At 44.7% G+C, this 115,343-nt stretch carries 112 protein-coding genes, 3 tRNA genes and 4 pseudogenes; 56 read left to right on the plus strand and 63 right to left on the minus strand.

What is annotated here, in order from left to right; genetic code table 11:
- From tuf to AB2J24_RS16435, 5 genes and pseudogenes are all read left to right on the plus strand, one after another.
- Window positions 1-127, plus strand: a pseudogene (gene tuf / locus AB2J24_RS16415) (elongation factor Tu); the annotation flags it as partial.
- Between the two features lie 416 nt (window positions 128-543).
- The gene (gene rlmF / locus AB2J24_RS16420; protein ID WP_162652231.1) at window positions 544-1,470 is read left to right on the plus strand and encodes a 23S rRNA (adenine(1618)-N(6))-methyltransferase RlmF; all 927 of its coding nucleotides are present in this window, start codon (window positions 544-546) and stop codon (window positions 1,468-1,470) included.
- 248 nt (window positions 1,471-1,718) lie between these two features.
- Window positions 1,719-2,042, plus strand: coding sequence for a hypothetical protein (locus AB2J24_RS16425; RefSeq protein ID WP_367386262.1), 324 nt, complete (start codon window positions 1,719-1,721; stop codon window positions 2,040-2,042).
- 80 nt (window positions 2,043-2,122) lie between these two features.
- The gene (locus AB2J24_RS16430; protein WP_367386263.1) at window positions 2,123-2,683 is read left to right on the plus strand and encodes a L,D-transpeptidase; all 561 of its coding nucleotides are present in this window, start codon (window positions 2,123-2,125) and stop codon (window positions 2,681-2,683) included.
- A gap of 183 nt (window positions 2,684-2,866) precedes the next feature.
- Window positions 2,867-3,355, plus strand: a complete 489-nt coding sequence (locus AB2J24_RS16435; protein ID WP_367386264.1) for a hypothetical protein — start codon at window positions 2,867-2,869, stop codon at window positions 3,353-3,355.
- A gap of 40 nt (window positions 3,356-3,395) precedes the next feature.
- On the opposite strand, the gene AB2J24_RS16440 is transcribed toward AB2J24_RS16435, so the two are convergent.
- A complete protein-coding gene (locus AB2J24_RS16440; protein WP_367386265.1) occupies window positions 3,396-4,043 on the minus strand; it encodes a CatB-related O-acetyltransferase in 648 nt (215 codons plus the stop codon).
- A 45-nt stretch (window positions 4,044-4,088) separates the two neighbouring features.
- A complete protein-coding gene (locus AB2J24_RS16445; RefSeq protein ID WP_367386266.1) occupies window positions 4,089-4,703 on the minus strand; it encodes a DUF2239 family protein in 615 nt (204 codons plus the stop codon).
- Between the two features lie 255 nt (window positions 4,704-4,958).
- Here AB2J24_RS16445 and AB2J24_RS16450 point away from each other — a divergent pair, with 255 nt between their 5' ends.
- Entirely contained in the window at window positions 4,959-6,338 is a 1,380-nt protein-coding gene (locus AB2J24_RS16450; protein ID WP_367386267.1) for an MATE family efflux transporter, read from the plus strand.
- Between the two features lie 11 nt (window positions 6,339-6,349).
- Here the strand turns inward: AB2J24_RS16450 and AB2J24_RS16455 are convergent, their stop codons facing one another.
- The 3 genes and pseudogenes from AB2J24_RS16455 to AB2J24_RS19900 form a co-directional block, all read right to left on the minus strand.
- Window positions 6,350-7,288: a phytanoyl-CoA dioxygenase family protein gene (locus AB2J24_RS16455; RefSeq protein ID WP_162653581.1), complete on the minus strand. Its 939-nt coding sequence runs from the start codon at window positions 7,286-7,288 to the stop codon at window positions 6,350-6,352.
- A 78-nt stretch (window positions 7,289-7,366) separates the two neighbouring features.
- Window positions 7,367-9,310: a putative bifunctional diguanylate cyclase/phosphodiesterase gene (locus AB2J24_RS16460; protein WP_367386383.1), complete on the minus strand. Its 1,944-nt coding sequence runs from the start codon at window positions 9,308-9,310 to the stop codon at window positions 7,367-7,369.
- Window positions 9,311-9,574: 264 nt separating this feature from the next.
- Window positions 9,575-9,659, minus strand: a pseudogene (locus AB2J24_RS19900) (IS6 family transposase); the annotation flags it as partial.
- 40 nt (window positions 9,660-9,699) lie between these two features.
- Here AB2J24_RS19900 and cysQ point away from each other — a divergent pair.
- Both cysQ and AB2J24_RS16470 read left to right on the plus strand, forming a co-directional pair.
- A complete protein-coding gene (cysQ, locus tag AB2J24_RS16465) occupies window positions 9,700-10,488 on the plus strand; it encodes a 3'(2'),5'-bisphosphate nucleotidase CysQ (protein WP_367386268.1) in 789 nt (262 codons plus the stop codon).
- Window positions 10,489-10,599: 111 nt separating this feature from the next.
- Window positions 10,600-11,250 (plus strand): annotated as a pseudogene (locus AB2J24_RS16470) (IS6 family transposase).
- 282 nt (window positions 11,251-11,532) lie between these two features.
- Here AB2J24_RS16470 and AB2J24_RS16475 read toward each other — a convergent pair.
- Both AB2J24_RS16475 and AB2J24_RS16480 read right to left on the minus strand, forming a co-directional pair.
- On the minus strand, window positions 11,533-12,753 hold the full coding sequence (locus AB2J24_RS16475) for a sigma-54-dependent transcriptional regulator (protein ID WP_367386269.1): 1,221 nt from the start codon (window positions 12,751-12,753) through the stop codon (window positions 11,533-11,535).
- Complete coding sequence (locus AB2J24_RS16480) at window positions 12,750-14,504, minus strand: ATP-binding protein (RefSeq protein ID WP_367386270.1); 1,755 nt, start codon at window positions 14,502-14,504, stop codon at window positions 12,750-12,752. The genes AB2J24_RS16475 and AB2J24_RS16480 overlap by 4 nt, the downstream gene beginning before the upstream one ends.
- A 210-nt stretch (window positions 14,505-14,714) precedes the next feature.
- Between AB2J24_RS16480 and AB2J24_RS16485 the strand changes: the two genes are divergently transcribed.
- From AB2J24_RS16485 to AB2J24_RS16500, 4 genes are all read left to right on the plus strand, one after another.
- Window positions 14,715-15,719, plus strand: coding sequence for a TRAP transporter substrate-binding protein (locus AB2J24_RS16485; RefSeq protein WP_162652221.1), 1,005 nt, complete (start codon window positions 14,715-14,717; stop codon window positions 15,717-15,719).
- A 98-nt stretch (window positions 15,720-15,817) separates the two neighbouring features.
- A complete protein-coding gene (locus AB2J24_RS16490) occupies window positions 15,818-16,552 on the plus strand; it encodes a TRAP transporter small permease (protein WP_162652220.1) in 735 nt (244 codons plus the stop codon).
- 3 nt (window positions 16,553-16,555) lie between these two features.
- Complete coding sequence (locus tag AB2J24_RS16495) at window positions 16,556-17,929, plus strand: TRAP transporter large permease (RefSeq protein ID WP_162652219.1); 1,374 nt, start codon at window positions 16,556-16,558, stop codon at window positions 17,927-17,929.
- Window positions 17,930-18,102: 173 nt separating this feature from the next.
- Window positions 18,103-18,837: a Crp/Fnr family transcriptional regulator gene (locus AB2J24_RS16500; protein ID WP_162652218.1), complete on the plus strand. Its 735-nt coding sequence runs from the start codon at window positions 18,103-18,105 to the stop codon at window positions 18,835-18,837.
- On the opposite strand, the gene hemN is transcribed toward AB2J24_RS16500, so the two are convergent.
- Both hemN and AB2J24_RS16510 read right to left on the minus strand, forming a co-directional pair.
- Window positions 18,834-20,192, minus strand: a complete 1,359-nt coding sequence (hemN, locus tag AB2J24_RS16505) for an oxygen-independent coproporphyrinogen III oxidase (RefSeq protein WP_367386271.1) — start codon at window positions 20,190-20,192, stop codon at window positions 18,834-18,836. The genes AB2J24_RS16500 and hemN overlap by 4 nt on opposite strands.
- A gap of 8 nt (window positions 20,193-20,200) precedes the next feature.
- Complete coding sequence (locus AB2J24_RS16510) at window positions 20,201-20,641, minus strand: hemerythrin domain-containing protein (protein WP_162652216.1); 441 nt, start codon at window positions 20,639-20,641, stop codon at window positions 20,201-20,203.
- A 184-nt stretch (window positions 20,642-20,825) separates the two neighbouring features.
- Here AB2J24_RS16510 and ccoN point away from each other — a divergent pair, with 184 nt between their 5' ends.
- The 10 genes from ccoN (at window position 20,826) to recQ (ending at window position 31,724) form a co-directional block, all read left to right on the plus strand.
- Complete coding sequence (ccoN, locus tag AB2J24_RS16515) at window positions 20,826-22,460, plus strand: cytochrome-c oxidase, cbb3-type subunit I (RefSeq protein WP_162653579.1); 1,635 nt, start codon at window positions 20,826-20,828, stop codon at window positions 22,458-22,460.
- A 12-nt stretch (window positions 22,461-22,472) separates the two neighbouring features.
- On the plus strand, window positions 22,473-23,204 hold the full coding sequence (gene ccoO, locus AB2J24_RS16520) for a cytochrome-c oxidase, cbb3-type subunit II (RefSeq protein WP_367386272.1): 732 nt from the start codon (window positions 22,473-22,475) through the stop codon (window positions 23,202-23,204).
- Between the two features lie 10 nt (window positions 23,205-23,214).
- Window positions 23,215-23,373, plus strand: a complete 159-nt coding sequence (locus AB2J24_RS16525) for a cbb3-type cytochrome c oxidase subunit 3 (protein ID WP_162652214.1) — start codon at window positions 23,215-23,217, stop codon at window positions 23,371-23,373.
- Window positions 23,373-24,272 (plus strand): cytochrome-c oxidase, cbb3-type subunit III, encoded by a 900-nt coding sequence (ccoP, locus tag AB2J24_RS16530; RefSeq protein ID WP_367386384.1) that lies wholly within the window; start codon window positions 23,373-23,375, stop codon window positions 24,270-24,272. Before AB2J24_RS16525 ends, ccoP begins: the two co-directional genes overlap by 1 nt.
- A 138-nt stretch (window positions 24,273-24,410) precedes the next feature.
- The gene (ccoG, locus tag AB2J24_RS16535) at window positions 24,411-25,970 is read left to right on the plus strand and encodes a cytochrome c oxidase accessory protein CcoG (RefSeq protein ID WP_367386273.1); all 1,560 of its coding nucleotides are present in this window, start codon (window positions 24,411-24,413) and stop codon (window positions 25,968-25,970) included.
- 1 nt (window position 25,971) lies between these two features.
- Window positions 25,972-26,457, plus strand: coding sequence for a FixH family protein (locus tag AB2J24_RS16540; protein WP_162652212.1), 486 nt, complete (start codon window positions 25,972-25,974; stop codon window positions 26,455-26,457).
- 22 nt (window positions 26,458-26,479) lie between these two features.
- Complete coding sequence (locus AB2J24_RS16545; RefSeq protein WP_367386274.1) at window positions 26,480-28,738, plus strand: heavy metal translocating P-type ATPase; 2,259 nt, start codon at window positions 26,480-26,482, stop codon at window positions 28,736-28,738.
- The gene (gene ccoS / locus AB2J24_RS16550) at window positions 28,735-28,881 is read left to right on the plus strand and encodes a cbb3-type cytochrome oxidase assembly protein CcoS (protein WP_367386275.1); all 147 of its coding nucleotides are present in this window, start codon (window positions 28,735-28,737) and stop codon (window positions 28,879-28,881) included. The genes AB2J24_RS16545 and ccoS overlap by 4 nt, the downstream gene beginning before the upstream one ends.
- A 110-nt stretch (window positions 28,882-28,991) precedes the next feature.
- Window positions 28,992-29,753, plus strand: coding sequence for an SDR family NAD(P)-dependent oxidoreductase (locus AB2J24_RS16555; RefSeq protein ID WP_367386276.1), 762 nt, complete (start codon window positions 28,992-28,994; stop codon window positions 29,751-29,753).
- Between the two features lie 144 nt (window positions 29,754-29,897).
- Complete coding sequence (gene recQ / locus AB2J24_RS16560; RefSeq protein ID WP_367386277.1) at window positions 29,898-31,724, plus strand: DNA helicase RecQ; 1,827 nt, start codon at window positions 29,898-29,900, stop codon at window positions 31,722-31,724.
- A gap of 75 nt (window positions 31,725-31,799) precedes the next feature.
- Here recQ and AB2J24_RS16565 read toward each other — a convergent pair.
- From AB2J24_RS16565 to AB2J24_RS16610, 10 genes are all read right to left on the minus strand, one after another.
- A tRNA-Phe gene (locus AB2J24_RS16565) sits at window positions 31,800-31,874 on the minus strand.
- 140 nt (window positions 31,875-32,014) lie between these two features.
- Window positions 32,015-32,224 (minus strand): DNA gyrase inhibitor YacG, encoded by a 210-nt coding sequence (gene yacG / locus AB2J24_RS16570; protein ID WP_162652207.1) that lies wholly within the window; start codon window positions 32,222-32,224, stop codon window positions 32,015-32,017.
- Entirely contained in the window at window positions 32,221-32,850 is a 630-nt protein-coding gene (locus tag AB2J24_RS16575; RefSeq protein ID WP_162652206.1) for a Maf-like protein, read from the minus strand. Before AB2J24_RS16575 ends, yacG begins: the two co-directional genes overlap by 4 nt.
- A gap of 28 nt (window positions 32,851-32,878) precedes the next feature.
- Window positions 32,879-33,097: a translation initiation factor IF-1 gene (gene infA, locus AB2J24_RS16580; RefSeq protein ID WP_162652205.1), complete on the minus strand. Its 219-nt coding sequence runs from the start codon at window positions 33,095-33,097 to the stop codon at window positions 32,879-32,881.
- 140 nt (window positions 33,098-33,237) lie between these two features.
- Window positions 33,238-33,666, minus strand: a complete 429-nt coding sequence (locus tag AB2J24_RS16585) for a low molecular weight phosphatase family protein (protein ID WP_162652204.1) — start codon at window positions 33,664-33,666, stop codon at window positions 33,238-33,240.
- Window positions 33,667-33,730: 64 nt separating this feature from the next.
- Window positions 33,731-34,207 (minus strand): UPF0262 family protein, encoded by a 477-nt coding sequence (locus tag AB2J24_RS16590; protein WP_162652203.1) that lies wholly within the window; start codon window positions 34,205-34,207, stop codon window positions 33,731-33,733.
- Window positions 34,208-34,215: 8 nt separating this feature from the next.
- Window positions 34,216-35,514, minus strand: a complete 1,299-nt coding sequence (gene hisD, locus AB2J24_RS16595) for a histidinol dehydrogenase (RefSeq protein WP_367386278.1) — start codon at window positions 35,512-35,514, stop codon at window positions 34,216-34,218.
- Between the two features lie 52 nt (window positions 35,515-35,566).
- The gene (locus AB2J24_RS16600) at window positions 35,567-35,998 is read right to left on the minus strand and encodes a DUF2948 family protein (protein WP_162652201.1); all 432 of its coding nucleotides are present in this window, start codon (window positions 35,996-35,998) and stop codon (window positions 35,567-35,569) included.
- Between the two features lie 12 nt (window positions 35,999-36,010).
- Window positions 36,011-37,300, minus strand: coding sequence for a UDP-N-acetylglucosamine 1-carboxyvinyltransferase (gene murA / locus AB2J24_RS16605; protein WP_367386279.1), 1,290 nt, complete (start codon window positions 37,298-37,300; stop codon window positions 36,011-36,013).
- 96 nt (window positions 37,301-37,396) lie between these two features.
- On the minus strand, window positions 37,397-37,570 hold the full coding sequence (locus AB2J24_RS16610; RefSeq protein WP_367386280.1) for a hypothetical protein: 174 nt from the start codon (window positions 37,568-37,570) through the stop codon (window positions 37,397-37,399).
- 296 nt (window positions 37,571-37,866) lie between these two features.
- Here AB2J24_RS16610 and AB2J24_RS16615 point away from each other — a divergent pair.
- Window positions 37,867-37,941 (plus strand) — tRNA-Thr (locus AB2J24_RS16615).
- 150 nt (window positions 37,942-38,091) lie between these two features.
- Here AB2J24_RS16615 and AB2J24_RS16620 read toward each other — a convergent pair.
- Window positions 38,092-38,766, minus strand: a complete 675-nt coding sequence (locus AB2J24_RS16620) for a hypothetical protein (protein ID WP_367386281.1) — start codon at window positions 38,764-38,766, stop codon at window positions 38,092-38,094.
- Between the two features lie 506 nt (window positions 38,767-39,272).
- Here AB2J24_RS16620 and AB2J24_RS16625 point away from each other — a divergent pair.
- Complete coding sequence (locus AB2J24_RS16625) at window positions 39,273-39,461, plus strand: hypothetical protein (RefSeq protein ID WP_367386282.1); 189 nt, start codon at window positions 39,273-39,275, stop codon at window positions 39,459-39,461.
- A 3-nt stretch (window positions 39,462-39,464) separates the two neighbouring features.
- A complete protein-coding gene (locus AB2J24_RS16630) occupies window positions 39,465-39,773 on the plus strand; it encodes a hypothetical protein (protein WP_367386283.1) in 309 nt (102 codons plus the stop codon).
- 151 nt (window positions 39,774-39,924) lie between these two features.
- On the opposite strand, the gene AB2J24_RS16635 is transcribed toward AB2J24_RS16630, so the two are convergent.
- The 3 genes from AB2J24_RS16635 to AB2J24_RS16645 all read right to left on the minus strand — a co-directional run bounded on the left by AB2J24_RS16635 (window position 39,925) and on the right by AB2J24_RS16645 (window position 44,155).
- On the minus strand, window positions 39,925-42,321 hold the full coding sequence (locus AB2J24_RS16635; protein ID WP_367386284.1) for a DUF5906 domain-containing protein: 2,397 nt from the start codon (window positions 42,319-42,321) through the stop codon (window positions 39,925-39,927).
- A complete protein-coding gene (locus AB2J24_RS16640; protein WP_367386285.1) occupies window positions 42,321-42,545 on the minus strand; it encodes a helix-turn-helix transcriptional regulator in 225 nt (74 codons plus the stop codon). The genes AB2J24_RS16635 and AB2J24_RS16640 overlap by 1 nt, the downstream gene beginning before the upstream one ends.
- A gap of 443 nt (window positions 42,546-42,988) precedes the next feature.
- The gene (locus AB2J24_RS16645; protein WP_367386286.1) at window positions 42,989-44,155 is read right to left on the minus strand and encodes a tyrosine-type recombinase/integrase; all 1,167 of its coding nucleotides are present in this window, start codon (window positions 44,153-44,155) and stop codon (window positions 42,989-42,991) included.
- Window positions 44,156-44,762: 607 nt separating this feature from the next.
- Here AB2J24_RS16645 and AB2J24_RS16650 point away from each other — a divergent pair.
- The 9 genes from AB2J24_RS16650 to AB2J24_RS16690 all read left to right on the plus strand — a co-directional run bounded on the left by AB2J24_RS16650 (window position 44,763) and on the right by AB2J24_RS16690 (window position 53,205).
- Window positions 44,763-44,942 (plus strand): type II toxin-antitoxin system Phd/YefM family antitoxin, encoded by a 180-nt coding sequence (locus AB2J24_RS16650; protein WP_367386287.1) that lies wholly within the window; start codon window positions 44,763-44,765, stop codon window positions 44,940-44,942.
- Window positions 44,939-46,492, plus strand: a complete 1,554-nt coding sequence (locus tag AB2J24_RS16655; protein ID WP_367386288.1) for a DNA cytosine methyltransferase — start codon at window positions 44,939-44,941, stop codon at window positions 46,490-46,492. The genes AB2J24_RS16650 and AB2J24_RS16655 overlap by 4 nt, the downstream gene beginning before the upstream one ends.
- Window positions 46,489-46,902 carry a very short patch repair endonuclease gene (locus AB2J24_RS16660; RefSeq protein WP_367386289.1) on the plus strand — a complete coding sequence of 138 codons (414 nt, stop codon included), beginning with the start codon at window positions 46,489-46,491 and terminating at the stop codon, window positions 46,900-46,902. The genes AB2J24_RS16655 and AB2J24_RS16660 overlap by 4 nt, the downstream gene beginning before the upstream one ends.
- Window positions 46,903-47,009: 107 nt before the next feature.
- The gene (locus AB2J24_RS16665; RefSeq protein WP_367386290.1) at window positions 47,010-47,237 is read left to right on the plus strand and encodes a hypothetical protein; all 228 of its coding nucleotides are present in this window, start codon (window positions 47,010-47,012) and stop codon (window positions 47,235-47,237) included.
- A gap of 91 nt (window positions 47,238-47,328) precedes the next feature.
- The gene (locus AB2J24_RS16670; RefSeq protein WP_367386291.1) at window positions 47,329-49,209 is read left to right on the plus strand and encodes a hypothetical protein; all 1,881 of its coding nucleotides are present in this window, start codon (window positions 47,329-47,331) and stop codon (window positions 49,207-49,209) included.
- Window positions 49,202-49,957: a hypothetical protein gene (locus tag AB2J24_RS16675; RefSeq protein WP_367386292.1), complete on the plus strand. Its 756-nt coding sequence runs from the start codon at window positions 49,202-49,204 to the stop codon at window positions 49,955-49,957. The genes AB2J24_RS16670 and AB2J24_RS16675 overlap by 8 nt, the downstream gene beginning before the upstream one ends.
- On the plus strand, window positions 49,954-50,652 hold the full coding sequence (locus tag AB2J24_RS16680) for a hypothetical protein (RefSeq protein WP_367386293.1): 699 nt from the start codon (window positions 49,954-49,956) through the stop codon (window positions 50,650-50,652). Before AB2J24_RS16675 ends, AB2J24_RS16680 begins: the two co-directional genes overlap by 4 nt.
- A gap of 92 nt (window positions 50,653-50,744) precedes the next feature.
- The gene (locus AB2J24_RS16685) at window positions 50,745-52,463 is read left to right on the plus strand and encodes a hypothetical protein (RefSeq protein ID WP_367386294.1); all 1,719 of its coding nucleotides are present in this window, start codon (window positions 50,745-50,747) and stop codon (window positions 52,461-52,463) included.
- A 538-nt stretch (window positions 52,464-53,001) separates the two neighbouring features.
- Window positions 53,002-53,205: a hypothetical protein gene (locus AB2J24_RS16690; protein ID WP_162652189.1), complete on the plus strand. Its 204-nt coding sequence runs from the start codon at window positions 53,002-53,004 to the stop codon at window positions 53,203-53,205.
- Between the two features lie 423 nt (window positions 53,206-53,628).
- Here the strand turns inward: AB2J24_RS16690 and AB2J24_RS16695 are convergent, their stop codons facing one another.
- Window positions 53,629-55,767, minus strand: coding sequence for an autotransporter domain-containing protein (locus tag AB2J24_RS16695; RefSeq protein WP_367386295.1), 2,139 nt, complete (start codon window positions 55,765-55,767; stop codon window positions 53,629-53,631).
- Between the two features lie 858 nt (window positions 55,768-56,625).
- Here AB2J24_RS16695 and AB2J24_RS16700 point away from each other — a divergent pair.
- Window positions 56,626-57,915: a spinster family MFS transporter gene (locus tag AB2J24_RS16700; protein ID WP_367386296.1), complete on the plus strand. Its 1,290-nt coding sequence runs from the start codon at window positions 56,626-56,628 to the stop codon at window positions 57,913-57,915.
- Here AB2J24_RS16700 and AB2J24_RS16705 read toward each other — a convergent pair.
- Window positions 57,900-58,826 (minus strand): LysR substrate-binding domain-containing protein, encoded by a 927-nt coding sequence (locus AB2J24_RS16705; protein ID WP_367386297.1) that lies wholly within the window; start codon window positions 58,824-58,826, stop codon window positions 57,900-57,902. The two genes, AB2J24_RS16700 and AB2J24_RS16705, sit on opposite strands and share 16 nt — an antisense overlap.
- Before the next feature lie 80 nt (window positions 58,827-58,906).
- Between AB2J24_RS16705 and AB2J24_RS16710 the strand changes: the two genes are divergently transcribed.
- A complete protein-coding gene (locus tag AB2J24_RS16710; RefSeq protein WP_367386298.1) occupies window positions 58,907-64,135 on the plus strand; it encodes a choice-of-anchor D domain-containing protein in 5,229 nt (1,742 codons plus the stop codon).
- Between the two features lie 24 nt (window positions 64,136-64,159).
- On the opposite strand, the pseudogene AB2J24_RS16715 reads toward AB2J24_RS16710, so the two are convergent.
- From AB2J24_RS16715 to AB2J24_RS16740, 6 genes and pseudogenes are all read right to left on the minus strand, one after another.
- Window positions 64,160-64,291 (minus strand): annotated as a pseudogene (locus AB2J24_RS16715) (DDE-type integrase/transposase/recombinase); the annotation flags it as partial.
- Between the two features lie 398 nt (window positions 64,292-64,689).
- A complete protein-coding gene (locus AB2J24_RS16720; protein WP_367386299.1) occupies window positions 64,690-65,403 on the minus strand; it encodes a cytochrome b561 domain-containing protein in 714 nt (237 codons plus the stop codon).
- A 1-nt stretch (window position 65,404) separates the two neighbouring features.
- Window positions 65,405-66,343 carry a carbohydrate ABC transporter permease gene (locus tag AB2J24_RS16725; RefSeq protein ID WP_162652181.1) on the minus strand — a complete coding sequence of 313 codons (939 nt, stop codon included), beginning with the start codon at window positions 66,341-66,343 and terminating at the stop codon, window positions 65,405-65,407.
- A complete protein-coding gene (locus tag AB2J24_RS16730; protein WP_367386300.1) occupies window positions 66,343-67,254 on the minus strand; it encodes a carbohydrate ABC transporter permease in 912 nt (303 codons plus the stop codon). The genes AB2J24_RS16725 and AB2J24_RS16730 overlap by 1 nt, the downstream gene beginning before the upstream one ends.
- A gap of 73 nt (window positions 67,255-67,327) precedes the next feature.
- Complete coding sequence (locus AB2J24_RS16735) at window positions 67,328-68,656, minus strand: extracellular solute-binding protein (RefSeq protein ID WP_367386301.1); 1,329 nt, start codon at window positions 68,654-68,656, stop codon at window positions 67,328-67,330.
- A 24-nt stretch (window positions 68,657-68,680) separates the two neighbouring features.
- Window positions 68,681-69,778 (minus strand): ABC transporter ATP-binding protein, encoded by a 1,098-nt coding sequence (locus tag AB2J24_RS16740; RefSeq protein WP_367386302.1) that lies wholly within the window; start codon window positions 69,776-69,778, stop codon window positions 68,681-68,683.
- Between the two features lie 146 nt (window positions 69,779-69,924).
- Here AB2J24_RS16740 and AB2J24_RS16745 point away from each other — a divergent pair, with 146 nt between their 5' ends.
- On the plus strand, window positions 69,925-70,953 hold the full coding sequence (locus tag AB2J24_RS16745) for a LacI family DNA-binding transcriptional regulator (RefSeq protein ID WP_367386303.1): 1,029 nt from the start codon (window positions 69,925-69,927) through the stop codon (window positions 70,951-70,953).
- 621 nt (window positions 70,954-71,574) lie between these two features.
- Here the strand turns inward: AB2J24_RS16745 and AB2J24_RS16750 are convergent.
- The 5 genes from AB2J24_RS16750 to AB2J24_RS16770 are packed head-to-tail and all read right to left on the minus strand — an operon-like array spanning window position 71,575 to window position 76,818.
- Entirely contained in the window at window positions 71,575-72,453 is an 879-nt protein-coding gene (locus AB2J24_RS16750; protein WP_367386304.1) for a MurR/RpiR family transcriptional regulator, read from the minus strand.
- Window positions 72,454-72,484: 31 nt separating this feature from the next.
- Window positions 72,485-73,603 carry a Gfo/Idh/MocA family protein gene (locus AB2J24_RS16755; RefSeq protein WP_367386305.1) on the minus strand — a complete coding sequence of 373 codons (1,119 nt, stop codon included), beginning with the start codon at window positions 73,601-73,603 and terminating at the stop codon, window positions 72,485-72,487.
- Window positions 73,600-74,568 (minus strand): hydroxyacid dehydrogenase, encoded by a 969-nt coding sequence (locus tag AB2J24_RS16760; RefSeq protein WP_367386306.1) that lies wholly within the window; start codon window positions 74,566-74,568, stop codon window positions 73,600-73,602. The genes AB2J24_RS16755 and AB2J24_RS16760 overlap by 4 nt, the downstream gene beginning before the upstream one ends.
- Complete coding sequence (locus tag AB2J24_RS16765; RefSeq protein ID WP_367386307.1) at window positions 74,568-75,377, minus strand: HpcH/HpaI aldolase family protein; 810 nt, start codon at window positions 75,375-75,377, stop codon at window positions 74,568-74,570. The genes AB2J24_RS16760 and AB2J24_RS16765 overlap by 1 nt, the downstream gene beginning before the upstream one ends.
- A gap of 10 nt (window positions 75,378-75,387) precedes the next feature.
- Complete coding sequence (locus tag AB2J24_RS16770) at window positions 75,388-76,818, minus strand: NAD-dependent succinate-semialdehyde dehydrogenase (RefSeq protein ID WP_367386308.1); 1,431 nt, start codon at window positions 76,816-76,818, stop codon at window positions 75,388-75,390.
- A gap of 189 nt (window positions 76,819-77,007) precedes the next feature.
- On the opposite strand from AB2J24_RS16770, the gene iolD reads away from it, so the two are divergent.
- The 6 genes from iolD to AB2J24_RS16800 all read left to right on the plus strand — a co-directional run bounded on the left by iolD (window position 77,008) and on the right by AB2J24_RS16800 (window position 84,076).
- A complete protein-coding gene (gene iolD / locus AB2J24_RS16775) occupies window positions 77,008-78,867 on the plus strand; it encodes a 3D-(3,5/4)-trihydroxycyclohexane-1,2-dione acylhydrolase (decyclizing) (RefSeq protein WP_367386309.1) in 1,860 nt (619 codons plus the stop codon).
- A gap of 3 nt (window positions 78,868-78,870) precedes the next feature.
- Complete coding sequence (iolE, locus tag AB2J24_RS16780; protein WP_162652170.1) at window positions 78,871-79,761, plus strand: myo-inosose-2 dehydratase; 891 nt, start codon at window positions 78,871-78,873, stop codon at window positions 79,759-79,761.
- A gap of 2 nt (window positions 79,762-79,763) precedes the next feature.
- Window positions 79,764-80,579 carry an SDR family oxidoreductase gene (locus AB2J24_RS16785; protein WP_367386310.1) on the plus strand — a complete coding sequence of 272 codons (816 nt, stop codon included), beginning with the start codon at window positions 79,764-79,766 and terminating at the stop codon, window positions 80,577-80,579.
- A 286-nt stretch (window positions 80,580-80,865) separates the two neighbouring features.
- Complete coding sequence (locus AB2J24_RS16790; protein WP_367386311.1) at window positions 80,866-82,407, plus strand: glutamate synthase-related protein; 1,542 nt, start codon at window positions 80,866-80,868, stop codon at window positions 82,405-82,407.
- Between the two features lie 7 nt (window positions 82,408-82,414).
- Window positions 82,415-82,981 carry a hemerythrin domain-containing protein gene (locus AB2J24_RS16795; protein ID WP_367386312.1) on the plus strand — a complete coding sequence of 189 codons (567 nt, stop codon included), beginning with the start codon at window positions 82,415-82,417 and terminating at the stop codon, window positions 82,979-82,981.
- 39 nt (window positions 82,982-83,020) lie between these two features.
- The gene (locus AB2J24_RS16800; protein ID WP_197742797.1) at window positions 83,021-84,076 is read left to right on the plus strand and encodes a glutathione S-transferase C-terminal domain-containing protein; all 1,056 of its coding nucleotides are present in this window, start codon (window positions 83,021-83,023) and stop codon (window positions 84,074-84,076) included.
- 188 nt (window positions 84,077-84,264) lie between these two features.
- On the opposite strand, the gene AB2J24_RS16805 is transcribed toward AB2J24_RS16800, so the two are convergent.
- Window positions 84,265-85,344, minus strand: a complete 1,080-nt coding sequence (locus AB2J24_RS16805; RefSeq protein WP_367386313.1) for a GNAT family N-acetyltransferase — start codon at window positions 85,342-85,344, stop codon at window positions 84,265-84,267.
- 423 nt (window positions 85,345-85,767) lie between these two features.
- Here AB2J24_RS16805 and AB2J24_RS16810 point away from each other — a divergent pair, with 423 nt between their 5' ends.
- From AB2J24_RS16810 to AB2J24_RS16835, 6 genes are read left to right on the plus strand one after another with little or no spacing between them, the layout of a single operon-like run.
- Window positions 85,768-86,007: a hypothetical protein gene (locus AB2J24_RS16810; RefSeq protein WP_162652166.1), complete on the plus strand. Its 240-nt coding sequence runs from the start codon at window positions 85,768-85,770 to the stop codon at window positions 86,005-86,007.
- Entirely contained in the window at window positions 86,000-86,590 is a 591-nt protein-coding gene (locus tag AB2J24_RS16815; protein WP_367386314.1) for a DedA family protein, read from the plus strand. The genes AB2J24_RS16810 and AB2J24_RS16815 overlap by 8 nt, the downstream gene beginning before the upstream one ends.
- Window positions 86,587-87,348, plus strand: coding sequence for a LamB/YcsF family protein (locus AB2J24_RS16820; protein ID WP_367386315.1), 762 nt, complete (start codon window positions 86,587-86,589; stop codon window positions 87,346-87,348). Before AB2J24_RS16815 ends, AB2J24_RS16820 begins: the two co-directional genes overlap by 4 nt.
- Before the next feature lie 7 nt (window positions 87,349-87,355).
- Complete coding sequence (locus AB2J24_RS16825; protein ID WP_367386316.1) at window positions 87,356-88,066, plus strand: 5-oxoprolinase subunit B family protein; 711 nt, start codon at window positions 87,356-87,358, stop codon at window positions 88,064-88,066.
- Window positions 88,067-88,069: 3 nt separating this feature from the next.
- A complete protein-coding gene (locus AB2J24_RS16830) occupies window positions 88,070-89,080 on the plus strand; it encodes a biotin-dependent carboxyltransferase family protein (protein WP_367386317.1) in 1,011 nt (336 codons plus the stop codon).
- 28 nt (window positions 89,081-89,108) lie between these two features.
- Entirely contained in the window at window positions 89,109-89,846 is a 738-nt protein-coding gene (locus AB2J24_RS16835) for an SDR family NAD(P)-dependent oxidoreductase (RefSeq protein ID WP_367386318.1), read from the plus strand.
- Here the strand turns inward: AB2J24_RS16835 and AB2J24_RS16840 are convergent.
- On the minus strand, window positions 89,843-90,838 hold the full coding sequence (locus AB2J24_RS16840; protein WP_367386319.1) for an NAD(P)/FAD-dependent oxidoreductase: 996 nt from the start codon (window positions 90,836-90,838) through the stop codon (window positions 89,843-89,845). The two genes, AB2J24_RS16835 and AB2J24_RS16840, sit on opposite strands and share 4 nt — an antisense overlap.
- Before the next feature lie 112 nt (window positions 90,839-90,950).
- On the opposite strand from AB2J24_RS16840, the gene AB2J24_RS16845 reads away from it, so the two are divergent.
- A complete protein-coding gene (locus AB2J24_RS16845; RefSeq protein ID WP_367386320.1) occupies window positions 90,951-92,093 on the plus strand; it encodes a winged helix-turn-helix domain-containing protein in 1,143 nt (380 codons plus the stop codon).
- A gap of 6 nt (window positions 92,094-92,099) precedes the next feature.
- Here the strand turns inward: AB2J24_RS16845 and apbC are convergent, their stop codons facing one another.
- Together apbC and AB2J24_RS16855 are read right to left on the minus strand one after the other, a co-directional pair.
- A complete protein-coding gene (gene apbC / locus AB2J24_RS16850; protein ID WP_367386321.1) occupies window positions 92,100-93,230 on the minus strand; it encodes an iron-sulfur cluster carrier protein ApbC in 1,131 nt (376 codons plus the stop codon).
- 31 nt (window positions 93,231-93,261) lie between these two features.
- Entirely contained in the window at window positions 93,262-93,630 is a 369-nt protein-coding gene (locus AB2J24_RS16855) for a gamma-butyrobetaine hydroxylase-like domain-containing protein (protein ID WP_162652157.1), read from the minus strand.
- A gap of 173 nt (window positions 93,631-93,803) precedes the next feature.
- Between AB2J24_RS16855 and mobA the strand changes: the two genes are divergently transcribed.
- Together mobA and mobB are read left to right on the plus strand one after the other, a co-directional pair.
- Complete coding sequence (gene mobA, locus AB2J24_RS16860) at window positions 93,804-94,415, plus strand: molybdenum cofactor guanylyltransferase (protein WP_367386322.1); 612 nt, start codon at window positions 93,804-93,806, stop codon at window positions 94,413-94,415.
- Window positions 94,408-94,917: a molybdopterin-guanine dinucleotide biosynthesis protein B gene (mobB, locus tag AB2J24_RS16865; protein ID WP_367386323.1), complete on the plus strand. Its 510-nt coding sequence runs from the start codon at window positions 94,408-94,410 to the stop codon at window positions 94,915-94,917. The genes mobA and mobB overlap by 8 nt, the downstream gene beginning before the upstream one ends.
- 23 nt (window positions 94,918-94,940) lie before the next feature.
- Here mobB and comE read toward each other — a convergent pair whose 3' ends face one another.
- From comE to AB2J24_RS16880, 3 genes are all read right to left on the minus strand, one after another.
- Complete coding sequence (gene comE / locus AB2J24_RS16870) at window positions 94,941-95,495, minus strand: sulfopyruvate decarboxylase subunit beta (protein WP_367386324.1); 555 nt, start codon at window positions 95,493-95,495, stop codon at window positions 94,941-94,943.
- Window position 95,496: 1 nt separating this feature from the next.
- Window positions 95,497-95,994 carry a sulfopyruvate decarboxylase subunit alpha gene (gene comD / locus AB2J24_RS16875; RefSeq protein WP_162652153.1) on the minus strand — a complete coding sequence of 166 codons (498 nt, stop codon included), beginning with the start codon at window positions 95,992-95,994 and terminating at the stop codon, window positions 95,497-95,499.
- Window positions 95,995-96,086: 92 nt separating this feature from the next.
- Window positions 96,087-96,806 (minus strand): GntR family transcriptional regulator, encoded by a 720-nt coding sequence (locus AB2J24_RS16880; RefSeq protein WP_367386325.1) that lies wholly within the window; start codon window positions 96,804-96,806, stop codon window positions 96,087-96,089.
- 133 nt (window positions 96,807-96,939) lie between these two features.
- Between AB2J24_RS16880 and AB2J24_RS16885 the strand changes: the two genes are divergently transcribed.
- Window positions 96,940-97,227, plus strand: coding sequence for a UxaA family hydrolase (locus tag AB2J24_RS16885; protein WP_367386326.1), 288 nt, complete (start codon window positions 96,940-96,942; stop codon window positions 97,225-97,227).
- A gap of 11 nt (window positions 97,228-97,238) precedes the next feature.
- Window positions 97,239-98,411 carry a UxaA family hydrolase gene (locus AB2J24_RS16890; RefSeq protein WP_367386327.1) on the plus strand — a complete coding sequence of 391 codons (1,173 nt, stop codon included), beginning with the start codon at window positions 97,239-97,241 and terminating at the stop codon, window positions 98,409-98,411.
- A gap of 250 nt (window positions 98,412-98,661) precedes the next feature.
- On the opposite strand, the gene AB2J24_RS16895 is transcribed toward AB2J24_RS16890, so the two are convergent.
- A complete protein-coding gene (locus AB2J24_RS16895) occupies window positions 98,662-99,447 on the minus strand; it encodes an anti-sigma factor family protein (RefSeq protein ID WP_367386328.1) in 786 nt (261 codons plus the stop codon).
- Window positions 99,440-99,955, minus strand: coding sequence for an RNA polymerase sigma factor (locus tag AB2J24_RS16900; RefSeq protein ID WP_367386329.1), 516 nt, complete (start codon window positions 99,953-99,955; stop codon window positions 99,440-99,442). Before AB2J24_RS16900 ends, AB2J24_RS16895 begins: the two co-directional genes overlap by 8 nt.
- A 236-nt stretch (window positions 99,956-100,191) precedes the next feature.
- Between AB2J24_RS16900 and AB2J24_RS16905 the strand changes: the two genes are divergently transcribed.
- Window positions 100,192-100,734, plus strand: coding sequence for a tetratricopeptide repeat protein (locus AB2J24_RS16905; RefSeq protein WP_367386330.1), 543 nt, complete (start codon window positions 100,192-100,194; stop codon window positions 100,732-100,734).
- Window positions 100,735-100,911: 177 nt separating this feature from the next.
- Window positions 100,912-100,988: transfer RNA gene (locus tag AB2J24_RS16910), tRNA-Arg, on the plus strand.
- A gap of 137 nt (window positions 100,989-101,125) precedes the next feature.
- On the opposite strand, the gene AB2J24_RS16915 is transcribed toward AB2J24_RS16910, so the two are convergent.
- The 18 genes from AB2J24_RS16915 to AB2J24_RS17000 all read right to left on the minus strand — a co-directional run bounded on the left by AB2J24_RS16915 (window position 101,126) and on the right by AB2J24_RS17000 (window position 115,279).
- Window positions 101,126-101,431 carry a hypothetical protein gene (locus tag AB2J24_RS16915; protein WP_367386331.1) on the minus strand — a complete coding sequence of 102 codons (306 nt, stop codon included), beginning with the start codon at window positions 101,429-101,431 and terminating at the stop codon, window positions 101,126-101,128.
- A 141-nt stretch (window positions 101,432-101,572) separates the two neighbouring features.
- Complete coding sequence (locus AB2J24_RS16920) at window positions 101,573-101,863, minus strand: hypothetical protein (protein ID WP_367386332.1); 291 nt, start codon at window positions 101,861-101,863, stop codon at window positions 101,573-101,575.
- Window positions 101,860-102,744 (minus strand): glycoside hydrolase family protein, encoded by an 885-nt coding sequence (locus tag AB2J24_RS16925; RefSeq protein WP_367386333.1) that lies wholly within the window; start codon window positions 102,742-102,744, stop codon window positions 101,860-101,862. The genes AB2J24_RS16920 and AB2J24_RS16925 overlap by 4 nt, the downstream gene beginning before the upstream one ends.
- Before the next feature lie 81 nt (window positions 102,745-102,825).
- Window positions 102,826-105,027 (minus strand): hypothetical protein, encoded by a 2,202-nt coding sequence (locus tag AB2J24_RS16930; RefSeq protein ID WP_367386334.1) that lies wholly within the window; start codon window positions 105,025-105,027, stop codon window positions 102,826-102,828.
- A gap of 14 nt (window positions 105,028-105,041) precedes the next feature.
- On the minus strand, window positions 105,042-107,285 hold the full coding sequence (locus tag AB2J24_RS16935) for a hypothetical protein (protein ID WP_367386335.1): 2,244 nt from the start codon (window positions 107,283-107,285) through the stop codon (window positions 105,042-105,044).
- Window positions 107,276-107,677: a DUF6950 family protein gene (locus tag AB2J24_RS16940; RefSeq protein WP_367386336.1), complete on the minus strand. Its 402-nt coding sequence runs from the start codon at window positions 107,675-107,677 to the stop codon at window positions 107,276-107,278. The genes AB2J24_RS16935 and AB2J24_RS16940 overlap by 10 nt, the downstream gene beginning before the upstream one ends.
- Window positions 107,674-108,330, minus strand: a complete 657-nt coding sequence (locus AB2J24_RS16945) for a hypothetical protein (RefSeq protein ID WP_367386337.1) — start codon at window positions 108,328-108,330, stop codon at window positions 107,674-107,676. The genes AB2J24_RS16940 and AB2J24_RS16945 overlap by 4 nt, the downstream gene beginning before the upstream one ends.
- Window positions 108,314-109,015 carry a hypothetical protein gene (locus AB2J24_RS16950; protein ID WP_367386338.1) on the minus strand — a complete coding sequence of 234 codons (702 nt, stop codon included), beginning with the start codon at window positions 109,013-109,015 and terminating at the stop codon, window positions 108,314-108,316. Before AB2J24_RS16950 ends, AB2J24_RS16945 begins: the two co-directional genes overlap by 17 nt.
- On the minus strand, window positions 109,012-110,850 hold the full coding sequence (locus AB2J24_RS16955; RefSeq protein ID WP_367386339.1) for a phage tail tape measure protein: 1,839 nt from the start codon (window positions 110,848-110,850) through the stop codon (window positions 109,012-109,014). Before AB2J24_RS16955 ends, AB2J24_RS16950 begins: the two co-directional genes overlap by 4 nt.
- Window positions 110,851-111,168: a hypothetical protein gene (locus AB2J24_RS16960; RefSeq protein WP_367386340.1), complete on the minus strand. Its 318-nt coding sequence runs from the start codon at window positions 111,166-111,168 to the stop codon at window positions 110,851-110,853.
- Between the two features lie 11 nt (window positions 111,169-111,179).
- Window positions 111,180-111,521, minus strand: coding sequence for a hypothetical protein (locus AB2J24_RS16965; protein WP_367386341.1), 342 nt, complete (start codon window positions 111,519-111,521; stop codon window positions 111,180-111,182).
- Between the two features lie 10 nt (window positions 111,522-111,531).
- Window positions 111,532-111,957, minus strand: a complete 426-nt coding sequence (locus AB2J24_RS16970) for a phage tail tube protein (protein ID WP_367386342.1) — start codon at window positions 111,955-111,957, stop codon at window positions 111,532-111,534.
- A gap of 11 nt (window positions 111,958-111,968) precedes the next feature.
- Window positions 111,969-112,367, minus strand: coding sequence for a tail completion protein gp17 (gene gp17, locus AB2J24_RS16975; RefSeq protein ID WP_367386343.1), 399 nt, complete (start codon window positions 112,365-112,367; stop codon window positions 111,969-111,971).
- Complete coding sequence (locus AB2J24_RS16980; protein WP_367386344.1) at window positions 112,367-112,816, minus strand: HK97-gp10 family putative phage morphogenesis protein; 450 nt, start codon at window positions 112,814-112,816, stop codon at window positions 112,367-112,369. The genes gp17 and AB2J24_RS16980 overlap by 1 nt, the downstream gene beginning before the upstream one ends.
- Window positions 112,817-112,821: 5 nt before the next feature.
- Entirely contained in the window at window positions 112,822-113,163 is a 342-nt protein-coding gene (locus AB2J24_RS16985) for a phage head closure protein (protein ID WP_367386345.1), read from the minus strand.
- Entirely contained in the window at window positions 113,163-113,759 is a 597-nt protein-coding gene (locus tag AB2J24_RS16990) for a head-tail connector protein (RefSeq protein WP_367386346.1), read from the minus strand. The genes AB2J24_RS16985 and AB2J24_RS16990 overlap by 1 nt, the downstream gene beginning before the upstream one ends.
- A gap of 4 nt (window positions 113,760-113,763) precedes the next feature.
- Window positions 113,764-113,958 (minus strand): hypothetical protein, encoded by a 195-nt coding sequence (locus AB2J24_RS16995; RefSeq protein ID WP_367386347.1) that lies wholly within the window; start codon window positions 113,956-113,958, stop codon window positions 113,764-113,766.
- Window positions 113,959-114,016: 58 nt separating this feature from the next.
- Window positions 114,017-115,279 (minus strand): phage major capsid protein, encoded by a 1,263-nt coding sequence (locus tag AB2J24_RS17000; protein ID WP_367386348.1) that lies wholly within the window; start codon window positions 115,277-115,279, stop codon window positions 114,017-114,019.
- Between the last annotated feature and the right edge of the window lie 64 nt (window positions 115,280-115,343).

The raw sequence follows: 115,343 nt of genomic DNA on the forward strand, positions 1-115,343 counted from the left end.
AGGCGATAATGTAACAGTCGACGTTGAGTTGATCGTTCCAATCGCGATGGAAGACCAGCTTCGCTTTGCGATCCGCGAAGGCGGCCGCACAGTTGGTGCCGGTATCGTTGCATCAATCACTGAATAAGAGGCGTCGAGGGGCTTTAGCCCCGACAGGGAACGAATAAGTTCGTTGAGCGACAACTCATTTGAGAGTTTTAAGACCCCCGTCAGAAATGGCGGGGGTTTTGTTGGAGTTACAGTTTTTATTACTAAAAAACTCAGATTAAACTGAATTCAAATCTACTTCAGCCCTTAGCAGGCATCGGCGCTTCCTGCAGCGAAAGTGTATTTCGAGCCCAAATAATGGATTCCGCTACACCGAACGGTTTATAATTGATCCATCGAAATCGCGTGGGCTAAGCCTCATACACGAAACTTCGGATACTCCCAATTTATCATCCCTATGTAATACGCTATTAATTTTACTATTTGTGCATACGGGTTTAAGTACAACGAACGGTTTGACGAGTTACTTCCATCAATATTAATGAAGGCTTCCCCATGGCCACTAAAACTATGCTACACACTCGTAATCAACATAGAGAAGGTTACGATTTTGTGCGTTTAATTGCACAGTCACCGAAGCTTAAGGCATTCGCGATCAGTAACCCTGTCGGTCAGACAACTATTGATTTTCAAGACGCGTTGGCGGTCCGTATGCTTAATCAGGCATTGCTAAAGACATATTACAATATAAATTTTTGGGATATTCCTGCTAATTATCTATGCCCTCCTATACCCGGTCGTGTCGACTACATCCACTATTTGGCCGACTTGCTTGCTGACGACAACAATCAAAAAATTCCCCGAGGGCGTAAGATCAAAGCGTTAGACATAGGCACCGGTGCTAGCTTAGTGTACCCCCTTATTGGCCAGAGTGAATATGGCTGGCACTTTACTGGCGTCGACATAGACCCGGCTGCTATCAAATCGGCACAGCTAATTTGCCAATCTAATAAACTGAAAATCACCCTCAGACGACAAAAGATACATGAAAATATCCTGAGAGGGGTAATCGAACCTCACGACTCTTATCACATCACCCTGTGCAATCCACCTTTTCATACTTCTATAGAGCAAGCTAATAAAGGCACCCAACGTAAATGGCGTAACCTTGGCAAGGGGTATTCAAAAGAACTCAATTTTGGCGGTCAAAACACAGAACTTTGGTATCCGGGTGGCGAGATAAAGTTTATCGCTAGCATGGTTGAACAGAGCATGGAGTTCGCCGATCAGTGCCTGTGGTTTAGCTCATTGGTGTCGAAAAAAGATAACCTCCAGCCACTCTGCAAAATTTTAGGAAAGGCAAATGTTGCTGAGTTTAAAGTCGTCGAAATGGCGCAAGGGCAAAAAACAAGTCGTTTTATTGCTTGGACTTACATTACAAAAAGTCAACGAACTTTGTATATGAGTGGAGCGAGTAAATAGATTGGATGGCAACCCACCAGATCAGACATTTGCATCACCGCGCTCATCGAGGGAAGCGCCAAAATTAGGCGAGCGCACCACAGGCCGCAGACAACCAAACGGCTACACATCAAAAGGTTATTGTATCACTTGCAATGTTCGTAACTGATTAGCTTATAGATATAAAGTTTAACAATCCCATCCAAGCTCACAGACCTGTGATCAGATGTTATTGGACCTGTTTCGCGCGCGCGTATTAGTGTGATTTTATGGCGCGATCGATTTTAACATTCTGTTTGCTGTTTTTCATTACTATCCAGTCTATTCCGGGTAGTATGCAGGCATTTGCGGATCATGTTATTGAACCTACTTTGATCGAGGTTGGGCTTGCCGATACTGATCACATTCCTGATGTGCAGTGTTGTGAAGAGAATAACTTTCAAGATGCAAACACGTGTAAATCCGATTGCAGATTGGTTCCGCTCTCCTCAATTCACGTGCCGCAATCTGTCAAAAAGAATTTTACCATTTTCCAGATGACAGAACAGGTGAAAAGCCAATCACCACCGAATTTCCGCCCTCCCATATCCTAAATTTCACGAATTAGAACGAGGCTTTTCGCCCCTGAAGGGCGCATGGCTTTTTTACATATTTTGAAATTAGGAATAATTCTATGCTTTCTAGACGACAAATCATTGCGGGTTCGCTTGCGACCCTTGCAGCACTGCCGACAACACATGCGCTTGCCAAAAAGAAATTTGTACTGCCGCGCAAATTCAAGCCAAGACGTGTGAACTATCGCAACGACCTTAAGCCTGGCACGATCGTTGTTGATCCGGCAAACCACTTTTTGTATTTCATTGAGAACAACCGCAAAGCGCGCAGATATGGCGTTGGCGTAGGGCGCGCTGGTCTGGCCTTTAAAGGTTCTGCCATCATCAAGCGGAAGGCAGAATGGCCACGCTGGACACCAACGCAAAACATGATCCGCCGCGAGCCGAAGAAATATACAAAATATGCAGGCGGCTTGGCAGGCGGGGTCAACAATCCGCTCGGCGCGCGTGCGCTTTACCTTTATAAAAATGGTCGAGATACGCATTTCCGCATCCACGGCACAAACCAGCCTTCATCCATAGGCCAATCGGTTTCATCAGGCTGTATCCGCATGATCAATGCGCATGTTGAGGACCTGTATAATCGCGTGCCACTGGGCGCACGGGTCATTGTGATCTAGCACATAAAGTTTGGGTTTCCTACCAGCACGGGAGGCCCTGAGGTGAGCGCGCGCGGTATGATGATGTTGGAAAGCCAAGCCTTCCCATGATGTGATGGGGGGCAGGTTTGGCTTTTCGCCTCAATGGCAGGCACCATTCGCGAGCGCTCACAAATATCTAATGAAATTTGAATTGGAAATCTCATGAGTAGAAAACCGAAATCAAGATCGAAAAAGACGAAAACGGCTAAGATAACGAACCAAGCAGAGATCAACCCGACACGCCGCAAACTCATTCGCCTTGCGCGAAACAGCGCTATAGGTATTACTGTGGTTGGTGCAACTGGCGGCTATCTCGCGTATTCCACCCGTGCGACAATGCACGAGCAAGATTTAACCCGCATAGGGCAGGGGCGACCGTCGGTGGTCCAAATTCACGATCCGCAATGTCCGGTGTGCCAAAGATTGCAACGTGCTACCAGAGCTGCACTGAGCCGCTTTGATGATGGTGAGTTAGATTATGTTGTGGCAAACATCCGCTCAGGAAAAGGCGATGCCTTTGCCAACAAATACGCTGTGCCGCATGTCACACTCTTGCTGTTTGATGCTGATGGTGAGCTGCAACATATCCTGCGCGGCGAACAACAAGCAGATGCTTTGGAACGCGAGTTCAAAAAACTCATCCGAAGCTAGAGGTTGTCAGCGCCCGCAATAGGTTGGGAGCGCTGCTCCATCATTTCGCCATCGCTGCAAGCGCGTCAACATCGCCGCCTTCAATGGCGGGTATTGCCTGCGCAATGTGATCTGGTTCCCAATCCCACCAAGCAAGCTCTAGCAGTTTTGCAATGTCGCTTTTTGAGAAGCGCTTTCTGATCACCTTGGCCGGATTGCCACCCACAATGGCATAGTCTGGCACATGGCCCGTCACAACCGCGCGTGTGGCCACGATGACTCCATTGCCAAGTGTTGCACCGGGCATGATGACAGCTTCGCGTCCGATCCAGCAATCATTGCCAATCACAGTGTCTTCGCCCCGTGGCAGACTGGCGCGATAGGTGCCAAAACGTTCCGGATTGAAAATGGCGAATGGATAGGTTGAAATGCCCGTCATGGGATGGTTTGCGGTTGCTGTTATAAATTGCACGCCCTTGGCGATCTGGCAAAATTTGCCGATCTGCAACGCCTCTGGCGCTCCGGGAAACAGATATGGCGCAAGCGTGCGCGCATAATCCTCAGGGTGATCATCATCATGGTAATATGTATAGGCGCCCACCTCGATATTCGGATGATCAATCACGGTTTGCAAAAACACCGTTGCACTGTCGCGCGAACCATCGGGCAAGACGAGCGGGTTTCGCTCAGCGGGATTAGGAAGTGTCATTGTGACCTGCTTTCAGATATCAGATTATGAAGTGTGTTCGTTCGTTTAACCAGCATCAAATGCCGGATTTGATAATTGTTTTACATAGTTTTTCAGATCATTCGGCCATGCTTCAGTGAGCTTATAAAAAGTCTCTTTGTCTGCACGATATAGTGCTCTGGATGCTTCTTCATAACCGGGCTGATCACCCAGTGCGGTGGACATAAATTTGTCAGCCCGCGCCATGGCGTTTCGAGCTTCTAAAGGGTTTCTGCCTGTCCGGATTGTCTCGTCAATAAGCTCGCGCAGGGCAGATGATGCGCTGGATGATTGACTGTTGAGCCATTTCCAATGCCTGGGCAACAACGTGACCTCGCGCGCGACCACCCCCAGCGAGGGCCTGCCTGTCTTTTTGGTCTTTGCTCGAGGTGCTTTGAGAAATGAAGGTCTTCCCCGTTTTAATTCTGTCTGTTTCTTGAGCGGTTTTGTGGACTTTTCTGTGTGAAAGTCTACGTCCACATATTCTCCGGTTAAGTCATTAAAGCATAGATAGGTTCCCTCAGGGAACCGTTCATTCACTGCCAAAATGCTTGCTTTTATATCCGCCATATCACCATTGGCCACAAGAGTATTATTGCGGAACAATGTGTAACTCTGTGATGGTTTTTCTGTCTTAGTCATGTGAATGTTTTTATCCGGGTAAAATAAATTTGTCAATTTTATCCGGATAAAATTTTTTTATCAAAATATCAAATTGACATGGATGGTGCATGAGCCTATCAGATTATCTGGCTGAAGCTGCCCGCCGTTCGTTAATTTGGTAAAAGTTTTGTTTCACTCATGAGCTGTTTTCAGTTTTATGCAGGGTCAATGGTAATGCGAGCTCCATTTCTCCCGGTATAAATAGTGCCAAACGGCCTCTGGAAGAGTATAAAAATGAATGACAAAAATTCCGACGAGAATATATTTTTAAGCGGGTCAATCCCATTATTATTCGCAAAAACAGCAACGCCTATCATTGTCGTTATGGGCATGAATGGCTTTTTCACAATTGTTGATGCTTACTTTTTAGGCGAATATGTGGGGGCTGATGCGCTAACAGCGGTGACGTTGATGTTCCCGCTTTACATGTTGCTTATTGCCCTATCGACACTGGTATCAAACGGCTTCTCCAGCGTTTTGGCCCGTGCGCTTGGTGCAAATAACAAAGGCGAGATCAATAGGATTTTTGCACAGGCTATTCACCTGTCACTCGCCGTCTGTGCTATATTCATAGGTGTGTTTCTGCTCGGCGGCAATCAGCTCGCTTTGATGGTGGCAAATGGGTCCGAACTGCTTGCAGATATGGGATATACCTATATTTCCATTCTAATTTTTTGTTCGCCTTTGGTTTTCGTTCTATCAATTAGCATCGACGCATTGCGTAGCGAAGGATTGTTGAAGGCAATGGCCGCCGTCACGTTGATGTCGACGCTTTTAAATATCGCATTTGACTATTTGTTTATCGCTGAATTTGGATGGGGCGTGGCAGGGTCGGCCTATGGAACAGTGTTGGCACAGATATGTTCCATGTCTGCAATCATCATCTACCGCTTAGTTTCAGGTCATCGCAGACCATTTTTTGCGCTCAAATCCGGCTTTTCCTATTGGGGTGAGTTTTTAGCGCTTGGTGCGCCGACAAGCCTTGGTTATCTTGGCATATCATTAGCGGCTGGTTTGACATTATATTGCCTTCAACTGTGGGCGGGTAATGCTTACGAAGCAACAGCAGGTGCGTATGGTATTACAACACGGCTTATGACTTTCGCATTTTTGCCGCTGCTGGGTTTGAGCATGGCCTTTCAAACGATTGTGGGAAATAATTTCGGGGCACAAAGCCTGGTGAGGTCCAATCAAACTCTTAAGCTCGCGATTATAATGGCGTTCATCTATTGTGTTGTGATTGAATTCACGTTTATCTCAAGTCGACATGATATTGGATCAATATTCGTGTCAGATACTGCGATCATTGGCGAAGTAGGACGTATTCTGCCCTATATGGTGGTGCTTATGTTTATCTTCGGTCCGCTTATGATGATTGGCACTTATTTTCAGGCAATTGGAGATGCGTCTCGTGCTGCTATTCTCGGTCTTTCCAGAACATATTTATTTGGTCTGCCTTTAACGTTTATGTTGCCATTTATCATCGGGGAAGTTGGTATATGGGCAGCTGGTATCGTCGCAGAACTTCTTGTTCTAACCTTGACAGTAACCGTTTTATTCAGGCGATGGAAATCTACTGGTCAAAGATTAGGTCTATTAGAACAGACAGTATAGCAGGGGCATACCTACCAGCTTTCTAGACCTAACAGCTTTTTGCCAAGTTCGTTAAGCTCAGCTGTTTTAGCATTTTTCTTCTCCCAATCTCTCGGATCGCCAGGAAAGTCCGGGCGATTGGGTGGCTCCATTTCTCGCCACAAGCGAACCCGCTCGTTCCGTTCTTCTTCATTTTCAAAGTCAGCCGGGTGCATGGAAATATACTGCGCCATCCGGACTTGATCATCTGAAAAGTTAGGCCGCACGCCATGAGCTAGAAGCGAGTTGAATATCATCAAATCACCGGGATTGAGGCTGATATTTTCGCGTTCCAAGCCTGTCATATCCGGCATAAGAGGATTTCGATCCTCGCTTTGCGTTTTTACCCATTCATCAAAATGTTCAAACAAATAGGGGACACATTGAAAACCACCTGTTTCATCATTTTGAACTTTAAGGCTAAGAACGCCTTGCACGCCGATGGGGAGAGGGCGTTGGTTGGTATCCACATCCCAATGAATAAAACCTTCAGAATTACCCGATTTGTCTTGCTTGGGCGGATTGAGATTTGCTCGATCTATGGTTGTCCATAGATCTGTTCTGTCCCAGATATCAACAAAGGCATCGTAGACGCGTTGCGACATGCGATTATCCCACAGATATTGGTGATTATAAATCTCCACCATACCCGCATTGTTTAATTCCTTGCGAACGTGTGGGCGGCGTTCAGGCGCATACCATGTTGAAGGATCACTGGGCTCTTTCTCATCAAACTCCCATAGAAGATCAACAAGCCGTTCCACATTCTCCTGCGGCACTGCTTTTCGAACAATTACATAACCTTTTGTAATCCAATGTTGCCAATCCTCCTCGCTTAGAACACGCAACGGTAACTGCTTTTTGATGTCTTTAAGTTGCGTTGTAACCTTGTCGCTAACTGGATGACTGATCTCTTGCGCTGTAGGTTGCATCATTACCCTCCTAAATTTTGTTAAGGTCAGAGTATGTGGATTTTTTTATATGCTCAAGATAAAATTTGGGAAATGGAATTAATGTGTGTCTGCGTGACGTAGTGAACTTGTTTCCTCTATGAATTCTGCAAGTTCGCTTTCCAATAATGGTTTTGAATAGAAATAACCTTGTATAAATTGACCACCAAGGGATTCGATTGCTGTCAATTCTTCAGCGGTTTCTACGCCTTCAAGAATACACCCGATGTCCATGTCCGAACTGAGCGCGATCAGCGATTTTACGATTTTAAAGCTGGCGCTATATTCATTAAGATCAATCACAAAACTGCGGTCAATTTTAATTTTCGTAAGTGGCATTGCATGTAGCTGTGTTAGGCTGGAATAGCCTGTTCCAAAATCATCCAAGGCAATTCCACAGCCTAGCATTTTAAGCATCTCTATAGATGTGATAGCTTGATCACGGTCATGCATCATTGCAGTTTCTGTAATTTCAAAGTCTAATCGGTTTGCATCGATGCCGCTTGCGTGGATGATGCCAAGAATCCGTGATATACCTTCGGCGGAGCAAATGTCGTGCGCAGAAAGGTTGAATGAAAGGCGGATGTAATTCGGCCATTTCACAGCGACGCTCAACGCTTTTTCTAGAAGGATTTTGGTCAAGTTACCAATTAACCCCAAGCGTTCTGCAGCAGGGATAAAGTGACAGGGGGACACAGAACCCATTTTGGGACTGTTCCACCGCGCGAGTGCTTCAAAAGCGACGGTCTGTTGAATTTTGCAGTCGATGATTGGTTGAAATACAACCGACATCTCGTCTTTCAGGTTGGCTCTCGAGAGCGTTTGCTCTAACTTGTTCTGAGCATCAATTTCCTGAATGTGCTTGTGTGAAAACAAAAATGCCTCACCGCGATTATTGTGTTTGCTGTGGTAAAGAGCATAATCTGCGCGCTCATAAAGTTCTTCTGCATCTTCCGCAAGTTCTGGGAAAGTCGCAAATCCGATTGATCCGGAAATCTCGAGGCATGCGTCGGCTATTGTGAACGGTTCTCGAAGAGTGTCACAAAATTTGTTTCCGCGATCAAGTAGCTCAGCATCATCAGGGCAATTAGTAAAAGTTATAGCAAATTCGTCGCCACCCAGACGAGAAACCGATGTGTGTTCATCGGTCAGCGCTGATAACCGTTGACCTACCTCAATGAGAAGACTGTCACCCATTGCGTGACCATATAGATCGTTGACTGGCTTAAAACCATCAAGATCGATGATCCCGATGGCAATTCGTTTGTTCTTCTTTTTCGCAATTTCAAACGCAACTTCCAGATGAGAAAAAAATTGTCGTCTATTGGTAAGCCCAGTCAGGCTATCTTGATTGGCTATTTGCAGATTTTCAGCGCCAATCCTCTCAAGCTTTATGCGAGCATTCACCATGTCTATAAAGTCTTGTGTTTGCATGCGCACAACTATCAACAACAGTAAACTAACCAGACCAATATTGACCATTATTGATGTAAGGTTTGAGTTTTGGGTATAGATAGCAAACATAATTATGGGGGTGATTGTTATACCCATAATCGCATAAGCCGATGAATGGAGGCGTTGAAAGAATATGACAAGGCCAATACAATTCATCGCGGCAAAAAAACCGATACGTACGTGCATATCTCCATTGCCGTGGGGAAAGAGCATCAGCATCCAAATAACTAGGAATCCAGAAAAAATTAAGGCACGTCGCCGAACAGATTTCAATGCCAGAAAAGCAAAATCGGGGTTGGTTGAGGCGTCTTCCATCTTATGCCAGGTTAACGCACGGTAACCAAAAGCAATCGTGAAAAGTATTGGCACGATGAGTGACAACCAATGTGGCGCAACGCCTATAAAACAACTTGCTAACGTCCACAAGTTAACTGTTAATACAAGATACATTAATGGAAATTGTTTTGCGCCAACAAGGAGTTGCGCTTTCAATAACTCAGGGTGATCTCTTGGCGCCGCATTTATGGGCATTAGCTTTGCAATCACCATTTTAATCACGTGCGGGGGCTCCGAGAATTAAGTATTGTACTTCAGTATACAAAGAAATACTTAATATTCGATTGTTTGAACTTATAACTTATTACGTGTTACTTCTATCAAGTAGAAAACTTATGAACATAGTAGGAATGAAGTCATAGCACTCCTCCTCAAGTTTTCTCCAAAGTTCTGATATTAAGCACTTGCGGTGACAGTATTTCATTCCGCTATTGCTGCGAGGCGGTAAATTTGGATTTGTTTAGTGTTATGTTTTCAGCTAGGTGGAACAAAGAAATTTCTTAGTGCAGAGAAAATAGAGACAAACCGTTGTAGAGACCCCCACCGATCTGAAACCCTGCATATATGTTTTGATCTCTAAATTGCCTGAAGGGAAAACCACTATGCCTTATCATAAAATAGACGATGATGTTTTAAAAGATCCCGTTTTCCATAAGTCACTCATTGCGATCGCCAAAGATGCAGGTGAAAAGATTATGGAAATTTATAATAGCCGTGATTTTGGTGTTGAAATAAAAGATGATGATAGCCCGCTTACAAAAGCGGATATTGCTGCTAATCTAATTATTGAGAATGGAATAGCAAAATTAACACCTTCTATTGCAATAATATCGGAAGAAAATATCTCTCAATTAGAGAAGATAAACCCGAGTGATATGTACTGGTTGATTGACCCACTAGATGGCACAAAAGAGTTTATCAAGCGCAATGGAGGTTTCACTGTTAATATTGCTCTCATCCATAATGGGTCTCCAGTTTTTGGTGTTGTTTATGCTCCTGCAAGCGGATTAATTTATTGGGGTGGAGCTCTCATTGGAGCTTGGAAAAATGATGGCAAGATCAGGGAAGAAATTTCGGTATGTAAAACTGGCTCGAAAGTACGCATCGTAGCGAGTGCGAGTCATTTGAATGATGAAACAAAAGACTTTATCGAAAAGTATGCGAATGCAGAGCTTGTTCAGGTAGGAAGTTCTATAAAAATTTGCATGATAGCAGATGGGCGTGCGGATTTGTATCCGCGATTGGCGCCAACGTGTGAATGGGACACCGCCGCCGCAGATGCTGTTCTCAGGGGGGCAGGTGGAATGCTGTTCCAGACCTGTGGTACTCCATTACAATATGGGAAGAAAGAGATTTTAAACCCCAGTTTCATTGGGCGAGGACTTATTTAGTCCAAGTTTTTTGGGTGATGTCACATTAATTTAATGGCAATGAGATTTGTTTTAGAAGCTTAGGTATGAACCAATCACCAGTTAGCTAAACATCAGTGTTTTCCGCCGGACATCATTGCACGAGCCGTTTGGCTATACTTTCGGTTTCCACTTAGTTTGCGTTTGGTTAAGGAAATGCTGCTGGAGCATGGGATTGTCGTCTCCTACGAAACTATCCGCCGCTGGGGGATTAAGTTTGGTCCAAACCATGTCTGTCAGCTAAATCGCAAGCAACCCAGTCCAAATGATATTTGGTATTTGGATGAGGTTGCCATCAGCATTCGTGGCAAGAAACATTGGCTCTGGTGAGCAGTTGATCAAGATGGACCGTCCTCGATGAGATCGTACAATCGCTGCGTAATACCAAAGCAGCAAAGCGTTTGTTGCGACGATTACTGAGGAAACAAGGTATGACACCCAAACGAATGATAACAGATAAGCTTGAATCTTAGGTACCGCTAGCCGTCAGCTCATGCCTCATATAAACATCGTTCCAACAAAGGTCTCAATAATCGGGTAGAGAATTCTCAGGTCCCATTGCGAAAGCGAGAAAGGATATTGCAAGGTTTCCGTTCCGTCGATTCCTTGCAACGGCTTATAACTATTTTCTCCGCTCTGAGAAATCTCTTCGTCCCACCTCGCTCAGAGCATAACGCTGTACACATTTATAATCATCAGTTGACCGCAATGGTTCAGTGGAAAACAGTGACCGCTGACTTCTGAAGTTGGCATAAGGCTCCGTCACTGCAAGTAGTTGAAAATAACGTGACATCACCCACAGGTTTAACGGAGACCGGAAATATAGCAAAAACCGCATGAGCGATGACATCGGGTGGAAACCGGTGATGGTGATAGAGCGAGTAGTTAGAAGATTGGATCATGCCATCTAATCGTAAAATTAAAGGGACGGTAAGTTAACTTTACAGTGCCTCATAAAGACCTCCTGTTACCTCAATCTAACAGAAAATCTCTCCAAACGGTAAGTCCAACAATCGATTAGCAGACCTAAGTGTAGTCTTTGGGCAGTAAGCTGTAACGTTTAAGGCGGTCATAAAATGTTTTGCGCGGCAAACCGAGCTCTTCAGCGGCTGTTGCTGCCTGGCCTTTATGCCTTTTAAGGGCTTCGATTAGGTTTAACCTTTCAAAAGTGTCCATGCGTTGAGCTAGTGTGGACGGAAACTCGCTCCGCTCACTTTTACTTGCTTCGGACACAAATTTGCTTGCAAGTTCTCTAAGATCAACAAGGTTCTTCTGCCATTTTCCTGTCATGACTTCTGTGATGATGCCCTCGGTAATTTCTGGCATATCCTCATTTCGTGTTCTTACAACTTGGCGTACAAGCGTTTCAAAAATCTCTGGAATATCTTCGCGCCGTTGCGCAAATGTGGGAATTCTGATTTCAATAGGAGCTAGGAGATCATACAATTCCTGATCGGTGGAGGTTTCACGATGTTCCGAAAATGACTTTATAGAAGAGGTTATGATTCTAAAATTACGATCTCTTTGCAGAAGTACAACTATTCTACTCCTATCTTCGCTGGTGGCGCGCTCCAAGTTTTTAATCAGAACATCCAATTGATATTCCGTCTGACCAACATTCTCCAACTTGTGCCATTCATTATTTGAAATTGATATTGATATAAACTGACACTGTTGATCGGATAGTTTATGAATTGTATGAGCGGCAACACGCCGTCCAATCCCTTCCGGCCCTGATAGGTGGATATTCGAATTCGTATTTGCAGCTGCACGTATAGCTTTTCGAAGGTCTTTTGTCGCAGCTGAATTGCCTGGGAAGTTAACCGCGGCAAGATCGTTTCGAGCTAAATCGCGTTCTATCTTTCGATTTCGTAGAACAAGTTGCCTTTGTTCTAATGCACGTTTCATGACTTCGATGAGGTAGTCAACCTTGCACGGTTTCTCGATGAAATCATAGGCGCCTTGGCGCATTGCGCGAAGCGCCATTGGAACGTCTGCCTCACCTGTTAATAATACCACAGGTAAATCTGGATCAGCGCCTTGCGAATATTGCAACACATCAAAACCGTCTTTTCCTGGCATGCGGATATCTGATAAGATAACACCATTAAAATTGGCTCTAATGGTGCGTCGAGCTTGATCAAAGTTTGAGGATTGAATGACCTTAAATCCCTCAAGGTCAAATGCTTGCGCGAGTGAGAAGCGAAGCGCATCATCATCTTCTATCAATAATATCTGGTTTGTCATTTTGTTGGGCCGTCCGATAGTAATGGTAATGAAATAGTAAAAAGTGCTCCGCCATGAGTTTGGTTCTCACAGTAAAGATCCCCACCAAAGCTACCAATTATACCATGAGATATGGCCAAACCCAGACCTAGGCCTTTGCTGGATCCGACATCTTTTGTTGAGTAAAATGGTTCAAAAACACGTTTTGGATCGTCTAAGCCAGGGCCATTATCCGACACCTTAATTAAGGCTGCTCCTTCATTTTCACTGAGTTCAATTCTTATGATTCTGTCATCTTGATCTAACATCGCATCTATTGCGTTTGAGATTATATTGACCATCACTTGTTCAAGACGCACTTTGCCTGCGCTAACAAGGCAGTGTTTTTCAATACCGATCGTTATGACTTCCACGCTCTCGTTTTTGCAGCGCATTTCAGTGAGATTAAGACTGCTGTAGATTATTGTTTGTAAATTCACCGTTTCAAATTTTTCGATTTCCTTCCGTGCAAAGGAGCGGAGGTTTTTAATAATGCGGTTCATTCGTGCGGTCTGTTGAGTTATATGTTCAAGATTCTCAGTTGCTTCGCTGGTCCTTTCACGCTCTAATAGTTTTTTTCCAGTATCTGCAAAATTTTGAATAGCTGCCAATGGTTGGTTAAGTTCGTGAGCAATACCCGCTGACAATTGCCCTAACGCTGTCAATTTGCTTGCCTGAACAAGCTGATCTTGTGCCTTGTTCAACTGCGCGGTTCGTTCCTCTACGCGAGCTTCAAGCCTCGTGTTTGCAGCCTCTTCAACGGCAAGTCGATCAGTGAGGCGTTGGCGCCGTTGCCACAATGCCCAAAATGTTACACCAAATCCGGAGAAAATGGCGACACTTAACAGAGCCTGCAGACGTGCATTCGCAAATGCGGCTTTTGTGTTAAAGTAGCCCTTAGCTGTTAAATCAATTTGTGGAATATACTTAGACAGAACCAGCGCCTGTAGCGGTAGATTATTTGCCTTCTCAAAATTTAGTATCTCATGCTTAAAGATATTAGACTTTGTATAATTTGGAAATTTTTTCAGCAGTTTATAGTCATATTCAGGGAAGTTATAGTTATTGTTCTTATCAAAGTTTAAGTCATCGATTTGAAGTGTGAGAGATGGGCGGTTGGTTACAAAAACCACATTGTGATTATCAAAAAAAGTTACGACTTCTTCGTCAAAACTCCAGCCAAATTCTAGCCGGTCAACGCCAACTTTTACAACGACTGCGCCCATCGGCTTAGTACTATTGGTAATGACACCTCTTGCAAAATAAAAACTCCTACTTCCATCACCTGAATCAAGTGAATGATAAAATCCAAGTCGACCATTCATAGCTGCACGAACATATGGTTCATTTAAAAAATCTGTTTGTGATGGAGCGGAGCCAGAATAAATACTTGATTGGGCGACCAAAATTCCGGCTTCATCAAGTACAAATATTTCAGTGGCGCCGGTCAACAAGGCCGATCGCAGTAGAATGTCATTGACAATATCATTTGATACATTATCCGCGAGTAGTGTTTGGATTTCCTGACGGTTTGCGAGCAAATTCGGGAGCTGTTGGAAGCTCTCTATTCTGCCCAATAATCGTTCAGAAATCTGCTCAATTCTAATCTGGCCGCTGTTTTCCAGTTGATCAAGATTCCGGTGGTATGAATTAATAAAAATAGCCGCTGTAACTGCCAGTGCAATGCAAACATAGATGACATAGAGCAGATTGTGTTTTATCAACTTTAACACTGGGTTTGGCGTCCTTTAAAGGTGTATTCGTCTTTCGTTGAGCTTGTGCGAAATTTCGCACAAATGCAAATATCAATCGTGTCGAACGAGTTATCTATCTGTTTTTTATGGGTAAATTTTTTCTAGAAAAAAATACTTGAAAAAAGAATATCGAAAGTATGATCTATCCTCACGGCTGGAAGGTCGATTGTTAATTCCTGGGAGAACAATATGAAAAATTTATTGAAAGCTGCATGCGTTGCAGCTGTTGTTATGGTACCAAGTGTAGCATTTGCCAATTGCGATGATGGTGAAATTGTTATCAAGTTTAGTCATGTGACAAATACAGACAAGCATCCAAAAGGCATTGCGGCCACATTGCTTGAAAAACGCGTGAATGAGGAAATGAACGGTAAAGCTTGTATGGAAGTTTTTCCTAACTCAAGTCTCTATAACGATGACAAAGTTCTTGAAGCTTTGCTTCTCGGTGATGTTCAAATGGCGGCACCGTCGCTTTCCAAATTTGAAAAATTTACAAAACAATTCCGTCTATTTGATCTGCCATTCATGTTTAATGATGTAAATGCGGTTGATGCTTTCCAAAGCTCGGAAGCTGGCCAAGCTATGAAAAATTCAATGAAGAAACGTGGCCTTCTTGGTTTAGCTTTTTGGCACAATGGCATGAAACAAATCTCAGCTAGTAAGCCGCTTATTGAACCAACAGATGCCAAAGGCCTAAAGTTCCGTGTTCAGTCTTCTGATGTGCTTGTTGCACAGATGGATGCAATCGGCGGCATTCCACAAAAAATGGCATTCTCTGAAGTTTATGGTGCTCTGCAAACGGGCGTTGTGGATGGTCAGGAAAACACTTGGTCAAATATTTACGGCAAAAAATTCTTTGAAGTACAGGATGGTGTGACGGAATCTAACCACGGTATTTTGGATTATCTGGTTGTAACCTCTACTAAATGGTGGGATGGACTAGATGCTGATGTTCGCGATCAGCTTGCTACAATCATGTCAGAAGTAACCCAAACACGTAATGCCGAATCAGCAAAAGTTAATCAAGAAGCGAAAGCTGCGGTAATTGCCGCTGGTGGTGTTGTTCGTGAGTTAAGCCCTGAACAGCGAGCTGCATGGGTTGAAGTTATGAAGCCAGTTTGGGCAAAGTTTGAGGGCGACGTTGGCGCAGACAACATCGCTGCTGCTCAAAAAATCAACATGATGGCAAAATAAATCCGAGTGATTTACACTTAAGAAAATGAAAGATGCGGTGGAACCTTTCCTCCGCATTTTTTAAAAGTTTATTCACTTCGCATGGGAGGCGTGGGCGAATGAGTGAAGCATCCAAACTTACATTCACAGATAAAATCGAAGAAAACCTTATCGCTTTGATATTGGGGCTTATGACCCTCATCACATTTGTAAATGTGGTTGTTCGTTATGTTTTTAATGCAGAGGTTTTCCAACCCATTACAGTAGCATTACATTTGCCAACTCAACTGCTGTGGGGGCTGGAATTAACGACGATTTTGTTTGCATGGCTTGTTATTCTTGGCATTAGTTATTGCGTTAAAACGGTTTCTCATTTGGGTGTGGATGCGGTGCTTAATCTCATGCCAAAGGACATAAGGCGGGCGATGGCATATGTCTCTGTCTTATGTTGCATCATATATGCGTTCTTGCTGTTTAAAGGTGGGTGGGATTTTTGGTCAAATTTTGCCAATCTTCCACAAACAACTGGCCGCTGGTTTCCAACTGGATTTGAAGCAGATTTCTTAGGCAAAGGTTGGTACGAAACCAATGATATCGACATGCCACCCGTTTTTCAGTTTTTAGCCACTTGGTTTAACGATGGCGAAGCTTATGAGAAGCTTCCGCGCCTCGTACCGTATTTTGTATTACCTGTTGGATTTGGATTGTTGCTTTTTAGGTTTTGTCAGTTAGGGCTTTCTGTTGTGAGAGGAACTCGTGATTTGATCATCGTTAGTCACGAGGCAGAAGATGCCGTGGAAGAAGCTGCGGCGATGGTTGCAGCCGACGAACAGCAGAACAAGAAGGAGGGCTAAGTTATGGAAGTTGCTCTATTATTTGCCGCGATCATCACGCTCCTTTTGCTTGGTGTTCCAATTGCTGTTGCACTTGGGTTAAGTTCAATTTCATTTCTGCTGCTAGCATCTGATAGCTCGCTAGCGTCTATCGCACAAACTTTTTATGAAGCTATGGCCGGTCACTATACATTGCTCGCCATTCCGTTTTTCATTCTGGCTTCCAGTTTTATGTCCACCGGTGGTGTGGCTAAGCGGATTATTCGATTCTCAATTGCGCTTGTGGGACATTTGCCAGGTGGCTTGGCAATTGCAGGCGTGTTCGCATGTATGTTGTTTGCAGCTCTATCGGGTTCATCTCCGGCTACTGTGGTTGCAATTGGGTCTATTGTTATCGCAGGTATGCGACAGGTGGGGTATTCTAAAGAATTTGCTGCCGGAATTATCTGTAACGCTGGAACATTAGGCATTCTAATTCCTCCATCCATTGTTATGGTTGTTTATGCATCAGCCACAGATGTGTCCGTGGGACGTATGTTTCTCGCAGGTGTCATTCCAGGTTTGATGGCAGGTGGTATGTTGATGGCAGGAATTTATATTGTTGCCAAGATCAAAAACCTGCCAAAGGGCGAATGGAAAGGGTGGGGCGAAGTGTTTGCCTCGGGTCGTGAAGCGGGTTGGGGCCTGTTTCTGATTGTGATTATTCTGGGCGGTATTTATGGTGGTATCTTTACTCCCACTGAAGCTGCGGCAGTTGCCTCCGTTTATGCATTTATTATCGCAGTATTTATTTATCGTGACATGGGTCCTTTGGCCAACAACGATGGTAAGAACTACTCATTTTTGAAGAAACCTCATACTTTATTCACGGCTTTTGTGCATGAAGATACGCGCAAAACATTGTTTGAAGCAGGCAAACTAACCATCACATTGATGTTTATTATCGCCAATGCTTTAATCCTCAAACACGTATTGACGGATGAGCAAATTCCACAACAGATAGCAGGCGCCATGCTCGATGCTGGCCTTGAGTGGTGGGCATTTCTGATAGTTGTGAACATCATCTTGTTGATTGGCGGCCAATTTATGGAGCCGTCCGGTCTGATTGTAATCGTGGCACCTCTTGTGTTCCCGATTGCTATAGAACTCGGGATCGACCCTATTCACCTTGGTATTATCATGGTCGTAAATATGGAAATTGGCATGATTACACCACCTGTAGGTCTGAACCTGTTCGTAACATCTGGTGTTGCTGGAATGCCAATGTGGAATGTAGTTAAAGCTGCTTTGCCTTGGTTAAGTATTCTGTTTGTGTTCCTAATCATGGTTACTTACATACCATTGATATCAACAGCATTGCCGACCTATTTCATGGGGCCCGAAATCATCACCAATTAGATAATAATTTGATCAGTAAACTCTGGAAATTAGGTCTTGGCGAAGGGAAGTGGCCAAGTGCGGCAAATTCTACATAACGATAAATGACCGACAAATCGGGGAAGGGGCTATTCCCATGTGATAAACGGCCTGCTAACGTCCGTTTCACTGTAGCAGTAGAGATTCTGATAAAAATGACACGACAAGATATTCATAATTCTGAAGTGCCTAAAATTTGTCAGGCGTGTGAAGCAAGGCATAAAGGTATATGTGGAGCATTATCACCTGATCAGCTTATTAAATTGAGTAAGCATACGACAAAGCATAGCCAGTCGAGTGATAAGGAATTGATTGCTGGTGGCGAGGATATTTCTACTTATTCCAACATTATGTCTGGTGTCGTCAAACTGGTTAAACTGATGGCCGATGGTCGGCAACAGATTGTTGGTTTGCAGTTTGCACCCGATTTTCTCGGTCGTCCATTCAAGCGTCAGTCTGGTGTTTCCGCAGAAGCTGCAACCGATGTACGGTTATGTTCATTCCCTGCGAAAGTGATGGACGAGTTGATTGACCAATCGCCTGAATTGGAACATCGGCTACACGAGCAATCATTAAAAGAGTTAGATGAGGCGCGCGAGTGGATGTTGACCTTGGGTCGCAAAACCGCTGGTGAAAAAGTTGCAAGCTTTTTCTTTATGATAGCAAGTAACATTGACCCTGAAGCAGGGTTAAAAAATTCAGATGTCATGTTTGAGATACCGCTTAAACGTGCCGATATTGCAGATTTTCTTGGCCTGACAATTGAAACAGTTTCAAGACAAATTACGAAATTGCGAAAAGTTGGCGTTATTGAAATTGAACATAATCGAACCGTAATCGTTAGGGATCTGGATCGGTTAGAACGGGCCTGCGAAGTCCAAAAGGACTAAATTGGTTTTGAAAATTTTGAGTTCTGTTTGCTAAGATATGCATCGAATTTGGAAGCAACAATACGAGTGAAAGCACGTTTGTCAGCGCTGACGTTAAATTTACCGTTGCCTATCCAGCATAAATCATCTGAATCTTGGAGAACCACTGATTTTGCAGTTTCAATAATTGGGGTGCCCGTATCTCCAAATTTTATCGCAACATCATCAAAATTGAAGCTGAAATCACACATAAGACGCTCAATCACATAACCTCTTATCCGATCATCTTGCGTAAGCTCATAACCTCGGTTTGCTGCGAATTTTCCTTCGCTGATTTGTGCTTTGTACTGTTTGGTTGGAACCGTGTTTTGAATAAATCCACCATCGTATTGGTTTATTGAAGATGCACCGAGACCTAATAAATTGTTACATTGATCTGTCGTATAACCTTGAAAATTCCGGTGAAGTGTCCCCTCGTTTAAAGCTTTCGTCAGGCTGTCTTCTGGCGTAGCATAGTGATCAATTCCAATCTTCTGTAGCCCACTTGACGTTAAGAACTGATCTGCAAAATCTGCTTGTTGGTGCCGTTGTTCAATATTTGGAAGTTCTTGGTCATTGATCATGTTCTGATGTTTTTTAAGCCAGGGAACATGAGCATAACCAAACATGGCAACGCGATCGGGAGATAGTGATATTACTTTCTCAAGCGTATTATTAAGTCTATTCATATCCTGTCGCGGCAGGCCATAAAGCGCGTCGACATTGATGGATGAAATATTAATAGATCTCAGCTCTTCAATAAGATCTCGTGTTTGTTCAAATGTTTGAGGACGATTGATCGCTTCCTGAACGTCAGGGTCAAAATCTTGCACGCCGATACTAGCGCGGGTGATGCCGATTTTTTGAAGTCCGACCAACATATCATCCGACATATCGTTGGGATCAATTTCGACACTGATTTCTGTTTTTTCAGTCACTCTAAATGATGTGCGAAGCTTTTTTGAAAGTTCGTTGAAGTCCTCGCTTTTTAACATACTGGGTGAGCCGCCACCAAAATGAATGTGGGCAACCTCGGGACTATGCGCGAGTGCCTTGCGATGAAGCTCTATCTCCTCAAGAAGTGTTTCTACGTAATAGGATATTGGAATATACGACTTGGTTTGCTTTGTATGGCATCCACAAAACCAACATAACCGATCACAATATGGGATATGAATATAGATAGATAATGCACCACCATTGTCGATGCTTGCATGCATTTTCTCGACAAGTTGTGGCCCCAGATCGGGAGAAAAGTTCGGCGCAGTAGGATAGGACGTGTACCGCGGCACGTTTGCACTTAATTTTGTGATTATTTCTGATTTTGGCACAAACATAGGTAGTCTCACATTGTTAGTTTTGGATTGAAGAACTCTTCTTCAGAGGCAATGTGTCGCCTTAAACTTCCAAAAAAACCTCGGAGCATATATCCAAGGGCTTCCGGATTGCTTGTTGGTGAATTTGCTGCAAACTCCGTGAGAGCATCTTGCAGTTCAAGCGCGTAACTTTCATCTTCCCAGTGCTCTGAATGCAGTCGGGCTAGAACTGCTTCGGGATCAGCCTGATATTTTGATTGAGAAAAAATCGGGAAAAGATTTTTTTCTTCGAACTCATGAGCACGTTTGACAATCGGGAAAATGCTTTTTGCGAGATGGAGACATTCCTGTCGGTCAACATTGGAGGGTAGACCATCGGCTATCTTTTCTAATGCGTCACAAAGCGCGTGTTGTGTTTTAAGATGGTTATTTAGTCCATCGAAAATGGAAGCTTCCGTCGCTTCATCCATTATTAAATCTACCTTATGGGTGTCTCGTTACTGCGACAAATTTAATCAGCATATGAGTTTGTTTCCTTGATCTATGTCAAAGCGACTGTCATCTTTTTCATCCATCTTCCGGCAAAATCAGTCTGCCATATGATACATTATTTGGCGGGATGATTCTGTTTAAACTTTTGAGGGGCTCATTATGATGAGAAATTTGCCAGAAGCTATTGTCACTGCAATAGCAACCTTTTTGGTTGTTGTAGCGGCAGGGCTTTCTAAAGATGCACTATTTCAAGCACATATGACGGTGCTTGCAGTTGCACTATCAATTACATGTATTATCTTGTTTAGGCGCGTAGACTTTTCGGAAGGTCCAACCGTCGCAATCAAGGAAAAGGATACAGGGTATCTGGATGGCGTGGTCCAATATGGCGTGATTGCCACGTTGCTTTGGGGTGTCGTTGGCTTTCTCGTCGGTGTCATTGCTGCGGCGCAGTTGGCATGGCCGGAATTGAATTTTGAGCCTTGGTTAAATTTTGGACGTGTTCGACCGCTGCATACCTCTGCGGTTATTTTCGCGTTTGGTGGTAATGCTTTGATCGCGACATCATTTTACGTCGTGCAACGCACTACCCGCGCGCGCCTATGGGGTGGTAATCTCGCATGGTTTGTATTCTGGGGTTATCAGCTATTTATTCTCATGGCTGCAACTGGTTATTTGCTTGGTATTACGCAAAGCCGCGAATATGCGGAACCGGAATGGTATGTCGATATCTGGTTAACAATTGTATGGGTCTGCTATCTGCTCGTGTTCTTGGGAACGCTGGTAAAACGTAAAGAGCCACATATTTACGTTGCGAACTGGTTCTTTTTATCCTTCATCGTAACCGTAGCAATGCTGCATGTTGTAAACAATCTTGCAGTGCCTGTCTCTTTTCTGGGCGTAAAAAGCTACTCATTGTTCTCAGGTGTGCAAGACGCGCTTACACAATGGTGGTATGGTCATAATGCGGTTGGGTTCTTCCTGACGGCTGGCTTCCTTGGTATGATGTATTACTTCATTCCAAAACAGGCCGAGCGTCCGGTTTACTCATATCGTTTGTCTATTATTCACTTTTGGGGTCTGATCTTCCTGTATATTTGGGCTGGTCCGCACCACCTTCATTACACAGCCTTGCCTGATTGGGCTCAGACACTTGGTATGGTCTTCTCAATTATGCTTTGGATGCCATCATGGGGTGGTATGATCAACGGCCTTATGACCCTGTCTGGCGCGTGGGATAAACTCAGAACTGATCCGATATTGCGTATGATGGTTATCTCTGTTGCATTCTACGGCATGGCAACATTTGAAGGTCCAATGATGTCTATCAAAGTGGTCAATTCATTGTCTCACTATACGGATTGGACAATCGGCCACGTGCACTCAGGTGCTTTGGGGTGGAATGGTCTTATTAGCTTTGGTGCCATCTACTACCTTGTACCAAAACTTTGGAAACGCGAGCGTCTTTATTCGCTTCGTTTGGTCAACTGGCACTTCTGGCTCGCCACACTTGGTATCGTTGTTTATGCGGCGGTGATGTGGGTTGCTGGTATCCAGCAAGGTCTGATGTGGCGTGAATATGATCAACAAGGTTATCTTGTTTATTCCTTTGCAGAATCTGTCGCGGCGATGCACCCGTATTACATAACACGGATGTTTGGTGGTCTTCTCTTCCTTAGTGGAGCTTTGATCATGGCCTACAATATTTACAGAACAATCCGTGGTGATGTGCGTGATGAGGCTCCTATGGGTAGCTCAACACCAAAAGCAACTCCCAATCTAGCTCCAGCTGAATAGAGGTAAATTCAAATGTCTATTCTTGAAAAACATAAAGTCCTTGAAAAGAATGCCTCACTACTTTTGGCCTTTTCATTCGTCGCCGTTACAATTGGTGGCATTGTCGAGATCGTACCTCTTTTCTATCTAGAGAATACGATTGAAGAAGTGGAAGGGGTTCGCCCTTACTCTCCGCTCGAGTTAGCAGGTCGCGATATTTATATTCGCGAAGGTTGCTATGTTTGCCATAGTCAAATGATCCGTCCTTTCCGGGATGAGGTTGAGCGTTATGGTCATTATAGTCTGGCTGCTGAATCAAAATATGATCACCCATTCCAATGGGGGTCAAAACGTTCTGGTCCAGATCTGGCACGTGTTGGTGCGCGTTATTCTAATGAATGGCACGTTCAGCATTTGATCGATCCGCAATCTGTCGTGCCGGAATCAATCATGCCAAGCTACGGATTCTTATCCGATGTTGATCTCTCAATTCATAATATTGAGGGACATCTGAAGGCTAACAGTCTTGTTGGTGTGCCATACACCCAAGAGATGATTGATAATGCGAAGGCAGACATTGTGGCGCAAGCTGACCCAGATGCGGATACCGATGGTGTTGAAGAGCGCTACCCGAAAGCTGTGCTCGGAAATTTTGATGGTGATCCTCAACGGTTAACCGAGATGGATGCGCTCGTTGCTTATTTGCAAATGCTTGGAACACTTGTTGATTTTTCAACATTTGAAGCTGACAAAAACTATCGTTAGGAGATGAGTTATGGATTTTGATTACCAAGCAATGCGCACCTTTGCTGATAGTTGGGGCTTGCTCTACATGTTTCTAATCTTTGTTTTTGTTGTTGTCTGGGCTTTTCGTCCCGGTTCAAAGAAGCTTGCTGAAGAAGCCGCAAATGTTCCTTTTAAGGAGGATGAATGATGTCTGAAAATATGAACACTCAGAACAATCAAGATGGACCAGAAGTGGATGAATTCACTGGTGTTGAAACAACTGGTCATGAATGGGATGGCATCAAAGAGTTGAACAATCCCATGCCGCGTTGGTGGCTATGGACATTTTATCTGACGATTATTTTTGCAGTTGGTTACTCTTTTGCCTATCCATCAATTCCATTGATAAAAACCTCTACCAAAGGCTTTTTGAATTGGTCCAGTCGAGGTGATGTTGCCAATGAACTTGCGGCTGCAAAGGCTTCACAGGCGGGTAATTGGGATAAACTTGCGGACATTGATGTAAATGATATTGCGGCCGATGTCGAACTGCAACGCTTCTCTGTTGCCGGCGGTAACGCTGCATTTAAAATCAACTGCGTACAATGCCACGGTTCAGGTGCGCAAGGTTCACCCGGGTTTCCAAATCTGAATGATGATGATTGGATTTGGGGCGGTACTCTTGATGAGATTTATCTAACGATTAATCATGGCATCCGCTATGAAGAGGATGATGATACACGCTATTCAGATATGCCTGCATACGGGACTGATGAGCTTCTTGAGAAAGAACAAATCTCTGATGTAGCTTGGTTTGTGCGTAAATTATCTAAACAGGAGTTTGACGCAGAAGCGGCGGCTCGCGGGGAAGCAACTTACGTTGAAAATTGTGCCGCGTGTCACGGTGACGCAGGGCTTGGTGACAGAGAGTTGGGCGCGCCACGTTTATCAGATGCTTTATGGCTTTATGGTGGAAGTCACGAAGAGATTGTAAAACAAATTACCAAGCCACAACAAGGTGTTATGCCTGCTTGGGGTGAACGTCTAGGTGTTGCAACGAGCAAACAACTAGCAGTTTATATCCATAGTCTTGGTGGCGGTGAATAGCTTAGCTAATCTAGAATAATGTAGTGGGGCGAACTGCGAGAATACGCCCCACTACTTGATCAAGATCAATGTGCTAATATGCATGAAAGTTTATTTGTTAGACAATCTTGAATCACTAATTGAAAATTGGAATGTCTTTTGACTAAGGCCGAAATCGCAAAACTCGAAGTAGATGCCATTAATAGTGGTGCGAAAGCTAAAGCGGAACCGCTCTATGCCGCACGCAAAAAAATCCACCCAAAACGTGTTAATGGTGACTTTAGAAGATTAAAATGGATCATCATGGCGATCACGCTGGGGATCTATTATATTACACCGTTCATTCGGTGGGACCGAGGAGCATTTGCACCAGATCAAGCCGTTCTTCTTGATATGGCAAATCGACGTTTCTATTTCTTCTTTATCGAAATTTGGCCACAAGAATTCATTTTCGTTGCAGGCCTATTGGTTATGGCCGGTATTGGATTGTTTTTGGTCACTTCGGTTGTTGGTCGGGCATGGTGTGGTTATGCATGCCCTCAGACAGTCTGGACAGACTTATTTCTTGTGGTTGAGCGTTTTTTCGAAGGTGATCGAAATGCGCGGATCAGACTTGATAAAGCGCCTTGGAGCGTTAGCAAAATTTATAAACGTACGGTTAAGCACGCTATTTGGATTGCTATCAGTGTTTTAACGGGCGGTGCGTGGATTTTCTATTTTGCTGACGCACCCACTTTGTTGGTCGATTTTGTCAAAGGTGATGCAGCATTTATTGCATATGCGACCGTTGGCGTGTTGACGGCGACCACCTATTTGCTTGGTGGAATCTTGCGGGAGCAAGTTTGCATTTACATGTGCCCTTGGCCGCGCATACAGGCTGCAATGCTTGATGAGGATTCCCTTGTTGTTACCTATAACGATTGGCGTGGGGAACCAAAAACCAAAGGTGTTAAAAAAGCTGCGGCACTAGACCATCCAGTTGGCGATTGCGTTGATTGCAATGCATGTGTCGCCGTTTGCCCAACAGGAATTGATATTCGCGATGGTCAGCAACTCGAATGTATTACCTGTGCGCTTTGTATCGATGCATGTGATGATATTATGGGTAAGCTTGGTCGCGAGAAGGGGCTTATCTCCTATGCCACTTTGCGTGACTACAATCACAATATGACTGAAGCAATAAATCCAGAGACCAATCACATTGAACCAAGCCGTGTGCGTGATGAGAACGGCTTATTCCATTCTATTATTCGCCATTTTGATTGGCGGATTATCTTCCGCGTTCGCACACTTATTTATTTCAGTGTCTGGGCTGCAATAGGTCTTGCTATGCTCTTTATGCTGGTTTCACGCGATCGATTAGAGTTGAATGTGTTGCATGATCGAAATCCGGTTTTCACCAGGCTGAGTGATGGCTCTATTCGGAATGGTTATACAGTTAAGATCCTGAACATGATACCCGAGCCTCGCCTTGTACATCTATCTGTGCAAGGGTTGGAGGGAGCTGAAGTAAGCATCAATGGAGTAGAGCCGTCGGCGGATAACAACTACCAACTTGAGATTGAACCGGACAAATTAAGAGCATTACGCGTTTTCATTAGTATTGCACCGGACCAGATCGATAATGTTGGTGATGATTTCCAATTGGTGATTGAAGATAAACAATCGTTTGAACGTGATAGCTACACTGCTATATTCGAAACTCCGGAGGAGAAGTAAAATGTCACAAGAAACAACGGGTTCAAGAGAGTTTACAGGCTACCACATGATTGGCGTGATCTCGCTCTTCTTTGGTGTGATTGTTGCAGTTAATCTTACACTGGCATTCTTCGCTGCCAATAGCTGGACAGGTCTTGTTGTCGAAAATTCCTATATCGCTAGCCAGTTTTTCGATGATGATAAACGTGTTCGAGAGCAACAGTTAGCACTCGGTTGGCAATCAGATTTCCGTTATGAACAAGGTGTTGTAACGCTCGATTTAGTGGACGTGAATGGCGCTGTGGTTAGGGCAGATAAGATCGAAGTTAAGCTTGGGCGGCCTGTCCACGAAACCGACGATGTTTTGCTTACTTTATCCCAAGGTCTTGAAACAAGTTACACTGCAGAAATTGACCTCGGTGCAGGTGTTTGGCAAGCTGATATGACAGCTTATCTTGCCGGGCAAGTGATCTGGACAAATCCTGTTCGCTTTGTCGTGGAGCAGTAAAATGGGATGTTGCGGCAGTGATATGGCTTCTGATGCTGTTACGGCACAATTGTCGGATACTGCCAAGACAGATGAATTGCGCGCCTTTGGTAAAGTCTTGGCGGACGGCAAACAGCTATTTGTTTTTTCTTCACCATCCATTCGTTGCGGCAGTTGTATCGCTATTCTTGAGAGCGAACTATCAAAGCTAGAAAACGTTACAGATGTTCGTGTGAACCTGACACTCAAACGCGTGAAGGTAACGTTGGCTGATGAAGAGGCTTCACCCCTCGGTATTTTCAATAGGATGGAAAGTCTTGGGTACGATACGGTTCCGCTTGATATTACAGACGGCGAAAAAAGCACCGATGTAAACGCGAATGGTAGATTGCTTCGTGCACTGGCCGTAGCCGGTTTTGGCGCCATGAACATCATGCTGCTATCTGTTTCCACATGGTCTGGTGCAGAAGGTTCTGCAAAGACACTGTTTCACTTGATCTCAGCAGTCATTGCTATTCCGACAGTGCTTTATTCGGGACAAATATTTTTCCAATCTGCCTATAAAGTTTTGCGCCATGGCCGCTTAAATATGGATGTGCCTATATCGCTAGCCGTCTCCCTTGCGTTGATCATGAGTGTTTATGAAGCGCTAACACATGGTGATGTGGTCTATTTTGATGCGTCGGTTTCATTGTTATTCTTTTTGCTCATTGGCCGATATCTCGACCATATGATGCGGGAAAAGGCGAGAAATACGATTAACACTCTCGCGCGCCGAAATGTACGAGGCGCTACTCAAGTCACGTCAGACGGTCAAACGAGTTATCTGCCAATCGATGAAATCAAACCTGATATGGTATTACAGGTTCTGCCTGGAGAGAAGTTGCCCGTTGATGGTCAAGTGATCAAAGGTTCCACTGATATTGATCTGTCTTTGGTCAATGGTGAAAGCCTGCCATCACCTGTAACGATCGGTGATGATGTAATGGCTGGAACACTTAACCTATCTGGCGTTATTCAGCTCAGAGTGACAAAAACTGCCGACCAATCCTTTTTGGCAGAAGTTACCCGCATGTTGGATGCTGCTGAAAATGGCCGTGGCTCGTATGTGCGTATTGCTGATCGCATGGCACGGATTTATGCACCTGCGGTTCATCTTTTATCATTCATCGGATTTGTTGTTTGGATGTTTGCAACGGGCGGAGATTGGCATACGTCGATCTATATCGCCATTGCGATTTTGATTATCACGTGTCCTTGTGCGTTGGGTCTTGCTGTTCCGGTTGTTCATGTGATTGGAGCAGGGCGCTTATTCGAACACGGAATCTTAATGCGCGACGGGTCTGCATTGGAGCGTTTGTCTGAGATTGATTACGCCGTCTTCGATAAGACCGGAACGTTAACTTCGGATCGGCTAAGCGTGTTCGATGTTGATCTTAAACATCAAGGTGACGCAGCACTGGTGAAGGCCCTTGGCAAGCATTCCTCCCACCCGGCATCAAGAGCGATGGTGCAATATTTTAAAGCGGAACCAGATATATCTATTGAAGGTGTAAGAGAAGTTCCCGGCTTCGGATTAGAAGGCGTGTTTGAAGGGAAGCGCGTACGTCTAGGGTCATATAAATGGATATCCGAAGTAACGAATTTTGACGAACAGGTATCTGGAGCAGGTATCTTTTTTGCAAGGGAAGGCCAATTACCAAGTAAGTTTTCTCTCCATATGGAAATGCGACCAGATGCAAAGATAACCTTGAGCGAGTTGAAAAGCCGTTCATTCCCGATTGAGATACTATCCGGTGATCATCAAGATGCCGTTGCAAATGTTGCTAATAATCTCGGGGTTGATAATTATACCGCCCAGGCCAAGCCTGCTGACAAAATTGCACGTATTAATGCGCTCAAGACCGAAGGAAAGCATGTCTTGATGGTGGGTGATGGGATCAATGATGCACCGTCCTTGGCTGCAGGACACGCTTCGATGGCGCCTGCTTCGGCTTCTGATGTTGGGCGATCTGCTGCGGACTTTGTTTTTACCCGAAATAATTTATCTTCTATCTTGTTCGCTCTCGATACTGCAAAAAAATCGGATAGATTGATTAAGCAAAATTTTGCTTTAGCCTTAGCTTACAACGCAGTTGCTGTGCCTTTGGCTTTTGCGGGGTTTGTAACGCCGCTTTTTGCTGCAATTGCCATGTCAGCCTCATCAATTGTTGTGATCCTAAATAGTATGAGATTGGCAACAGCCCGTCCTAAAGGAGAAAAGAACTCTCCTGCCACAAGCGCTGTTGAGGCGTTGTCATGAATGTGTTGATTTATTTAATTCCTATTGCACTTGGTCTTGGTGCGCTTGGACTGGGGGCATTTTTGTGGAGTTTGAAATCCGGTCAATACGACGATTTAGATGGCGCTGCAGCGCGTATTTTAGAAGATGATGACGAGCTTTAAAATCGTCAACATTACATGAATTCACATGCGCGATTGAGCGGCATAATAGTTTAGTTTAAAACATTAAAGATTGCACAGGCGATGACGTGATTTAATCTAAACGAGGTTCGATGATGACCGCACCAAAAGCTATCTATCCAGACTTAGCAAACAAAACAGTCGCGATAACTGGAGGGGCGAGCGGAATTGGTGCTGCTATTGTTTCAGCATTCCATGAGCAAGGTGCGAAAGTTATCTTCTTTGACATTGATGTAGCTTCTGGTCATGAACTTGCAAAAGAGCTGGGTAAGAACGCCTACTTTTATGAACTGGATCTTACCGATTTAAATCAGCTAACAAAAGTTTTTTCGGTTGCAAGCCAGGAAGTCGGACCAATCAATATTCTGGTCAACAATGGTGCCAATGATATGCGACATGATTTGATGGCAGTGACACCGGACTATTGGCGACAATCGTTGGCTGTTAATCTTGATCATCAATTCTTCGCTGCGAAAGCGGTTATACCTTATATGTGCGAGCAGCAAACTGGTGCCATTGTAAATATGAGTTCGATTGCGTGGCGCCTGGGTTTGGAAAATGCTCCTGCCTACGTAGCTTCTAAAGCTGCGATTGAGGGCTTAACTCATAGTCTGGCTCGGGAATTAGGGCCTGAAGGTATTCGTGTGAACTGTATTTTGCCCGGGTTTGTGGAGACGCCAAAACAACTGGAAAAATGGATTACGCCTGACATTCAAGAGCAAATATTGAATAGTCAGTGTTTAAAGCGATTTAACAAGCCACCAGATATTGCAAATATCGTACTGATGTTGGCATCCGATGTATCGCAGGCGATGACTAATCAGACGATTGTCGCAGACGCGGGTTGGATTTGATCTAAGGTTGCTGATGTTATCTTCAGGCTTGTGACTTTGCTTACATATTATCACAGTGTAAGTAGGTCACATTACGGATAAGAATCATCTTATCATGTGACTGCGTAAGTTATTCATCACAATCATGTAAGCGAAATTCAATTTATGATACAATCGGCACCCCTTTCCATCCTGCGCGATTCCTATGGTTATGATGCCTTTCGAGGGCAGCAAGCGGAAATTATTGATCATGTGATTGCTGGTGGCGATGCATTTGTTTTAATGCCCACAGGCGGTGGTAAATCGCTTTGCTATCAAATTCCTGCTCTATGCCGTGATGGCCTAGCAGTCGTTGTCTCTCCTTTGATTGCGTTGATGCAGGATCAGATTTCTGCATTAGAATTAATGAATGTAAAGGCTGGTGCTATTAATTCTTCAATGACAGCTGCTCAGATTACATCGACCCGTGAACAAATGCTCAATGGTGAGTTGGATATGCTCTATGTCGCACCTGAGCGGCTGATGATGCCCGATTTTTTGAATTTGCTGGATCGATGCAAACTGGCGCTCTTTGCCATTGACGAGGCTCATTGCGTTTCACAATGGGGGCATGATTTTCGTCCTGATTATACGGCTCTGTCTTTGCTGGCAGGGCGTTTTACAGGTGTGCCACGTATTGCTCTGACTGCAACAGCGGACGCGCCAACTCGCAAAGATATTGTTGAGCGATTGGCGCTTAATGATGGTCGTACATTTGTCAGTGGTTTTGATAGGCCAAATATTCATTACACAATCGCATTGCGTAATTCGCCAAAGCAGCAAGTTTGGAAATTCATCCAAAATAAACACCATGGTGATAGCGGCATAATTTATTGTATCTCCCGCAAAAAAGTTGACGAGATGGCTGCATGGCTTTGTAAGCAGGGTATCAACGCATTGCCATATCATGCAGGACTTTCCAACGATGTGCGTGCCGATAACCAGCGCCAGTTTCTACAAGGTGAGCATATCGTCATGGTTGCTACGATTGCATTTGGCATGGGGATAGATAAGCCGGATGTGCGGTTTGTGGTACACATGAATATCCCGAAAAATATTGAGGCTTATTATCAGGAAACAGGACGCGCGGGACGTGATGGTTTGCCCTCGAACGCTTTTATGATTTACGGTATGGAAGATGCAGCCATGCAACGCCAGTGGATCGAGAATTCAGATGCGCCCAATGAGCAAAAGCGTATTGAACATCAAAAACTTGGTGCATTGCTTGGGCTATGCGAAGCCGCAACTTGTAGACGCCAAGTTTTGCTGAATTATTTTGATGATGCATGTGAACCATGCGGTTATTGTGACACTTGCGATCAACCGCCGGAAACCTTTGATGCTTCTGTACCCGCGCAAAAAGCGATTTCGTGTGCTCATAGAACTGATCAACGTTTCGGCGTAACCTATCTTATCGAAGTATTGCTTGGCGCTGAAACCGACCGAATTCGTAACTTTAACCACGATCAGGTATCCACATATGGAATTGGCACTGATCTTAGTAAATTGGAGTGGCAGAACATTTTCCGTCAATTGGTCGCGAGTAATTTGCTTGCACCCAATGCAGATGGCCATGGTGGTTTGCATATCACAACAAAGGGTAGGGCGTTCATAAAAAACAAATCCCCATTGCCTATGCGCCACTATGTGAAGACTTCAAATACGGAGCGATCAGACCGCAGCTCTAAAAAGTCTAAAGCTATGGCAACGCTTACCAGCGAAGCCGATCAATCCTTGTATGAAAACTTAAAGGCAGCGCGAAGCGCTTTGGCCAAAACCCAGAAAGTTCCAGCCTACGTGATTTTTCATGATAAGACCCTAATTGAGCTCGCGCGACATAAACCTGATACGCTCGAAGCGATGCTAGATATCAACGGTATTGGCGAAGCAAAACTCGAACGCTACGGTCAACCATTACTAGATGTGATTAATCAATATCATAATGCAGCGTAGATTCAAGAAAAGCAGCAATGCTGGCTTTTCAAGCAAGACCGCTATGAATATGAATCTATCAAGAAATTTTTGAAATGGTGCCCGGGGGCGGATTTGAACCACCGACACGAGGATTTTCAGTCCACTGCTCTACCCCTGAGCTACCCGGGCATCGGATAAATTTGTCAGCTCTCCGAATGGGTAATCTAGGGGAGCGAGCGCGTTATAACATTTTGGACGACCAAGTCTAGTGGTCTTTCAAATGTTTCGTGATCTTTTTGAAATAAAAATGTCAAACTATTAGTAAGTATCTAAAAACGCTCTTCATTTTCAGATTCAGGATCTTGGTTTTCCTCAACTTCGCTGACGGGAATTGCATAGGAACCATTAAGCCAACGACCGAGATCCAGGTTTTTACAGCGTTCAGAGCAAAATGGGTGCGTTTGGCGGTCAGATGGCTTACCGCATTCGGGACAAGGAAGCTTTGGGCGCAAGGGTTCAACATTGTCCGAGTTACTCATATTCCGGTGCGACCTTTCCAGGATTGATGAAAAATGTAACCTTCACCTGCAAGTAGATTCGACGTTTCATAAAGCGGCAGACCGACAACATTTGAATAAGAACCGACGAGTTTAATAACAAAACTTCCTGCAATGCCTTGGATGGCATAAGCGCCAGCCTTGCCGCGCCACTCGCCAGAATCAAGATAACTTCGCATTTCTGCACTGGAAATTCGTTTAAATCTTAAGCGCGTTTCTGCAACTTTCAGCCGAACCGCACCACTTGGTGTAATGATGCACACACCAGAATAGACACGATGGTTACGACCGGACAAAAGATGAATTGAATTATTCGCATCTTCAATTGATTCCGCTTTCGGCAGTATTCTGCGCCCGACTGATACGACCGTATCAGAAGCTAGGATAAATGATCCTTTCCATTGCGGTTCATTCTTGACCTGTGAATATGCAGCTTTCGCTTTTTCTTGCGCTAAACGGCGTGCCAAAGATTTAGGATGCTCAGACTTACCCGCCGTCTCATCAATATCCATAGGCATCAATCGATCCGGTTTAATGCCGATTTGATCTAGCAATTCTACACGGCGCGGGGATCCGGAAGCTAATATGAGTTTTGCATCATTTGCCATGGATGAGAATTACTCAGCTGTTTCGAAATTATTTGTAACGGTAGGTGATGCGACCTTTACTCAGGTCATAAGGTGTCATTTCCACCAACACTTTATCACCCGCCAGAACGCGAATACGGTTTTTGCGCATACGACCAGCGGTATGGGCAATAATTTCATGCTCATTTTCAAGTTTAACTCGAAAGGTTGCATTGGGTAGGAGTTCAACGACAACTCCTGGAAACTCTAGAACTTCTTCTTTTGCCATTAGGTACAGATCTTTCTTTAGATATTCGTCTTCGCCTTGTTGGCGATTACATCAAATTTGTGCGGAAACTACACAATCAAATTTCGTTTGTGAACCTTTTAGATCATTCAAACGAGGTCAACTAGGCCTTTTACTGCGTATTATTTTAAAAAATGCTCTTTTATATTGGCTGTTATACCGTCGCGAACCTGGCGATATGCTTCCAAAATCTGTTCGCGCTTACCTTGTCCTTGTAAAACAGTTGGATCAGATGTCGGCCAATAGATGACTTCTGCAGCTGATGTACGCGTTATTTCTAAAGCTCTGTGATGGGCTTCCGGTGTTAATGTGACGATGACATCATAAAAGCCATCAGCCATTTCATTGTAGAGCCTAGGTTGCCGACTACCTAAATCTAAACCGACTTCAGCCAATACGGCTTCCACAAACTGATCACGCTCACCTTCTCGTATGCCAGCAGATTGGACAAATACACCCTTCGGCAAAAGAGATCGAGCAATCACTTCAGCCATTGGTGATCGAATAGAGTTCATCCCGCAAATAAAAAGTATGGAAGAAGGCGCTGACATATCTATAATCTGTTCACCTTATCTCGAGCCATGCTTATTTCACCTTGATAATTCAAATTTTTACCTAACCTTGCCAGTGAAGCACGCAAACAAGCGTGAATAGACGACGAGATGTGTCTGTATCTATGTTGATCTTGCCATCAAGACGGTCTTTCAATATTTGAGCACCTTCATTATGGATACCGCGACGGCCCATATCCAGCGCTTCAATCCGGTTTGTGGCTGCAGATTTAATCGCCTCATAATAGCTCTCGCAAATCATGAAGTAATCTTTGACGATCTGCCTGAATGGGGTCAGTGATAAGATATGCGTAATGAGGTTTTCATCACCTTCATTTAAGATATCAAAAACAAGACGACTCTCAACAAGTGAGAGTATTAACTTATACGGCCCTGTATCGTGACCAACCAACTCGAAGCTGTTTTCTTCAATCAGATCAAAAATGGCGATCGCCCGCTCGTGCTCAATATCTGGCGTGGCACGCCCGATAGATGCATCGAGCGAGATGTCAACTAGCCTATCTTTAGCGCTATTGGCCATGAACTCAGCTACCCTTTTGCATTGGTTCGGATTGATATTGACCGCGCATGGGCGCTCAAGCCTTCTGTTTCAGCCAAAGTCATTGCCGCAGGTCCAATCGCCGCTAATTGTTCTGGCCCAAGTTTTAACACAGATGTGCGCTTAATAAAATCATAGACTGACAGTCCAGATGAAAATCTTGCAGAGCGTGCCGTTGGCAAGACATGATTAGAGCCAGCTACATAGTCGCCAATCGCTTCGGGTGTGTAATGCCCTACAAAAATGGAGCCAGCATTACGAACTTTAGATACATAATCATCCGCGTTATCAAGCGCTAGCTCGAGGTGTTCCGCTGCTATGCGATTTGCGAGTGGAAAAGCTTCCTCCAAGTTTGGTACCATGATAATCGCACCAAAATCATTCCATGATTGCGCGGCAATTTCACCACGAGGCAATTGTTTGATTTGATAACTAACGGCTTTGACAACCTGGTCAGCAAGATCAGCATCATCGGTGATTAATATCGCTTGCGCTCCAACGTCATGCTCGGCCTGCGCTAGGAGGTCGGCGGCAATCCAGTCTGGGTTATTATTTTTATCTGCGATTATCAGAACCTCTGAAGGTCCTGCGATCATATCAATTCCGACCGTCCCAAAGACTTGCCGTTTAGCCGCGGCTACCCAAGCATTGCCCGGACCCACAATTTTTGCAACAGGCTTTATCGTTTCCGTACCATATGCAAGCGCGGCGACACCATGTGCTCCGCCAATACGGTATATTTCGCTAACACCTGCAATACGGGCAGCTGCTAATATAGCTGGATTATGTTTGCCTTTTGCCGCCGGTACAACCATTGCTATACGCTGGACACCTGCAACCTTTGCCGGAATAGCATTCATCAAAACGGAACTTGGGTAACTTGCAGTGCCGCCAGGCACGTAAAGACCAACCGCATCAATTGCCGTCCACCTTGAACCAAGCTCTACACCCAAGTGATCTTTATAAAAGTCATCTTTAGGCATCTGGCGCGCATGGTGACTGGTGATACGCTCATGAGCAAGTTCAAGAGCTGCCCGAACATCATCCGAAATAGCACCCAAAGCTTGATCTAATTCATCGGATGTTATTTTGAGGCCAATCTTGCGGGTATCGACTTGATCAAATTTCAAAGTCAGATCATGTAACGCCTCATCACCATTTGCTTGTACAGCAGAAATAATGCGATCAACATCGACAATCACATCTTCTGATACCTCGCGTTTCGTCGTCAGAAAGGCGGCAAATTGTTCTTCAAAATTTGAAGTTTGGAAGTCTAGCTTAAGAACCAATTCAGTGTGCTCCGTAATGAAACTAAATTTGACGGGATTAGAACGACGGTGATTAATGTTTAGGTTTAAACCGAGTGCCCCACGCCCCGCCTGTATCTGTTAACTGGACCTCAATACATTCAACGTTGAGTAAAATACCTGCATTGCCGGACATCACGAGTTCCAGTTCGCCCTCTGGACCTTCGTCCGTTTCGAGGAACCTTAATGCCAACAAAGATAAAACCTCATCATCATCGCTCGCATTAAAACCACGCATTTTAACATTACTAACCCGCTTGAATGCCAAAACCGTGCGGCGGCGTTCATGCTCTTTCTTTAGGAAACCTTTTCGCTTTTCCCAGGCAAAACGGTTGGCAGTAAGCAAGAACTGATTATTCCGTTTATCAAACTCGAGGTCTTCTACTCGCAAAACAGCATCCTGCATTGCAGCTGAAATAACAGTAAGATCTTCGTCGTCTAACGCTAATAATTTGAGCAGTGACATATTTAAATTCGCCTAGTCGCTAACGCGAGACACATTAGCACCGCACCTTGTTAGCTTTTCTTCAAGTTGTTCAAATCCGCGATCCAAATGATAAACGCGGTTTACATTTGTTTCTCCATCAGCAACCAAACCTGCAATAACGAGTGCCGATGATGCTCGTAAATCGGTTGCCATAACCGGAGCGCCTTTCAGCTCTTTAACACCCGTTACAGTCGCGGTTTGCCCATCGAGCGAAATATTAGCGCCCAGGCGAGCCAATTCCTGAACATGCATAAAGCGGTTCTCAAAAATAGTTTCGGTAATTTTTGACACACCATTTGCCATTGTCATAAGTCCCATAAATTGAGCTTGTAAATCCGTGGGAAAACCGGGAAATGGGTCTGTTGAAACATCTACAGGCTGGATATCACCACCTTGTCGACGCACACGAATACCATTTTCAACAGAGGTCACTTCTGTACCTGTTGTTCGCAATGTATCAAGTGCAGAGTTCAATAAATCAGAACTGGTACCTTCTAAAACAACATCGCCACCAGTCATGGCAACAGCCATTGCGTAAGTTCCTGTTTCAATGCGATCTGGCAATACACGATGGCGCGCACCTGAAAGCGACGTTACTCCCTCAATTGTGATGACCGATGTACCCGCGCCAGAAATTTTGGCGCCCATCGCATTCAAACATTTGGCAAGATCCGAAACCTCTGGCTCACGGGCTGCATTTGAAATGCGTGTTGTGCCTTTGGCTAAAGTTGCAGCCATCATCATGACGTGGGTCGCGCCAACTGAGACCTTTGAAAATTCAAAGTCTGCTCCTTTTAGGCCGGATTTGGCGTTCGCAATTACATATCCGTTTTCGATCTCTATATCAGCACCGAGTGCTTCAAGACCGTCAATGAACAAATCAACGGGTCGTGTGCCAATGGCGCAGCCACCGGGAAGTGATACTTTAGCAGTTCCCATTCGTGCAAGCAGAGGACCAATTACCCAGAAACTTGCGCGCATCTTAGACACAAGTTCATAAGGGGCGGTCGTATCAACGATGTGGCGCGCGGTAAAACTAACCGTTCGTGCATAGCTTTGACTTTGTTTTTCGCGGCGACCGCTTACGGAAACATCAACGCCGTGATTTCCCAAAATTCTTGTGAGCTGCTCTACATCCGCCAGGCGCGGCAGATTTTCAAGCGTAAGTGTGTCATCGGTTAGAAGTGACGCGATCATCAATGGTAATGCAGCATTTTTTGCACCTGAGATTGGAATGATACCGTTAAGTTCATTTCCACCGATAATTTTAATTCGATCCATGCGCGCCCTATGGGGTTTTGCCCCATCCTCTTTTCATGATTTAGGCCGTGTGTAGCCTAAGTTCAATAAGGCTTCAACATACGAAACTAATATGGGTTAATTCTCGCCATCATCAAGATGTGCGGCTGGCAATCCGTTTGTTTGGTCTGCCTTACCGCTCCGTGATGCTCGTGTTTGCGATTTCCGACGCTTAAGATTAGCTCGCAATTGCTGCGCAAGCCTCTTCTTCTTCGCGTCTTGTTCGCTTAATTTTACATTTTTATCCGTCATAATCTCTCATTAACCGATAATTATGGATGGGAAAAGGCTATATTTGGGCGAGATTGTGTTGTGCTAACTCAAAGATGGCCAAAGATGGGTTGCACAAGAGATAAACCTATGGCAATAGGCTCTCGATTAAGTAAAATTGCTTAAGAAAAGCAATCTTCATGCTGCCGTAGCTCAGGGGTAGAGCACTCCCTTGGTAATGTGGGGGTCTCATCCAAATTGATGTTATTTAACATTGAGTTGGCGATGGCGGTGAAATAAAAGTAGGGTATTAGTAGGGCTTCGGCCCGAAACGGTAAGCTGCGGTAGCTCAGGGGTAGAGCACTCCCTTGGTAAGGGAGAGGCCGGGAGTTCAAATCTCCTCCGCAGCACCATTACTCGATTGATTTTACATTGAAATTTCGAAAATGGGCTGTCGTCAATTTTGTTTGATAGCTGCTTTCGGTGTTTTAACGGACGTTGTGACCAGTAATGGCCTGTCCTGTTTTGTCAAAAGAAGAAATCCATTACGTTTTAATTGGAGTTTAATACACGTCGATTAACCGTTTCTTCTCTCGTTGATAGCCAATATGTATGGCAAATATGCTCACCAAGAAGGGCACCAAAATTAACAAGACCAGTATAGGTGAAATGGAGTCGTCTAAATATTGCTTTCTGATTTGCAATATCGGCAAGCAACAAAGAAGTAAATAGAATGGCACGATAACAATTAGTGCGTTATCGCGATTGCCATGCATTTGGTCTGCCAAGTTAGCACCTAATCCCCATCCGACCAAATAGAAGACAACACTTACAATTATTACTCCGGACACGCCTCTATAATCCTCAAGAAATAGTATTGCGACGTCAGTTTGCGTTATGTTTTGATAGACAAATACCAAAATGCCACCTGCTGCTATCGCGAATGCAAGTATCAAGTCTGCACGCGAGAAAATATTCGTTCGCCTGTCAAAATCACTTTGCTTCCATTCAATTAACATGCGGGCAGCGAAAAACATTGCCAAACATGCAAGCATTCCAGGAACTACCTCAGGATTGCGAATTGTTACTGAAATTCCTGTTAAAGGAAGTGATGCAGCGCTTTGCAATTCAAGTCCCGCAATTTCCCAAACGAACAAGACAGCACCAGTTAAAGTTAGATTACGTCTAGCCTTATGAAATTCCGGACCAAATTCTCGACTGGTGAGATTGCTATTCATTCGTCGCCTCAGTTTGTAAAAATGATCAACAAGTCTATTAACTGAGTCTCTGAAAAAATTATAGCGTTAGAGTTGCATAAATGCCGAAACCATCTTCAGAATTAGACCATATTCGGCAAAATTATACTCCTAGGTTATAATTTCCGCTTTCTAGGCCGCTTATCCTGTTTTCTAACTCCATTCTTTGCTCACCGAATAAACCCGAAATTTCAGTTGCAGGTCCAACTCTGACTTCGTTGCAATTTAAACACGTCGATGTATAACTGTCGTCAGGCGCGGCTGATTGTTCGCGCTCGGGGCGTTGTAACCCCTCATAACGCGGTTGGCATCAACCGAAATGATGCCTCCTCAGACTTTTCATGGTCGGGGAGGCAATGGCGCATGTCCAGGGCTCCGGCCTAAAGGTCATTGCGGCCGTCGTTGTGCGGTTTACAAACTCCCCGGCTGCCAGAGATAAATCTCCGGTAGCCGTTTTCTTTGAAAATTAAACTTGGGAGTTGATCAACATGAAACAAGATTTTTATCCATCGGAAGACATTGAAATAGCGGTCATCTTGAACAGATGTCTCGTCAATCGGGATGCCGACGAGGCATTGCTTGCATTCTGCAAATTTCTCAAACACCACAATCTCAAAGTCAGCCAGGATTTGATTGCTCAAATTCCTGCGAAACCAACGCTCGTTTCAAAGGACTGAAGCATGGAAGACTATAATTTCTGGCAAGATTTGTTTGATACGTATCAGTCGTTACCGGACTGGATGAAATTTGCCTGGCTCATCATCCCACCTTCATTCCTTTTGGGATTGATCGCAATGGTTATGCGCTATCGCCTGACCAGCAAACACGCTAGCGAAGTCATTGAAGGCGAGTTGCTCTATTCCGTTCGGTCGGAGGCAGAGAACGAACTGCGGGTATACCGACATGATCATGAACACTTTCCGAAAGACACTGTCGTACCTTTGCCAATCATACAGAGAGAGAAACGTCTGACTTTCGAAAATGACTAAGCCCATAATCAACACATGGGTTTCTTATAGAAGTATAAGAAAAGTATGGGGTATATAGGTTGTATAAGCAATATGGACAAAAAAAGTTTAACACAGCAGATGGCAAAAGCGGGGGCAGTAAAAACTACCCCGTTTGCCTATTTCACACATATTAAAAAGGTGCTTCCCCACCATTATCAAACGCAGTGTAATCATGTGGCGGATCAACGTCCCCCAGCCATTCAATCGTGTTGTCAGACCAGGGAATTTCTTGCCCCATATGCAGTTCGAAACAACGGCGGGCATCAGCAAGCGGAGGGAAATAGTAACGCGTTGACCGGGTGATTTTTGGATCACCTGATCTTAAATATCCATCGATGAATTTTCCACTTTGCTTTGTTCGCAGTGTTGGAAATATTTTCTTCAATTCACGTCCAAATATTGTTTGTTGCGTATATTGCGCGGCTGCCTGGTTATGTTTCATGTCTGAATACATAGCAGCAATCGTGGTAATCCCAGGACCATTTCCCGGTGCATCTGGTTGCGGCAGATATCCAGCATCAAGCACCTGATATACATATCTCTCAATTGGCCCTTGCGCCTGAATTATTTGATCAAACAACTCAGGTGTCTTAATTGTCTTTCTCGGGCTCGGCCCGTTCGAGATATCCCTTGCAAGAAGATCAAAAAGCATGGCCTCATAGCCACCTGTCTCAAGCTGCTTTATGATTGAAGAAAAGTACATTTTATCATCACGTATATCCGGCGAGACTTCAAACACCTGCCAACGCCGATCCCCAATATCTGCTGGTACAACCGATCGTTCATTAGAGGTGGCCATGAAAATCATATGATTATCATAGTAAATGGGGTCAATGCCTTTACGTTCAATCATAACATTCGGCTCGGTGATTAATGTTTTGATAACACCTGCATTTTTTCGATCACCTCCAAACATCGCTTCATCAATATAGATAAACCGTTTCGCTTCCATATGTTGATTGAAGCGTCCATTCACATGGTCGTCTTTTGTGATTGAAACAAAGTGAGGATGCCATAAGCGCCCATAGGCATTGGCGAGTACGCCTTTACCCGTTCCGGGCAAGCCGATAAGCACGGGCGCAGTGCCTATGACATCTGCTGGATACTGCACGCCAAGTGCCAGCCAATTTAACAACCATTCATAGCGCTCTAGTGTGCCTTTGCAAACATTGTCGAATATGTGCTGTTTTAACAGACCCCAATCACCTTGTTTAGGTTCAACAGCGAATCCTCTCCAGAGATTCCATTTATTGCTGTTGTGTCCCGGCGGCTTCGAAGGATCAAAAATGACTTCGTAATAGTGCGCCGTCAACTGGTGGTTAAGCCAATAAATTGACTTCTCCTGCCAACGAGTATTTCCGTTTTCGTCTGTTTTTAAAAATTTCTCAGGTTTCAAACGGTCTTGAAATGGTCCTTTCCCAAGTAAAGAAAGCACTTCACCACCACTATAGTCCTTAAGGATTATGCGGGTCGAATTGCCATGTGTGAGAACTCCAAAACGTGAATTCATTTCTCTGATTATCTTATTGCTTGGCCCGTCCCACCCGGCCTCTTTAGCGAGATGAAAAATGGTGCCGATGGTTAGACTGCCATCAGGTTCCAGCCCTTCCCATATTTTCTGTGTGTCTTCACGCTCTTTATAATTAGATGATTTACTTGACCACTCGTCCCATAAATCAAACCCTGAATTGCCAAAAGCATGCTTACTTGCAAAACCAATTTTTATCCAAATGTCGTAATCCTGCGAGTCAACAAACTTTAATGCCTCGCGTGCTTCCTTCTCATCGCCCGGCAATGTTTCATCGGAAAGTTCGGAATTCGGCTTGATAGACAATGATCTGGTTTTGGACTGTTTCTTTTTCTTCGGAGGCGGAGGTTCGTAAAGTTCATTTATGTCAGTCGAATAAAATTCTGCAAGTTTTGGGTTCACATAATCTGACCAATCAATAGGCTGAAGATCGCCATCAAGAGGCACTGATTTTCGTGCAAAAGGAAGGGCAATTAGATTGCCCAATTTACCCTCTTTCACACGGTCGCTTTTAGGGAAAATCTCGACTTGTTTGTCTTGTACGCCCTTGGTGCCGTTTTTGTAACCACACTCCGATATGAGATGACTTAGAAATTGACGCAGCAGTTTGGCTTTTTGCGGTTTCTTCCAAAGCATCCAGGCATGTAAACCCGCTCCGCCGCCAGAGCGACAGAGCAAGAGTTCTAAGCCTTCTTTTCGAAGTCTATCAATAACGGGTTTAGTGTGCTCGACCATTTTATCCCATGATAGCAAGCCATCATGATCATCAAAGTCGATCACTGCGACATTTGTTTGGTCACCTAGGACGAAATAACACCCGATGGGCTGTTGGCTACTAAGGTGGGCTGATATCACCTCGGCGGACACAAGGCCCGCTCGAGGACGATACTTGGGCTGGCCATTGGCCTTATAAACTGCATAAGTTTTTTCATTGCCAAGGCCTGCTACTTTCTCAAGGAAAGTCGAAATTTCTTTGTTTTGAGTTTTTACGTTATGCATCAGCTTGCCTCCCCAGGTTGGCATTCACTTCCTGTGAGCCATGCATCGATATCTGGGCAGCGATAAAAAACGCGACCACCTATTTTTATATATGGTGGTGCTTGCTTATTTACCCTTCGCTTTTCGTAGAATGATTTACTCATACCCGTATAGTGAGCGAGCTGCTGAGTTGTTAGAAGATTTAGTTTTGATGTGTTTGCACACGTGTTTTGATTTACAGGCATAGCTGTACTCCAGTCTCATAATGGTTGAAAAAAACGCCAGAGCAGCGCACTATTGCGTCATACTCCTATATCGGCCATTATGCCTGGGTCAGGACTATCACCTGCATGTGAGGGCCAACTTAATGGTTTATCCCCACCCCGAGATTACGGACTTTCACCGCCCCACGATCGCAACACCGCTTTTGGGATATCTTTCTATAGTTGCATGTATGACGTGATTTGATCTTGTTCGTCAAGCAAAATTTTATTGCGATTCTAATTCCGTCTAAGATTGTCTAACATTATCCAACGTGCGCGTAAGACCGACAATCAGGATTGCCCCTTATATAATACACATGCCGCGATTGCATTGGGAATGAATAGCTCATCAAAGAGACTTCTGTACCCGAGGAGACCACCCCGGGGTAGTATCAAATACCCGTTGATGGGGTGGGGTTAGCCGTTTAGCTGCGCCTCTCTTTGAGTTCTAGAATGCATGCAGTAATAAGTTCGACAGGACCACGAAGTCTGTCTACATTTATAATTATGTAACCTCCCGTAACGTCGGAAGAAGTCCGGTGGTTTAAAAGTCTTTTCAAAGCATAATGCGGAATATCTAAACTCTCGGCTATGGTGATGTATGTTCTGCGTAGATCATGCAGAGTGAAGGAAACACCCGAGTCCATCGCCACACGCTTCAGAAATTTCTTTGGCTCCATTAGGTGGCCCCTAGGCCCATTACCCGGAAAGACCCAAGGCGATGCATCAGCTTTATTTTTCCTATCTTTGAGTAGGTTCAAGAGATAATCAGACAATGGCAACATAAGAGGGTCGCCATTCTTCGTTACGGGCAGATGCAGTTTGCGTTCTTCAAGATCAATGTTCTCCCAACGCAGACGTTGCAATTCGCCGCGCCGCATACCTGTGAACAGTGCCATCAACAAAAAGTCTCGGGCATAGTCCTGTTGTTCCATGACCACTTCCCACCAACTCGGCAGGTCCTTTGCTTCTATAATAGTTTGTCTGCGTCTTTCCTTATTCCATGCTCGTGCCTGATTGAGAATTACGACAGGGTTAGGTGGAAAATTATCTTCGGTGGCTGCAATGAAGTTATAGACTGAGCGGAAATGCCTAAATGAATCATTTGCCGTAACTTTTCCATTCTTGCGCGACATCTGTTGGTGTCGCTTTAACACCATTTGCTTTGTGATTTCACACATAGGTTTCTTAGCCCAAGCCTTCAGATAAATACTTCCGGTCCTTGAGTAGTTTGCAACAGTTGCCTCTGACAAATGCGTGCGAATTTCAAAGAATTTCTCAAAAGCCTTTTCGACTGAAATCTTTTCTGCAGCTTTCTTGCGCTTCTCTTCGGTTGGATCAACACCCTCCGCCATATCACCCAGAATGCCTAACGCTTTACGCCTAGCTACCTCTGGCGGATAAAGATCAGCACGCGCGAGTGTAACTCGCTTCGTTTTCCGGTTTACTTGGCTTTCAACAATATATGTTTTTGACTTTATGCCGACACGCACACCAAACCCTGGCAGCATTGTGTCTCGGTAAATGACCTGCCCACTTTTGGGGTTTTCAATTGAGTCAATGAATTTTCGTGTTAGTCGTATATTTGGCATTGTGACCTCCAACATAGCCACAACTCATTATAAACACATTTTTATAAAAAGCTCGAATAATCATCATGTTAGGTGATGATTTATGTCGTCGTCACAAACAAAGAAAACCTGTCCAACCTCATGCAATGCTATGATCCTACCTGCGCGCACGCGTAGGAAACAACTGAGGAATCGCCCGTGTCAACTTAGTTGGGTTCATCGAATTAAGTTGAGTTATTCTTTTGGAAATATGCTTTTGTTTCACTCTTACATGTAACTCAAGCTATCTGGTATTCCTTCACAACAGAACACCTGCCCACTCTTGGGCGATTTAAGTACATTAATAAATTTGCGGGTAAGTCTTACGTTTGGTATTGTGACCTACATCATGACCACAATTCATTATAAACATATTTTCTGAAAAAGCTCGAATAATCATCAGGTTATGAGGCTGAAAAAGGCGCAATCCGGAAAGAAGAAGCTGTGTCTATAAAACGCAAAACATAAATTGGTGACATAAGAATTTCATTTTCTCTTTGGAGAAACCTGTATTGCACAACTTAAATCGTTGCTTGAACTTTCATTTCGATCCATAATAGCTAAAATGTCTATTATGGATCGAAATTCGATGAAAACACTTTCCGCACGAGATGCTAAAAACCGCTTTGGTTATTTGATTGATATCGCACGGCAGGAACCTGTGTCGGTGGAAAAGCATGGCAGACCTGTGGTTGTTGTGCTTAGCGCAGAAGATTATGAACGGCTGGCAAACTCTTCCTATAAAAATGGAGTGGACAGAGGCGAATGAGCAGAAAGGCCGCCTATCCTTTAATTGATGTCTTCGCTGGACCGGGAGGCCTTGGAGAAGGTTTTTCATCACTCACTCGCGGGAAAAAGGACACATATTTTAAAAGTGTAATTTCAATCGAACAGGATGAATTTGCTCATCAAACGTTGTTGTTAAGGCATTTCCTTAAAGCCTTCAAGGACCGCGAGTTACCAGAAGATTACTACCGCTATCTAAAAGGTGAAATTACTCTCGCAGAACTGTACAAACAGCATCCGAAACAAAAAAAAAGCGCTGATAAATCTGCAATAAGATTGTCACTTGGAGCTGGCAATCATAATCGGGTCCGTAAACTGATTTCTGATCGGCTAAAAAATCAGACTAAGTGGGCATTGATGGGAGGTCCACCCTGCCAAGCTTACTCATTGGTTGGTAGATCAAGAATGATGGGTGATCCTGAATTCAAGAAAGATCAACGTCATTTTCTTTACAAGGAATATCTAAGAATTATTATCGATCACGCGCCGCCTGTTTTCGTGATGGAAAATGTTAAAGGGTTGTTGTCAGCTCGTGTAGATGGTGAACGCGTGATCAATCGTATTATTTCTGATCTTACTTCTCCAAAAAACGCACTTGGGATATCTTCGAATGGGTTGGGTTATAGGCTCTATTCTCTCTCAGAAGATGAGCTTCCTATTGTAGAAGTTGATCCCCGCATATTTCTGGTTCGGGCAGAAGAATACGGTGTCCCTCAAGCGAGACATCGAATGTTCATTGTTGGCATACGCGATGACATCGACGTACACCCTGGGCGGTTACAGCCCCAAAGCTCACCAACGCTGAAGCAGACTATAGGAGACCTGCCAAAAATAAGAAGTGGTGTATCCAAGGGTAACGATAATTATGAGCGATGGCGTCGGGAAATAGAGGGTCTGGATCTAGCTAAAGTTCGCAGCGAGTTAAATGGTAACAAGTATGCCAAAGATTTGCACGAGCGCATGGCTTCAGATTTGGCGGAACCCTTTAGTGCCCTTGATAAATCCTCATCTAGATACCCTGCTAAATCCTGTTTTTCTCATGAAGTGTTAAATAGTATTCACGACTCAAAACTTACTAATTTAAATAGTCATGAATCCCGTGCGCATATGCCTTCCGACCTCAGGCGTTATGTTTTTGCTGCGTCGTTTGCATCCGTTTCAGGTAAAACACCAAAACTAGCCGATTTCCCTGTCAGCCTTCTCCCAGAGCACGCAAATGTTAAGGAGGGTAGAGCAGGAACGATGTTCTCCGACCGTTTCCGTGTACAGCTACCTGATCAGCCTTCTACCACAATAACATCTCACATCTCGAAAGATGGTCATTACTTTATCCATTATGATCCTCAACAGTGTCGAAGTTTAACGGTGAGAGAAGCCGCTAGACTCCAGACATTCCCCGACAATTACTGCTTTGAGGGGCCAAGAACATCACAGTATCACCAAGTTGGTAACGCTGTGCCGCCTTATCTTGCAAAACAGATCGCAGCTATTATCGCTGAGGTTCTTGATCAAATGAAAGATGACAATGCGTGACGGATCGAATTTCCAAGGAGCGTCGCAGTTGGAATATGTCTCGCATCAGAGGCAAAAATACAAAACCTGAAATTCTTCTGAGAAGTTTACTTCACCGATATGGGTATCGTTTTAGACTTCATGTTCCTTACCTTCCGGGTAGGCCTGACATAGTTCTTCCAAAATATAAAACTGTAATTTTTGTGCATGGTTGCTTCTGGCATCGACATGAAGGTTGTTCCAAAGCGTCAATCCCTAAAACACGCACTGAATTCTGGCGGGAGAAGTTTCATCGCACAGTGGAGCGAGACAATCGAAAACAGAAAGAGATTGAAGAGAAGGGTTGGCGTGTCATTGTAGTGTGGGAGTGTCAACTAAAGTCGTCTCCTGTTGAAATAATGTCAGACATTGAAAATCAACTGTTCCTGTAGATATCGCGTACATTTGAAATATATTTCATGAATGTATATAATGTATTTGTGAAATGTTGACATTTCCATGAAAAATGTGTCATTGATGCAGCTTAAAGGAGAATATTGTGCGAGATAAACGAAAGAAGTTTATTGATCTTGCTGAAGCACGTGTAAATCGCGCGATTAAGGACATCCGTCTCATAGGAAATCTCGCAAACAAGAATTCTTATGATTATTCAGATGAAGATGCGCGTAAAATTACTCGCGCGCTTCAGAAGGAGTTGGACTCCGCAAAGTCTCGGTTTTTTGGAGATGGTCGCGGAAAAGACAGTGAATTTAGACTCGATGATTAGGTGACCCATGAGCCAGTGAAACGAAACGTAAATCTATAATATTTTTGCGCAACGGTTATTTGGTATTATCAATTGACGGAGAAATCAAATTTTGATCGAAAAAGAAACTTCCAGAAATCACTTAAATTGGGGCTGGCCACGAACAGGAGGGTCCCCTACTCATGAGGGGTTGGATAGTGAAATTTTTGACACCGATAGATTTCCTCATTCTGCAACTTTCGTACGAGAAGCGATTCAGAACGTTTTGGATGCCGGAAAGGATCCAAATGCACCAGTAGTAATCAAGTTCTCCTTTTATGAAGGTAAATTGGGTGCTAATGCCATACTATTTGGTAATTTAAAAAACAAAAAAGTGACCTGCAAACTACCTTGGTCCGAACAGTGGGATGAGGGAAAGTTCCGCTGGCTTGTTGTCGAAGACACAAACACTACCGGCCTCAAAGGTAATATTACGAAGCGCGGGGAGGACTTTTGGGGCTACTGGCTCAATTTCGGCCGATCCAATAAAGATGGAGCTGGTCGCGGCGGTAGAGGTATCGGGCGTATAACGTTCTTGCTGGCTTCAGAAATTCAAACTGTCTTAGGTATTACTCGTCGTCAGAATGAGAATGAAGTGCTCTGTTGCGGAATGAGCGTTCTTAAATCCGGAGATTTCGAAGGAAAATGGCGTAGCCCCTTTGCAATTTTCGCGCAATGTGAGGACCAAGATGTTTTTAAGTTGCACTGCTCTGAACAAGTCGACCTGCTTACATCATCATTGAAAACTAATGATTACTCGATGGATGGTGCCTCTGGGTTATCACTTATTATTCCTTATCCTAGGGAAGAATTGACCTCGGATAAAATAAGGGCTGCAGCGATTGAAAATTTTGCCCCGGCAATTGCTGATAGGAAGTTGATCGTCGAGATAAACGGTGAGCAAATCAACGCCGATAATATGAAGGAAAACGCGCTCATGGTGCGTGAAAAATTTAGCGAGCAAGCAATTGTTGAAGACCCAGACGGAATACTTGAAATTTTGAGTGCGTCCGATGCAACGCCCGATTTCACCCTTCAAATCGATGGCTCGGCAAACAGCAGCTCTGTGTTGGCAAGTCCGGAAAATCGCGAGGAAATTCGGGAATTTTTCGAAAATAATGGTACAGCAGAGCTTCTTATATCGGTAGGCCTTCAAAAGAAAACCGCAAAGTTTGAAGGCAAGCTTCGTGTCGCATTGAGAAGCACACCTCCGGGTAATAAATCAGTTGATATGTTTTATAGGGGGGGCATGCTTCTCCCTGATGTCAAGACATCTAATCGAGCCAATATCGATGTTTTTATTTTTACTACTGAAGATAAACTGAGTTCTTATTTGAATTTCTGCGAGGGTAAGGCTCACCTCGGATTGTTGGGTAATCAGGAAGTAAGACAAAAATTAAATGAGCGTGGTTTTGAGAGTAACCTGCATCTGAAGAGCTTTGTAGCCAACTTGCCTAAGACTATCAGAGCGTTGGTACAACCCGACGCATTGAAACCAGACTCGTCTGTTTTTTCCAAATGGTTTTGGATGCCTAGTGCACCAAAAGAGGGAAAGAAGAAAAAACGGACGAAGATAGTTATTCCGCCGATTCCCAAACCCAAAGTAAAGTATTTTGTTGTTTCAATGTCTGACGACGGCTTTGAAGTTAAAGCGAACCCGGAAGCGGAAGGATGGCCAATAAATCTGAACCTCAGATTTGCTTATGCAGATGGACGAGCTAAACCAAGATGGAGTCCGCATGATTTTAAGGTTCCTGATCTTGTTATGTCCGCAAATGGGTATGTTAAAAAACGTATAATTCAAAAAAGCGAAGGCGCGAAGGGACCGGAAGCAGGTTTCAATTTTTTAGAGTGTGATGAAACATTCGCTATGAAAGTCACGGGCTTTGACACGCGACGGGAACTGATAGTGCATCACACACCATATCGTTCGAGGAATGTCCAGAATGCCTAAGCAAACAATTCCGTTAACCGGAAGAAAAAATCTTGCACAGTCGGACTTCAACTTTGATTGGCAGAACGATGAAAACGGCACAATCTGTATCTTCGAAATACTGAACCAGAAAGCCGTTCAGGATTTCCCGGCAAATTCACGTGTCCGTGTTCTCATGACAGAAAACAAGAATGTTTATATTGCTGATTTTGGGACTCTTGAAAAACCAAATTCGACGTTTTCATTCGAAGGTGTCAGTTTGAATGACGTAAAGCCTGAGCTTCGTATTGTAAGTGAAGATGTATCATCTAACGGACTTTTACTTGGGTCCACAAAACTGCCAAAAACTAATAAAAATGGTGATACCGAAGGGATACTTCACTTTCAACTTAAGGATACATCTCCTTTTCTTTGGGAGTTATCGATGTCGGAAAACGACTTTCCTGTTCTCTATGTCAACGAAAATATTGAAAGCGCAATAACCTGGGTTAAATCGGACCCAGTCTTCTTGATAAGTGTTTTCCCAGTCGTCATTGAACAAGTCTTTACATGCATTTTCAAGAGCGATAGCGGGTATGAAGAAGGATGGATGTATGAATGGGTACAATGGGTTGAACAGTCCATGGGGTGCAAGCAATTTCCAAAAACGAGCAACAATCTTAATTTTTTTCAGGAGTGGCTGGATGATGCTAAATCCACAATACTGGCAAAGATGAACCTTTTACCTGATGCTATTGGGAAAATTGATGAACAGGGAGAGGAAAAATGAAATTTGAGCATTTGTTTAAATTTACAGATCGAGGCATTGAAAAATTTAAAGCATTCTGCAGAGGCGAAATTGCTGAGGTTGGTATTGACCTTAATGATAACACGATTGCTGTTCCGGTTTTAGGCACCACAACTCTTAGAATTGAGAAGTTTGACACTTCAAAAGCAATGGCAATGGCGATTAAGAATGCCTTCGGATCTCAGGAAATTCAAGATCATCTGAATAATACAGGATTGTGGTGTTGGCTCACTTTTGTATTGAAGGACTGCCTGTTTAAACGGGATAAAGATGGCTCCTCTAAGTTTGGAGCACTCGATGCGTGGTTTCCTGCCAGCCCAAATGATTTTCAAAAGGCACAACGTCATAAGGTCAGAATGCCAGCTCAGATGTATGCTCAGTTTGGTAAGGATGCAGATCATGCCTTATGTGGACGACCGGATACTCCCGGCGAGGTACGGGAACAGTGCACCAGTCAGCAAGGTATGTTTACAAGAACATTTCAGATGCTCTGCCGAGCACTTTACTACGATGAAGACAATTTATCCTTTAAGCGCGGTGCTGGAACAAAAGGTGCCGGAACACCCAGAAGGCTTGCACAAGTGGTAAACCAACTGCAAGTTACGTGGGACATCCATAGTTTTGAAGTCAAGGACTGGCTCGAAAAGATACCACCAGAATTCGATCGGTTTAGATAAAGCACCTAATTCTCTGAAATAGCGAGCAATTTCAGAGAATTAGGCTGAAAAAATACTTCAAGCATTATAGGACAAACTGAGAATTAAGACTCATGAGCCAACAAATCATCAAGTTATTACGTTCTACAGCCGATGAGCAGTTTGAAACTACTTCAAGATTATTAAAACAAATGTCGGAAGAGCAACTCACGGTGCTCTTCATTGAGGTATGTCGCGCTTTTGATTTTTGGATGGTTCAAAATACATTTGGCGGCGAACGCGCAATTAAGCTATCTGAGCCCGAACTAAATATTTTGACGCGTGGTTGGAATTCTTTCCTCGAGATTGTGTTGCCACGAATTGGTTCCATAAACGGTGTCCCTTTACTGGAAAGTACTGGCGGCTCAATTCGCGCTGCAACCGCCGAATTGCATAAACTAGGGACACCCATACTCCTAAATCGCGCAGCCGACATGTTGGAACTTGGAGTTCTCTCCGCAAAACAATCAGGTGAAAAACTAACAGTATGGATGGAGAATTCAGGAGACGGAGACCTTTTTCTTGATCAGTTGGAAGATGAAATGTTGGACAACGTCGATAATCTTATGCGTCCAACATCCCCACAAATCAACGCTGAGGCCTTAACTCCGACAGAACTCCAAGCCGAACTTGACGCAGCAGTATTCCCGTGGCGCACAGGTAGGGGAACGATGGTAGGTTACAACTCAACTCCCGCCATGGACGAGCACTTCATTGCCATTTCCATGCCTATTTTGACAAAATTACGTGATAAAGCGGGCTTCCATCCCGATGCTAGAATCAATGGTGTAAGAGCGTCTGATCTGACGGCAATTGTTGCGCTTCTTATGTCTGCCAAGCTTAAACACATTCATTTAGTATCTTCCGGTAGAAAACAGTGGCCGGAAGTTAACACTTATATGAGTTTAAGTATATGGAAACCAAAGAATGAGATTATTGACGACATGTCGGAGTTTACCGGCATGGATCGCATACTTGTGGCGATCATTATTGATATGCTCACGCTAACTGACAAATCCAAACCGGATCTTTCTTCAGACGTTGATCCAGTAATACCCTTCTTCATAAAGTTCACCGACAACTACCTGATTGAGCCAACGTCGGCAGTATTCATAAATCCATTTGACACTGTGAAACGGCTTCAAAACAAACCCGAAAATCAGACTTCGTTGAGAATGCAAAGAGAGGATTGGATGCGTTCCGACTTAAATGCGCTCTTCCAAGGCACGCGATATAAAAGGTTAGAAACTCGCGCAAAACTCAAACTGAATGGTAAAATTTTAACCGATATTGACGGTGCAATTCTTGATACTATTACGAATGAGTTATGCCTTTTTCAGTTCAAATGGCAAGATTACACTGGCGCAACGATGAAGCAAATAACAAGCCGCGCAAAGAATTTTGTCTCTGAGATACAAGATTGGGAGCATAAGATATTAAAATACCTATCTGAAAAGGGTACAGATATGCTTCTTCGAAGCTTGCGCTTCAGCAAAGTTGCCAGCAATGAAGAAATCAAGGTAAAGTTAGTAGCTGTGGGTAGAGCCGCGAGCAGATTTTCTGATCTCGGGTACTCAAATAAGACAGAAACAGTAGCTACATGCACTTGGTCGCAGTTCATTAGACTAAGGGCACAGATCGGCCCTGCTGAAAATGTCATTACCGAGTTGCACAGTCAGATAAGGAACGAAACCACAGGTAAAGTTAAACTGCTACCGATACCTTACGAAATAAAAATGAAAGATATTTGTATTCTGTTTGAAAACTTGTGGAACACGCGAGAGCTGTATTAATCCAACCTTTCGGTTCATTTGCAAATAGCTTGTGTTTCCGATTTATGGCTGCCAAATTTCCTGACTGATGAGATCACAACTAATAGGCCATTAGTAGGGTAGAGGAGTACAAAGTCTGACGGCCAGGTACGGTCATTTACAAAGTTCCTGTAGTGAATTATGTATTTAAATCAGTATTTTGTGCAACGTTATATGCCTATGGATGCCACCATCCAAACTCGTCTAGAACACCGAGAAACACATTGGTAAGGGAGAGGTCGGGTGTTCAAATCACCTCGGCAGCACCATTATCCGATTGATATTATTTCGAAATTCTCTTTAGGGGTATAACGCTTTCAATAAGAGCTTGGATTGATTATTGCTCTGGAAGCTCAATTTAGAGTTGAAATGATATCAACTATGTGACTAAACTTATGGGATATCCGTTAAATGTAATGCGTAAAGTGGTGATTCTATTAAGTTAGTTCGCAGTTGGTCATGGTCTAATTATAACGATTTAGCGAGTTTATTAAACGAATTCCCTAGGAGCCCCGACAGTATGGCACATTCGGCTGCATATCTCCTACACACCGGAAGAAAGGGGCTGTGGTCTTTTGAAAAGGGCAGCAAACTGGCTTTTTTGGCACAGCACTCAAATGATGAAAAGAGTATGCTTGTGCTGCCAGCTGGCGCATCGAATATACCTGATCATTGGGCACGTGTTTGCGAGCATGCTGTTGGCAAGGATAAAAAGTCACCTTAGCGCGCATCGTACCGGAATTGAAAGAATCTGCGAAATTGCATAGCAGATATAAACCTGTTGATGAAACTGTTCTGGATTGGCGTTACATTTGTTTATTTGTAACTCCAAGGTGATCGGAATAGTTCTCAGCGAGTTACCCAAGTTAGGTATTGTTTCAAACAGCATTGCAATCTGTGTTGACAGGACCCATAGCGGCGCTTCAGAATACATGTACCGTTGGATATCAGAATTTCTCATAAATAAAGGTTACACAGAATATAATCTGAATGGATCGGAAACTAATTCACTTCATCAATTCCGACAAAAATTCAGACCAAAAAAATTAGTGCCGCTTATCACGATTGAACGCTACTTTGAAAAGTTGGGCTAGAACTTTATCTCGAATACTGTCTCAAAATCCAATTAGATGAAATCCAGAGTCTTTTAAAATCGTACTCTAAACCCCAGTTTTCCTTGAGCACTGACATAATCATTGTTGCCAATTGCAACATTGCCAGAGGCGGTAAATGAAACGGAACTTGTGAGCTGTAAATCAAAATCTAACCCGCCCGTTACTGCAATAAGAGGGTTATCGTTGCGACTGGCATTCGTTAGCGCACCAACACCTGCTAAGGAGAGCGCAGGCATATTGCTACTGGGTGTCGTGCGTACCAGAGCACCGAGTCGTGCAGTGACCTTGCCACCACTATATTGATCAGTCTCTTCCAGATGGCGGGTTAGGCCCAGAGCTGCCTCAGCCTCAAACACACTTTCTTCGCTTGAACCGACCGTTAAGTTGCTCGAGGAACCTGTCTCGGCATAGTCGCTGCTCCATTGATGGGCATAAAGGGCTGAAAACATGGGTGTCAGAATGGTTTTCTCATCAAGCACATAGTCTTTTGATATGCTGATGCTTGGTGCGATAAAGGTGCTTCCATAGGTAGCTGTCGCCATTTCGGTGAAGCTTGGCGTGGCGGTGTTATTGTTGAATATGCGTGAGCTGTCATTTGCGCTCCGTCCTGCCATTAATGAGCCAGACAGCTTGATTTCATTAGCAAGCTCATATGAGCCATAAATGCCCAGATAGCCACCACGGCTTTTAATCTCCTGAGACGTGGTGAAACGGCTGTCAGCCTTTAATCCGCTATACAGATAGCCGCCCATCAGACCGAAAGTGGTGTCGATATCAAAATCCCGTTCATAGCCAAGCGCCACGCCATATTGTTGGCTGTTATAGCCAAGTGTTGTGCTGGTCGCGCCATATTGAGAAGTACTGGCTATAAAATCGCCCCAAAACCGGGCATCCGAATATTCAGAACCATCGTCGCGGGTATAGGCAAAACCACTTGGCTGCTCAAAAACTGCCGGCGCGCCAGAGCCAAGGCGTGAGTTGGCAACGCCAGTCAACATGCCCGCCGTATCACCAATCGAGTCAGCTCGGGCAAGAAAACCTGTTGGATCGACAGAATAAAAGGTATTGCCGTTGACCAGATAGGCCCCAGTGCCAGACACTTGAATGCCGCTTGTTATGGTAGAACCAGCACCAAAATCCCAAACCACCGAATGGCCGGGTGTCGTTGTAATATTAACGAAGTTACCGCTGGTATTTAAATCAATGGCTCCACCGAGAAAGGCACCTGTTGTCAGGTTAATGATATTGCCCGTAGTGGCAAAAGTATCAAATAGAAAGGCATTGGCTTGGGTCGATGTGAGCTTACCTGTGATAGTAAATACGTTACTACTGCTCCCGGTCAAAAAGATCGCATGGGCATCCACCCCAGTTGTGGAGATCGTACCAGACTGGTTAAAGTTGTTGTTATTGCTGTTAAAAAGGTAATTTCCGACCGCATCTTCGCCGGTCGTTAAGGTTGTGCCAGACTGGACAAAGCTGTTATTGTTGCTTTGTAATATAAACATCCCGATGCCACTCGTCCCAGTGGTGGAGATCGTGCCCGAATGGATAATGCTGTTATTGTCGCTATCACCAACACTTATCCCAGAGCCATTCGCCTCTGACGCAAAGATCGTTCCCGAATGGATTAAACTGTTATTATTACTGAATTCAAATGTAATTCCACCGCCACTCGACCCTTGGATTGAGATATTGCCCGACTGGATAACGCTGTTGTTATCGCTATTACTAAGATAGATGCCTTGGCCGATAAACCCGCTTGTTGAAAGCGCGCCTAGATTGGTGATGGTGTTGTTATCGCTATTATCAAGATAGATGCCATGACTTAAAACCCCACCTGTTGAAAGCACACCCAGGTTGGTGATGGTGTTGCCATTACCTGTTGCCGAGACGGCATTGTCCGTGTTGGCAGAAGTGCTGATCTCACCGGTTGAAGTGATCGTCAGGCTGTCCGTCCCATCCAGAGGAAAGGAGCCATTTTGCACATTAACGATGGTCGAAATCACGTTATCATCTGCCGAGGATATGGCCGTACCAAAAGGGTTCAACATCAAAACCGGGGTTAATAATGTGGTGACCAATAGGTTGGATGAACAACGAGCTAGAAATCTGGTCGTTTTACTCCGAGCAGACGCAGCAGGTCTTACATCCCCTGCGGTCTTGAAGTTCATAACTTGCCCCTCAGTGCATTTCTTGCAGTAAACCTTTCGGCGAAACAACGCGCAAAAAATAGACACAAGACGTGAAATCCAAATAAATCCGTTAGTAAGTAATTGATTGTTAACGGGTTGTCGTTGATCTCTATTTACAGAAAGCTTTTATGAGTCACTTGGCACATCAAGTAAACAGTTGCTGCTCAACACTCGCCTTCTAACTATCAGACATTCTTCTAATCTACCTTGTGTGGAAAGTAAATGGTTCGGCAGGCTTGAATCATGATTGCAGAAGTTCTTAACTTGGTCTGTATTTGTCTCTTGGTCCATATCAACAGCAAGGCGTTTCTTGCCGAAAAAGTTCTGTAATACCGTTTTCACCAAGAAGGCCGACAACATGATCTATACCTTGTCTTTTAAGGAATACCTGCACCGGATCTGTTGCATGATATCTTTTACAATGTGAGTTGCCTCGTTTATTGCTCGTTTGTTCCTCCATCTCATCATTTGTTCTACATGACGGCGTGATGAGCCTAAGTTACTCTCTCGGATATTCAACCAACCAACCATAAGGCACTGACGAGTTACAATTTCTAACTTGGAACTATTCCGTTAATGGCAGAGCCTGAACTTATAGTTCGATTTCAAATGGACCGCTATTACTTCAAGATCGGAAATTTCATCTTAACAGTTTCAACGAGAAAACTGGCCTGAACAGACAGTCCTGTTCTGTTAATTTAAATTTTGTCGATCATTATTGTATCGTTTTGTGGAAGTAAATGCATCAAGTTTAAACCCAATTAGATGCCGAGTTATTGTTGTATTGGTTGCTTCTATTAGCGGTCTCATTAGATTACGCTGGTAATTCTCATACACATGACATATCTAACTCATGCTTGGGAGGAAGAAATGGGGCCGGATCAAAAAACTGGTAGCAGGTCGCTATTATATTCACTGACTGGTGCGTTTTCACTTAGTTATCTTGATCGCCAGATATTGAACATCACGTTAAATGATATCGGTGTGGAATTTAATCTTACAGATTTGCAATTAGGTAGTTTGTCAGGAATTGCCTTTGCCATTGTTTATGTTTTTTTCGGGTTTCCAATTGCCAGAATTACGAAGTCAGGCAATAGAAAGAAGATTGTTGTGATAGCACTTTCATTATGGAGTGGTATGACAATACTGATGGGAACTGCTGGTTCTTATACCATGATCTTCCTTGCCAGAATGGGCGTGGGGGTTGGCGAATCTGGGTGCGTTCCACCTTCTCATTCTATGATTGTGGATTCCTACCCTCCCGAAAAACGGGCCAGCGCACTATCGTTCTACTCGGCAGGAAATAACATAGGTGTGTTTTTTGCCTTCTTGATAGGTGGTATTTTAGCATCTCAATTTGGATGGCGCACGGCATTTTTTGTGGCAGGTGTACCAGGGTTATTATTAGCATTGTTTATGTTTTTTACTTTGAGAGAGCCAATACGACCTTCACATGAGAAAGAATTTGACCAACCACGAATAAGTTACAAACAACTACTCAAATTGCTCGTTAGTGATCAAAGTACACTGCATACACTTATTGGTGCTGCACTCACAGCAATGACTGCATATGGAGCGGTTTCATGGGTTTCTGTATTTTTGATCCGTAGCCATGGGCTGAGCATTGTGCAAGTGGGAATCTTTTTGGCGTTTGCTATTGGTGTTGCTGGTGCATTAGGTACTTGGTTAGGTGGGGTCGTCTGTGACCAACTAGGAAAGAAGAACCCGACTTGGCGACTAAAGTTTGTTGCTATTTCGATATTAATTACTAAACCATTTTCCATTTTGTTCTATTTGTTAGATCACACTTCACTTGCGCTCTCAGTTTTTATAATCCCAGCGGTCGCTAGTGCTATGTTTGCAGGTCCAACTTTCTCGCATCTCTATTCACGCGTTGCACCGACTGCCCGACCAATGGTAACAGCTATTTTCATGTGTATGGTCAATTTAATTGGATTGGGTTTAGGACCAATTCTTGTTGGCTTGATAAGTGACTTACTTTCATCCGCCCATGGAGATCAGTCATTACGGTATGCTCTTGCAACATTACAATCCTTCGCCCTATGGGCTGCTATACATTTCTGGCTTGCTGGGCGATTAACAAGCGAAAATCATGCTGCATCATAAGAAAAACAGGAAGCCACCTGATCACGTAGCCATATTGAGCTTGCATCCATATCGGCACGTTTGTGCCAAATCATATGAAAACTCTGATTGCTCATCTCAACCGGAAGATCAAAAAACTGAATTCCATTAGTAGAAGCAATTTGTTCAGCATAAACACGTGGTACAACGCCAATTAAGTCAGTTTGTGCAACCATTTGACCAATGGAGCTAACTTTATAAACATGACAAACTTCTCGAAGGTGCAAACGCTGCCAAAATGTTACTTTTTCTGAGTTTGCAAGTTTTCTAGGTGCTAAAGTTAGGGTTACAAAGCCTTCCTTTTTCAGCTGTGCCATCGTTGCAGCGCCCTGAATTCGCGGGTGATCTTTACGCGCCAGAACAACGAGATCTACGGGGCATAAAGATTTGCTGTTCAATTCGGCGTTTTTATTGTGCAATAGGAATATGGCGAGATCAGTTTTTTGCAATAATAGAGCATCTTCAATCTGCATTGCTTGTGGAGGCTGCAATTCGAAAGTAACAAGGCTATTTCTCCCAAGGTTATTCAATAATTTCGACATGATTATTTGTTCCAAAGGGTCAGCAACAATCATACGAAAATGTCGCTTGGACGTTTCCGGATCAAATACAGCTCCTGGGTCAACGCTTTGACGGATCATTGCCAGTGCATCACGAATGGGATCAATAATTTCCTCTGCGCGAAGCGTGGGGACGACACCATTACCACCTCTTACAAAAAGTGGATCATCCATCTGCTTACGCAAACGAGCCAACGCGTTTGAAAGCGCTGGCTGACTTAGGTCAAGGTGGTTGGCAGCACGCGAGATATTCCCGCTGGTATAAATCGCTTCAAAAACCAATAACAGGTTCAAATCCAAGTCCCGCATATTCATAAATTGAATAACCTTCATTCATCACACCTGCTATTCATGATGATATCAGATGATTAATGTCCTGAAAAGTTAACAAAGAGTAATTTTCAGGGTTTATTATGTTCAGATTAGTTGCATACAGTTTTTTGTCATTTGCGCGTTTGTTTAGCGTAATTTTACCGCTATTCATTACTGTGTTGATTGCAACGTTCAGTACCTCTGCACAAGCTGCACCAGATATACATGTTTCAGTTCTTGGTATCGCAAACGTAGTCGATGGTGATGCAGCACCTACGCTTGCCAAAGGTACAGATTTTGGCATTACGGATCTAGCATCAGGTGTAGCTACACGCACAATTAGCATTTCAAACACTGGTGACGAAACATTACTCATGCCCAGTGGTGCTATTCTAAGTGGTACACATGCGAGTGATTTTTCAATAGACTCGCAACCTTCGAATTCTATAACAAGATTTCAAAACACTAGGTTTACTGTTTCATTTAACCCATCCGCTACGGGCATAAGAACTGCAATTCTTACAATTCCGAACAATGACCCCGACGAAGGTCCATTTGATTTTGTTATACAAGGAACAGGCTCGACCAGCGCGCCAGAAATCTCAATTACTGGAAACAATGTTGAGATCTTGCATAATTCTAACACTTTCAGCACGTTCAACAATACTGATTTTGGTGTAGTGTCAAACAATGGAGTTACTGTTGATAAGACTTTCGTAATTCGAAATCTGGGAACCGCCACACTTAATTTAGGTGTGGACGCGGTTTCAGTCGCGAGTGCATTCACAGTGATATCCCAACCTTCTTCAACTGTTTTACCTGGGCAAACAACCAGTTTTACCATGCGTTATACCTCTCAACAGGGAACGTCCTCGACTTTTGTCACTGTTGCCAATGATGATGGCGATGAGGGGCCATTTAGGTTTAGAGTTGTTGGAGCTGGAAGTGGTTCGCTTCCTGAGATCAATGTCTTAAGGGGCGCAACAACCATCGCTGATGATCCAGCCAATGATCCCTCAGCATCGAGCGCGACAAATTTTGATGTAAGCGTAAATGATAGTGTTACCAAAATCTACACAATTGAAAATACCGGAACTGACACCTTAAACCTTGGTGCTAATGCTGTGAGTATTACTGGGACTGATGCCGGTCATTATTCGGTACCTTTACAGCCGACAACAACTGTAGCGCCAGGTGGAACAGCAACTTTTCATATTCAGTTTTCTCCGAATGCTCCGCGTATGTTTGGCCCTGCCAATATCGTAATTGCAAATGATGATTCAGACGAAAGTCCATATAATTTTAGGGTACAGGGGATTGGTCGCGCCCTTGAAATCAATTTAACGGGAAATGGCCAAAACATCGCTGACGACACTAATCATGCACCAATACTTGGCGATCATACTGATTTCGGTAGCGCAGATATAAACGGCGGAAGTGTCACGCGAACATTCACAATTGAAAACAATGGGTTTGGGTTTTTCCTTGATCTGCAAAGTACGAGTGCGGTTACGCTCAGTGGTCCAAACGCTAGCGACTTCACCGTTAGCCGGCAGCCACCACAATTAGTGGATGCTGGTGTGCCTGAAACATTTGAAATTACGTTTGACCCCAGTGGGGCAGGCCTTCGCGGCCCTGTCAATGTCTCAATCACCAATGATGATCTTGATGAAAATCCATATAATTTCCGTATTCAAGGAACCGGTGCTGTTGCTCCAGAAATCAATGTGGAAGGAAATAGTGTGACTATCGGGAGTGGTGATACAACCCCCGACCTTACGGATCACACCGACTTTGGTACGCAAGATATTGATTCCGGATCTATTTCACGATCCTATAGAATTAGAAATACCGGCACTAGCACGTTGACATTAGGTTCAGACGCAGTCTCTATCTCGGGGGCAAACGCCTCAGATTTTTCGATTATAAGCCAGCCTTCAACATCTATCAATTCAGGTAATTCCCGTTCTTTTAATATTGGATTTAACCCATCCGCTCTTGGTTTACGCACAGCCAATATTTCTATTGCAAATGATGATTCTGATGAATCTCCTTATACCTTTGCAATCGCTGGCACTGGTGGAGGGGATCCGGAAATTGCTATCACTGGCAATGGTCGAAATATTAACAGCGATCCATTTGGAAGTTTACCATCAGTATCCAGAGACACAGACTTTGGTCAAATTCCTATTACTGGAGGTACGGATACTCATACTTTCACCATAACAAACAGCGGTAATGCGCCGTTGATGTTTACAGGGACACCACGTGTAGTGATCAGTGGAACCCATGCTGGAGATTATTCTCTGGTTTCAGATGCAGCAAGCACAGTTGCAGCAAATGGTGGAACAACAACATTCTCGATCCAATTTGATCCCAGCGTGTACGGGGATCGCAATGCAATTATCACAATTGCCAATAATGATGCTAACGAGGGTGGATTCAACTTTCAGATAACTGGTGAAGGAGTAGGCCCGGAGATACAAGTTTCTGGAGGTGGAGTGTTAAGTGTAGACCAGATCATCACTGATGGTGACACAACCCCTTCGAGTGCAGACCATACAGATTTTGGTGTAACAGATGTAGCCGCTGGAACTGCAAGCCGGACATTTCTTATCACAAACTTAGGTGAAGAGGCCCTCTCTTTACCAAGCGGTGCAAGTTTGAGCGGACCAAATGCCGCTGATTTCACGATAGTCAGCCAACCTGCGGCGTCAGTTGATCCAGGTGGATTTTATAATACAAAAGTAATTGTTGAGTTCGACCCATCAGCTGTTGGAACGCGTACGGCAACACTCACAATTCCCAATAATGATTTAGATGAAGCGCCTTTTGATTTTGTGCTGCAAGGTACAGGTTCAAATGCGGCACCTGAAATCTCCGTAACCGGTAACGGTCAAGATGTACCTTATAACACCTCTTTCAGTATAAATCTTGTAAGCACAGCGAATGGCAGTCATTTTGGGACGGTTGCTAATAACGGAATAATTGTTGAGCGAACTTTCATTATAGAGAACAAAGGTACAGCATCACTTAACCTTGGGAATGACGCAGTCTCTATTGTTGGGTCAACCGTATTTTCTATTCCAGTACAACCGGCATCTGCCGTATTGCCTGGTCAAACAACAAGCTTCACCATACGATTCACATCCCAAAATGGTGGCTTTGCTGCGAGCGCGAAAATTAACAATGACGATATGGATGAAGGACCATATTATTTTCCCATTTATGGAGCGGGAGGGGTGTCCCTTCCGGAAATCAATGTGGTGGGTAATTCAGTTAATATAGTTGATGGCGACACTGTGCCATCAACCGCCGATCACACAAATTTTGGCTCCACGAATGTTATTTCTGGCACGATATCACGTATGTTCACGATTCAGAATACGGGCACAGGTACACTGAATGTCACTAATGCGGTGCTTTCGGGTGCTGATGCTGGCGAATTCTCGATTACAACAGCTCCATCCAACACAATAGCTCCGTCTGGCTCCAGTACTGTTGTCGTCCAATTTGATCCTTCATCTGCGGGGGTAAAATCAGCAACCCTAACGATTAGTTCTGATGATGGTAATGAATCTGAATATGACTTTGCCTTGACGGGAAACGGTATTGGAAATTCAGAGATCAATGTTGTCGGTAACTCGATTAATATTGTTGATGGCGATACAACGCCAGATACAGCCGATCATACCGATTTTGGTTCCACAAATATCACTTCTGGCAGGATTTCCCGTACCTTTACTATCCAAAACACAGGAACGGCTACGTTGAATGTCACTAATGCGGTGCTTTCGGGTGTGAATGCCAGTGAGTTCACAATTACTACAGCTCCGGCTAACACAATTGCTCCATCTGGTTCCAGCATGGTTGTCGTTCAGTTTGATCCCTCATCTGTGGGGCCAAAATCAGCAACTCTGACGATTAACTCCGATGATAGCAATGAAGCTGCATATGATTTTGCGATAGAGGGAAACGGCATTGGAACTGGCTCGATCTCGTTGGTCGTCAACAGTCAAGGTGGTGATGCTGCGTTTGGATTCAGTTCTCCAACACCGGCTTTAACGTTAACAGTTAGTACGGTCTCAGGAGTTGGACAGTCTCCAAGTATTGATCTTGCACCTGGAACTTACATTGTTACAGCTAACGATATGACCGGAGCTGGATATGCGATAATTGCAATTGCCTGTAATGACAGTAATTCTGTTGGTGACATAACCAATCATAGCGCAACTATTAACCTAGCAGCAGGTGAAGCTGTCATATGTACTTTTGACTTTTTGGAAACGCGTGAAGCTACTGGCCAATTGATAACTGATTTCCTTGGCGCTCGTAACACATTAATCTTATCTAACCAGCCAAGCCGATCTCGCCGTGTAGATCGTTTAAAAAGCAATGATGGGGGAGCATCATCTGGTGCCGTTTCTGCTCTTGGCTTTAACTTAACCAATCCAGTTCCGATAGATGTATCGCTTGATGGCAATATATTGTCATATACGACCAGTCTTAATCGCCTGAAGCAGGTAAACAAGCCCTTAAATCAACTAAATGGCACATCGTTTCAGGTAAATCGGTGGGATACTTGGATTGAGGGACAGACCACACTTTATGATGCACCGACAGATGATGGTTCATTCTCAATCGCTCATGTGGGTGTTGATTATCTGTTAAGCCCAAATGCTCTGATTGGCATTAAGGGTCAATACGACTGGACTAATCATAATTTTGCAACCCCCAATGCAAAAGCTAGCGGAACAGGCTGGATGATTGGTCCCTATGGAACATTTAAATTAAGCGATGAACTTATATTTGATATCCACGGTGCCTGGGGTAAGTCAACCAACAACATAACCCCATTTGGAACCTATACTGATACCTTTGAAACATCTCGCTGGTTGGTGAGCGGTGCATTGACCGGTAATTTTACCTTTGATGAATGGACAATCTCTCCAGGTTTGGAATGGGGGTATCTCAGCGAAACTCAAAAAGCCTATAAAGATAATTTTAATATCGAAATTCCTAGTCGAACAGTTTCGCTAGGAAATATAAGTTTTGGTCCCAAAATATCCAAAGACTTTGCTCTAAGCGACGATTCGATCCTAACTTTCTCTTCCTATTTAGAAGGAGTCTACTCATATGCCCCAAATAATCAATTCTCCGGTGGTACTCTTGCAAAAGAAACAAAAGGGTTTACTGGAACTTTTGGAGCAGGCGTTGATATAAAATCAACATCAGGTGCAAGCCTTTCCTTTTCAGGCAATGTTGGCGGTGTCGGCTCAAAATCAAAAACCTATAGTGCTGCTGTAAAGCTTAGTATCCCGCTAGATTAACAAATTGATGTACTTAAAATGGAGCGGTTGGCGTATTACAATGGCTTTTAGAAGGACTGTTATGACAAGGTCTTTCTTGAACCGGTCACTGACAGCCCAACCGATAACATGTCGGGAATAAAGGTCCAACACGATAGCCAGATAAGGCCAGCCTTCAAGCCATTGTCACACATCAATCGTGCCACGCGATGTTTCCCGCGATTGGTAAACCTTCTTCAACGAGCTCTACATGCATTCTGGGATAGCCCTATGTTTTATTGGATAATTCAAAATGTTCGCGAATAAGTGCCAGATAGATCATATCGTCCAACTGCCTGCATGATGGCTTGTGTTTTCCAAACCAATGAGATGAAAAACGTCCTTGCCAATATCAACCCCAATTGTAGACAAGTTTGGAATATCTGTATTTGCCATGGGATGCTGCTCCTATTCTAAATTCAATCAGTCTAACAGACTAACCGCATTTGCTAAGTCAGCAGCCAGTCCATCCCATTAGAAGACAGTTCAATACAATTGTAACGCGTTGCGCGATCAAGAGATAAATTGGTATCAAGTTATTCCTTGTTTACGCGCGAGACCCCTATTCCAATTGGTTTTTTTCGATTGCCAGGGAGTTCTGGATCATCACCCCATAAGGCTTGATATGTATCATAGGTTTTTCCTGCTCTCTGCAACACCACAAATATAACAATTATAAACAACCACCATATAGCCAATGCAATCCACATCCATCTCGGTGCGTTAACCGACCAAAGACCAATTGCTGTTGTGATGAGCGATGTTAGGAGGCAAATATAACCGGCACTTTTGTGGAAATATTCAAATAAGTTTCTTCGAGGTGTCATATCATAATGATCGCCACGAATTGTGCCAGTTCGCGAGACTTCAGAAGGCCCACCCTTGGTGCCTCTAAACCAGCCAGCTAGGAATTGTGCAAGACATAGGATTACAACAATCCATCCAAGCCAAGTGTGCCAAGAACTGGCTTCGGAAATTTTGGCAAAGTCCCATATAATCCAAAGCGCAACTAGCGTAAATGCACCACCTAAATACTGAAGAATGAGATGGCTTAACCACCAAGTTCGGTTATCTAGTTCATTAGGCCAATCTTGCCGTGGCATGATCTTAAAGAACCTTGCTGAGATAATGCCAAGAGGGATGCAAAAGGACCACGCTGCTATCATCAATCTTGCATGCCACGATATCTCAGCGGTAATCATGTGCGCACGCGCGGGATCTATTGATGTGGCCAACCACTCAAACAACATACTATCCTTTAACTGCGCCCGCTGTCATGCCAGTGATAATCTGACGTGATGCAAACAAAGTGAAGATAATCGGCGGGACAGCGAGCAGCATACCCGTTGCCATGATGACACCCCATTCCACGTTAAATTCTGACATGTTGTTCACGATCAATATTGGTACCGTTTTCGTATCTCTATCCGATAAGGCACTTGCTAGTAGATACTCATTCCAAGCTATACGGAAAGTGAATATCGCGGCGGCGGCGAGACCCGGTTTAATTAGCGGCAAGACAATGAGGAAGAAAACTCTAAACGGACCTGCACCATCAATACGTGCGGCTTCTTCAAGCTGAATAGGAACCTGTACTATGAAGCTCTGCAAAATCCAGATCACAAACGGAAGGTTCATTGCTACATAAATGAGGATGATACCTGAATGCGTACCTGCAAGGCAGACATCACCGCGACCACCAAACGTATCTCTTATGAGGCCACCAATGAAACCATCTTTGTCCAAGCAAAATTCATTGTTCCAAAGGCCAAACACCGGAACCAACAAAACAGCAGGTGGGACCATTCGTACGAGCAGGGTGCTCACCGATGCAGTATCTCGACCCATAAATCGAAAACGCACCAATGCATACGCAGCCATACATCCAATAACTAGAGTAAGAATAGTGGATACAAGAGCAATAATAAGTGAATTGACCAATGATCCACCAAATTTCAGCGAACAAAAATCCAAGTGATCGAGTTCATATGGAAGAATGTCACAAAGAGCCGTTTCATAATTTTGGATTGTCGGCAAAAACAGCAGACCAGATGTTCCAGATAAAATGTCTACATCGAGTTTAAATGAATTCACCAACATCAAGACAACAGGTCCGACCGCCATGAAAACTAGAGCTGCTAAAAGCGCAAAATACCCCGGGTGCTGCTTATCGTATGAATTATTGGACATCAGCTATTCTCCTCCCGAACAGCGCGAAGACGCGCAGCACGTGCCTCGCTAATTTTCGTGTAAGCAAACATCGCTAAAGTCAGGGTCAAAAGTAAAAGTAAAAGATAATTCGACATCGCAGCCGCTACGCCAAGTTCTCGGAATTCAGTTGCCGTTCTGGAAATGCGAAGCGCAAGGATTTCTGTGCTGAGTCCGGGGCCACCCTCGGTCATCACAAGAATAACCTCCAGAACTTTGAACGCGTCGATCAATCTCAACAAGCATGTGACGATGAGAACAGGCATCATTAAAGGCAGTTTGATGTGAATGATCTGCTGCCATCCAGTGGCTCCATCAATACGTGCAGCCTCTAACGTAGACCTTGGTAGAGACTGGAGCGCAGCAAGTGTCAGGATAAAAATAAATGGGGTCCATTGCCAGATATCAGCAATGATAATTGACACCAATGCATGTTGGCCGAGCCAATCAACACCATCAAATCCCAGTGATTTTAAGAAACGGTTAAAGGTTCCCACAGTCGGATGGTACATATAGCGCCACATAAGGCCAACCACCACTGGTGCAATCATCATTGGCAGAATAAACATCGTTCTCAAAAGAGACATTCCGCGGATATTTCGATCTAAAAGTAGAGCAAGACCAACACCTAAAATCATCTCAATTGAAACAACAGCTCCAGCAAATTTTAGTGTAACACCGAGGCTTTCTAAGAATGCAGGGTCGTTCAGAAGAGTTATGTAATTCTTTAGCCCCACAAATTCAGTCTCACCAATTGTCTGGCTCGGGTCCCATTTCCGAAAAGAACCGTAGATCATGTAGAGCAAGGGATACAGCAACGCGATTAACATGATCACAGCCGCTGGCGCCAAGAATACGTATGGCGCTAACCGATTTATTGATGTGGTGTTCATCGCATTGCCTAGTTTGAGTTTAATTTAGTAGACAGCCCGTATTAAATCCGGACTGTCATTTTCCTGTGAGGGTTTATTGCCAAGTATAGTAGCCAGCTTCTTCCATGACAGCTTTGGTGCGCTCTGCAACACCATCTAATGCTTCCTGAATATCCGTTCCTTCAGTCAAAACTTTAGAAAGCGTTGTTCCAAGATCAGCGTTGATTTTACCCCATACAGGGATAATCGGACGCCAGTCGGGGTCGGCATGTTGAAGTGCTTCACCAAAGGTTTTCATGTGCGGGAATTTCGCGTTGACTTCTGCATCCGCATGCGTTGAAAAACGTGAAGGGTTGCCACCTGCCAATGCGACCATTTTGTCGCCTTTCTTTGACGTTAGCCACTGCATAAGTAGGAATGCAGCGTCCTTGTTTTCAGCGTTTTTTGGAATACCAATACCAAAACCACCTGTCTGAGAACCGCGACGCACGCCCATTGGGTGCATTGCCCAACCAACTTTATCAACGACTTTTGATTTTGACGGATCATTGATTTGACCTGCTACGACACTGGTGTCTAGGAACATTGCAGTATCGCCATTCAAAAAGGATCCTAAGGCTTCACCAAAGCCAAAGGATGCCGCGCCTTCAGGTCCGCAATCTACTATCTGTTTAAGCGCATTTGCGGCCTTAACACCCGCTTCGTTGTTGACGATTGGGTTCCAGCTATCATCAAAAATGCGACCACCTAGTGGAGCAAGGTGCAATAGGAAAGCATGACTTGCATGGTGGCCTGAAGCTGCACGCGATGAAAGTCCACCCATCCCTGATTCCAACTGAGGAATTTGGCATGCAACATCCAAAAGCTCATCATAAGTTTCAGGAACTTTCAAATTATGTTTTTCAAAGATGTCTTTACGATACCCCAGTACAGATGTTTCTGACCCATATGGTACGCCAAACAAAGAACCCGTTTTACCTGACAAATAACCTTTATTGCCGCCAGCAAACCCGATGTTATAAACATAACCATCGATCAAATCGTCCGCGTCATAGCTTGGATCAGCAAGCTTTGGGTTCATGAAGTAACGCGCTAAGTTTTCCAGTTGGTCAGCATAGACATAATCGGCCTTTGAGAAAACAACATAAGCGATTAGATCATAATCCCCCTCGTCTTGACCCAATTCCAATGTCTGGCGTTCACGCATTTTCAAATAAGGTAGTTGGTCCACTTCAACCTCTATGCCTGTCTCTTTGGTAAATTCAGGCAATATTTGCATCACAGCATTGTAATGCGGATGAGCTGGAAAATTGACGACTAATGTCGTGCCTTCATATTCTTTGTAGGGGTTTGAAAGCGCAGTTGTAGCCAGCATGGCTAATCCTGCGGCGACCCCGGCAATTTTGGTGATAGTATTTAGCATTATTTCCTCCCAATGCGTTGATATCTAGAAACGTTTTTCACTCTTACGATCAAAGATCATGATGTCCTCTGGGTCGATACCAAAGGTTACTGTTTCGCCTGATTGAATGGGGCGAACACTATCAATCTCGACTAGAACTTCATCTTCACCACACCGTGTAGATAGTACCGAAGTTGAACCGAGATATTCAGAAACGACAACTCTTAGAGTTATCTCAGCGAGAGATTTCGACCCCTCAAGCTCCTTTAAAGTCTTAAATGCTGAAGGACGAATTCCAACATAAATACTTCTTTGTGATGTGTGTTCCAACTTTGAAGACAAAGATGTTGATAAAGGTAATGAATAGCCATCACCTTCCACCCACATTTTATCATCTTTAGAGATGAGTTCTCCATCCAAGAAGTTCATTGTTGGGCTTCCCATAAAGCCTGCAACAAATTTGTTCACAGGGCTTTTGAAAAGATCTTCAGGCGATCCCTGCTGTTGGATGATGCCATCGCACATAACCACGATGCGATCACCAAGGGTCATAGCTTCGACCTGATCATGGGTCACATAGATCATATTTTTATTGATTGTTTGTCGCATTTCAGCGAGTTCGGTCCGCATTTTTGCGCGAAGCTTTGCGTCCAAATTTGACAAAGGTTCATCAAATAAAAAAGTGGAAGCATCTCGAACGAGTGCACGTCCCATGGCAACACGTTGTCTCTGCCCGCCAGATAGTTCTGCCGGTTTACGCTCAAGCAGGTGACCGATATTTAACATATCGGCAACCGTTTGAACTTTCTGATCAATTTCGGATTTCGGGCGTTTTTGGAGGCGTAATGCAAATGACATATTACGAGCAATATTCATGTGCGGATAAAGCGCATAATCCTGAAATACCATGGCAATGTCACGATCTTTTGGTTCGAGCGCACTGATCGGCTTGTCATCAAAATATATCTCGCCACCTGAAAGGGTTTCAAGCCCAGCTAGGATGCGCAATGTCGTTGATTTTCCACATCCTGAAGGCCCAACCAACACTGTGAATTCTGCATCATTTAATTCCAAATCGAGCGGTGGTAATACGCGAACGTTTCCGTAACTCTTTTCCACTTGTTGAAGAGAGATTTGTGGCAAATTGGTGATCCTCCCAGAACACATTTCGCTAAATGTTGATCTTAGCCAACATCAAAATGAAAGGACTTGCAATGCGCATGGAAAAGAAACTACGTTAGCGTTAACGTAAATTTCGAACTAAGAAATCAAATGATAGGCGCGGTAAGTTGAGTGAAAAATCTGCGAATAAATCTGCAAAAATTGAAGATGTTGCAAAGGCTGCAAACGTTAGCATTATGAGCGTTTCGCGCGCCATGCGTGGGGTTGAAGGAATTTCACAAAGTAAAAGAAAAGAGATCTTAAAATTAGCTCGAAAAATGGGTTATTACCCTAATAAAGTTGCGGTTTCATTGGCCGCTTCGAGTTCTAATTTGATTGGCGTTTCAGTGCCTACATTATTTGGAACGGTGTTTTCTGAGATCTATGATGGGATGCGTTCTCGATTTGAGAAAGCAGGATTCGCAACGATTATTGATATCTCTGACTATTCTAAATCGCATGAAGAAGCTTGGGTTGAACGCATGATATCATGGCAGCCGGCAGGTATCGTTTTAAGTGGAGTTGATCACAGCGCACGTACACGAGATGAGCTAAGAAGAGCGAAAATACCTGTTCTTGAAATTTGGGATCATACACAAGATCCTATCGACCTATGCGTGGGGATCGATCACGTGGCATCAGGCATGCAAATGGGCCAACATTTGGTTAAGTTGGGTTATAAAAACCCAGCATATATCGGGATTGAAAGCGGTAGGGATATTCGTGCGGACCGGCGACTTATGGGGCTTCAAGAGAGTTTTTCTCAAGCTGGATTGGAGTTTTGTGCATTCGATAGAATATCAAATACTGCTTCCTTTGAAACGGGTTTTAAGGCCGTGTCTAGAGTGTTGAGAAATGGTAACGACGCGCCCGATGTTATGTGTTTTCTTCACGACAATATGGCATTCGGAGGTCTAATGTATTGTGAACAAAATGGAATAGATTGCCCTGAAAATATTGGCATCGTTGGATATAACGGTCTTGGTATAAACGAGGTTCTCAAGAGGCGTATCACCACGTCTATCACACCGAGATTTAGTATGGGGGAGCATGGCGCATCTTTGTTAACTGCGAAAATCCTTGGAGCAAATACTAAAAACCCTCATCCCGAAACAGTCATAATTGATCCGGGACAAACAACACGCCATTTGATCTAAATCGCTGATAAATCCGAAACCTGATTGAAACTGCTCCTCAACTAACGTCTGCTAATGGGATGGACTGGCTGCACCTTTGAGCTTGCGGTTGGTCTGTTAGACTGATTGTTTTGATTAAGAGCATCCCATGACAAATACGGATTTTTCAAACCTTACGGTAGTTGGCATTGATATTGGCAAGGACGTTTTTCACCTTGTTGAATGAAGGTTTGGAATTTTAATAACCACGGGTCTGAGCGTATATCAGTTACGTCAGGCCGTTATTTATTTAAGCCAGAAGCTTGGAATGTTTGAACGGAGCACATGTCGTATTGTTGGTGCACCCCGCAGTACATAGAGTACACAGCAATGTATATCAGCAAACAAATATGATGATGTACTGCATCTTGCCGTGATCCGACTTGCGAAGAAGTATGGTCTGTACAGTTATCATACTAATTGTACAGACTGTCATGAACGATGTTGGTTGCGTTTTTGCGTGGAAGTTGAAGACCATCTTCACTCTATAAACGCTCTACTTTCTTGAGATGGACTATCCAGCCGTTGATGAGAATTGTCTGTAACAGATTGCATCGTATGCTTCGACATGTTCTTTCCAAATTTGAAAACAAATGTCGTACTCTACCGATCTGTACCGGTCACCGAAGGTATTTCGGGTTCGATAGAATTGTTTTGCATGCGCGAGGCGACAGCCAAGGCGATGGCTTGTGCTAGGCAGATTGGTGCCGTCACAGAACGTGATAAAGGCCCATCATGCTCGGGGGTAGCAAACAGGACATGAGCTGATTTAGCCAGCGGTGACAGCGTGCTGTCGGATAGCGCGACGATAGTTCGATTTTGCGATGCAACCTCTTCTACAATCGAAACTACTTCGTTTGCGTAAAAGCGAAAGGAAACAGCCAATAAGACATCATTTTGACTGATAGTTCGCGCAATATGTGTGGCAAGGCCACCACTTGGGTCGAGCATGATACACTTTTTGCCAGCCATAGTCAGAAGGTAGCGAATTAACTCGACCACCGGTGCTGACCGTAATTGTCCCAACAGGAAAACCGTCTCTGCTTTGCTTAGAAAATCCGCCGCCTTTGCTAGGTCTCCCGCATCAATTTCGTCGAGCAGACTTTGAACCGATGCAGCATCGCTGATCACAAGGTCGCGCAGCAGGTTCGCCTCAGAGAGGTCGTCTCTGGATTTAAGTTCTTGCTCGAGTGCATGCACTCGAGCTTCAAATCCCGGTGCTGCCGTAGCAAGGCGTCGTTGGAACAGCACCTGAAGACTTTTGAAACCATCATAGCCAAGTGATTGTGCGAACCTGACAAAGCTGGAGGCGTGAATTCCGCAGCTTTGTGCAATGGCATTGACCGAACGAACTGCCACATCGTTAGGGTTTTGAGTTAGGTACACTGCGATTTGCTGATGCGCTCGGCTCATATCACCATGAAGATCATGGATTAAGCGGATCAGGCTTTCATAATCTTCAGGGGGCAGTTCTTGTGTCATTTAAATTCATCCTCGCTTCATCACGCAATGATCAAACGTCAACCCAGTTTTCGGAAGCCGATGACATTTGAATGTTTTCAACCAGATGTTGAATCCTTAGCCCTTTGCGAAATGAAAACGGCTCGGGCCCTTCTAAGGCAATTGCACGTACATAGCCAGCTACTTCGATGGCTTTCAGATCGTTAAAGCCGACCTGATGACCGGGCGCCACACAGAAATTTCCGTAAGGTGGATGATCCGGTGCAGCTTCAATCCGACGAAATCCCCTTCGACCAGAAGCATCTTCATTTGAATAGAAGTGCAGCTCATTGAATCGTTCTTGGCTAAAGAATAATGCGCCTTTTGATCCATGGATTTCAAAATCGTGCTGCATTTTGCGCCCCGTAGCGATCCAGTTGCCTTCGATTGATCCGCTAGCGCCATTCTCAAACCGTAAAAAAGCACGTCCAATGTCGTCAACTTCAATCGAGCGGCGCCCACCTTTGCCATCCGGGCGCTCTGAAATAGCTGTTACACAATCGCCCATGACCTTGACAATCGGACCTAATAGATATTCAGCGGTTGCCAGCGCGTGGCTACCCAAATCCGCAAGGGCTCCACCGCCAGCCGGATCGTGACGGAATGTGTAAGGGGCATCCGAATGTGCCATATAGTCTTCGGCATGCAAGCCACGATAAGAACGGATTTCGCCTAATTCCCCACCCTCGATCATCTCCTTAGCGAGTTGCATCATTGGGTTACAGAGGTAGTTAAACCCAACTTGGGTTTTTAAGCCCGCTGCTTCAGCAGCTTCAGCCATTTCTGCAGCATCCTTTGCCAATGGCGCTAGCGGTTTTTCGCAATAAACATGTTTACCGGCAGCAATTGCCTCAAGTGCCATTTCTTTATGTAGCGCATTGGGGGCGGTGATATCGATCACGTCGATATCGGGGTTAGTAAGCATGTCACGCCAGTTTGATGTTGCGTTTGCGAACCCAAATTCTTGGGTCGCACGTGCTGCAGCTTCATCGTTAATATCTGCAAGGGTGTGCAGATTGATCTGCATCGGCAAGTCAAACACCTTTTGCGCGGTGGCAAAGCCAAAAACATGGGCCTTGCCCATAAAACCTGACCCGATAAGGCCGATGGAAAGTGTTGGTTTTTCAGTCATGATAGAGCATTCCGATTAACGATCAAACCGGGATCAACTGTCTGATCCAGATAGTTTAGCGCGTTGTCAATTGACGCCAGTGCCATACGTTCACTGGCTTCTTCTGTTAGGCCTGCGATATGTGGCGAGAGAAGTGCGTTGTCACAAGCAGAAAGCGCCATGTTTGCTGAAGGTGGTTCGGTTTCAAACACATCCAACCCAGCGGCGTGTATATGTCCCTTGTTTAAAGCATCTCTCAACGCAACCTCGCAAACGATACCACCGCGGGCGGTATTGGCAATGATCATGCCGGGTTTCATTTGAGCAAATTCTTCAGCAGCCAAGAGAGGCTTATCACCACGCGGGACATGAAGGGACAGACAGTCCGCCCAGGCAAGCCCATCAGCCAAGTTCGATATGGGTTGAATATCCCCCTCAGGCCAACCTTTTGATTGGAGGTATGGGTCATATGCACGTATGGTCATATCGAAACCTGCAGCCATACCCGCAAGTTTTTGCCCAGCGCGACCATAACCGATGATCAGCAAATTTTGTCCTGAAATTTCACGCTGTTCCAGTTGGTTGCGCCAGCCCCATTGCTCGGGGTCACGTACGGCACGATCTGCCCTGATTGCCTGTTTGGCGCCGGCCAAAAGTTGCATCATGGCATGCTCGGCTACGGATACTGAATTGACATCGCCAACTATAGCCAGAGCAATACCGCGCGCGTTTAGGGCATCCACGTCTACCGCGTCATATCCAACGCCGTGGCGTGAGACAACTTTCAGGCGTTTGGCCTTAGCGATTGTGTTAGCCGACAGGGGTTGGGTACGGATCACCAATGCATCTGCATCTGATATCAGGTCTGTATATGACGGTTCGGAGATTTCTTCGATGTAGGTCACTCTTGTGCCTTGCGTTTGCAAGGTCTTAAGCCGAGTAACGCCGGCAGGGTGTAATTTCCCCGCAACAAGCAGATGGGTCATCAATACCCTCCCTCTGCTGAACCAGGTTTTGAACTGCGCCCCACTAAGTCATGCCAAGTCGAGACCGAGGCTGACGCTGCACCTGCAAGCAGACGGGAATCCCCGCCAACGGTCGTCAGATCATATCCCCAGCTGATTGCTTTGGCGGCATAATCCGGCGTTCCACAATGTAGGCAAGCTTTGATATTATTGATCTTGCAAACATCAGCAATTTTCTGGATCAAGGTGATCATCTCGGGCTCCTTGCGGTCAAAACCGGGAGGCAGCCATCCTTCTTGTGTGCCAAGTGTTAGGTCAGCAGGGCCAACGTAGATCCCATCAAGTCCCGGTGTTGCTGCAATCTCTTCTAAATTTGCCATCCCATCGGCGGTTTCGATCATTGCCAATGCCAGTACTTCGTCGTTGGCGGCAACACCATAGCCTGGCATGGCAATGGCGGCTCGTGTTGGGCCAAAGCTACGCTGGCCATGCGGAGGATAACGCATATAGGAGACAAATTCCTCGGCTTCGGCACGTGTGTTGATCATTGGGCAGATGATACCCATTGCACCTGCATCCAATGCCTTCATGATGTAGCCCGGGTCTCGCCACGGCACCCGTGCCATCAGTGTGGCACCTGATGCACGCATCGCCTGAAACATCGGCAAAACACTTGAATAGTCCAAGGCACCATGCTGAATGTCAATGGTTACACTATCATATCCTTGGGCGGCCATGATCTCAGCGGTGAAGGGGTTTCCGATTGAACACCACCCGTTCAGTGCAGGTTTTCCGTCAGTCCACAGGTCTTTGAGTTTATTCTTTTGCATATTCTGCACCTCAAAAAACAATTTGTGATAGTTTGGTATCAAGGTAATCCTCGATTCCTTCACTACCACCTTCACGGCCAAGACCGGAGTAATTTGTGCCGCCAAATGGCGCTTCGGAGGCTGCGAGTGCAAAGGAGTTGATCCCAACCATGCCGGCCTTCAGGGTCGCAGTAGCGCGGCGTGCGCGCTCAGGGTTTTGGGTAAACGCATAGGCTGAGAGACCCATGGTCGACGCGTTGGCTCGAGTTAGCACCTCAGCCTCCTCCGTAAAGCGACTGATTGCGGCGATGGGGCCAAAATTTTCTTCAGAAAAGGCGCGCATATCGTCGGTTACATTACTTAGTACTGTAGGTTCATAGAAGTAACCACTATTGAACTCTGCCGCGCGCTGACCGCCGACTTCCAGCTTGGCGCCAGCCTGAACAGCCTCTTGTACAATCGCATCGACCTCGGTTAAACGGCTGGCATTAATGAGCGGTCCCATCTCAGTAGCATCATCCAAACCGTCCCCTAATGTTAAGGCCGCAGCACGCTTAGAAAACTCGGTCACAAAGTCTGAATACAGGCTGTCGTGAACAAAGAATCTGTCTGGTGTTACGCACACCTGACCTGCATTCCCAAATTTGGAGGGCACGCAGACGTCAAGTGCTGCACCCAGGTTTGCATCGTCAAAGATGATACACGGGGCGTTGCCACCCAACTCCATAGACACCTTTTTGACCGTATCGGCCGCATCACGGATCATCTGCTGGCCGACGCGTGTCGATCCGGTCAGAGAAACCTTGCGTACGCGCGCGTCTTCCATGATTGGCGTATATGTGCTGTCGGTCGAACCGGCAACAAGGTTTACTGCTCCATTAGGTAATCTGCCTGCACGGATACAGTCGACCATGATCATTGCAACTCCGGGAGTTTGCGATGAAGGACGCAGAACGACAGGGCACCCCGCCGCCAAAGCCGGGGCCAGTTTACGTGCTGGCAAAGATGCCGGGAAATTCCACGCTGTGAAAGCACCCACTACACCAACAGCTTCTTTACTGACTTCAAAACGCCCGCCAGGTACGCGGCTTTCAACAACACGACCATAGATGCGCCGCGCTTCTTCTGCATACCAGCGGAACTGATCCACCGAGAGCACCCATTCACGGCCAGATTGCGCGATTGGTTTGCCAGTTTCCAACGAAATCATCTGCGCAGCCTCATCACTGCGCGCTGCCATTTCATCCGCAATGCGATGCAAGGCATCCGCGCGGCCAAAACCGCCCATTTTATGTAATGGTATAACTGCGCTTGCCGCAGCATCGATAGCGCGTCTTGTATCAGAAGCTGTGGCGCTTGCAACTTCTCCAAGAGTTTCTTCCGTAACCGGGCTCATAACTGCAGTGGTTGTTGCGCTTTGCTCCCATCTGCCAGCAATGAAAAGGCCGAATTTCTGGTACATTAGTCTACCTCACTATATATTATTCTGTCTTATTGTCTGACGTTAACGGTCAGAGGCTGAGCAAGGTTCTTGTTAAAGCGATTTCAAGTACAATCACTCCAAAATAAATTCTTGCAATATTTGTTGCAAGTGATATTACAGATCAATAAACATTGCAAGTAGAAATGAAAATCTCATGATGGAGGCGGTATGGCCGGAGATACAATCAGGTTGACAGTGGGGCAGGCACTCGTACGTTACCTTATCAATCAGCACACTGACATTGATGGACAAAAGGTGCCACTTTTTGCCGGGGTCTTTGGTATTTTTGGTCATGGTAATGTGACGTGCCTGTCTGAGGCGCTTGAGCAAGTGCAAGATATATTGCCGACGTGGCGGGGGCAGAACGAGCAATCCATGGCGTTGGCCGCAATAGGCTATGGCAAGGCAAAACTGCGTCGCCAGATTATGATTGCAACCACATCCGTTGGACCGGGTGCCACCAATATGGTGACAGCTGCAGGTGTCGCACATGCTAATCGCCTTCCAGTTTTGCTATTGTCGGGCGATACCTATAACAACCGCTTGCCAGACCCTGTATTGCAACAAGTCGAACACTTTGGTGAGCCTTCAACAAGTGTAAACGATAGCTTTCGTGCCGTTTCACGGTTCTGGGACAGGATCACTCATCCAGCTCAGATTATTTCGTCTTTACCGCAGGCAGTGGCAACCATGCTTGATCCTGCCGATTGCGGCCCTGCATTTATTGGCCTGCCTCAGGATATTCAGGAAATAGCCTATGATTATCCTGTTGAGTTTTTTGAAGAAACATTATGGACTATTCCACGTTCTCGCCCTGATCGAGATCAGGTTGCAGCCGCAGTGGAGCTTTTGAAAACTGCCAAAAAACCGTTGATCATCTCTGGCGGCGGCGTTCGTTACTCAGGGGCCGAAAAAGCGCTGGCAGAATTCGCTGAGGCGCGTGGCATCCCGATGGCTGAAACCATTGCAGGTAAGGGGGCGGTTATGCATGATCACCCCGCCTATGTTGGTCCACTTGGCATCGAAGGCACGGATGCGGCTAAGGAATTAGCCGAAGGTGCAGATGTTGTCATTGCTGTTGGCACGCGGTTACAGGACTTTACCACAGGTTCATGGACTACATTCAACCACAATACCCAGTTTATCAATATCAATGCAGCGCGTTTTGATGCACGTAAACATCGATCCTTGCCGGTGGTTGGCGATGCGTTGGAGAGCTTGGCAGATCTTGATGCTTCTTTAGATGACTGGACTTGTGGCACAAAACATATGGCGGAGGCGCAGGTGCTTTATGCCAACTGGAATTCTATGCTTGATGCAGGGCAGGCCCCAACAGATGCCGCTGTTCCAAGCTATGCACAGGTTATTGCCGTTGTAAATAAAGCTGCAACCGCCAAGGATACGATGGTTACCGCCGCAGGTGGTTTGCCAGGTGAGACAGTCAAGAATTGGCGTGTGAAAGCCCCCAACACTTTTGATTGCGAATTTGGCTTCTCCTGCATGGGCTATGAAATTGCAGGCGCGTGGGGTCATGCCATGGCAAAGAATGGTGATGGTGTGCCGATCGTAATGGTTGGTGACGGGTCTTACATGTTGATGAATTCCGACATCTATTCTTCTGTTCTGTCCGGGCATAAATTGATTGTAGTTGTTTGCGATAATGGTGGATTTGGTGTCATTAACCGTTTGCAGACAGGTATGGGCGTGCCGGGTTTCAATAACCTGCTCAAAGATTCGCGCGTGTTGAACAGAAATAATCCGTTGCATGTGGACTTTGCAAAACACGCAGAATCCATGGGTGCCCTGTCGCGCCACTGCGAGAGTCTTGCCGATCTTGAAGAGGCTATGGAATGGGCGCAAACTACGGACCGCACGACGGTCATCAGTATTAATTCCGATGCTTATACATGGACGCCTGGTGGCGCAGATTGGTATGTAGGCGTCCCTGAAATCAACGAGCGAAAAAGTATCCAGGATGCCCGAAAAGGGCAGGAAGCCTTTCGCGCAAAACAACGCAGGGGGATCTGATCCATGCTTAATGCTCAATTGGGAATCGCGCCCATAGCGTGGTGGAATGACGATTTGGCCGAACTGTCAGACGATGTCAGCCTTGATGAGTGTTTACGTCAGGCGGCAGAAGCGGGTCTCACGGGGATGGAAACAGGTCGCCGTTTTCCGATGAACATGGAAGAACTTGGTCCAATTTTGGATCGCCACGGGATTTCTGTCTGCGGTGGTTGGTTTTCAGGCCGGTTGCTTGACGGCGATGTTGAGGCTGAAAAAGATCGCATTGCCGAACAGCATGCATTCTTTAAAGCGGCTGGCGCTCCTTGCATAGTTTATGGAGAAACCGCACGCTCAGTTCAGGGTGAACGTAATACACCGTTGGCGCAAAAACCCAAACTGACCGAAGTGGAGATGGCAATCTATGGGCGCAAGGTATCAGATTTTGCTGACTGGTGCTCAGCAGAAGGTATGCCGCTAAGTTATCATCATCATATGGCAGCGGCGGTGGAAACCGAGGCCGAGCTTGACCTCTTTATGAAACATTCTTCAGTGCCTCTGTTGTTTGATGCAGGTCATATGGCCTTTGCCGGTGGCGACAATTTGCGAGTGATCGAAAATCATCACGCGCGGATTAGTCATGTGCACACCAAAGATGTGCGGATGCCTGTAATCGATGCGTTGGATCGAACTCGTGAAAGTTTTCTTGATGCGGTCATCAAAGGTGCGTTCACAGTTCCAGGTGACGGATCGCTTGATTTTGAAGTGATTGTGAAATCCCTTGCCACCAAGGGGTACGAGGGCTGGTTCGTTATCGAAGCAGAACAGGACCCAATAGCAAACCCGCCATTGGAAATGGCTATCAAAGGACGTGCTGAGCTGAAACGCGTGATGGATGCCGCAGGCTACAAGGTGTAAGTATGAATCGAATAGATGGTAAGATTGCAGTCATAACAGGTGGGACGCAGGGGTTAGGTGCTGCCGTTGCGAGGTTATTTGCAGATGCGGGAGCCGCTGGCATTGTCATCGTTGGTCGCGGTGTTGAAAAGGGCGAGGCAAAAGCGAGCGAGATAACGCAGGCCACAGGAGTGTCTGTTCATATGGTCACAGCTGATCTTGCCGATATGGATGATGTACGAAGTATTATGAATAAAGCGGATGATCTGTTCGGGCGCGTTGATATCCTTGTGAACGCTGCAGGTCTTACTGACCGTGGAAATCTACTTAATACGACGCCAGAATTGTTTGATGAAATGATTGCTGTAAATACCCGCGCGCCGTTTTTTCTTATACAGGATGCGGTAGCGATCATGGAGCGGGAAGGGGTTGAAGGCCGAATTGTGAATATCGGATCGGTTTCTGGTCAGGTCGGTCAACCTTTCCTTGCGCCGTACGCTACGTCCAAGGGCGCACTTTCGACCCTAACGCGACATGCAGGCTACGCACTAATGCGTAATCGCATTCACGTTAATCAGCTCGATATCGGATGGATGAATTCCGACCACGAACGCAAGATTCAAGAAGCAGAATCTGGTGACCCGAATTTCATCGATAAACAAGCGGCTTTATTACCATTTGGGCGATTACTTGATACTGAAGAGGTAGCAAGAGCCGTGTTGTGGATGGCATCTGATGATAGTGGTATGCTGACTGGATCGGTTATTCATTTTGATCAGTCGGTTTGGGGTGGCTGTGATACGCAAGCACCAGCGCCAGCAAGTAAGTTGGTGCCTTGATCGTAAAGAGTACCTTACTGGAATTGCTGTCGCAGAAGAACGCGTTAATGATCACGCATAGGTAGGGTGCGGACCCATTCTAGCTCATCTGTTGAAAAGATGCAGTGATGCGAGTGAATTGGAAGCAGCACATGCAACCGTATGACCGTGAACAGTGTGAAGATTCGCTTTTCATACTTCCGACAATGAGCTTTGTCCTATAATTTGGAACAATATGTTTCTGAAATAGTGACTTCTTCTCATCTTACGAATGGGATAACCTCTGATCAGCAGAGGAGTAGTATTTATGTCTGATAACAGTTCACCGATCATTGCAGCAAAATTTCCAACTAAGGTCGAGTTGGAGGAGGGGAAAAATTATTATTGGTGCAAATGTGGGCGATCAAAGAAGCAGCCGTTTTGTGATGGATCACACGCGGGAACAGATATCACACCGATGAAGTTTACAGCTGATAAAACAGCTGCAGCTGCTCTTTGCCAATGTAAAGCAAGTGCGAATGCGCCATTTTGTGATGGGACACATGCGCAGTTAGGCGAACTACAAGTTGGCGATAATGCTCCAAAAGTTAAATCAAAAGACACCGTGCCTGTAGCTGTTGCAACGCCGGAAGAGCCAACGGTTGCACGTATCCATGAGCTTGCACGAGACGGGCTCTCAAAACTTGGTCACCATGGTGAAATGGGTTCAATGGGTGTGCCGAGAAAAGATTTACCTCATTGGGATGATATTCAGGTCTTACCCGCGCAAATGGCGCGTAAGCCGCTGTTGGATGATGTGCCTGTTAAAACAGAAATAATCATTGGCCCGCGCGCATTGAAACCGCTGCAACTTGATATACCTCTCTTTGTTTCAGATATGAGCTACGGTGCGTTATCGGAAGAAGCAAAGACGGCATTAGCGAGAGGGGCTGAACTCGCCGGGACTGGGATATGTTCAGGCGAAGGCGGGATGTTGCCTGAAGAGAAGGCTGAAAATCGCCGTTATTTCTACGAACTCGCCTCAGCTCAATTTGGCTGGAAACCTGAATTGGTAGAAAATGTCCAGGCATTCCATTTCAAAGGTGGGCAGGGCGCAAAAACGGGTACAGGTGGTCATTTGCCTGGCGATAAAGTGCAAGGAAAAATTGCGGAAGTTCGCGGGTTGGAATCAGGACAAAGCGCTATTTCGCCAGCAACATTTCCAGATTTAAGGACACCCTCTGATTTTAAAAAAATCGCCGATGAAGTACGTGAACGATCCGGCGGTGTTCCAATTGGGTTCAAGCTGTCCGCAAATCATATCGAAGATGATATCGATTTTGCATTGGAAGCAAGCGCCGATTACATCATTCTCGATGGTAGAGGCGGCGGTACAGGTGCTGCTCCATTGATTTTTAGAGATCATATATCTGTTCCAACCATTCCTGCTCTGGCCAGAGCACGCAAGCATCTTGATGCTAAAACCGGGCGCGATGTAACATTGGTGATTACAGGTGGTCTACGTGTGGCAGAAGACTTTGTTAAAGCACTTGCGCTGGGTGCCGATGCTGTTGCTGTTTCAAATTCGGCGATGCAAGCCGTAGGGTGCATTGCAGCCAGAATGTGTAATTCCAACAATTGCCCAGTTGGTGTTGCAACACAGAAGCCAGAATTACGAGCAAGATTGAACGTTCAAAACGGAGCTGAAAAACTCGCGAGATATTTTGGTGCGAGCGTGGAACTTATGCAAGTGCTGGCCCGCGCATGCGGTCATTCTGATTTAAACTCATTTTCACATCACGATATAACGACTTGGAAAAGAGAGATGGCACATTTAAGTGGTATTCGTTTTGCTGGCATTGAGTTGTAAATTCCATATGCTTGAGGATTTAACGTTCAGAGAAAAACCACTCTCATCGGATATGCAAATATTGTTAAATGAATATCCGCGAGAAGCTTGGGAAGGGCATCCAAACTTCAAAAATGCCACACGGCAATGGCTCGGTGCACATCAGATGTTCCGTCGCTTGAGTGAAATTGTACGTGGCGATACCGAGCAATATCTCGATAAGAAAGTAGAGGCCGAAAAATATGCGTCACGTCTTTCCGTCTATGGTAGCCGACTTGTTGGCAACTTACATGGGCACCATGGCTGGGAAGACTATGAGTTTTTTCCGGAATTATCTTCCGCCGATCAACGATTTGATAGTGGGTTGGAGATTTTAGAAAAAGACCACGAGGTTTTGGACACGGTGTTAGATCGGTTCACAAAATCTGCAAACAGTTCAATTCAAATGTTGCAGATGGACGAAGCTGGTGCACGTGATTTTGTTGGTGAAGTTCATGAGGCATCAGAAGCAGTTGAGAAACTTCTTGCGAGGCATTTGGTGGATGAAGAAGAGCTGGCTGTTCCGATTATCATTCATCATAAGTTACGGGGATAATTGTGTTATATCCCTACATTTCAAGTTAAGGCAAATAAATTGACAGAACCCACAATTCCAAAAATAGATACCTCAAAGGAAGAACTTCAGAGTGATGTCGTTGAGCGCAGGGCGAAAGGTGAGTTTGTTCGGGGTGTTAGCAAATTCAGGTCTCGAATCGGTGAGCCTGAATTCCCGGCAGAGTTTGGTAGATATCATTTATTTGTTGCTTTTAACTGCCCGTGGTGTCACCGCGTTATCTTAGCAAGAAACGTTCTTGGTTTGCAGGATAGTATCTCGATGGATGTCGCATTTCCGAGCCGCACAGGAGATGATGATCCTGTTGAGTCAAATCGATGGGAGTTTAACCCAGAACGAATTGCAACACTTACAGGTACTGTTTTGCCCGAATGCACATTTGAAACGGCGACCGGAAAACAGCTTCGCCTTGTAACTGAAATATATCAGGAAGAGGGTTCAAAGGAAGCATCTGTTCCAATTTTATATGACAAGAAAACCAAGCGGATTGTGAACAATGAAAGTTCTGAAATTGTCCGCATGTTAAATGAGAATGCCAGGTTGCTTGGCAGTGAAATATCGGGTGACAATTTGCCTGATTTATATCCGTTGGGCATCGAGAACGAGCCTTTGCGTGACGACATCGATACGTTAAACACTCAGATTTATGTGGCAATAAATAATGGTGCTTATAAAGCTGGTTTTTCATCAGATCAGGCTATTTACGCAAAAGCGTTTGAAGATTACTTTGCGATGTTAGATGAGCTTGAAAATCGGCTTTCCGCGGACGATCGACCATACCTAACAGGTGATAAATTCACCGAAGCTGATTTGCGCCTTTTCCCGACGCTCTTCCGCCATGATCCAGTTTATTATGTGCGTATGAAATTGAATGGTGCTCGGATTCTGGATTACCCTAACCTTTGGCGATGGCTCTGTCGTGTATACGCGATAAACGGCGTTGCCGAGAGTAATTCTCTTACTCACTGTCGACAGGGCTATTTTGGACGCTCATGGAATAATGTCATTCCACTAGGACCAATGCACCCGATGACATATCCAGAAGCTTATGAGCATCCGGAGCTGACTGATAAGTAGATCACATAATGAGTTCTGCCTGCTAGCAGGCCAGTATTAAACGCCTGGAGTTATCGGCCGGCTAATTGCAATTTTACTGGAAGAACAGGAAGTTCGAGCACCGCTTTGAAGATAAATTTCAGCTCAGGTATGAACTGGATGCTTGTTGGATACCGATACTGGGATACTTGCAGACTTGCAGACTAGAGCTATCGCTCTTTGAGTTCTAAAGCTTTCTTTGCGAGCCAACCAATTGGGTTTTTTGGTCTGCAAAGTTGATATAGGTTAACTGATTTAGTCCCAAACCGTCTCTTGAATGGTTCGTCACCGATATTGAAATCTGCGATTGTGCCACCGTTTTCATGCCAGTTTTTGAGCAGTGCATCAACCATCAACATTGTTGGAGAATATTTGCCAAATCGATCGTAATCGGCGCCCATTAATATGCCATGATGTGTGCCATCTCTCGATAAACCGAAGAGAGCACCAACCAGTTCTCCGTCAGCACTCAATTTATGAACATGTACGAAACCGTGATTTGAGCCAGTTTTCGCGATCTTTCTATAAAAAGATAGTACAAAATCTTGTTGTATGGGATCACCTTCAAAACGGCCCGCGCGCAGTTTCTGAATGTCTTCAATGGCGTTTGCGGCTTCTGTTCCAGTGAGAGATTCAAATTTTAATTGGGCTTCTCTGTTAAATTTACGTGATATTCTATCGATCTCTTTACGAAACTTACTATTGTAAGTCTCCTCGCGCCATTCTTTGAACGATGAGCCAATTTGCATTTCATGCGAAGAGAAATTTAGCTTCTCATATTCTCCTGAAAAGAAGAGAGACCATAGACTAAGCGTTTGTTCTCTAATGGGTTTCAAACGCAAAATATCATATTTGCCAATAACCTTATCGATGATGGTCGGTAGATGATCTTCCTTCATCAGATCAACCATGTTTTTGTCAACAATCGGTGCGGAGTAATCGCTCACGCCCAAGTCCGCAGATTCGAGCAACTGGACGCCGTTTACTCGACGTATTGTCATAGGCAACACGAATACGAGTTCCTGTTTTTCCGGTAAACGACCTGTAATGATGACTGGATGAGCGTTTCGGTTAGGAGCTATTTTTTGATAAAGTTCATGTAACCAGACAGGTTTTTGAAATGCGGTTGCATTCGATTTTTCAAAGAGATCATGGAAATCTGATGATTGAAAGTCAAATTTATTTTCGATCTGGATGTTAAAATGAGAAACAATGAGTTCATCCGTTTTTTTTACACTTGTTTCGGGCATTTTGACTTTTGCAAACTTGATGCAAAACCTTCTAGCTTAGATATAAATTGGTACAAATACTAACTGACACCACTTCCAATTGCAGAAGCTACCAACAATTGTTTAAAAAATTGAAAACAACGATACAGCTGGATCGTAATGAATTCCACTAAGCGGGTCAGATACCTGTCAGTGACATGAAATTACAAGCTTGCGGAGTAGCGTTAATGCTCTTACAATCTGCACAAATAAAACTGGAATTTATGATTGTCCAATTCATCACCGAAGAAGCGGTTTATTTTTACATTTATTAAAAATAATAAAATACCCCTTGGAATACTAGGTGTATCTATAGTTGCGTTCGCATATTTTTCTTCAGGGTTTGTGGCAAATTTAGTCTATTTTGCCGACCCAAGACATCAAAACCAACCTTTGGAAGGGTGGATGACACCCAGATATGTGGGTATGTCTTACGACCTACCACCAAACATACTAGACGATGTTATGGAGCTTCGGCCCAAAGTTGATAAGCGAAAACCGCTTACCAAGGTTGTTGAAGATATGGGTATAACGTTGAGCGAATTGAACAAACGTATTATCGCTGCACAAGAGGCTCATCTCGAGTCGTTAGAGAAGAAAAAACCGAAAAAGCGTGAAAGACAGCCGGCGCCAAAAGATGACTGAGTATGTTCTGTCGTTGATCCCACAATATGGCTTGGTTGTCGTGTTTGTTGTTACTGTTATTGCATGCATGGGCGTGCCATTGCCTGCTGCGATGCTCGCGCTTGCCTCGGGTGGTTTTGCGGCTACTGGTGATCTTACGCTCTGGCATGTTGTGGTTGTGACATTGTTTAGTTTTGTTCTTGGCGATCAAATAGCCTATTTCATTGCACGTGCTCGGGGAAATCGGTTGATTGAATGGCTCAGAGGAAAAAAACGTCTTGAGCCAGTGGTGAAAAAGGGCGAAGATTTGTTGCAAAGTAAAGGTAATTTGGCAATTGTTCTGAGCAGAACGATCATCAGCCCTGCAGGACCGTGGGTGAGTTACATTTGTGGTGCGACAGGGTTTAGGTGGGTGCCATTTGCCTTATCCGCATTTATAGGTGCTTCATGCTGGACCACAGTCTATGTATTTTTGGGCTACTTATTTGCTGGAAACTTGTCGGCTGTTACTGATCTAATTTCAAATATGTTGGGTGTTGTTGTCGCGGGATTAGGTGTAACTGTAGCTATAATCTGGCTTTATAGATCTTGGAGAAATCAATGACGCATATAGATTTGAATGCCGATCTTGGTGAGAGTTTTGGTCCCTGGGTGATGGGTTCGGATGCCGAAATGATGGATGTCATCACAAGTGCAAACATTGCTTGTGGTGGGCATGCAGGTGATCACAAAACGATGGTTCAATCACTACAAATGGCCAAAGAGAAATCCGTTGTAGCGGGTGCTCATCCCGGGTTCGAAGATAAAGAGGGATTCGGTCGACGTCGTATTCCGCTGACAAGTCGCGAAATCGAATATTTAATTGCTGCGCAGGTTGGCACGATTAAAGGGCTTGCAGAATTTGCAGGAAACAAAATAACTTATGTGAAAGTGCATGGTGCCCTTTCTAATTGGGCTGCCAAAGATATCGATGTCTCCCGAGCAATAACCCGCTCGATTAAGGCTGCACATTCAGACTGTGCAATATTAGCTGTTTCAGGCACACAAATTGAAATCGCTGCCAGAGAGATTGGTCTTGATGTTTACTCCGAAATTTTTGCCGATCGTGCCTATGATGATGATGGTAATCTGGTCGCTCGTTCAATTGAAGGAGCCGTTCTTGAATCAGCGGAAGTTGCTGCTGATCGATTGCTTCGGTTTTTTGAAACGGGGAAAATGCCAACCATAAACGGTGGGGAGATTGCTCTTGATGCACATTCTATTTGCATTCATGGTGATAATGCGCACGCAGTTGCAATGGCAAAGGAAATTCATTCCAGACTTACCTCTAATGGTATTGTAATAGCTCCATTTATGAAATGAGGATCTCGTGGTTAGCGATTTAGAAGGTGCAGTTATCAAGCCAATAGCCGACTTTGGTATTTTGGTAGAGTTTGGTGATAGTGTTGATGATAAAATTCATGATCGAGTGCTGAATTTTGATCACGCGGTAAGTCATGCCGACTTACGAGGTGTTGTGGAAATTACTCCAGCTTATGCAAGCGTCTTGATCGTTTATGATATGATCGTAACGGACTTTAGTACCCTGCGGGATCAGCTTCTTCACTTATTGAATGATGATAGCCGAACGGCTTCTTCTCCGCAGGTTTGGCAAATTCCCGTATGCTATGAGGGGGAGTATGCACCGGATATAACGGAACTTTCGGCGAAAACGAAGCTCACTGAAGAGGAGGTTATCCGTCACCATCTGTCAGGTGATTATAAGGTCTATATGTATGGATTTGCGCCGGGTTATGCCTATCTTGGTGGCGTTCCCCCGTCCATCCAGTTTCCGCGGAAAGACAAGCCTGTCATGAACGTGCCAGCGGCAAGTCTCATGATTGCAGGTCCGCAATGTTTGATTGCGACGGCTACTATGCCGTCGGGGTGGTGGGTTATCGGCAGGGCCGCAAAAACACCACTACAGGCCGATACAACGAAACCATTTTTGTTTTCTGTTGGAGATCACATTGAGTTTACGCGCGTGAATGAAGCAGAATTTCGAGAGCTTACAACAAAAGAAGAGTTGGAGCAGAGCTAAACCATGCGCACAGTTTTTGAGATAGAGCAGGTCGGTCCATTTGTCAGTATTCAAGATGCTGGCCGCAATGGATATGCGCGTTACGGTGTAACAAAATCCGGCCCTATGGATCGGCTTGCTCATTCATTGACGAATTATGCGCTTGGGAAGCATGATAGTTCATCTGCGATTGAGGTGTCACTCGGCGGGCTTACCCTCAAATGCATAGAGGGCGAAATTACCGCGGCAACAGGTGGTGGTTATTTTTCTATCAACCTTGATGGAAGTGAACTAGCTCCCTGGTCTATCTTTACGCTTCAAGAAGGCTCTGTTTTGAAAATCAGATCCGGTGAATGGGGAAGTTGGTGTTATCTTAGTTTTCTAGGTGATATTCAGGCGATAAAATGGTTGGGCAGCCGGTCTGTACATCAAGGTTCCGGTCTTTGCGGATTGCCGTATAAACAAGGTGATAAAATCATTGTGGAAAATGGGAAATCAAACGCTGATACATCAGGTTCTTTTTTTGATCCCAAAACACTGAAGCCTTCTCCCGAAGTTCGCATTGTGCAAGGTCCACAAGATAGTTATTTTAAAGACATATCAATAAGTAAACTATATTTAACTGAATTTAAGTTAACATCTGAATATGACCGTATGGGCGTTCGCTTAAACGGCGAAAAATTGAAAGTAAATAGAGCTTTGGATATGCCTTCTGAACCTGTCGCAAGAGGTTCGATACAAGTACCAGGGCATGGTGACCCGATTTGTTTACTAGCAGATCATCAAACAACAGGTGGATACCCTAAAATAGCGACGATAATCTCGGCTGATCAAGATGCAATGGCGCAAAAAAGAGTGGGGGACGTTGTGACGTTCGCGAAGACAAATGTCGACGATGCGATAGCTGTCGCAAGACAAAAGCATTTACAGATAGATGTAATGAAAGAAGAGATTGAGCGCAATCGTGCTAGTTTCATCCACAAACTATGGTCAAGCAACCTGATAAGCGGTGTGATAAGCACGTCGCAGGATTAGTAAATATCAGTGTTCTAGGGAGTGAATTATGGTTCAAAAGCAAGTAGTTGTGATAACCGGTGGTGCTCAAGGCATAGGTTTTGCCACTGCATTACGTCTAGCAAGAGATGGTGTGGCTATTGCAATATGGGATGCAGATCAGGCGGCAATAGACGATGCAAGCAAAAAGCTAGGTGATATCGAGCACTATTCGGTGAAGGTTGATATCACCGATGCACAGAATGTTTCCGCCGCTACTAAGGCAACTGAAAATGCGCTAGGGCCGATTACTATTCTTGTCAACAGTGCAGGCATTACAGGGCCCAATACGACGGTTGAAGACTATGATCTAGATCAGTGGCGGCGCGTCATTGATGTTAATTTGACCGGAACGTTTATTACAAATCAGGCTGTTGTAAAGCGTATGAAAACAAACGGTTATGGGCGAATTTTAAATGTAGCTTCCGTAGCAGGCAAAGAAGGTAATCCAAATGCATCAGCCTATTCAGCGTCCAAAGCAGGCGTTATAGGTCTTACAAAATCACTTGGCAAAGAGCTTGCGGATCAAAATATATCCGTCAATTGCTTAACGCCAGCGGCCGCAAAAACGCGAATTTTCGATCAGATGACAGAAGAGCACATAAATTACATGCTATCGAAAATCCCGCGCGGACGTTTTTTGGAAGTTGACGAAGCTGCAAACATGATTGCCTGGCTTGTGTCAGAAGAAAATAGCTTCACCACGGGTGGTGTATTCGATCTGTCCGGTGGGCGGGCGACATACTAACTCATGATGTCTTTTAATTTTCTAGCCAAGGCATCAGCGCTTAAAAATGCGGCCTCAACTTTCCCATGAAGGCACCAATCACCACATGCAGCTAGGTGAAGAACCTCATCCATGAGGTAGTCTTGGTTTGCAGGCTTTGAGACATTTGCATATCGCCATTTATGCAATTTCTCATAAATGCGACTGGGGAGCCTAGAACCAAGCAAGTCTTCGAGATCACGAAGAAGAAATGTTTTGATCTCGTTTTGGTCCGCGTCCAGCCGTTCATTGGCCCAATCATTTGAAGATTGAACAAGTACTGAATATCCATTGTTTCTATTTGGTTTTGTCGAATTTACTGCGACCCATGAGATTGCTTGATCGGCTGATAGTATTGGGCGAAGCGCAGCATCCCACGGAATATCAACTTGATCGTCAAAGCCAAGCATGAGTGCGTAGCATCCTTTCATTTGTACAGCCGACAAAGCCGTTTGAATGCTGCAATCATTGGGCAGAAGGACTGCCGCCTGATGTGAAGGAATAGTCGTAATGATCCAGTCATATGGGCCTAGTGTTTGGCGATCGTCTAAGATCAACCAGTTTCCATCATCACGATTTTCTACCTGTGCGATATTCTTACTAAGTTCAATATTTAGACCGCTGGCGATAGCCTCACAAAGGTCACGCATCCCCGGTGTCGCGACATAGCGTGGTTGCTTCCAGATGACCGGGCTCGTTTTTCCATTCATACCTATTTCAACAATGTTTGGACGCCATTCTTTAACAATATGATCACCTTTGAAAGGTTCCAAAAAACCTGCGAATGCATTGCTTTTCACTGAGAAATATTGTGCACCATGATCAAATGAATGTTTGTGGTGATTCCTCGTCGACATTCGCCCGCCAACGGAATGTGATTTTTCAAAGACCGTAACTTCAGCAGAATTTTTTAGTTTTGTAGCCAGTGTTAGGCCCGAAAGGCCCGCGCCAAGTATCGCAATTTTTTTAATCATGAAAAATTTGACCCTGTTGAGGATGGAGTTTAATTGTTAGCAAGTTTGAAGAGAATAAGTCACGATAAATCATTGACGGAGCAAGACAGTTTTAAAAATCGATAATAAAACTATGCGAGCGCTCTGGATTGATGCCAACGGGTTATCCAAGCCGCCAACTGGACAGCTTGACCTCATGCAAATTATCCATGCGATGGGCTTTGTGCAGCTTGACACGATTCAAGTGATCTCTCGTGCACATCATCATATTCTATGGAGCAGAAATCAAAACTACCGTGAACCAATGTTAGATAAACTAATGAGGAGGCGTGAGATTTTTGAACATTTCACGCATGATGCATCGGTATTGCCAATGGAATTTTTGCCAATGTGGCGAAGACAGTTTCGCCGCCATAAAGAGAAGATCGACCGGTCTGGTTGGTACAAAAATATGCTTGATGAAGCTGAGCGCCAGGCAATCATTGAGCGCATTACAGAAGAGGGCGCGCTTTCCACACATGCTTTTGATACAAAGGTTCAAGGTAAAAAGGAAATGTGGGCGAGGCCACCACATAAATTGGCGCTTGATTATATGTGGTATTCGGGCGAATTAGCGACTTGCCATCGAGTGAATTTTACAAAGTTTTATGATCTTGGAACACGGGTATTTCCTAAAAGGTTGCTATCAGAGAACCTTTCTGATGAAGAGCAGATCGATCGCCTTTGTGATGCCGCGCTTCAACGTTTGGGGTGTGCAAGTGTTGGGGAAATCCAGAAGTTTTGGGATGCGGTGGACCAGAAGGAAGTTCGCGAGTGGCTTGCACGTAGAGAAGATCAGGTCATTCCTGTCGAAATTATTGGTGCTGATGGAGCTGGCAATCAGGCTTATGCATTTTATGATATTGAAGAGCAGCTTAACTCGCTCCAAAAACCAACATCACGTCTGCGTATTCTCAACCCATTTGATCCGATGATCAGAGATCGCAATCGGATTGAGCGACTGTTTGGATTTGAATATCGTATTGAAATGTTTGTGCCTGCAAAGAAGCGGAAATGGGGATATTATGTTTACCCCATTTTGGAGGGTGACAAATTTGTGGGGCGAATTGAGATCAAAGCGGACCGTCAAAAAAGTGATCTAAATGTTTTGCAATTCTGGCCGGAACCCAAAGTCAAATGGACGGCTAAACGATATGAAAAGCTCAGGCAGGAAATCGGGCGCATGGCCCGATTTATAAATGTTGAAAACATCAACTATCAAGTTGAAATTGCTTAGATCAAGCTATTCAAACGTGATGGATGGTGCAGTGTCCGCAAAGCCAGCACCGTCAAGCTTGTCAATAACGCTTTGTGCGATTTGAAGATAGACTTTTGCGTGTGCTCCATCCGGGCTGGATGAGACGATTGGTGTGCCTCCATCTGAATTAAGACGGATATCCATGTGAAGCGGAATTTCACCCAAGAATGGAACGCCAACGCGTTCTGCTTCATCTCGTGCTCCGCCGTGACCGAAGATATGAGAGTGTTCTCCGCATTTAGGGCAGATAAATGTACTCATATTTTCGATCAAGCCGAGAATGGGAACATCCACTTTGCGGAACATATTAAGGCCCTTACGAGCATCAATCAGCGCAATGTCCTGAGGTGTTGATACAATGACAGCACCCGCGAGTGGCACTTGTTGTGACATGGTCAATTGTGCATCACCTGTGCCCGGAGGCATGTCAACGACGAGAACATCAAGCTCTCCCCATTCGACTTCTCGCAGCATTTGAGTAAGAGCAGAAATAACCATTGGTCCGCGCCAAATCATCGGCGTGTCCTCGTCAACCAGAAATCCCATAGACATGACTTTAACGCCATGGCCCTCAAGTGGTGTCAAGATTTTGCCGTTCACAGTCGGTTGATCCTTGATGCCCATAAGACGCGGCATGGAGGGACCATAAATATCTGCGTCCAAAATTCCGACTTTCTGGCCAAGTTTTGCAAGGGCGATGGCAAGATTAACTGATGTCGTGGATTTGCCCACACCACCTTTACCTGATGCTACTGCAATAATTGATTTAATTCCTGGTACTGGTGCGCTGCTGTTCACCTGACGGCCTTTGGAAGGTTGGGCACTTGGTGGAGGTGTAGGACGTGGGGCAGGTTTAGAACCAGCCTCGCGTTCTGCAGTGAAAACAACCATGGCACTAGTGACGCCGTCTAAAGCCATAACCGCCTTCTGAGCAGCGAGTCGCATGGGTTCAAGTTCTTCTGTTCGGCTCGATGGCACTGTGATGGAAAAAATAACTTTTCCATCATCAATCATGATCGGACTAACCATGCCTCGCGAAACTAGATCGCCTTCAAGGTCGGGGCCTTTAATTGTTTTAAGGCATTCAGTAACGATTTCACTGGTGATTTGTGCCATTTTGTATCCTGCTAAAGTTCAACGGTTTAGACTAACCGCGCGATAGGTTTTTGTTGGTAAGTTCTTCAAGATAAGCTGCCCAGCGCTCATCTTTCTCTTCTGATAATTGTCGCAGATAGGCCCATCGATAGAGACCCGTCTCATGCCCATCAGAAAACTGAATGCGTATGGCATAACGGCCCGTTGGTGTAACGTCAGTTATCAACACATGGCGTTTTCCGTCTTGGGTGACTTCCTGCCCAGGTCCATGTCCTGTAACTTCTGCCGATGGAGAGAATATGCGTAAATATTCTGCGGTCAATTCAGCTTTATACTCATCTGGATAGGTGAGTGTCATGAGTGCCCGATCTTTAGAGATGCGAATATCAGTCGGAGGCTGATTATTTTCTTCTTCACTCATGGTTAGCCTGTTTGATTAAATAAATATGTTACTTTTAGATGACAGTTAAGAATACTTGTTCACTCTGTCCAGTGAATTGCGAAATTAAATGTCATAGTGATATCATCTGACGCAGTTTGGTGCCAGATTCCAACATGTTGCTATGAAAATCTTGAAAATGAAATGAGCTTTTTGTGAAAGTAGAAAATATTTGTGGTCTTGTTGTTGCAGGCGGTGCATCCAGACGTATGGGCAATGACGATAAATTATGGCTCAAGCTCGGTGATGAAGCGTTGATCCATCGCGCTATTCGGCGTTTGAATGATCATGTTAATCAGGTGATTGTCAATGCAAATGATACTTCCGGTTTAGAGCCGTATGTCACCATTCCTGATGTCATAGAAGGTGGCCAGGGGCCGTTGGCTGGAATATTATCTGGATTGGAACATGCGCAGGAGCGCAGTTCGCACATTACACATATTGCAAGTGTACCCGCAGATGCGCCATTTTCACCAATTGATCTTGTAGATAAAATGCAGAATGCTGGCAGTGCATCTGAAATTATTGTCCCGTTTGTCGGTGGCTTTTCACAGCAACTATTTGCGCTTTGGCCCATATCATGCGCCGCAGACTTACGAAGATTTTTAATGAGCGGTGAGAACGGAAAAGTTATGAATTTTATCAGATCACAAGGTTGGCAGAAATTAGAATTGCCGGATGAGTTTGAAGAGCAATTTATTAATGTAAACACCCCGCAGGACTGGATACGTGCGAAACAGATGTTTGAAAGCAATAGATATGAATAAGGCGCAAAAAATATTTGGTATTTCAGGTTGGAAAGATTCTGGCAAAACTACTTTGACCGCGGCGCTTGTAGCGGAAATGACAAACCGCGGGTTGAGCATATCAACAGTCAAGCACGCACACCATGAATTTGATGTTGATCAGCCCGGAACCGACAGTTTTAAACATCGTCAATCAGGCGCTCAGGAAGTCATGCTTTCCTCATCAAAACGCTTTGCTTTGATGCATGAAATAATTGCTGATGAAGATGAGCCGGATCTTGATGAGCTTGTCGCGAAAATGAAACCGGTTGACCTAATACTGGTTGAGGGTTTTAAGTTCGCAGATTTCCCGAAGATACAGGTTATTCGTGCCAAAAGTAGAAAAAATGCCGGCGTAGAAGAAATAAAAAATGTTATTGCGATGGTTAGTGATGACCTTGAATCGATTGCCGATCCAAGGCCTATTTTTCATATCGACGATATCAAGAATATCGCCGATTTCATCATGGACTACATTAAGTAAGTTGTTTCTTACCTACGCAGACTCTAACTTGCGACCGTTTTCATAAACCGATCGCGGATGACCACCGGGTCCATCGTAATAACCGGAACCTTGATGTTGCCGGATTCGCATTTTGATACGATGATTGTCATCTTATCGCCTGCAATGGCTTCTTTAACAACATTGGCAGTATCCTTTGCGGAACATTCGATCACATTCTCGCAGCCACAAGCCTTGGCCACGGCTGTCAGAGATGTTTTCTTACCAGCGTATGTGGGTTGATCACCGGTAGAGCCATAACTACCATTATCAATGATCAGTAGGATGAAGTTGTCGGCGGCATTGTTTGCGATTGTTGGCAAAGTGCCAAAGTTCGTTAGAACAGAACCATCGCCATCAATTGAGATCACTTTCTTGTTTTGTGCAAGGGCAAGACCCAAGCCAATCGAAGATGAAAGACCCATCGTGCCCAGCATGTAAAAATTACTCGGCTGGTCATCAAGCATATGCAGTTCCTGGCTCGGCAAGCCAATGTTACAAACAACCAGTTGGTCTGAAATAACTGGGATTAGCTCTTTAAGAATGTCTGAGCGGATCATATTAGTACCCTTTCCAGAATGAGGCATCAGTCAGGATTGCCACGGGTTTGTTACACATGAAAGTATGTTTGAGGATCTTATCCAGTTCTTCAATGTCATCTTCTTTGTGGAAGTGGTATGTTGGTATATTAAGTTGCGCCAAGAGAGCTTTGGTATGAACAGCCATTTCCACCTGACAGGCAACTGGCTCTCCCAGTTCGCCACGATAGCTGATAAGCATGGGAAGAGGCATACGGTAATATTGAGTAAGCGTAACCAGCGTATTGATGGTGACACCAATCGCAGTGTTCTGCATAATGATGGCGGGGCGTTTGCCTCCCATATACGCACCTGCGCAAAGGCCCATACCCTCGTCTTCTTTATTAGCGGGTATGTGGAAGATATCCTTTGATTCTTCAATCTTATCTATAACGCCAGCTAGCTGCTTACACGGCACTGTTGTTACGAAATCGATCTTATTGTTCACAAAATCGCTGACAATTCTTTCATCTACCGACATGCAGGTAATCTCCCTTTTGTTTGTTGTTCAGTTGTGGATTGTGACAAGCATATTATCAATGCTATCAAATTGGTTTGCTGTAAAGAACATCGTTATTTTAAAACAATGTTATAATGATACTTGTCGGCAATAAAATATGTAATTCGATATTCAACCGGTGCACCAGATATACCGATTGCAAAACGTTCGACTTCCAAAATCGGTGTATTTTTCTTGATACCCAATAGTTTGGCGACTGGGCTTGTTGCAGGCACTGCTTTCAGATTTTCATCAGCTTGTATAATTCTCTGGCCATATGCACGTTGATAGAGAGGGTAAAGCGAGTTCGGCAAAGGATCACGATCCATCAATCCGGAAAATTTGGCGGCCTCTACCAAGCAAACTTCATGACAAACAGGTTCATTATCAATCGCGCGTGTCCGGTTGATTTCAAATACATCATCTGTATCCATCTTTAGGTGTTTTTTTTCATCTGCGGTGGCTTTTCGACGGATAATCGATGACAGCCCTTTGTTGGGAATTGCTGGTGCTCTATCGCTAGATCGCAATCGAAAAAAGTGGAAATGTTCTTTCTCCGGCGTGGTTGTTGCAACAAATGTGCCGCGCCCCTGTATACGTTCCACGACACCACTTTGCTCCAATTCTGATAATGCTTTACGCGCGGTGCCTTGGCTTACTTTATAAGCAGCAGCTAATTCCATCTCGCTCGGTAGCATTGCACCCGGGCCAAGTTCACCAGATATTATCCGTTCAAAAACAGCGTCATGGACCTGCTTATAAAGAAGAGTAGGTGGTGTTGGCGTGTCTGACATTTATGAATCCTCTCCGCCTTTGAATAGCACATGAAATCAAAAAAACGCAATAACTTATATAATAAGTCTTGTATAAGACCCGCTCTGTGTTATAAAGCCGCCATATGTAAATTAGATATAGGATATTATCTTTATGCCCATACCTCACTTGCTCGTTCACGATAAGAAAGACAACGTTGGTGTTGTCGTTGTAGAAGGCCTAACCGCAAATACGGAAATGCTGTGTGTTGTTACTGAAGACAACAGCGATTTCAATTTGGTTTCAAAAAGCGATGTGCCAATTGGTCACAAAATTGCTCTAACTGATCTGAAAGAAGGCGATACCATCATCAAATACGGTGAAGATATTGGTAAAATGGTCGGTCCGGCTGAAAAGGGTGGCCATGTGCACACTCAAAATCTTAAAACAAAGCGCTGGTAGGGAGCACTAATATGTATGATGATACAACAATTCAGGGATATGTTCGCGAAAATGGCCGTGTAGGCGTTCGTAATTATGTAGCCATTCTTCCCGTTGACGATATTTCCAACGCTGCTTGCCAAGCCGTTGCTAACAATATTTCAGGTACTCTAGCCTTGCCGCATGCCTATGGGCGTTTGCAGTTTGGTGAAGATCTAGATTTGCATTTCCGCACAATGATCGGAACAGGCGCTAATCCAAACGTTGCTGCTGTTATCGTTATTGGCATTGAACCATCTTGGACAAAGGTTATTGCTGACGGAATTCGCAAAACTGGCAAGCCTGTTGCCGAGTTCTCAATTGAGCAGAATGGCGATATTGCGACAATCGCAGCTGCCAGCCGTCAAGCAAAAGAATATGTTCACTGGGCAAGTGAAATTGCACGTGAAGAACGTCCGATCAGCGATCTTTGGGTTTCCACAAAATGTGGTGAGTCTGATACAACAACAGGTCTTTCATCATGCCCAACTGTTGGTAACATGTATGATAAACTTCTCCCTCTTGGCCTTTATGGTTGCTTTGGTGAGACATCTGAGATCACTGGTGCAGAGCACATCTGTGAATCGCGTGCAGCTAATCCAGAAGCCGCCGCTAAATTTATGAAAATCTTCAAAGCTTATTCTGATGATGTGATATTTGCGCACCAGACAGATGATCTTTCAGATAGTCAGCCAACTAAGGGTAATATTCTTGGTGGTCTCTCGACAATTGAAGAAAAAGCTTTGGGTAACCTTGAGAAAATTGGCCGTACTTCAAAATACATTGATGCACTTGGACCTGCTGAAGAGCCGGAAAAAGGTAACGGGCTTTACTTCATGGACACATCTTCGGCTGCTGCTGAGTGTGTGACTCTTATGGCTGCTGCCGGGTATGTGGTTCACACATTCCCAACGGGTCAGGGTAATGTGGTTGGTAACCCAATCGTACCAGTTATCAAAATCTCTGGTAACCCACGTACGCTTCGCACAATGAGCGAACATATCGATGTGGATGTAACCGGCGTGCTAACTCGTGAGAAGACAATCAGTGAAGCTGGTGATGACCTTATTGAAATGATCCGTCGTACAGCAAATGGCCGCTTTACAGCAGCTGAAGCTCTTGGTCACAGAGAGTTTGTAATGACGAAACTATACAGATCTGCTTAACTGCAAATCAGGCAGTAGTGCGCATCACAGAATGTGCGCTGCCGCCTGTCTGTTAGCAAACAAACGACTGCCTGATTAATTCGGGCAGTCGTATTCGGTTCGAATTTAAATTCCGATGGATTTCCGGATCATTTAAGTTCTATTTAGATAGTGCCGTATTACTTTGTGAGTAATCACTACTTACTTGCGCACATGGCTAGTCCGGCAAATCTAATTACCTAAACTTTTTCCTAAATATTATTATTGAGCTTTAAATATTCAGTCGAACTGTGTCTGCAATATCTTTCAATTGGTTTTGTTCCGCATCGCCGATGACAAGAAAGTTAGCAGAACGCTCATTCCAAGAGATAATATCAAAATCATCGATCTGATTTTCTTCAAAAACCTCAGAGCCCATCGCACCATTTGCACCTTGCTTAAAACAAATTGCAACAACGGCACCGTTTTTATCTGTAAACATCAATTGTGCAACAGGCTGAGATTTGACGACCAGTAATCTTGCGCCACGAAATTCCAAACCATGTTGAGACAGGTCTGGAATTGAAAACCCGACATTGGTGGTTTTGCTAAGCCAGTTTTTGATATGTTCGCTTTCATTTGCGGCGACTTCAACAAGGTGGCGTTTTTGCCCGGCATAAATGCCATGATATCCGGCCACATATTCTAACCAGTTTTTGGACGCAGCGATTTGTACATCAGGTGCGGTTTGTTCATTAATAACATATCCGCCGACCCCGCCAACGAGCATGAAAAGCGCCGCCGCAGCAATGGATCGCCATTTGAAATTGGAATTTGCAGCGACTGGTACGGATGGTTCTAATTCAGTTGCTTGAATTTGTGCAATGAGGTTTGGTGATATCGGTTCGTTGAGCATCTCATCAAAGTCTGAGTTTGCAGCAAGGTCGGCCGCTTCAAGGAACTTCAATTCGTTTGCGAAATCTGAATCACTGCCAAGTAGGGATTGTATTTCGATCACTTCTTCTGGCGTGAGTTCGCCGTCAATATAGGCGCAGAGCTTGGTATAATCTTTACTCATGTTTATCTCCTCGCTCGGAGCCCCGATTAAGGGACTGACTGACCATCTGGCGTGCGCGATGTATTCTGCTCATAATTGTTCCAACTGGCACATCAAGTGCCTGTGCTGCTTCTTTGTAGGAATAGCCTTCTTTCGCCACGAGCAATAATGTGCTCGATAAATCTGTCGGTAGTTTTTGGACAACATTACCGACCTGGTTTGCATATAAATGTTCATCTGCATTGTGGTTGTCAGATAAGTCATGCATGTCTTCTATCGGCGTTTGGCCACTTCCCATTCTAACTTTTCGTTTGCGCTGTTCACTGAACCAACCATTTCTCATGATTGTAAATGCCCATCTATCCAAAGGTTGTGATGGGTCGTACTTTTTCCAATTTGCAAGAGCCTGCGTGCAGGTGTCCTGCAATAAGTCGTCGGCATCTCCAGTCGCACGAGTAAGTGTCAAAGCATAACGCTTTAACCTTGGAAGAAGTGCAATCAACTCTGTTTTGAACTGATTTGGTTTCACGCAGAGCCTCGAAATACTGTCCTCATTAAAGACGTTGTTATATTACATACGCACCAATGGTGTAGTTTATTCAATACATAACCACAATTTGCCAAATTTAGTATTTTCATTTTTTATCGAATAAATATCGATCCTGCAACGTAACTCTATCGTAATGAATATTGAAAAAGCTAATCTTACGGCTATCGAGTTTATTTATGAAGTCGAATAGATAAGCAAACTTAAAGGAAACGGTTATGATTAAGACGCTTGTACTTACCCTTGTATTATCTATCCCATCCGCAGCGTTTGCTGCCGGTTCAGATTCCAGCAATGATTCACCGCCTGCAAAGACAAAAACATCTAAGAAATGTAAAGACGGTAAAGTGTGGCATAAGGAAACTAAATCATGCCTCGATGCAAAAAGTGACCTTTTAACAGATCATATTCGCTACGATGCTGTTCGTGAATTGGCCTATGCTGGGCGTTACGCGCAAGCGCAAACTGTACTAGCAGCTATGAGCGACCAGAAAGATACGCGCGTCTTAACATATTATGGTTTTACAAACCGTAAGGCTGGCAATATCGAACTTGGTATGAGCTACTACAAAGAAGCGCTAGCGGCAGATCCTAACAACTTACTTGCAAGATCTTATATGGGGCAGGGGCTTGTTGAGAGTGGGGATAAGATTGGCGCTAAAATGCAACTTGCGGAAATCAGGAAACGTGGCGGCGAGGGGCGCTGGCCGGAGGTGTCTCTTGCACGCGCTATCGAAAGTGGTGTCGGGTACAGTTACTAAGCCAATCTGAATATATGACCTAGATTAGAAAGATGGCCCATTATTGGGTCATTTTTTACTTCAGCGTTAATAAACGATCGAATTTGGCTACCAAAGCAAAAATAATCAAAATCACGATTGATGAGTATCGTTTGTTCGGTTATGTAATCTTTGTTGCTAAAATATATCAACACAAATGCACCCGTAGCTCAGCTGGATAGAGCGCTGCCCTCCGAAGGCAGAGGTCTTGAGTTCGAATCTCAACGGGTGCACCAAATTTCTCAATAAAAACAATATTATGCAGAGATGGCAATTTTCTAAACTCGTAGAAACTTGCAGCTAAATGCAGAACAAAGCACCAATTTGCAGCACTTCCCCGTACAAAACGCGTACAGTCCGTTTGTTGTTTGTTCTAACTTTGGTGGTTCTGCCCTTTAGAATTTTCCACGGTCACTTTTATGAAGTCGCGCATATTGCTATCACGCTCGCGGCGTTCTTCTCGATCTATAGCGAACTGACTTTCCATAGAAGTTCTTAAATCTTTTACATCTTCTTTGGATGCAGACGCGTTTTCAACCTCCCGAATACGCTTGTAAATGTCAGCGTTTGCTTTGCTCTGCGAATTACGAACATTTCGGAACGCTGTTATGGTATGAGAAAACATTGCCAATGCAATAGAAACACCTATTCCAACAACCCACTTAATCTCATCGGTCATTTGTTGCAGGCCTCATCTTTCTGACACTGACGATTATTACTGGCCACGGCTGGGCCAGCCTTCGAATCATTGGCTACGGCACGAGCTGCCTCACTTGTCGCAAAACGCACAAACTGATAGCCAGATCCGCGCGTGTCACTGCTAACAGTCGTCGAGGGGCAACCCGCTAGCACCGGCAAGCTCATTAAAACGATCACACTCAGACATTTGCGCAAAATCATTGTTATTCTCCAACATTTCAGACATTCGTTTGTTTGCTTCTGCAAGCTCATGGGCGCGCATTTCTAGGCGATAAGACTTCCGTACAGCAGGATCATCAATGAACGCGTCATAGATAGACATGATGGTGAATGTTGCTGCCGAGGCAACAACCGCCGCCATTACTATTTTAACACCTGTTTTGAGTGCTGATAATCGAGCCAAAAGCGTCATGCGACACTATTGCCAAACATTTTGTTTAACCGACGCTCAATTAAATCACGATTGCGCCAGGCAACATAAGCGATCAGTGCAACAAGCGTTATGCCACCTGCAGCAATCCCGATACTAAGCCAATCAAAACCCATATGATCAGATACAGCGCCAGCACCGCCAGCGCCCACGACGGATGGCGTGACGGCCTTTTTAACAACCTCAGATGCCAATGCAGCGTCACGGCGCAATTGGCTCAGTGTTGCGGGGCCTAGAATACCATCATTCTCCAAATGCGGATGCTGTTGTTGATAAGATTGAATAGCAGCTTTGGTTTTCCTACCCATCCAACCATCAATGGCACCTAGATCAAAGCCACGCGCCGTGAGCAGCTCTTGCGCTTCTTTTACAACTGGATCAGGCGTTAATGGCTTGGCTTTTTTCAACTTGCGTTGATTGCCCTCACCGCCAGATGAATAGACACCATCAAAAAACAACTTCATTTCTTTTGTGCGACGACCAATAATAGCTGCTGGCTTGCGCCAATCCATAAATGATTTACGCGCTGCAGCTATTGCGCCCTTATTGAACTTCTTAACCCAAGTCGCTCTGTGTATAGCGCCTGTGTTAAAATCAAAAGAAACTGCACCATCAAATGCCGACTGCAACAGCTTAACTGTGAATGCCTTTAATGTCCGTTTTTCAAACTTTACAAGATCATCGGTGAATATCTGCATTGCTCGCTCACGCGTGATCTTGCCCAACTTCACAGGATCTGGACCACCAGCAGCCTTGGTATGCCCAACACCGATGGTCCACACACCAACAACATCTTTATAAGGACGCAGAACAACACCCTCATGCGCCACGATTTCCTCGCGACCTCGATCAGAGACTTCCATATGTTTTCTCCATAGATAAACTAACCAATTTGATTGAGTTATTTAGATCTAATTGTCGTTATTTGCGGTTAAGCGGTGGCGTCAGCGCCACATGTGGTCACATGCGCCACGGATAGCGATGTTACTACTATTATCCCAAAGTGTTTCAAGCGTTTCACCACACCGGGAGCCAGCAACGCCAGTTACGCCCGTAGGACTTCCTGATGATGTATAAACTGAACTCCCACCGTACAACATTGCTGTTAGGTCTTTATCATTTTGTAAAATAACCTTGCCCCGTGCTCCCGTTACATCGTAAGCCTCCCAACCGTGTGGGTTAGTTGTGGCAACACCCTCCCAATCCGATAACGTACTTGTCCATATCCATACACAACCCGTGACCTGAATAACGCCCCACTTGCTAGTGAAATTAGGATCAGATGAAGCGCCAGCATTTGTCGTGCCAAGGCCCGTAGTTATAGGATGACTTCCGCGTCCACCGGTCTCATTTGTTCCAAATCCCGCAAGACACATCTCTTCATAGCTTGGAAGACGTTTACCCCATTGGCGGACAAATTCATTAGCATCCCACCAATTCATTTCCGGCAGAACTTCTGTACCATTTCCACCATAGTCACTTGAACGCTTAGGCGGGTTAGTGCCAGTTAAAATAGGATCATTGTTTCGAGATACGCCATCATCATTTGAACTATTACCGCAAAAATAAATATCTACCCAAAATCCAGCACTGCCAACTCGTGTCATACCGCGTGGATCTGGACACGCAGGCCTATAGTTTAAGTCCCACATTGACCATTCCAATATCTCGTCAGTCCATCCACCACCTGAATTAAGCCCGGTCGCCGCTGCACCAGTTAAATAGTGAAAACCGCCGATAATTGTTGCCCCCGTTGGCAAGGCATCTGAATATAGCTGCGCAATTGGCGTACCGTCTGTTTGAACGACTACCCTGTAATCAGTACCGGCAACCATAGTCGGAAGCGTAACAAGAGTATCCGCTACCATAGTGACAACAGCACCATCAACAGGGACAACAGTGCCAGTCTTAACTTTGACGGTTAAACCATCCTTGAAAAGAGCAGGCGAGAACATATCTGTTTTTGAGAATAGGGCGGGAATACTGACACCGCCACCGCCGCCAAAATTTGATTTTAGCGCATGCTTCAGCGTCCCACCGTCAGATACGTCGAGTAAAAGGATCATATCGTTATCAGCGGGCGTAACTACGGACGTAGTAATTCCATCAAGTGCAGCTTTAACATTTACCGCATTTGTGACATCGGCAGATTCCGCAATACCTGATAGCTTTTGGCGTTCCGCGTCAGAGAGTATCTTTTTTGTAGCCCCCTCGACCATGCTATCCATTGCAAATACATCCCCGGCAACGGCGTTTGGATCATAAGTTGAAGCAATCATATCGCCAGCGCCAGCACCATCCACTCCTTTAAGCGCTAATAAGTCCCAAAACAATGCATTTGTAGGAAGATTGCCGGTTGATAATGCGGTGCAAATGTAACTAGAGCTATTATAAGAGACCGCATCATTTACGTCATATTCGGCTGCACCCTCATAGGCACCTTGCCACTCAATTTTAGCCACATTTGCTTGAGATGCGCTCAGTGCCGCCGCGATCACATCTAACCCTGTTTGAACTCTATCCTCCCCCGTTGCAATAGCATCTAGTCCAGTTTGATTTTTAGCAGCTTCTGCCGCCGCTTGAATAGCAGCACCTGATTGATCAGATAAAAGCCTATAACCAGTCCCATCATCGACAAACATAACAGGCATACCAGCGGTCAAGCCGTTTGCAGATATTTCATTACCAGATGCTGTAAGCAATGACTGTACACCACCACCAATATTTAACGTCACATCATCAGTATTTGTCTCATCAATTTCCATGATGTAGATGGCGGAAAAAGCCGTGCCGGATAAGGCTCGTGATGCCGTCCCAACAATAGCATTCGCAGTGCCTGCCCCGACATTTGCAACAGGAATGATAGAATAAGGCAGATCGTCCTTTCGCGTCCATACATCAGACAAAACGCGATAGACACCGTTATTTGCCGCGATAGGATCTTCAGTTACCCATGCCTGCGTATTGTCGGCATTCCCACTTGACGGTAAATCCGCCAATAGATCGAACGCTAAAGCGCCAGAGTTTACCGCCTGAATTTTGATGTCGTATGCATCGAATAGCGAAATGATTTCAGCTTTATCAGGCTGATGCGTTTCAGAATACGGAAGACCTGCATAAACCTGCCTTGGGGAAAGTGTTGTCATCTATATACCTATCTTTATGTAATTGTACCGGTAATTGGGCCAGTGGTCGGACCCGGAATATTTGATTTATTATAAGGTGTAATCCAATAGGAAACGCTGCCAGCAGAAAGGCCAGTATCTGTGAAGCCGTCAACTGAGCCAGCAAATCCAAACTCGGTTCGAATTGGGGTACTGTCACCCCTGTTCGTACTGGCAAATGCGCGCTCAACAACTGTGGAGCCGTAATTCGTTTCAGTCGGGTTTATCCAGCTAATAACAGCCTCTCCATCACCAAAAACTACATCAGGTGATGAATGGGCACTTGTGGGAGTAATGTCAGCGGTTGCGTCAATGTCTATTTCAGATGACCAGTCAGAAGCCTCACCAGAAAGAGTGACGACTCGCCAGCGAATATTTTGGGTTGATCCGTTTGATACAATAGCTGACGATCCATAACCATCTTCGGTGCGAACACTGAACGCCTCCCAAAGTGTAGAACCGTCTGGTTTATGTTCTATCTGCGCAACAACGTCACCGCGAGAAGGCGTTGTGAATATAGCAACAAGTCGAACAGATGAGCCACCCGCCGAGGCGACCTCTTGCCCCGACACAGACATGTCTTCAGGTGTAATATTTGTCAATGAATTGTCAGCTGTGATGGTAATATTCAAATTTGGCCGGTTGCCCTCCGCAGAATTCCATATATCAGCATTACATCGGATTAATGTGACGGGACAAAATGGTGACTTGTAATCATCATCGCAGTTCAAGATGATGTAATTTCCACTTAGATTATCATCGCCAAAATCCAACCTGCAAAACAGTTGACTTTTCGCCTGCGATCCACGCTGCCCCAACACGCCAGAAATCTTTCGTGTTTCTGTCTCTTTGGCCATTGTTGCGGCAAGAATGCGATATGCTTGATTGTGGTTTGGTACCGTTCCCAATGGCAGAGAACTGGTTTTAACAGTGTCGCCATCCTCATAAGTATCGATCACGTATTCCGCAGATGATGAGTTATTGTAACCATAAGCAGGCTCAGTATAGGAGGCGAATATATGTGTTACATCGCTTTCGCCATCAGCATTATCTTGCACAGAAATTGATATAAAATCGCTCTCCGTAAACACCAAGCTAGGCTCAGCTTCAAACTTACCGGGGAATACAATTAATAAGCCATCAGAGTCAGTCTTAATAATTCCGTCACAAGACGATAGTATGCGTTTTTCGGCAGATATATTGGACTCAGATTGCTTGTTAATTGTTATGCCGCAAACATAACGATTAATGTTGTTCCCGTATCTATCGATGACGCTCTCGTCGCAAATATCGGCCTTACTAATTGCATCAACCCAATTGATTTCAGAAGGGTCCATTGCAAACCGTTCGACATCAATTTTGTGCGCCAAAACCATCAAAACAGGATTACCAAGATTTGGACCCCACGTTGACTGATCATCAACACGCTCAGTGCCAGAACCACCTATGACCGTACTGTCATTTCTCGGGTCGTAATAACGGCCAAAGCGAGCTAGTTGAGAGATATCAACTTCACCTAAACCAAGCGCACCAGGGTGACGCAATATTTTGGGTACAGCCTCACCAGAAACGGCATCAACATGCAATAAAACATCCGCAGTTCCAGCGCCCAAATGATTGACTGTCCATTCAGGAAATTCATCAATAAGCGTTTGCATAGCGACTTGGTCAGATGTGCCATTTCTAGATTCGATGCTGTAATATGGCGTCCCTGAGTAGGTAAATGCGTCATTGATTGCATTCCCGTTTTCATCCAAGGTCGCTAACGTATCACCAAGATACCAACCCATATGTTCAACAACCTCAGAATCACCAATAGCTACAAGCTTGTATATTTCCCCATCTTTGGTGGAGGCGAACTGCACATTCCCACCCTTGCGAACAACACCACCAAGCCAAAAGCGCGAAGGTTCGACTTGTTTTATATTTCCTTGCGTTTCGCGATTAGTGACAACAGCATAGGATTGCCCACCACCTCCACCACCGCCTCCTCCACCCAACGCGCCGATGGCAGCGTTTGTGGCAAAACCAATACCAGCGGATATAATTGCACCGCCAATAGCGCTCGAAGCAAATGTAACAGCCGCTTGCGCCGCAACCGCTTGAATAGCAACAGATGCACCAACAGCATTTAGAGCCGTTGAAATTATAGCACCAAGGGTAATAGGGTCAGCACTCGCAGGCGTTGACGATAAAATCGTTGAACAAAGCAAGGCAGTAGCGATAAGTTTTAAACGCATGTCCAAGCTCCCATTAGGTTTGCATATCTAATGCGAAATGAACGGTTCGGAGATTTGAAAAGCATAAATAAACCCAGCGATAATCCGACAGCGCTAAACTCACCGAAATCTGCAAGAATAACATCACCGCGCACATGCTCAAGTTTTGATTTAATGCCAATTGAATTGAACGCATTCTCGACAGAAGCCAACGGTCCACCCAATCGGAGCTGCAAGGCTTTTGCAGTTTCTTCATCGCTGTAAGCATTTCGATAACTGCCAATAAGATCAACGCCCGTAAGTGACAGGACATAATCAGCCATGATGATATTGCAATCATTCTTAGACCACACAAATCGCTCTTGGCTCATACGCTGTTCTGCCTGTTCAATGGCGGCTTCTAATTCGATCATCTGACCAACGTATAACCAGCTTCAAATAGTGGAATAAACTGTCCATATTGATCATCGGAAACACCATATAGCTTTTTAGATCTAAGTTTTTGGTTTGTATCAGTCATATAGGGATAGTTGGATTGAGAGCGACCAGCATTAAAGTTGACCGCTTTTAATGTCGTTTGATAAAGCAGTTTATGACTTCCATCGGCAAGCTTGGTACGAGATTCTTTAAAACTTGGAGAACCAACAATTGTTAGGCGAGACTTGTCCCCAACCTCAGATATAGCCCTTGTTGAACCGCCATCTAAAACCACCTTACCAAGAACCAATTTTTTCCCTTTTGTTTGAGAACCGTCCGCATCATCACGTAAAAGCTGATAGCTAGCCTCATCAATCCACCCGAGCGGAAATTGATAAATTGGGGAAGTCCCTTTACTCACATCAACTATAGTTGGGATATCAATCGCAGCATGAGGGTCGCCAGCATCACCCGCATACCATCCGACCCACTCATTACCGTCCAGTGTAAACATTGGACCGATACCACTCCACATTCTTATTGTGCGCGTGGGCAGCTCAATCTCAATAACCGATGGCGTTGAAATAACTCGATCGCTTGATGTTGTTTCATCAAGCTTAGCGTTCAAGATATCAAAGTAGGCGCTCATCAATCACCTCATTCAATGTAACACTACCGGGTTGGAAATTATGAGCAGGATCAAATAAAGACGTAAGCGCTTGAGGGTCTTTAATTTCGCCAATAATGTGAGGTCTCAATGATACTTTTGAATCATCTGCGACTGTGTAATTCCGCCGAAGCTGCGGCCTAATTGTCAAAGTAGAAATATCACCAACGGTTTGAATATCATCGATATGATGAACAGAGCGCCCAATCTCAATCACATTGCCATAATCTAATGTATTTGGGTGTCGTGATACATCGACTTGGATCGTGACATCACCAGCCAAAGCATCAGCATACAGATCTACGGTTGGGATGTACTTAAACCCGTAGCCCGATGAGAATGGCAAGTCATTTGAGAAATCAATTCCGTTTCCATAGGTTAACTCATTTGCTGCAATGGTCGCATTCGTTGCCAATTGCGGACTATTCCAAACAGGTACTGAAAACAAAGCACCACGCGCTTGATTGCAAAGCCAAGCAAAGATATTACCCATCGACGATGGACGCATTCCGAACTCCATCATCATCTGGTTTCTTGCGCCCGATATTGGAATATTATTCTCATAACCATTAAGACTAATCAGGCCGTTAACAGTGTTCGATGGTGCAACAATAATCGCACGTCGCGGGATCAAGACATCCGGCCAATTATAAAGTGGACGGATCAAGACACAGTCCCCGACCGTTGCTGTTGATTAGAATAACTGCCAAAATTCTGCTTAACTTCGTTGATAGCACCCTGCCTAGCTTGCTCAGATGATTGCTGCGTTTGGCTTTTGACATAAGCTTGAATTGCCCCCTCATCATCCACGCTGACTCCAACGCTAACATGAAAACCAGCAACACCGCCTCCGCCAGAAAGATCATGATTTGGTGTTATATTGCCAGAAACACCCGGACTAAACATTTCTGGCCCACGCTCTCCAACCATATAACTTTTACCACTCAGAACAGATCCGCCATTTGCACGGAAACCACCAAAAAAACTACCAACCAACCCCTTCAAAAACCCACCTGATTTAGTGGTAGGATTATAAGAATTTAGCTGCATTTGTCCGAAAGCGCTTAACGCCTTTACTAACGCACCTTGCCAAGTTAGCGTCTTATTAAACAATCCAGATAAAATACCGCCAGCGGTATTGCCAAAACTTTCCATTCCAGAAATCATGGAATTGGTCGCTTTATTAGACGCACTACGCAAACCATTCCACGCATCAGAAGCCGAATCGACCGAGGATTTAGCCAATGATCCCGCGCTTTTTGATATAGATGACAAATTGCCAAAACTGGCCGCCGCACCATCAGCAGATTTTATGTAAGTATCGAAGCTTTCAGCCGCTCCATCTGTACCCAAAGCAAGGTTTTTCATATCATTTGCAAGCTTTTCAGCTCCATCTGATATTTCTTTTGGAATGAATTTTTTTGCCTCATCATATAGACCGCGCAAAGTAGCTGCAAAATCATCATAGTAGCCAGTCGCTTTAGCTATCACACCAGCAATAACAACAAAGCTCGCAACCCCAATTCTTTGAATGGAACTATACAAAGCCATAGCTAGACCCGCCAGACGAATCCCTTTAGCCATTGTTATAAAGGCACCTGTTGTCGCAACAACAAACGTCACTATCTTTGCAGCCACAAATAGTTTGAACAGGTCATAAAGATCGCCAAGATGATCAAATGTAAAAATTATCCCTTTGACCAAAACATTGAAGGCACCGGAAAGAGCTGTTGTAATATCTTTTAAAGCTGTACTCCTAAACACCCCAGCAACCATGCGATCTGATAACTGTGTAAGCGCAGGAAGAACACCAGCAACCAAAGTGTTAGCTACACCTGCTGTAGCTTTTTGCATTCGTGCCAAATTATCATTAAAAGCCTCAGCGTATCGAAATGTCTGGCCACTAAAAACAAGTCCAAGATTTTCAGCTTCAAGACCCATTGCTTCAATACCAGAGCGGCCTTGATTGAGCATTGGTATAAGATCAGCCCCAGCCTTACCAAATATATCCAATGCAAGCGCTGTTTTAGTTACTCCATCGGGCATATTCTCGAATTTATCCGCCACGTCTTTAAGTATATCCGGTGACTCACGAAGTTTGCCGTTTGCATCTTCTATTGAAACACCAAGCTCATCAAATGGCTCTGCGGAAGCCGCTAATCCTCGCGATGCGTCCATAGCATTTTGTGAGATTTTACGAAGCCCTTTCGTAATTGTCTCAAAACTAGCGCCCGACATTTCAGCAGCATGAGCTAGCCGTCCAAGCTCCTCGGTTGCAACACCAACCGATTGCGCAGACTTGCCAAACTTATCAGCCTCCTCTGAAACCCTTCTAATTGTAGCCGCCGCCGCTACCGCTGCAACAGAAGCCGCAGCAAGCCCTGCCTTTGCTGCATTTGCAAATTTTTGCAATCCAGTATTGGCTCTTTTCAAACCTTTACTGAACTGAGCGCTGTTCATGCCAAGATTGACACGCAAAGCGCCGATAACTGCCTGAGCCATTTAAGAACCTTGATTTTTTATTGTGAGTGTTCCGCCAAATGCGGCATGAAGTTGCTTCACGATCATAACTTGATCTGCAACTGACTGTTTTTTTAACTTAACTTTGCCAAGAACGGGTGCATGTTTATCAAACTTTGGAAACTTGCCATTTTTGAATGGTTGAGAAAAATACCCACTAAAATAAGCATTGTAGTATGCCAAGGATTTTTCATTGAAAAGCACGTCTTGGTCGCTTCTCATAATTAGGTCAATTTGGCGAAGTGTTAAGCGCCAAAACTGCTCTATATCATGCCCTGCGGCGCACCAACGGCGCTGCAAAAGCGTCCAATCTATGCCTTGGCTTTGATCTTTCCCACATCAGCATCACCATCAGGTTCAACATCATCAGGAAAAGCTAATTCAAACACAGAGCCAACAATTTTGCCAAGCCCTTCCATGCCAAGTTCATCAATAATATTTCCGCACTCACGAAGAGTAATATCTTCATGACGCTCAACCAATGCGCCCCACAACAAATATCGCATGGATGTTATTTTGCCGTCATTGAATAATTCGGGTGCACCTTTGCCGGATTTATCTTCCATCTCACAAAGAGAATTGGTTGTGTAAACAAGAACCCAGTCTTTACCAAGAGCCTTGAACGATTTCTCGCCCTTTTCTTTATTCGCCAAAACCAATCTCCTAAACTATAAAGCCGGGCTTGCCGGTTGGTTTATAGGTCGCTGTTGCGGTCATCTTACTTTCCATAGGCACACCCAATTCAAAACCTGTCGCGTGGCACAAAATAATCCATTCGACATCATCATTCGGCGATGCAAATTGATAGTTTTTTGGAGTGTTCGAGTTTACATCAGCAAGACAATTAGTGGTTGTTGCACCATCAGGATCAAAATTCATCTCAATAGAAATTTCACCTGTACGTTTGATAGAGGATATAACTTCCTCCCAACGCTCAGGTGAGTCCATATGAGTTGCGTCTTCAGTATCTTTCGTCACGGAGATGCCGTTAATTGATGTAATTTCAGCAAGTTTCGTAAAGACTTCAGGATCTGCTCCGTCACCTCTACGCCATTCCGATCCATGTCCGATTTCAGCTTCTGTTGTCATAACGTTTTCCTTTATTCGTCGTGCCAGATTAATAAATCAATTGAAGTTCTGAAAAGATGCCTATCAGCAGCACTTTCCGTTTCGTTTCCGTCTCGTTCACCATCAATAGAGATCAGTTGAACAACAACACCCGATTGCGTTCCTTTATATCCATTCACAACAGACATCAGCGCACGCGCGGTTAGCTTTGCAGATCTGTAATCATCTCCATAACAATCACACTGAAAACGGCTCTGAATGAGATTTGAAGGACCAGCCATATGATAATCGCGAGGAGCCGAAACCTTTGAAAGCAATACAGCAGGCAAGTCCGATTTATTTTGCGGACGCTGTCCAATAAAAACCCGAGATCCGACAAGTGCAGCCAACCCACTATCAGCAAGTAATAATGCTATGAGTGCCTCTTCCATTATTTCAATGCCTTCAATTTGCGCTTCGCTTGACGTTTCACCGCAGCGATCAATTCTATGCCTGTGTCTTTGACTATTCCGTCAAGCGCTTCATTCTTGCCACCATCCCATGCAGGGCGCACGTGAGGTTGAGCGTCATGATTTTTATTACCAAATTCTTGTTGCAATCCCGCAGGGTCACTCGTTCCTACATAAACCTCGACATCAGACTTGCCTTTCTTGGCAAATTTACGCTGTCGTTTGTTGAGTTTTGTAGAAACAGCGTAAGACTTATTTAAGTTTCCGTTTTCACCAGCACCAACAGGTGCAAGATCATTCATTTTATCCGCAAGCGGTTGACCGTTCTTTTTAAGAACTCTACGAGCAACCGAATCTCGCGTTACTGCTTTATCAATACCCGCAAAAGCTTTTTCAAGATCCCGTAAACCTTCAATTTTTTCGACTGACATCAGGCTTAATCTGCCTGCGCAATTGCAGTAATTTCTAGATACCGACTTCGCCCGTGAAGAGTCTCTTTTGGCTTCCCTTTTATATCCCACAAAGTACCATCATAATTGATGCGATCTTTTGCATCGATCGTTCGGGACTTTTGCGAGGATCGAATTACAAAGCGGCTCATCCGGGTAGCATTCACTTGCCCAGCACTTATTTTTTCACTATCAGAAACATCTTTACGCTCCGCTGAAACAGTAGTGAATTTTTCCCAATTATCGTCAGGTTCATTGAACTCATTCACACCGCTTCCAGTATTGCGCTCGATAATGATGCGCCGATCAAGTTTTCCTGCGCCAGCCATTAGCTTTTCACCCATCCAGTTCTATGAACATCAATGAGATTTTGAAACGCCTGCGGCACTTCATTTGTTGATGTTTCAGTGACGGACTCGCGGTTTTCAAACCAATGACCCAGCAATAATTTTGCCGCGTGAATGATACCTTTAGGCACAGTCGCAAAGCCTGCGACAAAGACGATGTCAATCGCATCGGGCCTATCATACATCGCAGGCCATGCCGTTAGCGGTTCGATATAGGCTTTGTCGTTGTTTCCGAAAATTACAAAATCTGTGTTATCGGCGGTCTGTATTTCATTATCAGCATCGTAATATTTGATCGAGGTAACGCTGATTAACGGGAACAAAGGTATAATCAAGACCGCGCCGCCAGATACTGGCGGATGCATTAATGACCACGTTTGACTAGTTATTGCTTTGCCAAGCACCCCATATGGGCCATCCATGAAATCATTAACAGCGCCAACAAGACCGTTAATATAGTCATCTTGATCATCGTCTTCATAACGCAAATGGGCTTTAGCGTCATCCAGAGATATCAATGCAGCCGGTTCACCAGAACGCGTCAGGTTATAGTCTTTTGACCCGTGATACGATGCCATAATTCTAGCGCCTTACCGTTGCTCTTTTTTTTTGAGATGACTTGCGAACAGCCTTCTCCGGCTCTTTTCCGCTACGCACTAATTCCGCTTGTCCAGCATCAATCATACGCTGGCCTTCAGCAGCCTTCACCGTAATTTCTTCACCAGCATTTTGTGAGAACCCAACACCAGCACGAGATATTAGAAGTTTAATTTTCATAGCTTTCTCCATCGGTTTATGAAACGGGCGAACACGCCGCCCGAAACAAAAAACGATGTTATGACATCAATAATGCCTTGATCGCGCGATCATCGCCGATCTCACCATCAATACGAATAAGCCCAGCAATACCCAGATTAGGCCAGAACTTTTCACGCATCACACCCAAGATTGGATCGCCAACTTTGCGGACATAATACTCTTTGAAATCACCGTAAATGATGGGGCGAGTGCCGGTTGCAATAACTGCCATCGCTTCATTGAGACGTATTGGGCGTTCCAGCAAAGACTGAGGTGTACCCTCTTTTATATTACCCATCTGCCAAAGATAGTTTCCGTCACCATCCTTAAGCTTGCGAATTGCTGAACGGGTTTGTTTATTCATCATCCAGCCAGTACCACCATTTTCATATGCCTCATCCAATGCATCTTGCATGTTGATAAGTTCATCGGAGGTGATCGACGCTGTACCTGCGGCTGTAATTCCAAGAGATGCTGCAGTGACAATACCATTAGGCTCGTTTGTGCCGGAACCTGTAGTAAGTTTTTGATTGGCGATTTTACCCAAGCGCTTTCCAAGTAAGCGAGATAGCAAGCTTTCAATATTAAAAATACTATCTGAATTCAGCTCCATAGACCATTTTACAAATGGCGTTTTATATAGGTATGAATTCAACACTCGCTGACCAAATACGACATCACCAGACGCATCGTCTGCTACATCAGATCCTTCTGTGTGAATAGCCGTTGAACTATCGCCCGTATCATCAATAGTTGGGAGTTCAATCTCTCCACCACCACTGGTATTCATGGTGAATACAATATCGCTATACATTGGCCCGGTTGCTTCCATTGCCTCGATAAGCGTCTCACTTAATTCGGTTGGAACTGTAAAGCCACCTGCAGCATTGGATGACGTTAACTGCGCACGAGTTTCACTGTCTGCCACACCTCGTCGCAGCACTGCACGAGCTTCCGCAGAAACCTCAGACATATCGCCGCCAGCACTGAGCATTTCATGAAACGCAGCACGATAATCCAAAGTTTGATTATCATCGTCGAGCGGTTCTCGGCTTTCCACGTTACCACCAGGGCGACGTGGGTCCGGTGCATTTACACTACGTTCGGCTGCTTCCAGTTTTTCAAGACGTTCAACACGTTCGCCAATTTTGTCGTGTTCAGCCATCATAGTATCAAATTCACGTTCAATTTCTTGTGCACGAGCTTCGGGAGTTTCCGAAGTGATTTCATCAAATTTGGAGCGAGCATTGGTTGCGATGGAAGCCTGTTCCTCGCGCAGTTTCTTAATCTCTGCTGACATGATTATTCATCCTTATGATCATATTAATATTGGAATAGGCCGCACGAGGATCGAGCGCCGTTCT

Origin of the sequence: Lentilitoribacter sp. EG35 (genome assembly GCF_040784015.1) — a bacterium.
GTDB lineage: Bacteria > Pseudomonadota > Alphaproteobacteria > Rhizobiales > Rhizobiaceae > Lentilitoribacter.

Excerpts from the sequence above, each read along its gene's own strand:
- AB2J24_RS16590 (WP_162652203.1), bottom strand. The coding sequence starts at position 34,207 with ATGGCCAATAGCGCTAAAGATAGGCTAGTTGACATCTCGCTCGATGCA.
- AB2J24_RS16625 (WP_367386282.1), top strand. The coding sequence starts at position 39,273 with ATGAAACAAGATTTTTATCCATCGGAAGACATTGAAATAGCGGTCATC.
- AB2J24_RS16955 (WP_367386339.1), bottom strand. The coding sequence starts at position 110,850 with ATGGCTCAGGCAGTTATCGGCGCTTTGCGTGTCAATCTTGGCATGAAC.
- AB2J24_RS16540 (WP_162652212.1), top strand. The coding sequence starts at position 25,972 with ATGTCACAAGAAACAACGGGTTCAAGAGAGTTTACAGGCTACCACATG.
- AB2J24_RS16755 (WP_367386305.1), bottom strand. The coding sequence starts at position 73,603 with ATGACTGAAAAACCAACACTTTCCATCGGCCTTATCGGGTCAGGTTTT.
- AB2J24_RS16545 (WP_367386274.1), top strand. The coding sequence starts at position 26,480 with ATGGCTTCTGATGCTGTTACGGCACAATTGTCGGATACTGCCAAGACA.
- AB2J24_RS16915 (WP_367386331.1), bottom strand. The coding sequence starts at position 101,431 with ATGACCGATGAGATTAAGTGGGTTGTTGGAATAGGTGTTTCTATTGCA.
- AB2J24_RS16585 (WP_162652204.1), bottom strand. The coding sequence starts at position 33,666 with ATGTCAGCGCCTTCTTCCATACTTTTTATTTGCGGGATGAACTCTATT.
- AB2J24_RS16705 (WP_367386297.1), bottom strand. The coding sequence starts at position 58,826 with ATGAAGGTTATTCAATTTATGAATATGCGGGACTTGGATTTGAACCTG.
- AB2J24_RS16510 (WP_162652216.1), bottom strand. The coding sequence starts at position 20,641 with ATGGATGAAGCGACGGAAGCTTCCATTTTCGATGGACTAAATAACCAT.
- AB2J24_RS16445 (WP_367386266.1), bottom strand. The coding sequence starts at position 4,703 with ATGACTAAGACAGAAAAACCATCACAGAGTTACACATTGTTCCGCAAT.
- AB2J24_RS16810 (WP_162652166.1), top strand. The coding sequence starts at position 85,768 with ATGACACCCAGATATGTGGGTATGTCTTACGACCTACCACCAAACATA.
- recQ (WP_367386277.1), top strand. The coding sequence starts at position 29,898 with ATGATACAATCGGCACCCCTTTCCATCCTGCGCGATTCCTATGGTTAT.
- AB2J24_RS16475 (WP_367386269.1), bottom strand. The coding sequence starts at position 12,753 with ATGACAAACCAGATATTATTGATAGAAGATGATGATGCGCTTCGCTTC.
- AB2J24_RS16880 (WP_367386325.1), bottom strand. The coding sequence starts at position 96,806 with ATGTCAGACACGCCAACACCACCTACTCTTCTTTATAAGCAGGTCCAT.
- AB2J24_RS16555 (WP_367386276.1), top strand. The coding sequence starts at position 28,992 with ATGATGACCGCACCAAAAGCTATCTATCCAGACTTAGCAAACAAAACA.
- AB2J24_RS16805 (WP_367386313.1), bottom strand. The coding sequence starts at position 85,344 with ATGCCCGAAACAAGTGTAAAAAAAACGGATGAACTCATTGTTTCTCAT.
- AB2J24_RS16925 (WP_367386333.1), bottom strand. The coding sequence starts at position 102,744 with ATGGAAGTCTCTGATCGAGGTCGCGAGGAAATCGTGGCGCATGAGGGT.
- AB2J24_RS16835 (WP_367386318.1), top strand. The coding sequence starts at position 89,109 with ATGGTTCAAAAGCAAGTAGTTGTGATAACCGGTGGTGCTCAAGGCATA.
- comE (WP_367386324.1), bottom strand. The coding sequence starts at position 95,495 with ATGATCCGCTCAGACATTCTTAAAGAGCTAATCCCAGTTATTTCAGAC.
- AB2J24_RS16640 (WP_367386285.1), bottom strand. The coding sequence starts at position 42,545 with ATGCCTGTAAATCAAAACACGTGTGCAAACACATCAAAACTAAATCTT.
- cysQ (WP_367386268.1), top strand. The coding sequence starts at position 9,700 with ATGCCTTATCATAAAATAGACGATGATGTTTTAAAAGATCCCGTTTTC.
- AB2J24_RS16500 (WP_162652218.1), top strand. The coding sequence starts at position 18,103 with ATGACACGACAAGATATTCATAATTCTGAAGTGCCTAAAATTTGTCAG.
- AB2J24_RS16995 (WP_367386347.1), bottom strand. The coding sequence starts at position 113,958 with ATGAAAATTAAACTTCTAATATCTCGTGCTGGTGTTGGGTTCTCACAA.
- AB2J24_RS16855 (WP_162652157.1), bottom strand. The coding sequence starts at position 93,630 with ATGAGTGAAGAAGAAAATAATCAGCCTCCGACTGATATTCGCATCTCT.
- mobB (WP_367386323.1), top strand. The coding sequence starts at position 94,408 with ATGAATAAGGCGCAAAAAATATTTGGTATTTCAGGTTGGAAAGATTCT.
- AB2J24_RS16485 (WP_162652221.1), top strand. The coding sequence starts at position 14,715 with ATGAAAAATTTATTGAAAGCTGCATGCGTTGCAGCTGTTGTTATGGTA.
- AB2J24_RS16450 (WP_367386267.1), top strand. The coding sequence starts at position 4,959 with ATGAATGACAAAAATTCCGACGAGAATATATTTTTAAGCGGGTCAATC.
- rlmF (WP_162652231.1), top strand. The coding sequence starts at position 544 with ATGGCCACTAAAACTATGCTACACACTCGTAATCAACATAGAGAAGGT.
- iolD (WP_367386309.1), top strand. The coding sequence starts at position 77,008 with ATGGCCGGAGATACAATCAGGTTGACAGTGGGGCAGGCACTCGTACGT.
- AB2J24_RS16815 (WP_367386314.1), top strand. The coding sequence starts at position 86,000 with ATGACTGAGTATGTTCTGTCGTTGATCCCACAATATGGCTTGGTTGTC.
- AB2J24_RS16840 (WP_367386319.1), bottom strand. The coding sequence starts at position 90,838 with ATGATTAAAAAAATTGCGATACTTGGCGCGGGCCTTTCGGGCCTAACA.
- AB2J24_RS16920 (WP_367386332.1), bottom strand. The coding sequence starts at position 101,863 with ATGACGCTTTTGGCTCGATTATCAGCACTCAAAACAGGTGTTAAAATA.
- AB2J24_RS16695 (WP_367386295.1), bottom strand. The coding sequence starts at position 55,767 with ATGAACTTCAAGACCGCAGGGGATGTAAGACCTGCTGCGTCTGCTCGG.
- ccoP (WP_367386384.1), top strand. The coding sequence starts at position 23,373 with ATGTCTGAAAATATGAACACTCAGAACAATCAAGATGGACCAGAAGTG.
- hemN (WP_367386271.1), bottom strand. The coding sequence starts at position 20,192 with ATGTTTGTGCCAAAATCAGAAATAATCACAAAATTAAGTGCAAACGTG.
- yacG (WP_162652207.1), bottom strand. The coding sequence starts at position 32,224 with ATGAGTAACTCGGACAATGTTGAACCCTTGCGCCCAAAGCTTCCTTGT.
- AB2J24_RS16735 (WP_367386301.1), bottom strand. The coding sequence starts at position 68,656 with ATGCTAAATACTATCACCAAAATTGCCGGGGTCGCCGCAGGATTAGCC.
- murA (WP_367386279.1), bottom strand. The coding sequence starts at position 37,300 with ATGGATCGAATTAAAATTATCGGTGGAAATGAACTTAACGGTATCATT.
- AB2J24_RS16970 (WP_367386342.1), bottom strand. The coding sequence starts at position 111,957 with ATGACAACAGAAGCTGAAATCGGACATGGATCGGAATGGCGTAGAGGT.
- AB2J24_RS16645 (WP_367386286.1), bottom strand. The coding sequence starts at position 44,155 with ATGCCAAATATACGACTAACACGAAAATTCATTGACTCAATTGAAAAC.
- AB2J24_RS16905 (WP_367386330.1), top strand. The coding sequence starts at position 100,192 with ATGATTAAGACGCTTGTACTTACCCTTGTATTATCTATCCCATCCGCA.
- AB2J24_RS16760 (WP_367386306.1), bottom strand. The coding sequence starts at position 74,568 with ATGACCCATCTGCTTGTTGCGGGGAAATTACACCCTGCCGGCGTTACT.
- AB2J24_RS16890 (WP_367386327.1), top strand. The coding sequence starts at position 97,239 with ATGTATGATGATACAACAATTCAGGGATATGTTCGCGAAAATGGCCGT.
- AB2J24_RS16770 (WP_367386308.1), bottom strand. The coding sequence starts at position 76,818 with ATGTACCAGAAATTCGGCCTTTTCATTGCTGGCAGATGGGAGCAAAGC.
- AB2J24_RS16435 (WP_367386264.1), top strand. The coding sequence starts at position 2,867 with ATGAGTAGAAAACCGAAATCAAGATCGAAAAAGACGAAAACGGCTAAG.
- AB2J24_RS16785 (WP_367386310.1), top strand. The coding sequence starts at position 79,764 with ATGAATCGAATAGATGGTAAGATTGCAGTCATAACAGGTGGGACGCAG.
- AB2J24_RS16895 (WP_367386328.1), bottom strand. The coding sequence starts at position 99,447 with ATGAGTAAAGATTATACCAAGCTCTGCGCCTATATTGACGGCGAACTC.
- ccoS (WP_367386275.1), top strand. The coding sequence starts at position 28,735 with ATGAATGTGTTGATTTATTTAATTCCTATTGCACTTGGTCTTGGTGCG.
- AB2J24_RS16600 (WP_162652201.1), bottom strand. The coding sequence starts at position 35,998 with ATGTCACTGCTCAAATTATTAGCGTTAGACGACGAAGATCTTACTGTT.
- AB2J24_RS16730 (WP_367386300.1), bottom strand. The coding sequence starts at position 67,254 with ATGAACACCACATCAATAAATCGGTTAGCGCCATACGTATTCTTGGCG.
- AB2J24_RS16990 (WP_367386346.1), bottom strand. The coding sequence starts at position 113,759 with ATGGCATCGTATCACGGGTCAAAAGACTATAACCTGACGCGTTCTGGT.
- ccoN (WP_162653579.1), top strand. The coding sequence starts at position 20,826 with ATGAGAAATTTGCCAGAAGCTATTGTCACTGCAATAGCAACCTTTTTG.
- AB2J24_RS16750 (WP_367386304.1), bottom strand. The coding sequence starts at position 72,453 with ATGACACAAGAACTGCCCCCTGAAGATTATGAAAGCCTGATCCGCTTA.
- apbC (WP_367386321.1), bottom strand. The coding sequence starts at position 93,230 with ATGGCACAAATCACCAGTGAAATCGTTACTGAATGCCTTAAAACAATT.
- gp17 (WP_367386343.1), bottom strand. The coding sequence starts at position 112,367 with ATGGAAGAGGCACTCATAGCATTATTACTTGCTGATAGTGGGTTGGCT.
- AB2J24_RS16845 (WP_367386320.1), top strand. The coding sequence starts at position 90,951 with ATGCGAGCGCTCTGGATTGATGCCAACGGGTTATCCAAGCCGCCAACT.
- AB2J24_RS16720 (WP_367386299.1), bottom strand. The coding sequence starts at position 65,403 with ATGTTGTTTGAGTGGTTGGCCACATCAATAGATCCCGCGCGTGCGCAC.
- AB2J24_RS16655 (WP_367386288.1), top strand. The coding sequence starts at position 44,939 with ATGAGCAGAAAGGCCGCCTATCCTTTAATTGATGTCTTCGCTGGACCG.
- AB2J24_RS16690 (WP_162652189.1), top strand. The coding sequence starts at position 53,002 with ATGGCACATTCGGCTGCATATCTCCTACACACCGGAAGAAAGGGGCTG.
- AB2J24_RS16620 (WP_367386281.1), bottom strand. The coding sequence starts at position 38,766 with ATGAATAGCAATCTCACCAGTCGAGAATTTGGTCCGGAATTTCATAAG.
- AB2J24_RS16675 (WP_367386292.1), top strand. The coding sequence starts at position 49,202 with ATGCCTAAGCAAACAATTCCGTTAACCGGAAGAAAAAATCTTGCACAG.
- AB2J24_RS16795 (WP_367386312.1), top strand. The coding sequence starts at position 82,415 with ATGCTTGAGGATTTAACGTTCAGAGAAAAACCACTCTCATCGGATATG.
- AB2J24_RS16525 (WP_162652214.1), top strand. The coding sequence starts at position 23,215 with ATGGATTTTGATTACCAAGCAATGCGCACCTTTGCTGATAGTTGGGGC.
- AB2J24_RS16820 (WP_367386315.1), top strand. The coding sequence starts at position 86,587 with ATGACGCATATAGATTTGAATGCCGATCTTGGTGAGAGTTTTGGTCCC.
- AB2J24_RS16685 (WP_367386294.1), top strand. The coding sequence starts at position 50,745 with ATGAGCCAACAAATCATCAAGTTATTACGTTCTACAGCCGATGAGCAG.
- AB2J24_RS16430 (WP_367386263.1), top strand. The coding sequence starts at position 2,123 with ATGCTTTCTAGACGACAAATCATTGCGGGTTCGCTTGCGACCCTTGCA.
- AB2J24_RS16650 (WP_367386287.1), top strand. The coding sequence starts at position 44,763 with ATGAAAACACTTTCCGCACGAGATGCTAAAAACCGCTTTGGTTATTTG.
- AB2J24_RS16790 (WP_367386311.1), top strand. The coding sequence starts at position 80,866 with ATGTCTGATAACAGTTCACCGATCATTGCAGCAAAATTTCCAACTAAG.
- AB2J24_RS16455 (WP_162653581.1), bottom strand. The coding sequence starts at position 7,288 with ATGCAACCTACAGCGCAAGAGATCAGTCATCCAGTTAGCGACAAGGTT.
- AB2J24_RS17000 (WP_367386348.1), bottom strand. The coding sequence starts at position 115,279 with ATGTCAGCAGAGATTAAGAAACTGCGCGAGGAACAGGCTTCCATCGCA.
- AB2J24_RS16935 (WP_367386335.1), bottom strand. The coding sequence starts at position 107,285 with ATGCGTTTAAAACTTATCGCTACTGCCTTGCTTTGTTCAACGATTTTA.
- AB2J24_RS16635 (WP_367386284.1), bottom strand. The coding sequence starts at position 42,321 with ATGCATAACGTAAAAACTCAAAACAAAGAAATTTCGACTTTCCTTGAG.
- AB2J24_RS16440 (WP_367386265.1), bottom strand. The coding sequence starts at position 4,043 with ATGACACTTCCTAATCCCGCTGAGCGAAACCCGCTCGTCTTGCCCGAT.
- AB2J24_RS16830 (WP_367386317.1), top strand. The coding sequence starts at position 88,070 with ATGCGCACAGTTTTTGAGATAGAGCAGGTCGGTCCATTTGTCAGTATT.
- AB2J24_RS16630 (WP_367386283.1), top strand. The coding sequence starts at position 39,465 with ATGGAAGACTATAATTTCTGGCAAGATTTGTTTGATACGTATCAGTCG.
- AB2J24_RS16765 (WP_367386307.1), bottom strand. The coding sequence starts at position 75,377 with ATGCAAAAGAATAAACTCAAAGACCTGTGGACTGACGGAAAACCTGCA.
- AB2J24_RS16680 (WP_367386293.1), top strand. The coding sequence starts at position 49,954 with ATGAAATTTGAGCATTTGTTTAAATTTACAGATCGAGGCATTGAAAAA.
- AB2J24_RS16940 (WP_367386336.1), bottom strand. The coding sequence starts at position 107,677 with ATGATCGAATTAGAAGCCGCCATTGAACAGGCAGAACAGCGTATGAGC.
- AB2J24_RS16980 (WP_367386344.1), bottom strand. The coding sequence starts at position 112,816 with ATGTCAGTCGAAAAAATTGAAGGTTTACGGGATCTTGAAAAAGCTTTT.
- AB2J24_RS16885 (WP_367386326.1), top strand. The coding sequence starts at position 96,940 with ATGCCCATACCTCACTTGCTCGTTCACGATAAGAAAGACAACGTTGGT.
- AB2J24_RS16610 (WP_367386280.1), bottom strand. The coding sequence starts at position 37,570 with ATGACGGATAAAAATGTAAAATTAAGCGAACAAGACGCGAAGAAGAAG.
- AB2J24_RS16710 (WP_367386298.1), top strand. The coding sequence starts at position 58,907 with ATGTTCAGATTAGTTGCATACAGTTTTTTGTCATTTGCGCGTTTGTTT.
- AB2J24_RS16575 (WP_162652206.1), bottom strand. The coding sequence starts at position 32,850 with ATGGCAAATGATGCAAAACTCATATTAGCTTCCGGATCCCCGCGCCGT.
- AB2J24_RS16700 (WP_367386296.1), top strand. The coding sequence starts at position 56,626 with ATGACATATCTAACTCATGCTTGGGAGGAAGAAATGGGGCCGGATCAA.
- AB2J24_RS16945 (WP_367386337.1), bottom strand. The coding sequence starts at position 108,330 with ATGAGCGCCTACTTTGATATCTTGAACGCTAAGCTTGATGAAACAACA.
- AB2J24_RS16425 (WP_367386262.1), top strand. The coding sequence starts at position 1,719 with ATGGCGCGATCGATTTTAACATTCTGTTTGCTGTTTTTCATTACTATC.
- comD (WP_162652153.1), bottom strand. The coding sequence starts at position 95,994 with ATGTCGGTAGATGAAAGAATTGTCAGCGATTTTGTGAACAATAAGATC.
- AB2J24_RS16495 (WP_162652219.1), top strand. The coding sequence starts at position 16,556 with ATGGAAGTTGCTCTATTATTTGCCGCGATCATCACGCTCCTTTTGCTT.
- AB2J24_RS16725 (WP_162652181.1), bottom strand. The coding sequence starts at position 66,343 with ATGTCCAATAATTCATACGATAAGCAGCACCCGGGGTATTTTGCGCTT.
- AB2J24_RS16930 (WP_367386334.1), bottom strand. The coding sequence starts at position 105,027 with ATGACAACACTTTCCCCAAGGCAGGTTTATGCAGGTCTTCCGTATTCT.
- AB2J24_RS16460 (WP_367386383.1), bottom strand. The coding sequence starts at position 9,310 with ATGGTGATTGCAAAGCTAATGCCCATAAATGCGGCGCCAAGAGATCAC.
- AB2J24_RS16985 (WP_367386345.1), bottom strand. The coding sequence starts at position 113,163 with ATGGCTGGCGCAGGAAAACTTGATCGGCGCATCATTATCGAGCGCAAT.
- AB2J24_RS16490 (WP_162652220.1), top strand. The coding sequence starts at position 15,818 with ATGAGTGAAGCATCCAAACTTACATTCACAGATAAAATCGAAGAAAAC.
- ccoO (WP_367386272.1), top strand. The coding sequence starts at position 22,473 with ATGTCTATTCTTGAAAAACATAAAGTCCTTGAAAAGAATGCCTCACTA.
- iolE (WP_162652170.1), top strand. The coding sequence starts at position 78,871 with ATGCTTAATGCTCAATTGGGAATCGCGCCCATAGCGTGGTGGAATGAC.
- infA (WP_162652205.1), bottom strand. The coding sequence starts at position 33,097 with ATGGCAAAAGAAGAAGTTCTAGAGTTTCCAGGAGTTGTCGTTGAACTC.